Annotated in this window: 114 protein-coding genes, 4 tRNA genes and 1 pseudogene (2 of these 119 running past the window's edge); 59 read left to right on the plus strand and 60 right to left on the minus strand. The window is 61.7% G+C overall.

What is annotated here, in order from left to right; all coding sequences use genetic code 11:
• Positions 1-762, plus strand: the 3' portion of a protein-coding gene (locus RA29_RS15195) for a hypothetical protein (protein ID WP_039687301.1). The gene continues 633 nt to the left of window position 1, outside the view; 762 of the gene's 1,395 nt are visible here — the last part of the coding sequence; its start codon lies beyond the left edge, outside the window; its stop codon occupies positions 760-762.
• Positions 763-1,161: 399 nt separating this feature from the next.
• A complete protein-coding gene (locus RA29_RS15200; RefSeq protein WP_152613026.1) occupies positions 1,162-2,520 on the plus strand; it encodes a hypothetical protein in 1,359 nt (452 codons plus the stop codon).
• A gap of 357 nt (positions 2,521-2,877) precedes the next feature.
• Here RA29_RS15200 and dksA read toward each other — a convergent pair whose 3' ends face one another.
• Positions 2,878-3,300: an RNA polymerase-binding protein DksA gene (gene dksA / locus RA29_RS15205; RefSeq protein ID WP_039687868.1), complete on the minus strand. Its 423-nt coding sequence runs from the start codon at positions 3,298-3,300 to the stop codon at positions 2,878-2,880.
• A gap of 183 nt (positions 3,301-3,483) precedes the next feature.
• Between dksA and RA29_RS15210 the strand changes: the two genes are divergently transcribed.
• From RA29_RS15210 to RA29_RS15230, 5 genes are all read left to right on the plus strand, one after another.
• Positions 3,484-4,323: a MoxR family ATPase gene (locus tag RA29_RS15210; RefSeq protein WP_039687305.1), complete on the plus strand. Its 840-nt coding sequence runs from the start codon at positions 3,484-3,486 to the stop codon at positions 4,321-4,323.
• A gap of 192 nt (positions 4,324-4,515) precedes the next feature.
• A complete protein-coding gene (locus tag RA29_RS15215; protein ID WP_039687307.1) occupies positions 4,516-4,971 on the plus strand; it encodes a GNAT family N-acetyltransferase in 456 nt (151 codons plus the stop codon).
• Between the two features lie 5 nt (positions 4,972-4,976).
• Positions 4,977-6,335: a DUF2927 domain-containing protein gene (locus RA29_RS15220; protein ID WP_039687309.1), complete on the plus strand. Its 1,359-nt coding sequence runs from the start codon at positions 4,977-4,979 to the stop codon at positions 6,333-6,335.
• A 34-nt stretch (positions 6,336-6,369) separates the two neighbouring features.
• Positions 6,370-6,540: a hypothetical protein gene (locus tag RA29_RS15225; RefSeq protein ID WP_039687311.1), complete on the plus strand. Its 171-nt coding sequence runs from the start codon at positions 6,370-6,372 to the stop codon at positions 6,538-6,540.
• A 1-nt stretch (position 6,541) separates the two neighbouring features.
• A complete protein-coding gene (locus tag RA29_RS15230; protein WP_039687313.1) occupies positions 6,542-7,729 on the plus strand; it encodes a VWA domain-containing protein in 1,188 nt (395 codons plus the stop codon).
• On the opposite strand, the gene RA29_RS22000 is transcribed toward RA29_RS15230, so the two are convergent.
• Positions 7,726-8,916, minus strand: coding sequence for a calcium-binding protein (locus RA29_RS22000; protein WP_052249674.1), 1,191 nt, complete (start codon positions 8,914-8,916; stop codon positions 7,726-7,728). The two genes, RA29_RS15230 and RA29_RS22000, sit on opposite strands and share 4 nt — an antisense overlap.
• 140 nt (positions 8,917-9,056) lie before the next feature.
• Between RA29_RS22000 and RA29_RS15240 the strand changes: the two genes are divergently transcribed.
• Positions 9,057-9,752: a M48 family metalloprotease gene (locus tag RA29_RS15240; RefSeq protein ID WP_039687872.1), complete on the plus strand. Its 696-nt coding sequence runs from the start codon at positions 9,057-9,059 to the stop codon at positions 9,750-9,752.
• Here the strand turns inward: RA29_RS15240 and RA29_RS15245 are convergent.
• From RA29_RS15245 to RA29_RS15260, 4 genes are all read right to left on the minus strand, one after another.
• Positions 9,749-10,297 (minus strand): PIN domain-containing protein, encoded by a 549-nt coding sequence (locus RA29_RS15245; protein ID WP_039687315.1) that lies wholly within the window; start codon positions 10,295-10,297, stop codon positions 9,749-9,751. The genes RA29_RS15240 and RA29_RS15245 overlap by 4 nt on opposite strands.
• Positions 10,294-11,499 carry a class I SAM-dependent rRNA methyltransferase gene (locus RA29_RS15250; protein ID WP_039687317.1) on the minus strand — a complete coding sequence of 402 codons (1,206 nt, stop codon included), beginning with the start codon at positions 11,497-11,499 and terminating at the stop codon, positions 10,294-10,296. The genes RA29_RS15245 and RA29_RS15250 overlap by 4 nt, the downstream gene beginning before the upstream one ends.
• 66 nt (positions 11,500-11,565) lie before the next feature.
• Positions 11,566-11,841 (minus strand): hypothetical protein, encoded by a 276-nt coding sequence (locus RA29_RS15255; protein ID WP_039687874.1) that lies wholly within the window; start codon positions 11,839-11,841, stop codon positions 11,566-11,568.
• On the minus strand, positions 11,841-14,588 hold the full coding sequence (locus RA29_RS15260; protein WP_039687876.1) for a [glutamate--ammonia-ligase] adenylyltransferase: 2,748 nt from the start codon (positions 14,586-14,588) through the stop codon (positions 11,841-11,843). Before RA29_RS15260 ends, RA29_RS15255 begins: the two co-directional genes overlap by 1 nt.
• 76 nt (positions 14,589-14,664) lie before the next feature.
• Between RA29_RS15260 and RA29_RS15265 the strand changes: the two genes are divergently transcribed.
• From RA29_RS15265 to RA29_RS15280, 4 genes are all read left to right on the plus strand, one after another.
• Positions 14,665-15,132 (plus strand): YbaK/EbsC family protein, encoded by a 468-nt coding sequence (locus RA29_RS15265; protein ID WP_039687320.1) that lies wholly within the window; start codon positions 14,665-14,667, stop codon positions 15,130-15,132.
• Positions 15,133-15,272: 140 nt separating this feature from the next.
• Positions 15,273-15,680 carry a DUF2852 domain-containing protein gene (locus RA29_RS15270; RefSeq protein WP_039687323.1) on the plus strand — a complete coding sequence of 136 codons (408 nt, stop codon included), beginning with the start codon at positions 15,273-15,275 and terminating at the stop codon, positions 15,678-15,680.
• Positions 15,681-15,746: 66 nt separating this feature from the next.
• A complete protein-coding gene (locus RA29_RS15275) occupies positions 15,747-16,181 on the plus strand; it encodes an RDD family protein (RefSeq protein WP_241462621.1) in 435 nt (144 codons plus the stop codon).
• A 69-nt stretch (positions 16,182-16,250) separates the two neighbouring features.
• Complete coding sequence (locus RA29_RS15280) at positions 16,251-17,075, plus strand: arginyltransferase (RefSeq protein ID WP_039687327.1); 825 nt, start codon at positions 16,251-16,253, stop codon at positions 17,073-17,075.
• Between the two features lie 344 nt (positions 17,076-17,419).
• Here the strand turns inward: RA29_RS15280 and RA29_RS15285 are convergent, their stop codons facing one another.
• The 3 genes from RA29_RS15285 to RA29_RS15295 all read right to left on the minus strand — a co-directional run bounded on the left by RA29_RS15285 (position 17,420) and on the right by RA29_RS15295 (position 21,995).
• Entirely contained in the window at positions 17,420-19,774 is a 2,355-nt protein-coding gene (locus RA29_RS15285; protein WP_039687329.1) for a TRAP transporter large permease subunit, read from the minus strand.
• A 66-nt stretch (positions 19,775-19,840) separates the two neighbouring features.
• Complete coding sequence (locus tag RA29_RS15290; RefSeq protein WP_193743540.1) at positions 19,841-20,797, minus strand: TRAP transporter small permease subunit; 957 nt, start codon at positions 20,795-20,797, stop codon at positions 19,841-19,843.
• A gap of 112 nt (positions 20,798-20,909) precedes the next feature.
• Positions 20,910-21,995, minus strand: coding sequence for a TRAP transporter substrate-binding protein (locus RA29_RS15295; RefSeq protein ID WP_039687331.1), 1,086 nt, complete (start codon positions 21,993-21,995; stop codon positions 20,910-20,912).
• A 283-nt stretch (positions 21,996-22,278) separates the two neighbouring features.
• Here RA29_RS15295 and RA29_RS15300 point away from each other — a divergent pair, with 283 nt between their 5' ends.
• The 6 genes from RA29_RS15300 (at position 22,279) to ilvN (ending at position 28,200) form a co-directional block, all read left to right on the plus strand.
• Positions 22,279-23,688 carry a cache domain-containing protein gene (locus tag RA29_RS15300; RefSeq protein WP_039687880.1) on the plus strand — a complete coding sequence of 470 codons (1,410 nt, stop codon included), beginning with the start codon at positions 22,279-22,281 and terminating at the stop codon, positions 23,686-23,688.
• A complete protein-coding gene (locus RA29_RS15305) occupies positions 23,685-24,329 on the plus strand; it encodes a response regulator transcription factor (RefSeq protein WP_039687333.1) in 645 nt (214 codons plus the stop codon). The genes RA29_RS15300 and RA29_RS15305 overlap by 4 nt, the downstream gene beginning before the upstream one ends.
• A 60-nt stretch (positions 24,330-24,389) precedes the next feature.
• A complete protein-coding gene (locus tag RA29_RS23780; RefSeq protein ID WP_275041509.1) occupies positions 24,390-25,151 on the plus strand; it encodes a methyl-accepting chemotaxis protein in 762 nt (253 codons plus the stop codon).
• Between the two features lie 282 nt (positions 25,152-25,433).
• Positions 25,434-27,185 (plus strand): acetolactate synthase 3 large subunit, encoded by a 1,752-nt coding sequence (locus tag RA29_RS15315; protein WP_039687882.1) that lies wholly within the window; start codon positions 25,434-25,436, stop codon positions 27,183-27,185.
• Positions 27,186-27,250: 65 nt separating this feature from the next.
• Entirely contained in the window at positions 27,251-27,613 is a 363-nt protein-coding gene (locus RA29_RS15320) for a hypothetical protein (RefSeq protein ID WP_152613027.1), read from the plus strand.
• 26 nt (positions 27,614-27,639) lie between these two features.
• Positions 27,640-28,200, plus strand: a complete 561-nt coding sequence (gene ilvN / locus RA29_RS15325) for an acetolactate synthase small subunit (RefSeq protein ID WP_039687338.1) — start codon at positions 27,640-27,642, stop codon at positions 28,198-28,200.
• On the opposite strand, the gene RA29_RS15330 is transcribed toward ilvN, so the two are convergent.
• Entirely contained in the window at positions 28,197-28,994 is a 798-nt protein-coding gene (locus RA29_RS15330) for a helix-turn-helix transcriptional regulator (protein ID WP_039687340.1), read from the minus strand. The two genes, ilvN and RA29_RS15330, sit on opposite strands and share 4 nt — an antisense overlap.
• 226 nt (positions 28,995-29,220) lie before the next feature.
• Between RA29_RS15330 and RA29_RS15335 the strand changes: the two genes are divergently transcribed.
• The 3 genes from RA29_RS15335 (at position 29,221) to RA29_RS15345 (ending at position 31,060) form a co-directional block, all read left to right on the plus strand.
• Entirely contained in the window at positions 29,221-29,589 is a 369-nt protein-coding gene (locus RA29_RS15335; protein WP_039687342.1) for a hypothetical protein, read from the plus strand.
• Between the two features lie 101 nt (positions 29,590-29,690).
• A complete protein-coding gene (locus RA29_RS15340) occupies positions 29,691-30,845 on the plus strand; it encodes an aromatic ring-hydroxylating dioxygenase subunit alpha (protein ID WP_039687344.1) in 1,155 nt (384 codons plus the stop codon).
• Positions 30,842-31,060, plus strand: coding sequence for a hypothetical protein (locus tag RA29_RS15345; RefSeq protein ID WP_039687347.1), 219 nt, complete (start codon positions 30,842-30,844; stop codon positions 31,058-31,060). Before RA29_RS15340 ends, RA29_RS15345 begins: the two co-directional genes overlap by 4 nt.
• Here the strand turns inward: RA29_RS15345 and RA29_RS15350 are convergent.
• The 6 genes from RA29_RS15350 to RA29_RS15375 form a co-directional block, all read right to left on the minus strand.
• The gene (locus tag RA29_RS15350) at positions 31,057-31,851 is read right to left on the minus strand and encodes a DUF2189 domain-containing protein (RefSeq protein ID WP_039687349.1); all 795 of its coding nucleotides are present in this window, start codon (positions 31,849-31,851) and stop codon (positions 31,057-31,059) included. The two genes, RA29_RS15345 and RA29_RS15350, sit on opposite strands and share 4 nt — an antisense overlap.
• A gap of 2 nt (positions 31,852-31,853) precedes the next feature.
• A complete protein-coding gene (locus tag RA29_RS15355; protein ID WP_275041510.1) occupies positions 31,854-33,302 on the minus strand; it encodes an amidase in 1,449 nt (482 codons plus the stop codon).
• A gap of 14 nt (positions 33,303-33,316) precedes the next feature.
• A complete protein-coding gene (prfB, locus tag RA29_RS15360) occupies positions 33,317-34,441 on the minus strand; it encodes a peptide chain release factor 2 (protein WP_039687353.1) in 1,125 nt (374 codons plus the stop codon).
• Positions 34,442-34,515: 74 nt separating this feature from the next.
• Positions 34,516-37,026, minus strand: coding sequence for a PBP1A family penicillin-binding protein (locus tag RA29_RS15365; RefSeq protein WP_039687355.1), 2,511 nt, complete (start codon positions 37,024-37,026; stop codon positions 34,516-34,518).
• A gap of 103 nt (positions 37,027-37,129) precedes the next feature.
• Positions 37,130-38,338 carry an N-acetylmuramoyl-L-alanine amidase gene (locus tag RA29_RS15370; protein ID WP_039687358.1) on the minus strand — a complete coding sequence of 403 codons (1,209 nt, stop codon included), beginning with the start codon at positions 38,336-38,338 and terminating at the stop codon, positions 37,130-37,132.
• A gap of 64 nt (positions 38,339-38,402) precedes the next feature.
• The gene (locus RA29_RS15375; protein ID WP_039687360.1) at positions 38,403-39,545 is read right to left on the minus strand and encodes an aminotransferase class I/II-fold pyridoxal phosphate-dependent enzyme; all 1,143 of its coding nucleotides are present in this window, start codon (positions 39,543-39,545) and stop codon (positions 38,403-38,405) included.
• Between the two features lie 21 nt (positions 39,546-39,566).
• Between RA29_RS15375 and RA29_RS15380 the strand changes: the two genes are divergently transcribed.
• Together RA29_RS15380 and RA29_RS15385 are read left to right on the plus strand one after the other, a co-directional pair.
• The gene (locus RA29_RS15380) at positions 39,567-40,907 is read left to right on the plus strand and encodes a M48 family metalloprotease (protein ID WP_039687362.1); all 1,341 of its coding nucleotides are present in this window, start codon (positions 39,567-39,569) and stop codon (positions 40,905-40,907) included.
• A gap of 3 nt (positions 40,908-40,910) precedes the next feature.
• Positions 40,911-41,657, plus strand: coding sequence for a DsbA family protein (locus RA29_RS15385; protein ID WP_039687363.1), 747 nt, complete (start codon positions 40,911-40,913; stop codon positions 41,655-41,657).
• A gap of 67 nt (positions 41,658-41,724) precedes the next feature.
• On the opposite strand, the gene ispG is transcribed toward RA29_RS15385, so the two are convergent.
• The 3 genes from ispG to hemA form a co-directional block, all read right to left on the minus strand.
• Complete coding sequence (ispG, locus tag RA29_RS15390) at positions 41,725-42,858, minus strand: flavodoxin-dependent (E)-4-hydroxy-3-methylbut-2-enyl-diphosphate synthase (protein ID WP_039687365.1); 1,134 nt, start codon at positions 42,856-42,858, stop codon at positions 41,725-41,727.
• A 76-nt stretch (positions 42,859-42,934) separates the two neighbouring features.
• Positions 42,935-44,161, minus strand: a complete 1,227-nt coding sequence (locus RA29_RS15395) for a helix-turn-helix domain-containing protein (protein WP_039687367.1) — start codon at positions 44,159-44,161, stop codon at positions 42,935-42,937.
• Positions 44,162-44,273: 112 nt separating this feature from the next.
• Entirely contained in the window at positions 44,274-45,497 is a 1,224-nt protein-coding gene (gene hemA / locus RA29_RS15400; protein WP_039687884.1) for a 5-aminolevulinate synthase, read from the minus strand.
• A gap of 217 nt (positions 45,498-45,714) precedes the next feature.
• Between hemA and RA29_RS15405 the strand changes: the two genes are divergently transcribed.
• Positions 45,715-47,085 (plus strand): M20/M25/M40 family metallo-hydrolase, encoded by a 1,371-nt coding sequence (locus tag RA29_RS15405; RefSeq protein WP_039687369.1) that lies wholly within the window; start codon positions 45,715-45,717, stop codon positions 47,083-47,085.
• 97 nt (positions 47,086-47,182) lie between these two features.
• Positions 47,183-48,037, plus strand: a complete 855-nt coding sequence (locus RA29_RS15410) for an alpha/beta hydrolase (protein WP_039687372.1) — start codon at positions 47,183-47,185, stop codon at positions 48,035-48,037.
• Between the two features lie 23 nt (positions 48,038-48,060).
• Here the strand turns inward: RA29_RS15410 and RA29_RS15415 are convergent, their stop codons facing one another.
• Positions 48,061-48,933 (minus strand): glycosyltransferase family 2 protein, encoded by an 873-nt coding sequence (locus RA29_RS15415; RefSeq protein ID WP_039687374.1) that lies wholly within the window; start codon positions 48,931-48,933, stop codon positions 48,061-48,063.
• Between the two features lie 90 nt (positions 48,934-49,023).
• Between RA29_RS15415 and RA29_RS15420 the strand changes: the two genes are divergently transcribed.
• Positions 49,024-49,776, plus strand: a complete 753-nt coding sequence (locus tag RA29_RS15420) for a hypothetical protein (RefSeq protein WP_039687376.1) — start codon at positions 49,024-49,026, stop codon at positions 49,774-49,776.
• 90 nt (positions 49,777-49,866) lie between these two features.
• Here RA29_RS15420 and RA29_RS15425 read toward each other — a convergent pair.
• The 10 genes from RA29_RS15425 to RA29_RS15470 form a co-directional block, all read right to left on the minus strand.
• Positions 49,867-49,943, minus strand: a tRNA-Asp gene (locus RA29_RS15425).
• A 49-nt stretch (positions 49,944-49,992) separates the two neighbouring features.
• Positions 49,993-50,069: transfer RNA gene (locus tag RA29_RS15430), tRNA-Asp, on the minus strand.
• A 40-nt stretch (positions 50,070-50,109) separates the two neighbouring features.
• The gene (locus tag RA29_RS22005; protein ID WP_052249675.1) at positions 50,110-50,643 is read right to left on the minus strand and encodes a GNAT family N-acetyltransferase; all 534 of its coding nucleotides are present in this window, start codon (positions 50,641-50,643) and stop codon (positions 50,110-50,112) included.
• A complete protein-coding gene (locus RA29_RS15440; RefSeq protein WP_039687379.1) occupies positions 50,640-51,578 on the minus strand; it encodes a pirin family protein in 939 nt (312 codons plus the stop codon). Before RA29_RS15440 ends, RA29_RS22005 begins: the two co-directional genes overlap by 4 nt.
• 95 nt (positions 51,579-51,673) lie before the next feature.
• Positions 51,674-51,934, minus strand: a complete 261-nt coding sequence (locus RA29_RS15445) for a hypothetical protein (protein WP_152613028.1) — start codon at positions 51,932-51,934, stop codon at positions 51,674-51,676.
• Between the two features lie 91 nt (positions 51,935-52,025).
• On the minus strand, positions 52,026-52,736 hold the full coding sequence (locus RA29_RS15450) for a LuxR family transcriptional regulator (protein WP_039687382.1): 711 nt from the start codon (positions 52,734-52,736) through the stop codon (positions 52,026-52,028).
• A gap of 203 nt (positions 52,737-52,939) precedes the next feature.
• A tRNA-Val gene (locus RA29_RS15455) sits at positions 52,940-53,015 on the minus strand.
• Positions 53,016-53,063: 48 nt separating this feature from the next.
• Positions 53,064-53,636, minus strand: coding sequence for a histidine phosphatase family protein (locus RA29_RS15460; protein ID WP_039687383.1), 573 nt, complete (start codon positions 53,634-53,636; stop codon positions 53,064-53,066).
• A 49-nt stretch (positions 53,637-53,685) separates the two neighbouring features.
• Positions 53,686-53,760 (minus strand) — tRNA-Val (locus tag RA29_RS15465).
• 57 nt (positions 53,761-53,817) lie between these two features.
• Positions 53,818-54,135, minus strand: a complete 318-nt coding sequence (locus tag RA29_RS15470; protein WP_039687385.1) for an HU family DNA-binding protein — start codon at positions 54,133-54,135, stop codon at positions 53,818-53,820.
• A 19-nt stretch (positions 54,136-54,154) separates the two neighbouring features.
• On the opposite strand from RA29_RS15470, the gene RA29_RS22910 reads away from it, so the two are divergent.
• Positions 54,155-54,358: a hypothetical protein gene (locus RA29_RS22910; RefSeq protein ID WP_152613029.1), complete on the plus strand. Its 204-nt coding sequence runs from the start codon at positions 54,155-54,157 to the stop codon at positions 54,356-54,358.
• A gap of 134 nt (positions 54,359-54,492) precedes the next feature.
• Here RA29_RS22910 and lon read toward each other — a convergent pair whose 3' ends face one another.
• Entirely contained in the window at positions 54,493-56,901 is a 2,409-nt protein-coding gene (gene lon, locus RA29_RS15475) for an endopeptidase La (protein WP_039687387.1), read from the minus strand.
• 317 nt (positions 56,902-57,218) lie between these two features.
• Here lon and RA29_RS15480 point away from each other — a divergent pair, with 317 nt between their 5' ends.
• On the plus strand, positions 57,219-57,611 hold the full coding sequence (locus tag RA29_RS15480) for a DUF4149 domain-containing protein (protein WP_039687389.1): 393 nt from the start codon (positions 57,219-57,221) through the stop codon (positions 57,609-57,611).
• Between the two features lie 203 nt (positions 57,612-57,814).
• On the opposite strand, the gene tgt is transcribed toward RA29_RS15480, so the two are convergent.
• Positions 57,815-58,942, minus strand: a complete 1,128-nt coding sequence (tgt, locus tag RA29_RS15485) for a tRNA guanosine(34) transglycosylase Tgt (protein WP_039687391.1) — start codon at positions 58,940-58,942, stop codon at positions 57,815-57,817.
• Positions 58,943-59,751: 809 nt separating this feature from the next.
• On the opposite strand from tgt, the gene RA29_RS15490 reads away from it, so the two are divergent.
• From RA29_RS15490 to RA29_RS15500, 3 genes are all read left to right on the plus strand, one after another.
• Entirely contained in the window at positions 59,752-60,303 is a 552-nt protein-coding gene (locus tag RA29_RS15490; protein WP_052249707.1) for a phosphoribosyl-AMP cyclohydrolase, read from the plus strand.
• 133 nt (positions 60,304-60,436) lie between these two features.
• A complete protein-coding gene (locus RA29_RS15495; RefSeq protein ID WP_039687393.1) occupies positions 60,437-60,799 on the plus strand; it encodes an SUF system Fe-S cluster assembly protein in 363 nt (120 codons plus the stop codon).
• Between the two features lie 107 nt (positions 60,800-60,906).
• Complete coding sequence (locus tag RA29_RS15500) at positions 60,907-62,118, plus strand: glycerophosphodiester phosphodiesterase family protein (protein WP_052249678.1); 1,212 nt, start codon at positions 60,907-60,909, stop codon at positions 62,116-62,118.
• 75 nt (positions 62,119-62,193) lie between these two features.
• On the opposite strand, the gene RA29_RS23260 is transcribed toward RA29_RS15500, so the two are convergent.
• Complete coding sequence (locus RA29_RS23260; protein WP_193743541.1) at positions 62,194-62,340, minus strand: hypothetical protein; 147 nt, start codon at positions 62,338-62,340, stop codon at positions 62,194-62,196.
• Positions 62,341-62,423: 83 nt separating this feature from the next.
• Between RA29_RS23260 and RA29_RS15505 the strand changes: the two genes are divergently transcribed.
• The 3 genes from RA29_RS15505 to RA29_RS15515 are packed head-to-tail and all read left to right on the plus strand — an operon-like array spanning position 62,424 to position 64,013.
• Positions 62,424-63,293, plus strand: a complete 870-nt coding sequence (locus RA29_RS15505) for a LysR family transcriptional regulator (protein WP_052249679.1) — start codon at positions 62,424-62,426, stop codon at positions 63,291-63,293.
• Between the two features lie 14 nt (positions 63,294-63,307).
• Positions 63,308-63,688 (plus strand): iron-sulfur cluster assembly accessory protein, encoded by a 381-nt coding sequence (locus RA29_RS15510; RefSeq protein WP_039687395.1) that lies wholly within the window; start codon positions 63,308-63,310, stop codon positions 63,686-63,688.
• Position 63,689: 1 nt separating this feature from the next.
• Positions 63,690-64,013 carry a TfoX/Sxy family protein gene (locus RA29_RS15515; RefSeq protein ID WP_039687397.1) on the plus strand — a complete coding sequence of 108 codons (324 nt, stop codon included), beginning with the start codon at positions 63,690-63,692 and terminating at the stop codon, positions 64,011-64,013.
• 27 nt (positions 64,014-64,040) lie between these two features.
• On the opposite strand, the gene RA29_RS15520 is transcribed toward RA29_RS15515, so the two are convergent.
• Complete coding sequence (locus tag RA29_RS15520; RefSeq protein ID WP_039687399.1) at positions 64,041-64,946, minus strand: 2-oxoglutarate and iron-dependent oxygenase domain-containing protein; 906 nt, start codon at positions 64,944-64,946, stop codon at positions 64,041-64,043.
• Between the two features lie 85 nt (positions 64,947-65,031).
• On the opposite strand from RA29_RS15520, the gene tpiA reads away from it, so the two are divergent.
• On the plus strand, positions 65,032-65,772 hold the full coding sequence (gene tpiA / locus RA29_RS15525) for a triose-phosphate isomerase (protein ID WP_039687401.1): 741 nt from the start codon (positions 65,032-65,034) through the stop codon (positions 65,770-65,772).
• Positions 65,773-65,870: 98 nt separating this feature from the next.
• On the opposite strand, the gene RA29_RS15530 is transcribed toward tpiA, so the two are convergent.
• From RA29_RS15530 to RA29_RS15550, 5 genes are all read right to left on the minus strand, one after another.
• Positions 65,871-67,247: a TRAP transporter large permease gene (locus RA29_RS15530; RefSeq protein ID WP_039687403.1), complete on the minus strand. Its 1,377-nt coding sequence runs from the start codon at positions 67,245-67,247 to the stop codon at positions 65,871-65,873.
• A gap of 4 nt (positions 67,248-67,251) precedes the next feature.
• Positions 67,252-67,941, minus strand: a complete 690-nt coding sequence (locus RA29_RS15535) for a TRAP transporter small permease (RefSeq protein ID WP_039687404.1) — start codon at positions 67,939-67,941, stop codon at positions 67,252-67,254.
• A gap of 79 nt (positions 67,942-68,020) precedes the next feature.
• Positions 68,021-69,019 (minus strand): DctP family TRAP transporter solute-binding subunit, encoded by a 999-nt coding sequence (locus RA29_RS15540; protein WP_039687406.1) that lies wholly within the window; start codon positions 69,017-69,019, stop codon positions 68,021-68,023.
• A 267-nt stretch (positions 69,020-69,286) separates the two neighbouring features.
• Positions 69,287-70,516, minus strand: a complete 1,230-nt coding sequence (locus tag RA29_RS15545) for a sigma-54 dependent transcriptional regulator (protein WP_039687408.1) — start codon at positions 70,514-70,516, stop codon at positions 69,287-69,289.
• On the minus strand, positions 70,513-72,246 hold the full coding sequence (locus RA29_RS15550; protein ID WP_039687410.1) for an ATP-binding protein: 1,734 nt from the start codon (positions 72,244-72,246) through the stop codon (positions 70,513-70,515). Before RA29_RS15550 ends, RA29_RS15545 begins: the two co-directional genes overlap by 4 nt.
• 66 nt (positions 72,247-72,312) lie before the next feature.
• Between RA29_RS15550 and RA29_RS15555 the strand changes: the two genes are divergently transcribed.
• The gene (locus RA29_RS15555; RefSeq protein WP_039687412.1) at positions 72,313-73,476 is read left to right on the plus strand and encodes a cytochrome P450; all 1,164 of its coding nucleotides are present in this window, start codon (positions 72,313-72,315) and stop codon (positions 73,474-73,476) included.
• 221 nt (positions 73,477-73,697) lie between these two features.
• Here RA29_RS15555 and RA29_RS15560 read toward each other — a convergent pair whose 3' ends face one another.
• Positions 73,698-74,165 (minus strand): Lrp/AsnC family transcriptional regulator, encoded by a 468-nt coding sequence (locus RA29_RS15560; RefSeq protein ID WP_039687413.1) that lies wholly within the window; start codon positions 74,163-74,165, stop codon positions 73,698-73,700.
• Between the two features lie 140 nt (positions 74,166-74,305).
• Between RA29_RS15560 and cysG the strand changes: the two genes are divergently transcribed.
• The 6 genes from cysG (at position 74,306) to RA29_RS15590 (ending at position 79,801) form a co-directional block, all read left to right on the plus strand.
• A complete protein-coding gene (gene cysG / locus RA29_RS15565; RefSeq protein ID WP_039687415.1) occupies positions 74,306-75,709 on the plus strand; it encodes a siroheme synthase CysG in 1,404 nt (467 codons plus the stop codon).
• Entirely contained in the window at positions 75,709-76,008 is a 300-nt protein-coding gene (locus tag RA29_RS15570) for a DUF2849 domain-containing protein (protein ID WP_039687417.1), read from the plus strand. The genes cysG and RA29_RS15570 overlap by 1 nt, the downstream gene beginning before the upstream one ends.
• A complete protein-coding gene (locus RA29_RS15575) occupies positions 76,008-77,672 on the plus strand; it encodes a nitrite/sulfite reductase (RefSeq protein ID WP_039687419.1) in 1,665 nt (554 codons plus the stop codon). The genes RA29_RS15570 and RA29_RS15575 overlap by 1 nt, the downstream gene beginning before the upstream one ends.
• Before the next feature lie 66 nt (positions 77,673-77,738).
• Positions 77,739-78,437, plus strand: a complete 699-nt coding sequence (locus RA29_RS15580) for a phosphoadenylyl-sulfate reductase (RefSeq protein ID WP_039687894.1) — start codon at positions 77,739-77,741, stop codon at positions 78,435-78,437.
• Positions 78,434-78,844 (plus strand): DUF934 domain-containing protein, encoded by a 411-nt coding sequence (locus tag RA29_RS15585; RefSeq protein WP_039687421.1) that lies wholly within the window; start codon positions 78,434-78,436, stop codon positions 78,842-78,844. Before RA29_RS15580 ends, RA29_RS15585 begins: the two co-directional genes overlap by 4 nt.
• A gap of 105 nt (positions 78,845-78,949) precedes the next feature.
• Positions 78,950-79,801 (plus strand): ferredoxin--NADP reductase, encoded by an 852-nt coding sequence (locus tag RA29_RS15590; RefSeq protein WP_039687423.1) that lies wholly within the window; start codon positions 78,950-78,952, stop codon positions 79,799-79,801.
• A 65-nt stretch (positions 79,802-79,866) separates the two neighbouring features.
• On the opposite strand, the gene RA29_RS15595 is transcribed toward RA29_RS15590, so the two are convergent.
• From RA29_RS15595 to RA29_RS15605, 3 genes are all read right to left on the minus strand, one after another.
• Complete coding sequence (locus RA29_RS15595; protein WP_152613030.1) at positions 79,867-80,643, minus strand: hypothetical protein; 777 nt, start codon at positions 80,641-80,643, stop codon at positions 79,867-79,869.
• 170 nt (positions 80,644-80,813) lie between these two features.
• The gene (locus RA29_RS15600) at positions 80,814-81,662 is read right to left on the minus strand and encodes an aminoglycoside phosphotransferase family protein (protein ID WP_039687427.1); all 849 of its coding nucleotides are present in this window, start codon (positions 81,660-81,662) and stop codon (positions 80,814-80,816) included.
• Between the two features lie 115 nt (positions 81,663-81,777).
• Positions 81,778-82,584, minus strand: coding sequence for a hypothetical protein (locus tag RA29_RS15605; RefSeq protein ID WP_039687428.1), 807 nt, complete (start codon positions 82,582-82,584; stop codon positions 81,778-81,780).
• Between the two features lie 202 nt (positions 82,585-82,786).
• Here RA29_RS15605 and infC point away from each other — a divergent pair, with 202 nt between their 5' ends.
• On the plus strand, positions 82,787-83,338 hold the full coding sequence (gene infC / locus RA29_RS15610; RefSeq protein WP_039687896.1) for a translation initiation factor IF-3: 552 nt from the start codon (positions 82,787-82,789) through the stop codon (positions 83,336-83,338).
• Between the two features lie 108 nt (positions 83,339-83,446).
• Here infC and RA29_RS15615 read toward each other — a convergent pair whose 3' ends face one another.
• Positions 83,447-83,818: a phasin family protein gene (locus tag RA29_RS15615; RefSeq protein WP_039687430.1), complete on the minus strand. Its 372-nt coding sequence runs from the start codon at positions 83,816-83,818 to the stop codon at positions 83,447-83,449.
• A 176-nt stretch (positions 83,819-83,994) separates the two neighbouring features.
• On the opposite strand from RA29_RS15615, the gene RA29_RS15620 reads away from it, so the two are divergent.
• Positions 83,995-84,744 carry an SDR family oxidoreductase gene (locus RA29_RS15620; RefSeq protein WP_039687432.1) on the plus strand — a complete coding sequence of 250 codons (750 nt, stop codon included), beginning with the start codon at positions 83,995-83,997 and terminating at the stop codon, positions 84,742-84,744.
• A gap of 4 nt (positions 84,745-84,748) precedes the next feature.
• On the opposite strand, the gene RA29_RS15625 is transcribed toward RA29_RS15620, so the two are convergent.
• The 6 genes from RA29_RS15625 to RA29_RS15650 all read right to left on the minus strand — a co-directional run bounded on the left by RA29_RS15625 (position 84,749) and on the right by RA29_RS15650 (position 91,083).
• Positions 84,749-85,117, minus strand: coding sequence for a RidA family protein (locus RA29_RS15625; RefSeq protein WP_052249680.1), 369 nt, complete (start codon positions 85,115-85,117; stop codon positions 84,749-84,751).
• A 68-nt stretch (positions 85,118-85,185) separates the two neighbouring features.
• On the minus strand, positions 85,186-85,974 hold the full coding sequence (locus RA29_RS15630) for a xanthine dehydrogenase family protein subunit M (protein WP_039687435.1): 789 nt from the start codon (positions 85,972-85,974) through the stop codon (positions 85,186-85,188).
• A gap of 102 nt (positions 85,975-86,076) precedes the next feature.
• Positions 86,077-88,440 (minus strand): xanthine dehydrogenase family protein molybdopterin-binding subunit, encoded by a 2,364-nt coding sequence (locus tag RA29_RS15635; protein WP_039687437.1) that lies wholly within the window; start codon positions 88,438-88,440, stop codon positions 86,077-86,079.
• 91 nt (positions 88,441-88,531) lie between these two features.
• Positions 88,532-89,017, minus strand: a complete 486-nt coding sequence (locus RA29_RS15640) for a (2Fe-2S)-binding protein (RefSeq protein WP_039687439.1) — start codon at positions 89,015-89,017, stop codon at positions 88,532-88,534.
• Between the two features lie 108 nt (positions 89,018-89,125).
• The gene (locus RA29_RS15645) at positions 89,126-90,118 is read right to left on the minus strand and encodes a molybdopterin-binding protein (RefSeq protein WP_039687441.1); all 993 of its coding nucleotides are present in this window, start codon (positions 90,116-90,118) and stop codon (positions 89,126-89,128) included.
• Positions 90,115-91,083: an XdhC family protein gene (locus RA29_RS15650; RefSeq protein WP_039687443.1), complete on the minus strand. Its 969-nt coding sequence runs from the start codon at positions 91,081-91,083 to the stop codon at positions 90,115-90,117. The genes RA29_RS15645 and RA29_RS15650 overlap by 4 nt, the downstream gene beginning before the upstream one ends.
• A 163-nt stretch (positions 91,084-91,246) precedes the next feature.
• Between RA29_RS15650 and RA29_RS15655 the strand changes: the two genes are divergently transcribed.
• Genes RA29_RS15655 through grxD form a run of 3 tightly spaced genes read left to right on the plus strand, consistent with a single transcriptional unit; the run spans position 91,247 to position 92,158 of the window.
• On the plus strand, positions 91,247-91,486 hold the full coding sequence (locus RA29_RS15655; RefSeq protein ID WP_039687900.1) for a BolA/IbaG family iron-sulfur metabolism protein: 240 nt from the start codon (positions 91,247-91,249) through the stop codon (positions 91,484-91,486).
• Positions 91,486-91,794 (plus strand): hypothetical protein, encoded by a 309-nt coding sequence (locus RA29_RS15660; protein ID WP_039687445.1) that lies wholly within the window; start codon positions 91,486-91,488, stop codon positions 91,792-91,794. Before RA29_RS15655 ends, RA29_RS15660 begins: the two co-directional genes overlap by 1 nt.
• A gap of 1 nt (position 91,795) precedes the next feature.
• Positions 91,796-92,158, plus strand: coding sequence for a Grx4 family monothiol glutaredoxin (grxD, locus tag RA29_RS15665; RefSeq protein ID WP_039687447.1), 363 nt, complete (start codon positions 91,796-91,798; stop codon positions 92,156-92,158).
• Between the two features lie 100 nt (positions 92,159-92,258).
• Here grxD and RA29_RS15670 read toward each other — a convergent pair whose 3' ends face one another.
• Both RA29_RS15670 and RA29_RS15675 read right to left on the minus strand, forming a co-directional pair.
• Complete coding sequence (locus tag RA29_RS15670) at positions 92,259-92,654, minus strand: cell division protein ZapA (RefSeq protein ID WP_039687449.1); 396 nt, start codon at positions 92,652-92,654, stop codon at positions 92,259-92,261.
• Positions 92,647-93,138, minus strand: a complete 492-nt coding sequence (locus RA29_RS15675; RefSeq protein WP_039687902.1) for a hypothetical protein — start codon at positions 93,136-93,138, stop codon at positions 92,647-92,649. The genes RA29_RS15670 and RA29_RS15675 overlap by 8 nt, the downstream gene beginning before the upstream one ends.
• 278 nt (positions 93,139-93,416) lie before the next feature.
• Here RA29_RS15675 and tkt point away from each other — a divergent pair, with 278 nt between their 5' ends.
• The gene (gene tkt, locus RA29_RS15680) at positions 93,417-95,432 is read left to right on the plus strand and encodes a transketolase (RefSeq protein ID WP_039687904.1); all 2,016 of its coding nucleotides are present in this window, start codon (positions 93,417-93,419) and stop codon (positions 95,430-95,432) included.
• A 99-nt stretch (positions 95,433-95,531) separates the two neighbouring features.
• Positions 95,532-95,801 carry a hypothetical protein gene (locus RA29_RS15685; protein WP_039687450.1) on the plus strand — a complete coding sequence of 90 codons (270 nt, stop codon included), beginning with the start codon at positions 95,532-95,534 and terminating at the stop codon, positions 95,799-95,801.
• 43 nt (positions 95,802-95,844) lie between these two features.
• On the opposite strand, the gene RA29_RS15690 is transcribed toward RA29_RS15685, so the two are convergent.
• On the minus strand, positions 95,845-96,807 hold the full coding sequence (locus tag RA29_RS15690; RefSeq protein WP_039687452.1) for a DUF808 domain-containing protein: 963 nt from the start codon (positions 96,805-96,807) through the stop codon (positions 95,845-95,847).
• Between the two features lie 205 nt (positions 96,808-97,012).
• Here RA29_RS15690 and gap (RA29_RS15695) point away from each other — a divergent pair, with 205 nt between their 5' ends.
• The 5 genes from gap (RA29_RS15695) (at position 97,013) to RA29_RS15710 (ending at position 100,461) form a co-directional block, all read left to right on the plus strand.
• The gene (gap, locus tag RA29_RS15695) at positions 97,013-98,014 is read left to right on the plus strand and encodes a type I glyceraldehyde-3-phosphate dehydrogenase (RefSeq protein ID WP_039687454.1); all 1,002 of its coding nucleotides are present in this window, start codon (positions 97,013-97,015) and stop codon (positions 98,012-98,014) included.
• Between the two features lie 73 nt (positions 98,015-98,087).
• On the plus strand, positions 98,088-98,231 hold the full coding sequence (locus RA29_RS23265; RefSeq protein ID WP_039687457.1) for a hypothetical protein: 144 nt from the start codon (positions 98,088-98,090) through the stop codon (positions 98,229-98,231).
• A 144-nt stretch (positions 98,232-98,375) separates the two neighbouring features.
• On the plus strand, positions 98,376-99,380 hold the full coding sequence (gap, locus tag RA29_RS15705) for a type I glyceraldehyde-3-phosphate dehydrogenase (protein ID WP_039687906.1): 1,005 nt from the start codon (positions 98,376-98,378) through the stop codon (positions 99,378-99,380).
• Between the two features lie 89 nt (positions 99,381-99,469).
• A complete protein-coding gene (locus tag RA29_RS23835; protein WP_342666422.1) occupies positions 99,470-99,604 on the plus strand; it encodes a hypothetical protein in 135 nt (44 codons plus the stop codon).
• Complete coding sequence (locus RA29_RS15710; protein WP_342666423.1) at positions 99,601-100,461, plus strand: GSU2403 family nucleotidyltransferase fold protein; 861 nt, start codon at positions 99,601-99,603, stop codon at positions 100,459-100,461. The genes RA29_RS23835 and RA29_RS15710 overlap by 4 nt, the downstream gene beginning before the upstream one ends.
• A gap of 10 nt (positions 100,462-100,471) precedes the next feature.
• On the opposite strand, the gene coaD is transcribed toward RA29_RS15710, so the two are convergent.
• From coaD to RA29_RS15725, 3 genes are all read right to left on the minus strand, one after another.
• On the minus strand, positions 100,472-100,963 hold the full coding sequence (coaD, locus tag RA29_RS15715) for a pantetheine-phosphate adenylyltransferase (RefSeq protein ID WP_039687458.1): 492 nt from the start codon (positions 100,961-100,963) through the stop codon (positions 100,472-100,474).
• An 81-nt stretch (positions 100,964-101,044) separates the two neighbouring features.
• Positions 101,045-101,479, minus strand: a complete 435-nt coding sequence (locus RA29_RS15720; protein ID WP_039687460.1) for a CBS domain-containing protein — start codon at positions 101,477-101,479, stop codon at positions 101,045-101,047.
• A gap of 174 nt (positions 101,480-101,653) precedes the next feature.
• On the minus strand, positions 101,654-102,565 hold the full coding sequence (locus RA29_RS15725) for a LysR family transcriptional regulator (protein ID WP_039687462.1): 912 nt from the start codon (positions 102,563-102,565) through the stop codon (positions 101,654-101,656).
• Positions 102,566-102,672: 107 nt separating this feature from the next.
• Here RA29_RS15725 and RA29_RS15730 point away from each other — a divergent pair, with 107 nt between their 5' ends.
• The 5 genes and pseudogenes from RA29_RS15730 to mmsB all read left to right on the plus strand — a co-directional run bounded on the left by RA29_RS15730 (position 102,673) and on the right by mmsB (position 107,725).
• Complete coding sequence (locus RA29_RS15730) at positions 102,673-104,172, plus strand: CoA-acylating methylmalonate-semialdehyde dehydrogenase (RefSeq protein ID WP_039687909.1); 1,500 nt, start codon at positions 102,673-102,675, stop codon at positions 104,170-104,172.
• A gap of 1 nt (position 104,173) precedes the next feature.
• The gene (locus tag RA29_RS15735) at positions 104,174-104,611 is read left to right on the plus strand and encodes a hypothetical protein (RefSeq protein ID WP_039687464.1); all 438 of its coding nucleotides are present in this window, start codon (positions 104,174-104,176) and stop codon (positions 104,609-104,611) included.
• 61 nt (positions 104,612-104,672) lie between these two features.
• Positions 104,673-105,815 carry an acyl-CoA dehydrogenase family protein gene (locus tag RA29_RS15740; RefSeq protein WP_039687466.1) on the plus strand — a complete coding sequence of 381 codons (1,143 nt, stop codon included), beginning with the start codon at positions 104,673-104,675 and terminating at the stop codon, positions 105,813-105,815.
• Positions 105,812-106,762: pseudogene (locus RA29_RS23840) on the plus strand (enoyl-CoA hydratase/isomerase family protein); the annotation flags it as partial. The gene RA29_RS15740 and the pseudogene RA29_RS23840, both read left to right, overlap by 4 nt.
• 90 nt (positions 106,763-106,852) lie before the next feature.
• Entirely contained in the window at positions 106,853-107,725 is an 873-nt protein-coding gene (gene mmsB, locus RA29_RS23845; protein ID WP_039687913.1) for a 3-hydroxyisobutyrate dehydrogenase, read from the plus strand.
• Between the two features lie 3 nt (positions 107,726-107,728).
• Here mmsB and RA29_RS15755 read toward each other — a convergent pair whose 3' ends face one another.
• The 4 genes from RA29_RS15755 to RA29_RS15770 all read right to left on the minus strand — a co-directional run.
• Positions 107,729-107,986 (minus strand): hypothetical protein, encoded by a 258-nt coding sequence (locus RA29_RS15755; protein ID WP_039687468.1) that lies wholly within the window; start codon positions 107,984-107,986, stop codon positions 107,729-107,731.
• Positions 107,987-108,111: 125 nt separating this feature from the next.
• Positions 108,112-108,825, minus strand: a complete 714-nt coding sequence (locus tag RA29_RS22015) for a head GIN domain-containing protein (RefSeq protein WP_082029553.1) — start codon at positions 108,823-108,825, stop codon at positions 108,112-108,114.
• A 72-nt stretch (positions 108,826-108,897) separates the two neighbouring features.
• Positions 108,898-111,780, minus strand: coding sequence for an excinuclease ABC subunit UvrA (gene uvrA / locus RA29_RS15765; protein ID WP_039687470.1), 2,883 nt, complete (start codon positions 111,778-111,780; stop codon positions 108,898-108,900).
• Positions 111,781-111,883: 103 nt separating this feature from the next.
• Positions 111,884-112,365, minus strand: the 3' portion of a protein-coding gene (locus RA29_RS15770) for an MFS transporter (protein ID WP_039687471.1). Its footprint extends 670 nt past the window's final position; only the last 482 of its 1,152 coding nucleotides appear in the window; the start codon falls outside the window, past its right edge; its stop codon occupies positions 111,884-111,886.

Here is a 112,365-nt window from a genome sequence, read left to right on the forward strand (position 1 = left end):
TCCCGCAGCAACGACCTCGATGAAGTTAACAACATCACTTTCACTTCCATTGCCCCAGAGGATTACGGAGGCGACAGATTTTTTAGGGAGCCTCTGGTGACCCCAACCGCCGCGGAGTTAGATCTGTCCCGTATTCAAGGGAAATACGATTTGAACGGCGACGGCGTATTGGATCAATATGCACTCAGAGCGGTCGAACCAAATGCGTTCATGAACCTTCAAGTGATTGGCCAGACACCCACAAAACTGATCCCAACGTCACAGTCGAATTCCATCCTGATCGGTCAAGGTCAGGCCTCGACGACATGGGTACTGAGGACGGAGCAAAGCTACGAAACCTCGTCGGAATTCAATTGGAACTCATCAATTGCCGTTGGTTTGGAGGCGTCGGGCGAGATTTTGGGGGTTGGCTTGTCAGCATCGTTGACGGCAACAACCGAGGGCGGCGGCAGCAATAGGTCGACCGACAAATTTACTGTCGCCAACGAGGTGCGTGAAACCTACACTATTCCAGCGGGCGCATACGAACCCGGCACCCTGGTGAACTACGGCTTCCACATGATCGTGGGAGATGTGGATGTTGCACAAAACACCTTTTACGACCTCGAAATCACCAACTCGCGAAACGAAGGGGTTCGAGAGTTTGTCGGTTTCGAAGGCTTCAACCGAGGGATCGTTCAAGACCACTATGTCGGTCTTGTCATGACCGACTATGACGTCAACAATCCCCCCTTGGGCGGAGAGATTCTGGCTTTTGCCTGAAACATCTCGTTAGACGGACAGAGCGAACACATCGCTCTGTCCAATCCATATCTTGCAAAGGTGTCAAAGCGCCTTGCTCGACAATCACGCCTCCAATCAGGCGTGCCTCCCCCCCAAAAAAACCGCGTCCGAAGAAACGCGATACCACAGCGCGCCCGGCAAAAACCGGCGTCATCCCCAACGGAAGCCGGCATTTTTGCGCACAAAAAACCAACCAAGGGTTGTGTTGTCACTTACACGCCACCCCGGCCCGCAAGCCATCGCAAGATCTTGCCCATGCGCTGACTTACACTGCGCCCGACACCGAATCAGCATTTTAAAATTTAAAAATGCAAATGCGAGAGCCACTTCCCTCCGCATTACTGCACTTGAAGACGCAAGTTCAAAAGGAAAATGCAAATGCCACTCGACGCACTACAGACCGCCGACGACAGCTTCGTGTTTCACGCGGGCCTCCAACACGACACACCGGACACGGCGACCACAGGTCAACACGCACTGACCCAATCGCTGCTGGCGCGCGGTACCCAAGACACGGACCTCACCGACGCACAGACAGACACACTAGCCGAATTCGCGGAGCTACTCGATCTGGCACAGGCGGCTGACATCCGCACCGGCACAGATGCCCTGACGCTCATGGGTGACGCATTGGACATGACACTGACACAAGACCTGCGCGCCACGGACGGGCAAAAACTTGACGGCATCGCCACACATAATGGCCGGATCGTCCTCGACGCGGATTTGAGCGGCGCGCACCTCAAGGCAACTTTGATCGAAGAAATCGCAGAGCAGGCGTTCTATCAAACCTTCCAAGACGCCTCTGATGGTGACTTTGGCGCAGAAGTTGTTGCCCGGCTTCAGGGCACGGCGGACGCCGCCGCGTTGGCCGCCTATGCAACCGCTGCCGAAAACGACACCGTCCAAACCGCATTTGGCACGGCCGAAGCCTCCAGCAGAACCCCTGCGGGACCCGAAGGGAACTCATTTGCCTCCGCGCTCGTGTTTCCCAATGGTCTGATCGGGTACGACAAGGTTGAAACCAGATTGGACAACCCTGCCCCGTTCGAGCGGCTGGACCAACCAACCTTGGTCAATCCGGGCGCCCGGGACCTGGACATTTCCGGGGCGCAGGGCAGGTTCGATTTGAACAACGATGGCGTGTTGGACCAATACAAGATGAAAGCCGCCTACACCAACGTGAACGGCGACCTGCGCGTCCTCGACGTGCGCCCGACCAAGTTGATCCCGACCTCCGAATCCAACTCCATCGTCATTGGCAAGGGCGAAGCCTCGACCACATGGGTGCTGCGCACAGAACAGGCCCACACCACCGCGTCCGAATACAACTGGAACGTTTCCGTCGCCTCGACGATCGAAGCCTCCGGCGAGTTTCTGGGGATCGGTGCATCCGCCTCGTTGACGACCACCGGTGGCACGGGCGGTTCTGTGACACGCACCAACAGTTTTACCGTCGTAAACGAGGTGCGCGACACCTACACCATCCCCGCGGGCGTCTATGAGGAGGGCACGCTGGTCAACTACGGCTTCCACATCGTCACGGCCGATGTCGATATTTTGGAATACACGCTCTACATCCTCGAGATCACAAATGCCGTCGAAGGGTTCGAAGATCACGTGGACTTCGTCGGCATTGGCAGCGGCACACTGAACGACCACTACGCAGGTCTCGTCGTGACAGATTACGACATCAACAACCGCCCCTTTGAGGACAACGCGCTGACGCTCGTGTAACGCGCCGCACAACCGGGAAGAGCGTGCCTGCCACGCTCTTTCTGCCCGGCGGTTCGGTCGGCGAAAATCCGGTGTGCGTTTTGTATTGCGTGGACTGTCTGGCAGGCCTCCGCTGCTCAGGTCTTAACCAATCCTGAACGCACCCGGACAAACATGAACGAGCGTGCAAATCCTAACAGAAGCTGAACCCGCACAGCGCAGCAAAACACGCAGTTTCACCGTCAAAATGTGCACTTTGCAAAAAAGCCCCGGAAACCGGGGCTTTTCGGGGTGCGGAAAACGCGCAGTTTCCCGGCCAAAATTTGCAGTTTGGGGCGACGACCACCCCAAGCCCGCACCGTACGGTGCGTTAACCGATCAATCGTCGCGATGCACCTTTTCGCGCCGCTCGTGACGTTCTTGCGCCTCAAGGCTCATGGTCGCGATGGGCCGCGCATCCAGACGTTTGAGCGAAATCGGCTCGCCCGTCACGATGCAATATCCGTATTCGCCCTCGTCAATCCGGCGCAGTGCTGCGTCGATCTTGGCCACCAGCTTGCGCTGCCGGTCCCGCGTGCGCAGCTCCAGCGCGCGGTCGGTTTCCTCGGACGCGCGGTCCGCGACGTCGGGAATATTGCGCGTGCCGTCCTGCAGCCCCTCGATCGTGTCGCGGCTGCCCGCCAGCAATTCGTTCTTCCAATTCAGCAACTTGCGGCGGAAATACTCAACCTGCCGGTCATTCATGAACGGCTCGTCCTCGGCCGGACGATAGTCATCCGGCAGGAAAACTTCCTGTTTCATCTCATTCCCCTCGATACGACTGACGTTGGCCATAGCGGCTCCCCAGTTGGTCCTGTGCTTTGCCCCGACCAGCTCCCTGCCGCAGCGTCTATCCGAGGGACATGGGATTGTCACTACCCATTCCCGCCCCAGATTGGCTAAAAGCTGCGTGATGAAGAGATTGCCGCAAATGGGTGAACACACATGAAATTCCAGGGCACAGACGCCTACGTCGCCACCGACGACCTGACCATCGCGGTGAATGCCGCCGTCACTTTGGAGCGGCCCCTGCTCGTCAAAGGTGAACCCGGTACGGGCAAGACAGAGCTGGCCAAACAGGTGGCCCGGGGCCTTGGTTTGCGGCTGATCGAATGGAACATCAAATCGACCACGCGGGCGCAGCAAGGCCTTTACGAATATGACGCCGTGAGCCGTCTGCGCGACAGCCAGCTGGGCGAGGACAAGGTCCACGACGTGGGCAACTACATCAAGAAAGGCAAGCTCTGGGAGGCGTTCGAGGCCGACGAAAAAGTCGTCCTCCTGATCGACGAGATCGACAAGGCCGACATCGAATTTCCCAATGATCTCTTGCAGGAACTCGATAAGATGGAGTTCTTCGTCTACGAGACCGGCGAGACGATCAAGGCCCGCCAGCGCCCCGTGGTCATCATCACCTCGAACAACGAAAAGGAACTGCCCGACGCCTTCCTGCGCCGCTGTTTCTTCCACTACATCCGCTTCCCGGACATGGAAACGATGAAGCAGATCGTGGCCGTCCACCACCCGGGGATCAAGGAAGCCCTGCTGACCACGGCCCTCACCCAGTTCTTCGAAATCCGCGAACAGCAGGGGCTGAAGAAAAAGCCGTCCACCTCCGAAGTGCTCGACTGGCTCAAGCTGCTTCTGGCCGAGGATATGAGCGCCGAAGACCTCAAATCCGGCGGCGCCTCGGCCCTGCCCAAACTGCATGGCGCGCTCTTGAAGAACGAACAGGACGTCCACCTGTTCGAACGGCTTGCCTTCATGGCGCGCGGCCAACGCTGACGTCATCGCACTTTACGTAAGCATGTGACCCAAAAGGCGAGTCTTTTGGGTCACATTCCGCGCGCCCGCGCGACACCTGTCTGATTTGAAGACAAAAAACCTTTATTTTGCCTGAATTGCTCCATACGCTGACCGTGATGAGAGGCGAAAACGCCCGCATCCAATATGCTAAAAGGCAGGCAGGCAGTTATAATGACCGGTACAGACGCACTCAAAGTGCGCCCTCTTTTGTCGTCGGATCGCCCCGCGTGGGATGGTCTGTGGGCAGCCTATCTCGACTTTTACGAGACATCCCGCCCGAAAGAGATTTTCGACACATATTTCGACCGCCTGCTGGGCGATGACCCCCAGGATTTCAACGCGCTTGTGGCCGAGGATAAGGGCAGGCTTGTCGGCCTTGCCCACTACCTGTTCCACCGCCATGGCTGGAAGGTCGAGAATGTCTGCTATCTGCAGGACCTCTATGCCGATCCGTCTGTCCGGGGGCGTGGCATTGGCCGCGCGTTGATCGAAGGCGTCTACGCCGCAGCAGACGCCGCAAAAGCGTCCTCGGTCTACTGGCTCACCCAGGATACCAACACGCAGGCCCGCAAGCTCTACGACCGCGTCGGCACCCTGTCCCCCTTCATCAAGTACGATCGGGGATAAGCCAGATGCGCCGTTTTGTTTTGCCCTTCGTTCTGTTGCTCAACGCCTGTGTGCCCGTCACGCCAGGCGACACGCCGACGCGCGCCCTGTCGTCCGGAAACGACCTGCCCCCGATGAAGACCTTTGGCGCGCCGCGCCCGGTCCAGCCGATCCGGTCCAACAACGACCTGGCACTCGATTTCATCGAACTCAGCTTTCAACTGGAATCGGGTCGCGAATTGCCTGTCTTCACCCGCTTCGAAGGCCCCATATCGGTCCGCGTCACCGGCGCCCCGCCCGCATCGCTCGGCACCGACCTGCGCCGCCTAATGCACCGGCTGCGGAGCGAGGCGAACATCGACATCTACGAAGCCGCCCCGGGCAACCCGGCCAACATCACGATTGAGGCCGTGTCCCGCAAGGACATCCGCAAGGCCTTGCCCCATGCCGCCTGTTTCGTCGTGCCCAACATCACGACCATCTCGGAATACAAGCCCAACCGCCGTACCCCGCGCACAAGCTGGTCGAACCTGCGCACGCGCGAGCGGCTGGCCATCTTCCTGCCCAATGATGCAAGCCCGCAAGAGGTGCGCGATTGCCTGCACGAGGAACTGGCGCAAGCCATTGGCCCGCTCAACGACCTCTACCGCCTGCCCGACAGCGTGTTCAACGACGACAACGTGCACACTGTCCTGACGGGCTTCGACATGCTGATGCTCAAAGCGTATTATTCACCTGAACTCCGCTCTGGCATGACGCGCGGACAGGTGGCACAGCGCTTGCCGCAGATCTTTGCCCGCATCAATCCGGGTGGTGAGGGCCTACCGGCCAAATACGCAACCCGCACGCCACGGGCGTGGAGCCAGGCGGTACAAACGGCCCTCGGCCCCGGTGCCACCACCGCGCAGCGCAGGGAGGCCGCCAAACGCGCGCTCGACATTGCGCAAGCAATGGGCTGGCGAGATCACCGCCGCGCCTTTGCTCACTACGCCAATGGCCGTCTGCTGCTCGCCAGCGATCCTAGCGCCGCGCAGTCCCATTTCCGCGCTGCCGACCAGTTCTATGCAGCGACACCAGGTGCCGACCTGCACCGCGCCTATGTCGCCACCCAACTGGCCGCCTATGCCATCAGCCGCGGCGATGGCGACGCCGCCATGATCACGCTCGCCCCCCATATCGACCGGGCTGCCCGCAACGAAAACGCAGCACTTCTGTCGACACTTCTGCTCTTGCGCGCCGAGGCACTGGACCTGCAAGGCCGCGCCGCCGAGGCACGCACGGTCAGGCTGGACAGCCTGGGGTGGGCGCGCTACGGATTCGGCTCTGACTGGGCGGTGCGGGCCAAGCTGCGGGAAATCTCCTCGCTGAGCCCGCTGAAAGGGTGAACTTGCCGCCCCAAGGCATTGAGAGGCAAGGCAAATGATCGTTATCGTGGCCGCCCTTCTGGGCGCTTTGATCGGCGGATATACGGCAAGCAAGCGCAACGGCAACCGGCTCGACATCCTGCAATATGCAGCGGGTTACGCTCTGGCCTTCGTTATCGTGGGCATGATCGCCACCGTCATGATCGACCGCGCGATGCGAGGCTGACATGTTCCTGCCCTTCTTCGAAAGCCTGCGGAAGAACGGCGTGCCGGTGTCCTTGCGCGAGTTCCTTGTCTTTCTCGAAGGGATGAAGGCGGGGCTGGCCACTTACGATGTCGAGGCGTTCTACTACCTCGCCCGCGTAGCGATGGTCAAAGACGAGCGCAATATCGACAAGTTCGACCGCGCCTTTGCTGCTGCATTCGAAGGCTTGGAGCAGATCAGCATTGATCAGGTGCTAGAAGCGGTGGACATCCCGCAAGACTGGTTGGAAAAGCTCGCAGAAAAGCATCTGAGCGAGGAAGAGCGGAAGGAGATCGAAGCTTTAGGAGGCTTCGACAAGCTCATGGAAACCCTCAAGAAACGGCTTGAGGAGCAGAAGGGCCGCCACCAGGGCGGCAACAAGTGGGTCGGCACCGCCGGCACCTCGCCCTTTGGCGCTTACGGCTACAATCCCGAAGGCGTCCGGATCGGCCAAAAGGAAAGCCGCCACCAGCGCGCGGTCAAGGTCTGGGACAAGCGTGAATTCAAGAACCTGGACGACACGGTTGAACTCGGTACGCGCAACATCAAGGTTGCGCTGAAACGCCTGCGCCGCTGGGCGCGAGATGGCGCAGCGGAAGAGTTGGACCTAAACGGCACCATCCGCGCGACCGCGGAACACGGATACCTCGATGTCAAAACGCGCCCCGAGCGGCGCAATGCAGTGAAAGTGCTGCTGTTCCTGGATGTTGGCGGCTCCATGGACCCGCATGTGAAGATCGTGGAGGAGCTGTTTTCGGCCGCGAAGTCCGAATTCAAACACTTCGAATACTTCTACTTCCACAACTGCCTTTACGAAGGGGTCTGGCGCGACAATCGCCGCCGTTGGGACGCTCAGACACCGACGCACGAGGTGCTGCGCACCTACGGCCCCGACTACAAGTGCATCTTCGTAGGCGACGCGAGCATGTCGCCGTATGAGATCGCCTATCCCGGCGGCGCCAATGAGCACTGGAACCAGGAAGCGGGTCAGGTCTGGCTCTCCCGCGCGCGGGATCAGTGGACGTCGAACCTGTGGATCAACCCGGTGCCCGAGAAATACTGGGGCTACACCCACTCCATCGGCATGATCCAGGAAATCTTTGGCAAGGACACCATGGTCCCTATGACGCTCGACGGGCTGAGCCGGGGCATGCGGGCGTTGACGCGCTAGGCAAGCATAAAAATGTTTCTCAGAAACACGTCTTGAGAAAAATCGGGCGCGTTCGGATCCGCGCCGCCAAGATCAGTCTGGCTGAACTCAAAACGCAATATCTCTCCGGCATCACCTGTCTCCATGGTGACAGCGAAGCTCTGGTTCTCGAAACCGAAAAAGGCAAGGGTCATGTCGTCTGTGGTGATCGGCCCGCCGTCTGGCCCGGTGATATCGGTAAGGTCAATCTGATCGCGCGTGCCATCTGTTTCCCTGCCATATTGAAACTGCGAAATGGAGATCAGCGCGTTTTCATTCTGAACAACGACTAGGTCTGCAGCATCTTCAATCGATCCATTGAACTCTTCGGAGTCGTTCAACCGGATCGACACGTTAGCCCGCATGTCGTCCGATTCACCAGCGCGCACATAAACCGTATCTTCACCGCTGCCCGCTCGCACGGAATTCGATACATTCGATGCGATATCACCATTCGTGTCGCGGTGACCGGAAACATGGATTTCGTCATCTCCTGCACCGCCAATCAGACGATATTGCCCCTCGTTTCCAAAAATCGTGTCATTGCCTTCACCACCATCCGCAAATTCAAAATTCCCTCGGTAAACCGCATCACGTTCCCCAAGATCGAGAAGGTCGTCACCAAGGCCGCCGGACAAGGTATCGGCACCGAAACCGCCCTGCAGCGTATCATCACCGGAGCCGCCGTTTAGCTCGTCCTGCCAAGCGCCACCGTCGAGCATGTCGTCGCCGTTCCGACCAAACAGCGTGTCAGCGCCTCCCCCACCTTCGATGGAATCGTCGCCGTCGCCACCATCAATGTTATCTGCACCAAACCCGCCGTTCAGCACATCGTCGCCTCGTCCACCCAGAAGTGTGTCGTTCGACAGACTGCCCAGCAGAGTGTCTGCACCGTCGTTCCCAATGAGATAATCCGCGCCACTGCCACCGGCGACCCTATCATCACCGCCACCTGCATCGATGGTATCGTTCCCATCCAGTCCGCGGATGAACTCCGCATCGGAACCGGCAACGATATCGTCGCCGCCAGGTGTTCCTTCGATCACCGTCTCTGGGAAAGACGCGGACTCGCCTGTTTCCGCATCAGACACATTTGCGTCATCATCGTCGTTCGCAAATCCAAAGCCTAAGGCAACCAGTCCCAATGCAGCGAGGAGGGCCAATTCCATATCAGATGCCTTTCGTTAAACAACACAATTGACGGTACAGTATGGTCACCCTGACGCGAAATAGAGACAGACAAAGCCCGCTCCCCTTTCAAGGGATGTTGCATATTGCCCACAGGCGGTTTGCGCCCCATATCCAAGGCATGATTAAATTCACCCCGATCCTGCTGGCCATCATTTACGGGCTGGTCATGTACCGTTTTTCGGTCTGGCGCATGGCGCGCGAGCTTGATGCGCAATCGACAGAGTTGGCCGACCCAATGCTGCGCCAAATGTGCGACCAGATGGCCGCTGCGCTGGATCTTGAGCGGATCCGGGTGCACATCTATGAGATTGACCCGGTCAACGGCCTCGCCGCCCCGGACGGGCGCATTTTCATCACGCGCGGGTTCTACAACAAGTTTCGGCAAGGGGCCGTATCCGCGTCGGAAATGGCGAGCGTGATTGCGCATGAGTTGGGCCATGTGGCCCTCGGCCACAGCCGCCGCCGGATGATCGACTTTTCGGGGCAGAACGCGCTGCGCACGGCGCTTGCCATGGTTTTGTCGCGCTTCATCCCCGGCATTGGCGTGCTGATTGCCAACGCTCTGACCACGCTTCTGGCCGCGCGTCTGTCGCGCAGTGACGAGTACGAGGCCGACGCCTATGCCGCCGCACTACTCACCAAGGCGGGCATCGGGATCGGACCGCAGATTTCCCTGTTCGAAAAGCTGGAAAAGCTCACGAAGTCAAACTCAGGTGCCGTGCCTGCGTGGCTGATGAGCCATCCGAAAACCACCGAACGGATCAAAGCGCTGCAAGATCTGGAAGCCAAATGGGCGCAGGTACCCGCGCCTTAACTGTGCCGCTCCAGTGCTTTGCCAAGACGCGGCAAGCGCGCTTTCTTCATCAGGCTGCGCATCGTCCAATCGTCGCCGGAAAGACGTCTGGCTTCGGTCAGAACCGCATGACCTGCGCGTGACACCGCCTCTGGCTGCGCCTCGAAACATCCCAGCAGGAAGCCGTCTGGATCGGCCCGCGACAGCCCCTCTTCGGCCAAGATATTGCGCGGAAAATCCTTGGCGTTCGATGTCAGGATGATGTCGGACGATCCTGCGATTGCGGCGGCCAGCACATGCACGTCCGCAGGGTCTGGCAGCCACAGTCGGGTCTCCAGCTCCGGGGCGTATCGGACAGTGGCGCGCGACCAACGCGCCGACAGCATGGCGATCTCACCGCGTGCCTGTGCTTCCCCGTCCGGCCCCAACCGCGCGGCGGCACGCGCCCATTCTTCAAGAATGCGGTCGGACCATTGCGGCTCGAACAGCCCGGCCGCGGCCACCCCCAGCACCACCTCACGCATGACGGTCGGGTAAAGGACATTGGCGTCGATCAGCACTTTCATAGGCGGAAGAACAGCGCCTTGAGATAGCCGCTTTCCGCCAGTTGCGGCAGTTGCGGGTGGTCCGGCCCGGCAAAGCCCGTGTGCAGCAGCGCAGGCGACCGACCGGCCCGCCCGATGCCACGGGCGGAGGCCGTGCGGAACTTGGCCAGATCGGCGGCGTGTGAACAACTGCAGAGACCCAGAATGCCGCCCTCGGCCACAAGAGGGGTCGCCAGCCGCGCCACCCGTTCATAGGCGCGCAGGCCCGCATCCAGCGCCTGTTTCGAAGGCGCGAACGCAGGTGGATCGCAGATCACCAGATCGAACTGCGCGCCTTCCTCCTGCAGCGCGCTCAGCACGTCAAACGCATCGCCCTGTCGTATGGCAAACCGGTCAGTGACGCCCATGGCAGATGCCCCCTGCTCGGCCAGCTCAAGAGCGGCCGCAGAGCCATCCACGCAAGTCGCATGGGCCGCGCCACCGGCCAGTGCGGCCAGTCCAAACCCACCCACATGGGAAAACACATCCAGCACGCGCGCGCCCTTGGCCACCGACTGAGCAAAGGCGTGGTTAGGCCGCTGGTCAAAGAACAGGCCCGTCTTCTGGCCGCCCGCCACGTCGGCCATGTAGGTGGCACCGTTCATCGGCACCGGGATCGGCGCATCCGGCATTTGCCCGGCCAGTATGACGGTCTGATCGTCCAAGCCCTCAAGCGCGCGGGTCCGTCCGCTGGCATTTTTGATCAGGTGCGTCACACCCGCGACCTCGGCAAGCGCTGCCGCGATCAGGTCCAGATGGGTCTCGGCCCAGGCGGCGTTGGGCTGGATCACGGCCACATCACCAAAGCGGTCAACGATGACACCGGGCAGGCCATCCGCCTCGGCGTGGATCAGACGGTAAAACGGCGCATCAAAGAGCCGCTCCCGCAGGGCCTGCGACTGTGAGATGCGCGCGCGCAGCCAGTCGGCGTCCACCGAAGCTGCTGGATCTCGGTCGAGGACACGCCCGACGATCTTTGAAAGCGGGTTAACAGCCACAAGGCCCAGGGCACTGCGATTGGCATCCTCAAGCACCGCGAGCGTACCGGGTACCAGCGCCTTGGTCCGACGGTCCAGTACCACCTCATTGGCATAGACCCATGGAAATCCATGGCGAATGCGCCGCGCATCCATCTTTGGACGCATGCGCAGAACGGGGCGGTCGGGGATGGGGGAGGCAGTCATAGCGCTACCCTCTAGTGCCAATGGCGGGACTGCGAAAGGCCAGAAATGCGCGCGACCGGTCGCGCGTTATGCATCGCGGGGCCGACTGCGCCACCCGCCGCGGCGGCGCGGCTGTCCTATCCTCTCCAACCCCTCTTTCAGCGTCTCCGTCATCGGATGGTCGGGATATGCGCCTTCATACCGCTGCAAAAGCGCTGTGATCAGATCAGCAGGCACCGTGGTACCGGGTATGCTCAGCGCCCAATCCAGAAAGATGGTCCGGCATTCCGGACCGGAGATCCCGTCAATGCGGTACGCTTCAAAGATCAGACCCTTGGGGTCCAGATCATCACCCTTTTGTATCACTCCGCTGCCCCTACCGCGTTCCCGATGATCCCCGCTGTGCGCTCAATTGCATCCCGCAACTGCCGCTCCGCCGCCTCGCGTACATCACAGCCAACCGCCCGCAGCAACACGTCCTGCCCGCCAGCACCCAGATCATCCATATCCACGGCCTGCGTGCTCAGCAGACGCGAGGCGATCTGCACGGCCCAGAGTAGTGCATGGGTCTGCGCCAGATGTTGTGCATCTGCGTCGCTCAGTACACCGGCGGCGACACAAGCGTCTAGCCCGGCGCTGACGCCCGACCGCAGCGCGCCCGTCAAAACGGCCCCCGTTTGCGCCAAGAGTTCGATGTCCTGCAAGCGCCCCGGCCCGATCTTGGCATCCCAGATAGACGCGGGCTGCTTGGCCGCCGCAATCCGCGCGCGCATCTGGGCGAGTTCGGCCAAGACGTCTGACTGGTCCCGTGGCCGCTGCATGATCTCTTCGCGAAAGGCAGCAATATCCCCGGTCAGCGCCTCCGGCCCCGCAACGACCGTCGCCCGCACCAGCGCCAGATGCTCCCACAGCCAGGCATCCTCGCGCTGATAGCGCTGAAAGGACGGCCAGCTTGTCGCAACCGGACCCTGATTGCCAGAGGGGCGCAGGCGCATATCGGCCTCATAGAGACGCCCCTGCGCCGTCTGGGTCGTGACCGCCGTGATCATGGCCTGCGTCAATCGCGCATAGTAGCTGCCGACGGGCAAAGGGCGTTTGCCCTCGGACTGTTCATCGTCGAGCGGGTCATACACCACGATCAGGTCCAGATCGGATTGCGGCGTCAGGTGCCCGGCACCCAGGCTACCCATCCCCAGGATGACGCCTCCACGCCCGGGCGGCGGCCCGTGGCGCTTGGCAAACTGGGCCTGCACCTCAGGCCAAAGGGCCGCGATGCTGGCGCGCGCCAGATCGCTATACTGCTTGCCCGCCTCGATGGCCGAGGTCAGTTGCCGCAAGTGATGCACTCCGATGCGAAAGTGCCATTCCTTGGCCCAGGCGCGAATGGCGTCGAGCTTGGCCTCGTAGTCATCCTCCGCAGTAAGGCGGTCCACCGCCATCTCGGTAAGCGCATCCCGCCCCGGCCAGGGGGCAAAGAAACTGCCGCCGATGACGGCATCCAAGACCGCCGCGTTGCGTGACAGATAGTGCGCCAAAGCAGGCGACGTGCCCACAATATCCACCAGCAGATCGACAAGCTGCGGGTTCGCCTCGAACAGCGAAAACAGCTGCACCCCGGCGGGCAGACCCGCGAGAAAGCCGTCAAAGGCCGCGAGCGCCTCCTGCGGCTTCGTGGCAGCGCCCAGCCGCTCCATCAGCATCGGCTCGATCCGGTCAAAGAGCGCCGCCCCGCGGGCACTGCGCAGCGCGGGATAGTTGCGCCAACGCGATTGCATGGCGGCATCCAGCGCGACAGTCGGGGTCGGCTCAGCAGCGTCGGGGGCAAAGAACCCTTCTGTCTCGGCGTGGACAGCCGACAGGCGGTCGCGCAACTCGGCCTCAAGCGCGGCACGATCCGTCGCCATCATCGCCGCCAGCCGCTCGAACCCCTCATCGCTGCCCGGCAGCTTGTGCGTCTGCGCATCGCGCTGCATCTGAACGCGGTGCTCCACCGTGCGGGCAAAGCGGTAGTGGTCGATCAGCATGTCGCGCGTGCCTGCTGTCACCCAGTCTTTCTCAGCTAGCCGCTGCAAGCCAGTCACCGTGTCGCGCACCCGCAGGTCAGCGTCCCGCCCCCCCGCAATCAACTGCCGGGTTTGGGTAAAAAACTCGATCTCGCGGATGCCGCCACGCCCCAGCTTCATATCATGGCCCGGCAGTGTGATTGGCCCGCCGGTCCCCTTGTGGGCGCGTATGGCGAGGCGCATGTCATGCGCGTCCTGCACGGCGGCAAAGTCGAGATGGCGGCGCCAGACAAACGGGCGCAACTCCTCCAGAAACGCCTGCCCCGCCGCGATGTCGCCTGCGCAGGGCCGCGCCTTGATATAGGCCGCGCGCTCCCATGTGCGGCCAAGGCTTTCGTAATACCGCTCTGCCGCGCCCGCCGACAGCACGACGGGGTTCACCGATGGGTCTGGCCGCAGCCGCAGGTCGGTGCGAAAGACATAGCCGTCCGGCGTCAGATCGCTCAGCACCTTGCACATGTCCTGCACCGCCCGCACGCAGGCCTTGCGTACAGCGGCATAGTCGGCGGGGTCATGGCGCGTTTCATCGAACAGGCAGATCAGGTCGATGTCCGAGGAATAGTTCAACTCGCCCGCGCCCATCTTGCCCATGGCCAGGACAAAAACGCCCACATCCGTGTCCGGTAGCTTGCCCCGACGCACCTGCTCTGCCAGCGCAGCGGTCAGGGCCACATCGCATGCCATATCAGCCAACCGTGTAAGCGCACTCGTGACCTGTTCCAGCGTCCACGCGCCTGCGAGATCCGCCAGACCGGCCAGCAGCGCCACCCGCCGCTTGGCCTGGCGCAGTGCGGGCTTCAACGTAGTGACGTCCGCTTCGGGCGGCGACAACACCTGTGCCAGCGCCGCGTCTGTGTCATCCATCGCCTGCGGCAGCCAGGTGGCCTCTTTCTCGATCAACCCAGCCAGGTAGGGGCTGCACCCGGCGGTGCCCACAATCACGTCGCGCATGTCATCGGTGATGTCAGGCACAAGTGCCGCCACCGCCGCCCCCCGTTCAGGATCAAAGGCGCGTGGAACGCGGGTGATATGGTCGGCCAAGCGCATGCGCGCACCATCGAAGCCGCGCGGGGGCGCGTCAATGCCTCTTGCACCGGCTTTCGTCTCACGACAGGGTCGCGCCATGAGCAAGAGCCTGAAACGTGTCCGCGCCACTCTTGAGGCGGCGGGCATCGATACCGAGATCATGGAAACGCCACTTGCCAGGACGGCAGCGGATGCGGCAACCGCGATCGGCTGCGAGATCGACCAGATCGCCAAATCCATCATTTTCCGGGGCGAGCACAGAGGGACCGCCATCCTGTTCATCACGGCAGGCGGCAATACGGTCGACACAGTCAAAGCGACTGAGGTTACGGGTGAAGCGCTTGGCAAGGCTGACGCCGCCCTGATCCGGGCCCAAACCGGCTTTGCCATCGGTGGGGTCGCCCCGGTGGGCCATATCAACCCGATCCGCGCCTTTTTCGACCCCAGGTTGAGTGATTTCGACGCTGTTTGGGCCGCTGCGGGCACGCCGCACCATGTTTTTCGGGCCGCGCTGGATGATTTACTGCAGCTTTCCGGCGCACAAATATCTGATTTTACGTCGTAAATCCAACATATGTAAAAAACATTCACATCAACCCTTGCAACGTCGGGTCACAACCCCAATCTTTTATGATGTGAAACGGCTTCACATACAGTCACACACATCACCGGGGCGCCGACCCCGCCTTTGTGAAAGGTTTGAAAATGACGTCCATGTCCACCACTGCCCCCGCCGAACACAGCGCAGGCGGCTGGTTTTCCAAGACCGAACGCTGGCTCGATGAACGCGGCAAGGGTGCCTGGATCGCGGCCATGGTCCTCGGTTTCATCTTTTTCTGGCCCGTCGGCCTCGCCCTGCTGGCCTACATGATCTGGAGCAAACGCATGTTCTCGAAATCCTGCACGCCGCGCCGCATGGGTGGCGCGATGACCACAATGCGCTCGACCGGCAACTCGGCGTTCGACGCCTACAAGGCCGACACGCTGCGCCGTCTGGAAGAAGAACAGCACAATTTCGAAGCCTTCCTCGAGCGTCTGCGCGAAGCCAAGGACAAGGCCGAGTTCGACCAATTCATGAACGAACGCGCCAAGGCCGCGAAATCCGAAGACTAAGCGCACGTCCGTATGTCGGCCCCGGCGCAATCCGGGGCCATAATTATGTCTGCACGGAGCACCCCCATGCACCTCGCCGATCCGATCACCCAGCCGCAATTCTATCGCGATGTCGCGGGCAAACGGTTTGCGGCATGGATCATCGACACCATCATCATCGGCCTGTTCTGTCTGCTGATCGTGCCCTTCACGGCGTTTTTGGCGCTCTTCGTGTTTATGGGTCTCTATGCAGTCGTGGGTTTCATGTACCGTATGATCACGCTCGCCACCGGGTCCGCCACGTGGGGCATGCGCCTGATGGCGATCGAGTTACGCGATGCCTCTGGCGCGCGTTTCGATCTGGGACAGGCCTTTCTGCACACGTTGGGCTACACGGTCAGCTGGGCGGTCGCGCCCTTGCAATTGATCTCGATTGTCCTGATGGCCACATCCAACCGAGGCCAAGGTTTGACCGACATCGTGATGGGCAGCGCCGCGCTCAATCGTCGTGCCCGGGCCTGACGGCACGTTACACACTTGTCAGCACAAGAAGCGCTGGTATCATCTCCGCGAAATAGTCATTGGATCCCGATGCGCCACACGCTTCCCCTTGCTCCGCAGTTCTACGTGACTGCGCCACAGCCCTGCCCGTATCTTGACGGGCGGATGGAGCGGAAGCTGTTTACCGCACTGCAGGGTGAAAACGCCGAAAAACTCAATGACAGCCTGAGCCAGCAGGGCTTTCGCCGCTCTCAGAACGTGCTCTACCGCCCGTCCTGCGCGGACTGCTCGGCCTGCCTTTCGGCACGGATTGATGTATCGGCCTTCAAGCCGTCCAAGAGCCAGAAAAGAACCAGCAAGCGGAACGCGAATCTGGAGCGGCGCGCGACCTCGCCTTGGGCGACCGAGGACCAGTATGCCCTGTTCCGCGAATATCTCGACAGCCGCCATGCTGATGGTGGCATGGCCGATATGGACGTGTTCGAATTCGCCGCCATGATCGAAGAGACCCCGATCCGCAGCCGGGTTATCGAGTATCTGGACAAGACCTCGGGCGATCTGATCGGCGTAAGCCTGACGGATGTCCTGAGCGACGGGCTCAGCATGGTCTACAGCTTTTACGCGCCGGACATGCAGCGGCACTCGCTGGGGACCTATATGATCCTTGATCACATCAAGATCGCGCAGGAGGCGAACCTGCCTTATGTCTACCTTGGCTACTGGGTGCCCGGCAGTCAGAAAATGGGGTACAAGTCCAAGTTTTCCGGGCTTGAGGTCTACCTTGGCGGGCGCTGGCAGAAGATGCGGGATCCGGAGAATTTCAGCCCCGATACGCACCCCTTGTCGACCGATCCGATTGCGGAGCAGGTGGCCAATATTTCGCTGCCGGACACGCGGCCGACCCATAAGCCTTGAATGGGCGTCCCATTGTGGGACGGCTTAGCACCTACGTGGAATCAAGGGCTTGCGGGGGTGGATTTACTCTTTGTTAGGAGTTGCGGTGACTACCGCTGCGCCCTTGGCTTCGGGGCTCCGCCCATTCGCAGGCGAAACGCTCCCCCAGAGCGTTTCCGGGAAGCCTGTTGCTCCGGGGCTCCGCCCATTCGAACCTCAAACACTCCCCCACGGCGTTTGCCGCTGCGCGGACCGGTTCGAATTCCCTGTTTCAAAAAAATCCTGGGGGAGCCGCCATGGGCGGCGGGGGCAAAGCCCCCTCATAATGAAGCAAGGGCGGCCATTTGGCCGCCCTTTCCTTTGGATCAGTTCGGGATCAGGTCCGGAATGAGGGTCACGATCCCCGGGAACGTCCACAAGAGCGCGAGCCCTGCCACCTGGATCAACACGAAGGGGATGATCCCGCGGTAGATGTGGCCGGTCGTGACCTCCTTCGGTGCAACCCCCCTGAGATAGAAGAGCGCAAAGCCGAAGGGCGGTGTCAGGAAGGACGTCTGCAGGTTCACCGCGATCATGATCGTCACCCATTTGGGATCAAACGTGCCGCCGTAGATCACAGGTCCCACAATCGGGATCACGATGTAGATGATCTCGAGGAAGTCCAGAACGAAGCCCAGCACGAACAGCACCAGCATCACGATCAGGAAGACCGTGAACTCGTTGTCAAAGGACTTGAGGAACTGTTGGATGTAATGCTCGCCCCCGAAGGAGATGACCACGAGGTTCAGAAGCTGCGAGCCGATGAGGATGGTGAAGACCATCGACGTGACCTTGGCCGTCTCCCGCACCACCGGCGACAGAACGCCCGAGGTGTAGAGGATCCAGCACGAGAACAGCAGACCGAACAGCGCATAGAGATAGGCGCCATAGGCCACGAAGAAGGCGAACCAGCTTTGCGCGGACACGTTCTGCTGGTTGATCCGCAGATCGAAGTTCACCCCGACAAGGATACAGACCACGATGGCCAACGTGGACCAGATGATCACCTTGGGGCTACGGTCCATATCCGTCAGCTTCCGGTAGGCCGCGAGCATGATCGCCCCACCTGCCCCCAGTGCAGCCGCAGGCGTCGGGTTGGTGATGCCGCCCAGGATCGAGCCAAGCACGGCGACGATCAGGATCAGCGGCGGGAAGACCACGCGCACCAGCTCGTTCTGGGCGCAACGCTTCACGCCCTCGACCACGCCATACATGATCAGCGCGAAGGGGATCGCCATGACGAACACGTAGTAGCCCGCGCTGTTGAGCGGCCCGAGCAGGATGATGTCAGCCATAAGCGCCAACACCACCCCGATCCCACCGATCAGCAGCGGCTGGTTTTCACGGCTGGGCGCGATGCCCTTGGCCGTGGTCAGGATCAGGCCGAGCAGGACCAGCAGGATGGCCGTGCCTGTGCCGATGGGCGCTGCATTTGCGACCTTGGCGTCGACAGCTGCGGCGAATTCCTCGTCCGTGAGGCGCTGGGATTGCTGCACGCCACCGTTGGCGTCGATCTCTTCCTGTTGAGCGACAGCGTCGTCCCAGGCCGCCTGACCATGCAATTCGATCATCGCCGCTTTGCACTCGTCACCGACATTGGTGCGCAGGCTGGCTGATTGACCAATGTCAGAGAAGGCCGAGACCTGCGTGGATTGGCTGCCCACGACGTTGAGGTTGCCCAGCAGGATCGTGCCCACGATGATCAGGACAGGTGCGCCCAGGAACCATGTGAAGGCTTCGTTGCGGGTGATCGGTTCGGCGTTGGTGGCGCCCATTTCGACCGCAGGCGCCTTGTCCGGGTTCAAAAGCGCGTAGCCGAAGGCGTAGAGCGCATAGAGCAGCGCCAGCATGATCCCCGGCAGGAGTGCCGCCTGGAACAGCGTGCCCACCGACACGACCGCAGGTTCCCCCAAATAGGTCAGCGCGTCGGTACAGCCCGCAAGCTGCGCGCGGTTTTCCTGTGCGGCCGAATAAAGGTCACCGGCCAGCGTGCCCAGAAGAACGATCACAATAGAGGGCGGAATGATCTGCCCCAGCGTGCCGGAGGCCGCGATGACCCCTGTTGCGATTTCCGGCGAGTAGTTGTTGCGCAGCATGGTCGGCAGGGCGAGCAGACCCATCGTGACCACGGTTGCGCCAACGATCCCGGTGGAGGCCGCGAGGAACGCGCCCACGACAACAATCGACACCGCCAGACCGCCGGGCAGCGGGCCAAAGACGCGCGCCATGGTGGTCAGCAGGTCGTTTGCAATCTTGGACCGCTCCAGTGTGATGCCCATCAGCACGAACATCAGCACCGCCAGCAGCGTTTCAATCGACTGGCCCGCGAGGACACGTTCGTTCATCCGGTTCACGACAAAGGACACGTTGCGGTCAAGCGCCACTTCCCAGCCACGGGGGAAGACGGGTTCACCGATGCGCGGCAAGTCCGGGTATCGGAAGACGCTGATCGTGTCGGGTTTGATGCCTGAGTTCACGAGGTCGCGGTAGGCTTGTGTGCTTTGGTCAATCGCCTGGTGGATCAGTAGCCCCGCACTGTCGAGTGCAGCGATGATCCCGAAGGAAATGACACCCGCCCCCGCGATGGCGAAAGCCACGGGAAAGCCGGAAAGAATGCCGCCGAAGAGGCAGATAAAGACGATGATCAGGCCGATCTCTACGCCATCAAGTCCAAACAACATGGGTCAGCCCTTACTTGAGTTCTTGGGTGCGCGTGCTGCGCGAATTGGATGTTTGAGCGGCCATCATCAGTGTGTCCCCTCGTAGGCTTCTTCGCCCTCGCCCAGGCTGTCGCGGTCGAGGTATTTGCCTGCGCTTTCTTCGCCTTCCTTCCATTCGAGGAAGGAGCGGTAGAAGAAGGCAATGGCGTGCAGGAAGACGAGCCCGGCAAAGGCCACCAGCAGGATTTTGAACAGGAAGTAGCCGTTGAAGCCGTTGGGGCTGAAGCCGATGGTTTCGACGTTCCAGCGCACCGCCCGTGCCGAGCGTTCCGCCCGTTCGAGGTCCCAGCTTGCCGCCGGTTTCGGAGTCACCAGGTGCCGCCACAGGAAGTACCAGCCATACATCCAGATCAGCGTGGCCGAGGGTGCCATGAACAGGACACAGCCGCACATGTCGATGATGCGCTTGGTCCGGTGCTTGACCGCCGAGTAGATCAGGTCGACCCGCACGTGTCCGCCCTGCACAAACGTATAGGTGACGCAAAGGCAGACGACGAGTGCGTTGTAGAGTTTCAGCTCTTCCGCAAACCACGAGATGTCGAATTGCAGCGGGATGCCGAAGCCGATGGAGATGTCGGGCCGGGTGAAGATCCGCTGCATGAACACGATGATGATCTGCTGGATCACCATCAAGAGACCCGCCCAGGCAAAGAAGCGGCCGGTGGTGTTGGCGATGCCCTCCATCACCCGCACGCAGCCCCACATGAATTCGTTGCGCCAGAGCCCGATGGCCGTGACCACGACGATGATCGCGAGGATGGCAAAGAAGAACTCGACCGAGCCGCCGTAGTAGATGAATTTCATCAGCGACAGCTTGTCTTCGTCGGTGTTGGCCCAGGTGACCCAGTCCAGCCATGACCCCGGGTGGCTGATCGCATAGGCGATGTTGTAGAAGGCCATTGCGAGGTTCTGAAAGAACCACAGGATGCCGTCTATCAACGTTGCAAAGGTGCCCGCGGCTTCCGCCCCGTTCTCGTTTTCCATGGATGTGCCCCCTGCGATGCGGCCCTGTGCTGGCCCGCGGATCGCCTCAGTTCCTCACGTGGACCAAGGGCCCCGATCATCGGGGCCCTTGATGTGGTTTGATGGTGTCGGCTTAGCCGCCCAGCACGCGCACGCGCTGTTGGACGTAGTAGCCGTCGGATTTGTTAATCCAGCTTGCGGAGTTGGCGAGGCTGGCTTCGAACGAGGCGCGGATTTTCGCAAAGAGCTCGTCGCCCATGTTCTCGTCCATGACCTCTGCCGAGGCGGCACCGAATGCGTCCCAGACGTCGTCCGAGAATTGCAGCGTCTTGACGCCCTGCTGTTGCAGACGGGCCAGGGCCGCACCATTGTTGGCCAGTGTTTCGGCCAGCTGGTAGTGCGTGGTGGCGCGCGATGCGTTGGTCAGGATCGCTTGCTGTTGCGGTGTCAGGTCGTTCCAGACGTCGAGGTTGACGTTGGCGGCCAGAGCCGAGCCAGGCTCGTGGAAGCCGGCGGTGTAGTAGACTTTCGCCACTTCCTGGAAGCCCGCGCGTTCGTCAGCCATCGGGCCAACCCACTCCAGACCGTCGAGGGCACCAGAGGACAGCGCCTGATACAGTTCGCCACCGGGGATGTTTTGGACGGATGCGCCCAGTTTACCCAGAACCTTGCCGCCCAGACCGGGCATACGGAACTTCAGGCCGTTGAAGTCAGCCGCTGAGTTGATCTCGTTGCGGAACCAGCCACCGGATTGCGAACCGGAGTTACCGGCCAGCAGACCCTTGAGGTTGAAGATTTCGCCCAGCTCGTCGTGCAGCTCCTGGCCGCCGCCGTGCTCGTACCAGTTGGTCACTTCCTGCGCGGTGCCGCCGAAGGGCACGGCGGTGAAGTAGGCGTAGCCCGGGTGCTGACCGATGAAGTAGTAGTCAGCCGAGTGATACATGTCCGCCTGGCCCGACGACACGGCGTCGAACACTTCGAAGGCGCCCACAAGCTCACCGGGGGCTTTTTTCTCGATGGTCAGCTGGCCATCGGACATCGCGCCCACGAATTGCTCAAGATACGTTGCCGCATCATCCAGAACGGCAAAGCCGCGCGGCCACGAGGTGACCATTGTCAGCGTGCGCTTGCCTTGCGCATACGCCGGTGCGGCCAGCGTCGTGGCGGCGGCAGCCGAACCACCCAGTGCCGATGTCTTTAGAAAAGAACGACGATCCATAGAGATACTCCTCCCAATTATAACACCCGTCCCCTCCCAGGGCGGGCGGATCGTTTCGAGTGCGGCCACATTAGTGATGAGGTCCGCGAAGAAAATACCTAGTACTGCGTAGAAAGCTGGCAATTTGCCGATTTTGGTCAGGATTTTTCACCAATTTCACCATCGCTAAACGCCCCGAACACACCGAAGTCATCCTGTTAGCGCGATCAAAACACCCCCTGCCCCTTTGATTCGAGCGCCATTCCGCGTATCGAATCAGACTGTGCGCGACATCTTTTCCCATATGCGCCTGAGCTATGCGCAGAAGCTGTCCCTTGTGGCGGCGGTTCCGCTGATCCTTGCGGTGGCGGCCATTGCCTTGCTTGTGGCCGTACAGTCCCGTGCGCTGGCCGAGCGCGAGATACAGGCGCTGGAATCGCAACTGATCGAGGCCAAGAAGCGCGAGTTGCGCAATTACGTCACGCAGGCCCGCAACGGGTTCTACTTTATCTACGGCTCTGCCGCCCCTGACGATCAGGAGGCGAAGGATCAGGTGGCCCAGATCCTTTCTGCGATGATTTACGGGGATGAGGGGTTTTTCTTTGTTTATGATTATGACGGCACGAACCTCGTGAACCCGCGCCAGACCAACATGATCAACCGCAACCATCTGGAGCTGACCGACAGCGATGGCACGCCCGTGGTGGCGCGCCTGATCGACATTGCGCGGCAGGGCGACGGATACCTGACCCATCTGTGGCCCAAGCCATCGAACGGGCAAGAGGCCGAGATGATCACCTATGTCACATCCTTCCCGTCGTGGCGGTGGGCTGTGGGGACAGGCGTGTTCATCGACGATGTGCTGACATCTGTGGCCGAAGCGCGCGCGGATGTGGAGACGCGGGTGCAGCGCACCTTCTACTATATATCAGGCATTACGCTGGCCGCTCTGCTGATGGTGTTCGGGTCGGGCATGGCGCTGAACATTCGCGAGCGGCGTCTGGCGGACGCCAAGCTGAAGAAGCTGACCCAGCGTGTGTTTGACGCGCAGGAAGAGGAACGTGGCCGTGTGGCGCGCGAATTGCATGACGGGATCAGCCAGATCCTTGTGGGCGTGCGCTACGCGCTCGACAGTGCGCGGCGGCGTCTGGACAAGGGCAATGGTGATCCGACCACGCCCCTGACCCAAGGCATCGAAAACCTGGGCACCGCGATTTCCGAGGTCCGGCGCATCAGCCGTGACCTGCGCCCCGGTGCGCTGGATGATCTGGGGCTTGGCCCGGCGCTGAAGGCACTGGTGGAGGATTTTGCCACCCGCACCGGCGTTGAAACGGAGTTCAATACGGTGGTGTTCCGAAACCGGCTGGATCAGGACGCCAAGATCGCGCTTTACCGGATTGCGCAGGAGGCACTGACCAATATCGAGCGGCATGCGGCGGCGACATATGTGTCCGTGGACATCCGCGGCCACAAGCGCGGCGCGACGCTGCGCATTTCGGACAATGGTGTCGGGCTGGACCGGACGCTGAGCCGCCGATCCTCAGGCATCGGGTTGCGCAATATGCAGGAACGGGTCGAGCAACTGGACGGCACCTTGCGTATCCTGTCAGGTGCCGGGCCCGATGGTGGTACGGTGATCGAGGCGACTGTCCCCTTGACCCATCTGTTGCCGCCCGAAACCGCGACGACCAAGAAGGAGCGCGCACGCGCATGACCGACACTATTCGCGTTCTTATCGTTGACGATCATCCGATGGTCGCCCAGGGCATTCAATCCGTGCTGGAGGATCAGGACGGGATCAGCGTTGTCGGCACCCTAAGCAACGGCCGCATGCTGATGGACCAGTTGGATGATTTTGACCCCGACGTGATCCTGATGGATCTGAACATGCCTGAAATGGGCGGGCTGACGGCCACCGAACTGGTGTTGGAGAAGCGCCCGGGCACCCGGATTCTGATCCTGTCGATGCATGACAGTCCCGAATATATCTCGTCCGCGCTGAGCCATGGGGCGATGGGCTATGTCCTGAAGGACGTGCCCACGGAGGAGATCGCCGAGGCGGTCGAGACCGTGATGAAGGGCGAACGGTACCTGTGCACGGGGGCCGAGGGGGCGATTGCGCCCAAGCGGTCGGACACGGCCGGTGCGCTGACGGGGCGCGAACAGACGATCCTGCTGCAACTGGCACAAGGGCTATCAAACAAAGAGGTGGCGATTGCACTCGACATCTCGGTCCGGACGGTCGAGACGCATCGCAAGAATATCAAGCGGAAGCTCGGCATATCCTCGACCGCTGGTTTGACGCGCTATGCGTTGGAGCATGGGGTGTTGCAGGGGACGGGAAACGCGCTGTAGCCGCCCGGCACTAACCATTTCTACATTCATTGCTGGCAAGTGGGGTATATGGTGCACCCATTGCCGAAACCCCTGGTCGTCGAAACGGACGCGGAACGATTTGCGCAGCGCAGATCGGCCATTGATCTGATTGCAACAACCCGTGCGCGTACGATCCGCGCGGCACTCTTTGGCAGCTATCTGTTTCGGGTCAATCCGCTGGGCCCCGAAGATGCCGAGACGCGGGCGCAGTGGCGCACTGTTCTGCGGGAACAGGATGAGGCGGTGGCGCGTGCAGCGTCGCTGGTGCAGGGCAGCGACCCGTTGCAGGATGTTCCGGGCTGGGTGTGTGACTGGATTGGTCAGCATGGCGCGGCCCACCCGCGCTCTGTCACGGCCTTTGTTGAGATGCGGGATTTGACCCATGCGGTCGTGATCGCCGCGGAGGGCGATGATGTGCGTCAGATGCGCGATGCGCTGGCGGAGCATTTGCGCGTTGGGCGCGGTGGGTTCTTTGAAAAGGTGACTGCGTTCTGCGACGGGTTGTGGGCCGATCTGGATGCCACGCGGCATCAGGAGGTGGAACATGCCGCTGCCGCCGGTCAGGCCATCACCAAAACCCTGGGCCGTCTGGAGCAGATCGGCAAGCATGTGCGGCTGGTGTCGCTGAACGCCTCGGTCGAGGCGGCGCGCGTTGGTGATGCGGGCCGGGGCCTGGGCGTGATTGCGGTTGAGTTCAAGACGCTGGCCGAAGAGATTCAGATGCTGGCCACGACCGCGCGTCGGGATATTGCCGCGATGACCGGCAATCCGGCTGATTTGGGGTCGTCACCCCGCCGCTAAATTCGCTTCCTTTCGGTAGCCCGCGGGTTTGCGCAAGATAATTGCGCATTTTTCTGGCCCCGAGACAGATTTTTCTGGTTTTCGGCTGTTGACGCCCCTTGGAGCCATGCATAATGTCCGCCCACGCAGTGAAGGACCGTCAGGTATGACAGAACTAGTCGTCATCGTAGTGGACACGCGCATGGGCCGGTAACGGAATTCCAGACCGACACCCATGCGCCCCCGAAACCCGGGGGTTTTTTTATGCGCAATGACAAACCGCAACATCGGAGCACGCGGAACATGACACGTCAAATGACCGGAGCGAAAATGGTCGTCCAAGCCCTGATCGACCAGGGTGTGGACACGGTATTCGGATATCCCGGTGGCGCTGTGCTACCGATCTATGACGAGATCTTTCAGCAGAACTCGATCAAGCATATTTTGGTGCGGCACGAGCAGGGCGCGGTGCACGCCGCCGAGGGCTATGCCCGCGCCACGGGCAAGCCGGGTGTGTGTTTGGTGACCTCGGGCCCCGGCGCGACGAATGCCGTGACGGGGCTGACCGATGCGCTGATGGATTCGATCCCGATTGTGGTGCTGACGGGCCAGGTGCCGACCTTCATGATCGGGTCGGACGCCTTTCAGGAGGCTGACACGGTTGGCATCACCCGCCCCTGCACCAAGCACAACTGGCTGGTGAAGGAGACCGACAGGCTGCCCGGCGTGCTGCACGAGGCGTTTCATGTTGCCACAGCAGGCCGCCCTGGCCCTGTGCTGATCGACATCCCGAAGGACGTTCAGTTTGCCCAAGGCACGTATCAGCCGCCGAAACCGTCGACCTCGCATTACCAGCCGCAGGTCAAGGGCGATATGGAGGCGATCACGGAGCTGGTTGCGGCCATCGAAACGGCAAAGCGGCCGATCTTTTACACCGGTGGTGGCGTGATCAACTCCGGGCCCGGTGCGAGCCAGCTTCTGCGAGAGTTGGTGGATGCGACGGGCTTTCCCATCACTTCAACCCTCATGGGGCTGGGTTGTTATCCGGCGAGCGGCAAGCATTGGATGGGCATGCTGGGCATGCACGGGCTTTATGAAGCCAATATGGCGATGCATGACTGCGACCTGATGATCAATATCGGCGCACGCTTTGACGACCGGATCACGGGGCGCATCGACGCCTTTAGCCCGAAGTCGAAGAAGGCACATATCGACATTGACCCGTCCTCGATCAACAAGGTGATCAAGGCGGACATTCCGATTGTGGGCGATGTCGGCCACGTGCTGGAAGACATCCTGAAGGTCTGGAAGTCGCGCGGGCGCAAGACGAACCAATCCGCCGTCGCGCAATGGTGGTCAAAGATCGAGGAATGGAAGGCTGTCGATTGCCTGAAGTTCCAGCAGACCGGCAAGACCATCAAACCGCAGCACGCGCTGGCCCGGCTTGAGGCGCTGACCAAGGATCACGACCGCTATATCTGCACCGAAGTGGGCCAGCACCAGATGTGGGCCGCGCAGTATCTTGGCTTCGAGGACCCCAACCGGTGGATGACATCGGGCGGCCTTGGCACCATGGGCTATGGCTTCCCTGCCTCTATCGGTGTGCAGATGGGCCATCCTGAGGCGCTGGTGATCAACGTCGCGGGCGAAGCGTCGTGGCTGATGAACATGCAGGAACTTGGCACGGCCATGCAGTTCAACCTGCCGGTCAAACAATTCATCCTGAACAACGAACGTCTGGGGATGGTACGCCAGTGGCAGGAGCTGCTGCATGGCGAACGCTATTCGCATTCCTGGTCGGAAAGCCTGCCTGATTTCGTGAAGCTGGCCGAGGCGTTTGGGGCCAAGGGCATCTTGTGTTCCGACCCGGACGATCTGGATGATGCGATCATGGAGATGATCAACCATGACGGTCCGGTTCTGTTCGACTGTCTGGTGGAGAAGCACGAAAACTGCTTCCCCATGATCCCGTCGGGCAAGGCGCATAACGAGATGCTGCTGGGCGAGGCCGAGACGCAGGGTGTGATTGATGCCAAGGGGAGTGTGTTGGTCTAGTGAACACGCAAGATGTGTCACCTACTTCTGAACGCATCTTCGACCAACGTGTTCGGAATAGACTGATGGAGAGCATTGAAAGTTGGTGTGCATCATCAAGCGAACTGCGAACCTACCAAGCCAGTGTTCCATATGTGCATGTTCCGAGTGAATTGGTCGAAGGTTTCTACGACTTCTTCGATCCTGAAAGAATCGGTCCAAAACCCGACGACCCAAGTTGGGGCATATTGAGCAAGGGTGAGCTGTCTGCCACACGCGAGTTTGAAAAAAGACTTGCGTCAGTGTTGGATGACCCGATCTTTGACCAAGGCTTGGACGTTTTTTTGGCGTCAAAGCAGTTTTACGAGTTGTCAGCAGCAGCATCGATTTGTCTTCGAGCATTCGATGCGCGTGGGAAACTGGATGAAGAAAAAGAAGATTGGCGATAGATCAGCCATTCAACTTGGAGATGAGAATGTCCGCACTAAAGATCAAAAAAGGCTCCACCAGCCACTCTGCTTACAACCTACGCCCCACTTTCTCGGACGTGGAAGAACGGCACACGCTGGCTGTGCTGGTCGAAAACGAACCGGGCGTTCTGGCCCGCGTCATTGGCCTGTTTTCGGGCCGCGGCTACAATATCGAAAGCCTGACCGTGGCCGAGGTGGATCACACCGGGCACCTGTCCCGCATCACCATCGTCACCGTTGGCACGCCGCAGGTGATCGAACAGATCAAGGCGCAGCTGGGCCGGATCGTATCTGTGCATGAGGTCCATGACCTGACAGTCGAGGGGCCGTCCGTGGAACGCGAGTTGGCGATGTTCAAGGTGGCCGGTCAAGGCGACAAGCGGGTCGAGGCGCTGCGTCTGGCCGACATTTTCCGCGCCAATGTGGTCGACAGCACGCTGGAAAGCTTTGTGTTCGAGATCACCGGTGCGCCGGACAAGATCGACGCCTTTGCCGATCTGATGCGCCCGCTTGGTCTGGTGGAAGTGGCGCGCACGGGCGTGGCCGCCCTGCCCCGCGGCGACTAGGCGAAGGGCTCGCCCACCTTGAGCAGGCGCCGTTCGAACGGCGCCAGTTCGTCGGCTGTGCAATAGCCGGCTTTGCGCGCCGCTTCCTTGGCCGGGCCAAAGCCGGTGCCGAGATATTCGTAGACCATGCGCACAATTCGGTCGTCGCCAATCGCTTCCTTGATCGTGCGGGTCACGTAGCCAACCCAGAAATTGTTTTCGAACGATGTCACGCGGCTGAGATAGTTGAACGACGCCGTATGGGACCCGCGCCGGGAGATGAGCGCGCTGACCCCATCCTCCTGCCGCAGGATGAGGCCGCGGAATTCGCGTGCCTGCCGGGTGACGGACATACCTTGGGTGCTGAGGGCGTCGCGTGTCTCGTAGCCGCGCACGACCGTGGTGCCTTCTGCCCGGAACACGCGGACCAGCCCGGTGACGTATTTGTCCTGTTCCAGAAAGCTGCGCCGCGAGAAGCGGTAAAAGCCGGTCGGGAACATATCCTCGTCCACTGACCCGACGCCGACGCCTACGTAGTCCTTGAGAAAGGGGCCGGTCAGGGGGTCCGCGCCTGATGCAATATTTTGCACAGGCTCAAGCAGCACGCGCGCATCCACGTCAAAGAAGTCGCAAATCCGCGCCAGAACATCCGGTCGGGGGAAGCTTTCGCCCGACAGGTAGCGGTTGAACTGGGTGCGGTTGATGCCCAGTTGTCGTGAGAGTTCGGAAATGGAGGGGTACGCCTCGGCAAGAATCCGCAGGTTTTCCCCAAACATGCTGCGCAACTCTGCAGGTGATCTGCGCATTTCGGGCATTCGTGTCTCTTTGTTCGTGCAGTGTCTGAAATTCTGATCGTTAACGTGACGCCACTCAGCGACCTTTTTCGAGTCGGGTGACGCATTTCAGCGTCAACGGTGACGCCGATTTGCAACCATACGATACTGTTGCCGACACAAAATGCAAGCGCACGTTGCTGACTTTGGCATGTCACAAATGTCCAGAATTGAGTTTGATTAAGGGCGTCCAACTCTGGGTAGAGCGATGATTGGTGTCATACTGTGGAGCGATCCTGCAACCGAGAAAGCGGTGATCTGGTGCGAAGATCACGGCGACCTCGCATTTTTGTCCCGTGCGGACTGTCGGGATTTGCCAAATGTGTTCTTTGATGTCGGCGATGTCGTCGAATTTGACGTGGTGGCCCAAAAGAATGTGCGGCGTGTGAACCGGGTCACGAGGTTGCAGCAAAGCGTGGCCAAACCGCTGGTCGACAGCTTGGCCAACACGCCGCAGCCGAAACCGCAGCAGCCGCAGGTCGATGTATCGGATTCCGCCGAGATTATTCCCTTCCGCCTGAACCCCGCCATGCGCCCCTTGACTGCAGCCCGCCCGCAGGAGCGTCGTCGCGGCTGACCTTCACCGCATGTCGGAGACAGCAAAGTGCTGTCGAAAATCCACGCGTCCCCTGCCCCGTGCGCTGCTAGCCTGGCCTGGCAGCAAACAGGGGGACCGCCATGGACATCACCGACATTGCAGCCGTGCGCCAGCCCATTGCGTCCGCGCACGGGCTGCCAAATGCGCACTATATTGATCAAGGGGTCTTTGACGAGGAACGCTCGGCGCTTTTGATGTCTGGGTGGTCCGGGCTGGCGGTGGCGTCGGATGTGCCTGCCGTTGGGGACGCGGTGCCCATCACCTTTCTTGGCATGCCGCTGTTACTGGTGCGGGACCGCTCGGGTCAGGTCCGGGTCTTTTACAACATTTGCCGCCATCGGGGCATGATCCTTGTCGATGCGCCGCGCCGGATCGAGGGGGCCATTCGCTGCCCCTATCACAGCTGGTGCTATTCGACCGAGGGTCAGCTTGTGTCCACGCCCCATGTGGGCGGACCCGGCCAGAACACGGCCGAGGGGATCGACAAGGCGCTTCTGGGATTGAGGGAGGTGCGCAGCCATGTATGGATGGATGTTGTGTGGATCAACGTCTCGGGCGATGCGCCTGCGTTTGAGGAGGCCCATGCGGATTTGCTGGCGCGGTGGGCGGAGTTTGACCGCCCGCTGTATCACGGGGGTGCCGACAGCCGGTTTGAGTTGACCGTTGAGTGCAACTGGAAGCTGGCGGTCGAGAATTACTGCGAGAGCTATCACCTGCCCTGGGTGCATCCGGATCTGAACACCTATTCCCGGCTGGAGGATCACTATCATATCGAAGCGCCGGGGCTCTATTCCGGTCAGGGCACGGTGGTTTATCGCCAGCTCAAGGGCGACGCGGGCGAGGTGTTTCCGGATTTCGAGGGGCTGGATGCAAAGTGGGACACGGCGGCGGAGTACATCACGGCCTACCCCAACGTCCTGCTGGGCGTGCATCGGGACCATGTCTTTGTGATCATTCTGGTGCCGGACTCGCACGCGCAAACCACGGAGAAGGTGCATCTGTACTACGCGCAGCCCGACACCGATGCGGACCTGCGGGCGCGCAACACCGCGCAGTGGAAGCAGGTGTTTGAGGAGGACATCTTTGTTGTGGAGGGGATGCAGCGCGGGCGCTATGCGCCGGGTTTTGACGGGGGGCGATTCTCTCCGGCGATGGACGGGCCCACCCATCTGTTCCACGCCTGGGTGGCCGAGAGGATGATGGCCCATCGCGGGCAGGTGCAAGCGGCAGAATGAGCGGGCTGGAGGCGCGATTGCTTGCGGCGCATGCCGCGGGTGACGGCAAAGCGATGGTGGCGCTCTACTGCGAGGCGGCGTGCGTCGCGCCGAGCGAGGACGAACGCGCGTTCTTTTTAACGCAGGCGCACGTCTTTGCCATGGAAACCGCGCACCCCGATGCAGCGCGATTGAGAGACACGTTGGTTGAGATGGGGCGCGAGACGCCGCTTTAGCGTTCGCCCGCAGCCATCTGGGCGTAGATGTGCCAGGAGGCGTGGCCGAGCCATGGCAGCACCACGATCAGGCCCAAGAGACCCGGCAGCATCGCGAGGAACATCAGCACGACAATGACGACAGCCCAGCTAAGCATGGGCAGCAGGTGCGCCTGCACGTGACCCCAACTGGCGAGGATGGCGGTCATGTAATCAACCTCGCGCGCGAGCAAGAGCGGCAGGCCCAGCACGCACATCGCAAAGAAGATGAACGCAAAGATGCCCCCCACCACGGTGCCGAGCGCCATCATCATCAGGCCGTCTGGGGTCAGGAAGACCTCGAACGAGGTGGTGACGTTGACCATGGGTTTCAGGCCGAGGAAGAGGGCAAAGATCATGTGCCCCAGAAAGAACCAGAACAGCAGCGCCACGACCATCAGCATCGACAGCCACGGCATTTGGCGGCCGCGTTCCCGGCGCAGGCGTGACAGGACATCGCCGACGCTCGCGCTTTCGCCGCGTCCGATGCGGCGCGACACTTCGTAGGTGCCAAGAGCGCAAAGCGGGGCCACGAGCGGAAAGCCGAAGACGGCGAGGATCAGCCAGAAGGTGTGCCCGGCCCACATTGTCAGGCCCAGAAGCGCCCAGCCTGCGACCACCGCCGCAAACCCGGTCAGGATGCCAAAGCCCGGTGCCGCCCGAAAATCCGCCCAGCCCGCTGCCAGTGCGTTTCGGATGAACGCCGGTTGCGGCGGCTGGAACGGCGGAACACCGGCGGGTAAGGCGGGGTATGGGTCGGCGGCTTGGGTCATCGTCACATCCCTATTTGCAGGTCTGGTGGCGGGCGGCGGGTGGGCCAGTTTGTCGCATCGTGCCATGCCTGTGCCAGTCGAAGCAACATCGCGTCACTGCCGCGCCGCCCGATCAGTTGCAGCCCCATGGGCAGATCATGCAGACCGCCGAAGCCTGCGGGCACGCAGATGGCGGGCAGACCGAGGAGGCTGGCAGGCACCACCACCTCCATCCAGCGGTGGTAGGTGTCCATCTCTGTTCCATTGATATTGCGCGGCCAGTCGAGGGTCACGTCGAAGGGCCACATCTGTGCCGATGGCAGGGCCAGCACCTCGAAACGCTCAAACAGGGCGGTGGCCGTCTTGAACCATTCGGAGCGGGTGACGCTGGCGCGGTGCACCTCCATCGCGGACAGGGCGAGGCCGCGTTCGATTTCCCATATGGCGGTGTCCTTGAGGTGGTCGCGTTTGCCGGGATCAGAATGCAGCACGCCGAGGCTGCCGGCCACGGCCCAACTGCGGAGCGTGATCCAGGAGTGCCAGAGGGCGTCGCGGCTGAAGGGGGTATCGAGCGCTTCCACGCTGACGCTGAGGGTTTCCATTTCGGCGAGCGTGCGTTCACAGAGGGAGAGGATGCCGTCCTCCATCGTCAGTGCGCCACCCCAATCAGAGAGCCAGCCGATGCGCATCCCCTCTGCCCCGCCGGTGATCTGTGGCAGAGTTGGCGGCGCATCGACGCCGTGCGGTTGTCTGGGATCGGACCCGGCCATGGTGTCGAGAAGTGCGGCGAGGTCTGCAGGTGTGCGGGCCATGGGGCCGTTGGTGGAGAGTTGGTGCAGGAAGCTGTCGCCCAGCGGCTCGGACGGCACGAGGCCCCAGCTTGGCCGCATCCCGTAGACGTTGTTCCAGCCCGCCGGGTTGCGCAGGCTGCCCATCATGTCGGACCCGTCGGCGACACTGAGCATGCCAGTCGCCAGCGCGACCCCTGCCCCGCCGGACGACCCACCGGCGCTGCGCGACGGGTCGTAGGGATTGCGCGTGGGGCCGAAGACCGGGTTGATGCTGTGCGAGCCGAGGCCGAATTCGGGGGTGTTTGTTTTACCGATGATGATCGCTCCGGCCGCGCGCAGACGGGCCACCATGACGTCGTCGGAAGCCGCGATTTGGCCTGCGAACAAGGGCGAGCCCATGGAGGTGGGCAGACCTGCTGCGTTGGCGAGATCCTTGATCGCCATTGGGATGCCGTGCAGCCAGCCGGTTTTGGGGGCTGCATCCGCTACGCGCGCTTCGGCCATCAGCGTGTTCGGGTCGCGCAGGGAGACGATGGCGTTGACGCTCGGGTTGAGCCCGTCGATGCGTGCGAGGGTTTCGGCCATGATCGCCTCGGCGCTGGTGTCGCCTGCGTCCATCTGTGCCCGAAGTGCGAGCGCGCCCTGTTCGATCATCTTTTTGGCCTCCCTGTGTTTTGGCAGGCCGCTTTGGCGGGTTAGTCCGCCTGCGCCTCTGCCCGGGACTTGCCCGACACGTCCAAGGCTAGCGTGGCCGCCATCAGCCCATCAAGGTCCCCGTCAAGGACGCCCTTGGTATCGGACGTCTCGAAGTTGGTGCGCAGGTCCTTGACCATCTGGTAGGGCTGCAGGACGTAGGACCGGATCTGGTTGCCCCAGCCCGCATCGCCCTTGTTCTCGTGCATCTCGTTCACGGCGGCGTTGCGGCGGTCGAGTTCCATCTGGTAGAGGCGGCTCTTCAGTGCCTTCATCGCGATGTCGCGGTTCTGGTGCTGGGACTTTTCCGAGCTGGTCACGACGATGCCGGTGGGCGCGTGGGTGATCCGCACAGCCGAGTCGGTGGTGTTCACGTGCTGCCCACCTGCGCCCGAGGAGCGGTAGGTGTCGATGCGGATGTCGGCGGGGTTCACCTCGATCTCGATATTGTCGTCCACGACCGGGTAAACACCCACGGATGTGAAGCTGGTGTGCCGTTTGGCGGCACTGTCGAAGGGGCTGATCCGAACCAGACGGTGCACGCCCGATTCCGACTTGAGCCAGCCATAGGCGTTGGTGCCGCTGATCTTGTAGGTGGCGGATTTGATTCCCGCCTCTTCGCCTGCGCTCTCGGATTGCAGTTCGACCTTGTAGCCCTTTTTCTCGGCCCAGCGGACATACATGCGGGCGAGCATGGCGGCCCAGTCGCAGCTTTCTGTACCGCCCGCGCCGGAATTGATTTCGAGGAAGGTGTCGTTGCCATCCGCCTCGCCGTCCAGCAGCGCTTCGAGTTCTTTTTGGGCGGCGGTTTCGGCGAGTGCTTTGATGGCGTTTTCGGCGTCCGAGACGACCTCGTCATCCTCTTCCATCTCGCCGAGCTCGATCAGCTCGATATTGTCGGCGAGGTCCTGTTTGATCTTGGCGTGCGTGTCCATCGCGTCGACCAGCATCTGGCGGTCGCGCATCAGCTTTTGCGCGGCTTCGGGGTCGTCCCAGAGGTTCGGGTCCTCGACACGCGCGTTGAACTCTTCCAGTCGGTGCTGGGCCGTCTCGACATCCAGCCGTTGGGCCAGCAAAGCCACCGACTTTTCAATCTCTTCGACGACGTTTTGAATTTCGGCGCGCATATCGAACCCTTCCCAACAGAGCCTTGGGATAGCTCATGCCGGACGGGGCGACAAGATCAGTTGGCGCCTTGCGCTTAGTAGAGACCGCCGGAGCTGAGGGTGCCGAAATTCGCCTTGGGGCCAACGACGGCCTTGCGGCCTGTCGAGGTTGTCACCTGACGGCCACCACCGCCCACTTCCTCGAAGAGCGGCAGGTCGGCACCCATGGCAAAGCCGCCGTCAAAGGTGATGCCGAATGTGGGCTCGAACCCGTCGCGGAAGCATTCGCTGACCACGTTGGGACCCGAGGCGTCGTTGCCGAGGCGTGCACCGGAGAAACGGTCGATCTTGATGAACATGCACTCGTCGGGCACCTCGAACGCGCCGCCGCCGTATTTGGCAATCGCTTCCTGCATGAAGGTGTTGAAGACTGGGCCGCACATGCCGCCGCCCGAGGCCCCACGGCCCAGGCTGCGGGGTTGGTCATAGCCGATGTAGCAGCCTGCGACGATGTCGCTGGAAAAGCCCACGAACCACACATCCTTGGCGTCGTTGGTGGTGCCGGTCTTGCCCGCGATGGGCACGGGCAGTTTCACGGTGCTGGACGCCGTGCCGCGATCCACCACGCCCTTCATCATCGAAGTCAACTGATACGCGGTGACTCCGTCCATGATCCGTTCGCGGTTGGACAGGATCCGGGGTGCAAAGCCGGGATCGAGGCTGGCCAGTTGCGTGCAATCACGGCATTCGCGCTGGTCGTGGCGGTAGACCGTGCGGCCAAAGCGGTCCTGCACGCGGTCAACCAGCGTCGGCTCCACACGCTCGCCGCCATTGGCGAACATCGCATAGGCTGACACCATTTGGTACAGCGTCGTTTCTTCCGCCCCCAGAGAGTTGGCGAGGAAGCGGTTCATGTTGTCATAGACCCCGAACCGTTCGGCATAGTCGGCAACGATGTCCATCCCGACCTCTTCCGCCAGACGAATGGTCATCAGGTTCCGCGACCGTTCGATCCCGGTACGCAGGGGGGTTGGCCCGTAGAACTGGTTCGAAGAGTTGCGCGGCCGCCAGAGGCCTTGCGGCGTGTTGATCTCGATCGGGGCGTCCACAACGATGGTGGCGGGCGAGTAGCCGCTGTCGAGTGCGGCGGCATAGACAAAGGGTTTGAAGGACGAGCCGGGCTGGCGTTTCGCCTGTGTGGCGCGGTTGAAGACAGAGTTCTGATAGCTGAACCCGCCCTGCATCGCGATCACGCGGCCCGTGTTGACGTCCATGGCGACAAAGCCGCCCTGCACACGCGGCACCTGGCGCAAGGTCCAACGGATAAACGAGCCGTCATTGTCGGCGGTCATGGCGCGGACATGCACCACGTCACCGGCTTCGAAATTGTCAAAGAAGTTGCCCTTGATCCACTTGATATCCTCGCGCGGGACAACGGCGGCGGGCTCTGCGTCGGTCCACCCTTCGATGCCAAGGCGCAGTTGCTGATCCTCGACCTCAAGCACGACGGCAGGGCGCCAGACCCCGTTCAGGTCGATGTCGCGGGCCACGGACACGCTGCGCAGGGCAGCTTGCCAGTCTTCGAGCTGCTCTGCCTCGATGCTCTTGCCGGTGCCGCGCCACGTGCCTTGCGACCGGTCGTAGCTTTCCAACTGGCGACGCAGGGCATAGGCCGCAATGGGCTGCATTTCGGCGTCGATGGTCGCGCGCACGGTGTAGCCGCCGGTAAAGAATTCGCCCTCACCGAAATCCTGGCTCAGCTGCCGGCGGATTTCGTCAGTGAAGTAGTCGCGCGGCGGCAGTTCTGCCTTGAAGCTCTCAAAGTCGCCGTTCTGGACCGAGCGCAGGGGCATGGCCTTTTCCGTCTCGTAGGTTGCTTCGTCCAGATAACCATTTTCTTTCATCTCCCTCAGGACGAAGTTGCGACGGTTCGTCAGCCGGTCCTTGCGGCGGACCGGGTGGTAGTCGGACGGTGCCTTGGGCAGCGATGCGAGGAACGCGGCCTCGTGCGGCTCAAGCTCGCTCAGCGTCTTGTTGAAATAGGTCTGGCTGGCCGCGGCCACGCCATAGGAGTTCTGGCCGAGGAAAATCTCGTTCAGGTAGAGTTCGAGGATCTTTTCCTTGCTCAGCGCTTCCTCCACCCGGGCGGCGAGGATGATTTCCTTGATCTTGCGCTCGGCCTGGCGGTCGCCGGAGAGCAGGAAGTTCTTCATCACCTGCTGTGTGATGGTCGAGGCACCGCGCACGTCGCGCCCACGGCTGCGCACGGCGTCATAGGCCGCAGCGCCGATGCCGCGCAGGTCGTAGCCATCATGGGTGTAGAAGTTCTTGTCCTCGGCCGAGATGAACGCCTGTTTCACAAGGTCGGGGATCGTGTCCGCCGGGGCGAACAGCCGCCGTTCCTGCGCGAACTCGTCGATGATCTGGCCCTCGCCGGAATAGATGCGGCTGATCGTGGCGGGCTGGTACTGGGCCAGCGACTCGTGGCTGGGCAGGTCGCGCCCGTACATCCAGAACACGGCACCGACCGACAGCGCGATCATTGCGACACCCATCGTCACCGTGGTGAAGATGCCGCCAAAGAAAGACAGAATAAACCGAAACATGACCGCTCGCACCTGTTATTAACGGTTGCTTTGCCACCCGTATACGCGAGGCAGCGAACAGGGTCAAAAGCCTGGCCTCGCGCGATCCCGCCGATGTGAACGGTTATTGACGGATCAGGGGCCGCATGGCGAGGTCATCGTCGCGCCATTGCAGGATGCCGGTGGCGAGTGCCTCGACCATGACGGCGCGCCAGATGGGGTCGCGCAGATTCGCAAGGTCGCGCTGGTCGGACAGGAACCCGACCTCGACCAGAACCGAGGGGATGTCGGCGCTTTTGAGGACCGAGAACGCGGCTTCGCGCCGGGGGCGGCGGTTCATGGGGCCGCCGGCTGCGTCCATTGCGTCGATCAGGGCGGTGGCCAGTGTGTCGGTGCGCGGCATGGTTTCGGTGCGTGCGAGGTCCATGAGGACGGCGGCCACCTGATCATCGGTGCCGCTGAGGTCCACGCCAGCCAAGATGTCGGCGCGGTCGTGCTGTGCTGCCAGCTGGGCAGAGGCGGCATCGCTCGCCTCATCCGACAGGGTGTAGACCGTGGCCCCACGCGCCTGTCCCTGGCTGAGCGCATCGGCGTGCAGCGACACGAATGCGTCTGCGCCCACCTGGTGGGCCAGCGCCACACGCCCTGTCAGCGACACGAATGTGTCGGTGTCGCGGGTCAGCACAACCTCGACCCCGCCTGCCCGGCGCAGCGCGTCGCGCAGGGCGATGCCGATGTCGAGCATCAGGTCCTTTTCGCTGGTCGTTTCGCGCACAGCACCGGGATCGATGCCGCCGTGACCCGGGTCTATGACCACCACGAAGCTGTCGTCCTGCACGACCGGTGGCGGGGCCGCCGCCTCCACCGCCCAGTTGGCGTCGGGTGGCGCACCGGTTTGAGCGGCGAAGGCCGTAGCATCGGCCCCGCGCAGGGTGATGTTCAGCACGGCCTGCCCAGAGGAGGCGTCAACGGGCATCGCGATTGTGTCCGGCACCATCGGTTCGGCCAGGTCCACCACCAGCCGCGACCAGCCGGGTTTGAATGCGCCGAAGCGGATGGCAGCGACCCGGCCCGGTTCTGGCAGCAGTGTCTCTGGAGCGACGCCTGCGAAATCCACCTCGCGGAAGTCGACGACCAGCCTGGCAGGATCGGCCAGTGTGAAGACGCGAAATGGCACGCCCTGGCTCAGACCCAGCGTGATCTCTGTCCCGCCGAACCAGCCGTCGGAGATGGCGCTTCGGGCCGGATCGACCCGCGCGAGGCCCGACAAGTCCTGTGCTGCCACTGCCGTCGCGCAGAGCCACATCATCACCGCCACCAGGATCGCCCGCATTGCCACTGCCCTTTTTTGTTTTGAAGACAGTGTACCGGGTTCGGTGCGCGCCGGGAATCCCTCTTCAGCGCGCTGCCATGAATTCCTTGAGCCTGCGCAGACCTTCGGCGATGTCTTCGGTCTTGCGCGCATAGGAAAAGCGCAGGGTCTGGTGCCCTCGGACGGGGTCGAAATCGAGCCCCGGTGTCACCGCGACGCCTGCCTTGTCGAGAATCTCCGCCGCGAAGGCGCGGCTGTCATCGGTCAGGTCCGACACGTCGGCGTAGACATAGAAGGCCCCATCGGGCGGCGCGATCTTGTCAAAGCCTGCCTGCGGCAGCCCGTCCAGCATCAGCGTGCGGTTGGCGCGGTAGACATCGAGGTTTGCCTCAAGCTCGTCCGTGGCATCCATGGCAGCGAGGGCAGCCACCTGACTGGCGTGGGGCGGGCAGATGAACATGTTTTGCGCCAGCCGCTCGACAACACGCACGTGGCCCTCGGGCACAACCATCCAGCCGATGCGCCAGCCGGTCATGGAGAAATACTTTGAGAACGAGTTGATGACGTAGACGTCGTCGCTGACGTTCAGGGCGCTGACGGCTTTCGCCTCGTATTCGATGCCGTGGTAGATCTCGTCGCTTATGAAGCTGGCCCCTGCCCCTTGCGCCGCGCCGATGAGGTCGGACATCGCGGCGTGATCCAGCATGGTGCCGGTGGGGTTGGCCGGGGACGCGACAAGCAGGCCCTGCAGATCAAGGCCGTGGAAATCGCCGGCTACGGGTTGATAGCGATTTGCGTGGCTGGTCGGCAGGTCAACGGGCGTCAGGCCGAGGCCGGTCAGGATCTGGCGGTAGCTGGGATAGCCTGGTGCCCCGATACCGACGCGGTCGCCGCTGTCAAAAAGCGCGTTGAAGGCCAGGATGAACCCGCCAGATGCACCGGATGTCACGATCACCCGCTCCGGGTTCAGATCAAGATCGTACCATTCGCCATAGAGCCGCGCGATGCGGGACCGCAAGGCAGGCAGACCCAACGCCACGGTGTAGCCCAAAGGGCCGTCTTCCATGGCCGCCGCCAACGCCCGGGTTGCTGCCTGCGGCGCGCCCGTGCCCGGCTGCCCCACTTCCATGTGGATGATGTGGCGCCCTGCGGCCTCGGCGGCGCGCGCGGCCTCCATCACGTCCATCACAATGAAGGGATCGACTTCGCTCCGTCTTGAGGTTCGCATGGGGTCTCCTATGATCCAGCCATGACCTTTCATACCCTGACGCGGGTGGCGTCAATCCTGATCGTGTCGCTTGCGCTTGCCCTGCCCGCGCGTGCGGTCACGCTGTTGCGTGACGCGGATATGGAATACGCGCTGGCGCAGGTCGCGGCCCCGGTGCTGAAGGCTGCCGGGCTGAGTGCCGCGCGCACCAAGATCCTGGTGGTCGATGACAGCTCGCTCAACGCCTTTGTCATCAGCAACGACGCCATCTACATCCATTCGGGCCTGATCAGCCGCATGGACCGGGCGGCGATGCTGCAGGCGGTGATCGCCCACGAAGCGGCCCATATTGCCAACGGGCATATCACGCGGCGCATGACCAATATCGGCAACGCCCGTACAGCCGCCGGACTGGGCCAGGCGCTGGCGGTTCTGGCGGCCGCTGCGGGTGCGGGCGAAGGGGCTGTTGCCATCGGGATCGGCACGCAGAGTGCCGCCCAACGCGCCTTCCTCCGGCACACACGGGCTGAGGAAAGCGCCGCTGACCAGTCGGGCGTGCGCTACCTGCGCAGCGCCGGGATCGACGTGACGGGAATGCTGGATGTGTTCCGCCTGTTTCGCGGTCAGGAAGCGCTGAGCGAGAGCCGACAGGACCCATACGTGCGCTCCCACCCGTTGAGCCGCGACCGGTTGCGTGCCATCGAAGGGTTCGCGTCAGCCTACGGAACCGGCGGTGCCGCGGATGCTGCCGCCTGGGACTATTGGTTCATGCGGGCCAAGGGAAAGCTGACCGCCTTTACCCGCAGACCAAGCTGGACGCTGAACCGCGTCGGCGAAAGCGGGTATCGCGACATCGCGCTGATGCGGGAAGCCGCAGCGCGCCACCGCAACTCGCAGACACGTCAAGCGATTGCAGCGATTGACCAGGCCATCGCGCTGCGTCCGACGGATCCGTTCCTTTATGATCTGAAGGGGCAGATCCTGATGGAGACGCGGCAATTCGCTGCCGCTGCCAACACCCATGCGCGCGCGGTGCAGCTGCGCCCGAATGACGGGCTGCTTCAGGCCGGATACGGGCGGGCCTTGCTGGCTGCGGGAAATGTGCGTGCCGCCCTGCCTGCGCTGGAACGGGCGCGCCAGATCGACTTTCGCGACGGGTCCATGCTGCGCGATCTGAGCGTGGCCTATGCCAAATCGGGCCAGCGCGGCATGGCGTCCCTGATCACCGCCGAACGCTACGCACTGCGCGGGCGGCTGGAAGATGCCGGAATTCACGCCAAGCGGGCCACCGGCCTGCTCGCCGTCGGGTCCGGCCCTTGGCAACGGGCGCAGGATGTGCTCCTTGCCTCTGAACGCGCTGAAAAGCAAAGAAACCGGAGATAGCCGATGCTTACTCGCACCCTTTCCTCTGCCGCGCTGGTGGCATCCCTTGCCCTGCCCGGCTTTGCGCTGGACCTCAACAACATGACGGATGAAGAGCGCCAGATCTTCCGCGAGGAAGTGCGCGCCTACCTGATGGACAACCCGCAGGTGATCATGGACGCCGTTCAGGTGCTGGAGGAACGGCAGGTCGCCGCACAGGCGCAGGCCGATCTGTCGCTGGTGTCGGACAATGCCGATGACATCTTTAACGACGGGTTCAGCTATGTGGGCGGCAATCCCGATGGGGACATCACGCTGGTCGAATTCCTAGACTACCGCTGCGGGTTCTGCAAACGCGCCCATGTGGAAGTGGCCAAACTGCTTGAAACCGACGGCAACATTCGCCTCATCGTCAAGGAGTTCCCGATTTTGGGCGAGCAATCGCTGCTCGCCTCGCGCTTTACCATTGCGACCAAGCAAATCGCGGGGGACGAGGCCTACAAGAGCATGAGCGATGCGGTCATGGAGATGTCGGGCGAAGTGTCCGTGCGCAGCCTGCGCCGCATGGCATCGACCTTTGGCCTGGATGCCGACGCAATCGAGGCGCATATGGACAGCGAAGAGGTCACGAATGAAATCCGCAAGACCCGTGCGCTGGCCCAACGGCTTCAGATCACCGGCACGCCGACTTTCGTACTGCAGGACGAGCTTCTGCGCGGCTTCCTGCCCTTTGACGAGATGCAGGCGTTGGTGGACGAAAAACGGGGCTGACCCGTTTTGACAGGGACCGGAATTTTTGAAAAATTCCGGTCCGTTTTCTTTGTAAGAAAACGGCGCGCTACTCGGCGGCTTGTGCTTCGGCGGCGCTGGCGGCGTCAATCTCTGCCGCTTTCTTTTCAACCTCTTCGACGATGTGTTCGACCATCTGGTCATTGTCCATCCGGTGGCTTTGCTTGCCTGCAAGGTACACCATGCCGTGCCCCGCCCCGCCGCCGGTAAAGCCCACATCGGTCATCAGCGCCTCGCCCGGCCCGTTCACCACGCAACCGATGATCGACAGGCTCATGGGCGTTTTGATGTGGGCCAGCCGCTCTTCCAGCACCTCGACCGTTTTGATCACGTCAAAGCCTTGGCGCGCGCAGGACGGGCACGAGATGATGTTCACACCGCGGTGGCGCAGGCCGAGGGATTTGAGGATTTCGTAGCCGACCTTCACCTCTTCCACCGGGTCGGCGGACAGAGATACGCGAATCGTGTCGCCGATGCCCATCCAAAGGAGGTTACCCAGCCCGATGGCCGACTTGATCGTGCCGGAGGTCAACCCACCTGCTTCGGTGATACCGAGGTGGATGGGCGCATCCGTCGCCTCGGCCAACCGCTGATAAGCGGCGGCGGCCATGAAGACGTCGGATGCCTTGCAGCTGATTTTGAACTCGTGAAAGTCATTGTCCTGCAGGATCTTGATGTGGTCGAGGCCGGATTCGACCATCGCATCCGGCGTCGGCTCGCCATATTTCTCCAACAGGTGCTTTTCGAGCGATCCGGCATTCACGCCGATGCGGATCGAGCAGTTGTGGTCGCGCGCGGCCTTTATGACTTCCTTCACCCGGTCTTCGGAGCCGATGTTGCCCGGATTGATGCGCAGGCAGGCGGCCCCCGCCTCTGCCGCTTCGATCCCGCGTTTGTAGTGGAAATGGATGTCAGCGACGATGGGCACCGGGCTTTCGGCGACAATCTCTTTCAGCGCCTTGGACGATCCTTCGTCCGGGACCGAGACGCGCACGATGTCCGCACCCGCTTCGGCAGCGGCCTGCACCTGTGCGACGGTGGCGGCCACGTCGGTTGTGAGCGTATTCGTCATCGTCTGCACCGTGATCGGCGCGTCGCCCCCGACGGGGACGCTGCCGACCATGATCTGGCGGCTGGTCCGGCGATAGATGTTGCGCCACGGACGGATGTGGTTCAGCGGCATGAGAGGCCCCGTTCGCATATAAAGTTGTCAGGAAAGATAGACAGTGCGCACCAGCCCGGCAATGGGGCAGCAGTGACTATTCGGTGTCTTGGCTCAGAGCTGTGGCCTTGGCCTCGGCATAGCGGACCAGTCCGTCATCACTGTTGATGTCCACCGGTAGGTAGGTTTCTTTAAGCCCTGCGATCTCAAGCGGCAGGTTTGAGGTCACGGCACCAGTCTGGCCGACGGGGCCATAGAACTTTTCGTTCATGGCAAAGTAGATCGCGCCGCTTTCGCCGGTCCGCAGGGTTGGCGGCTCTTCCGTCAGGGGGGCTTCCCATGTGTCCCCGGCCTGCATGGTCGCCTCGAAGATCACAGTGCCATCGGCAGAGCGCACGCGCACCCAGGACGGGCGGACGGCAACCATGGTCAACGCCGGCGCGGCCTCTTCCACGACTTGCGGAACGGTGGGCGCCACAGCTTCGGCCAGTGCGCGATCAATGCCGGAGAGCGTGGAGCTACCCACCGACGGAACGCTGTCTGCCGGTTCCGGTGCGGCAAAAGTCCCGATTTCACGCGGATCAAGGGTTGCAATGGGCGCGTCGCGGGCCACCAGCACAGGCACATCCAGCGCCTGCGGGCGGTAGAGCCGATCCAGCGCATCCGCACGGGGTGTTTCGATGGAGGGACCCTCTTCGACTGGTGCGGTCGTCGCAGCGCTGCCCAGCGGATCAAGATCCGACAGCACAACCGGCGTTTGATCGACAGGGGCCACCTGCACGCGCTGCACCTCTTGCAGAACGGAGTACCCGCCGAACCCAATCCCGCCGATCAGTGCGAGCAGCACCAGAGACGACCCAATCGCGCGTGGCTCGATATGCGACCACACAGCCTCGCCCGCCGGCACAAACGGCGTGGCCGGTGCGGCAAAGATATCTGCGCCGTGTGGCTTTTGCAGCCGCTCCTCACGCGCGGCCTTTTTGACCACGGAGGCTTCGGCGGACATGCCGTGCGCCACGGCAAAGCCGCTTTCGGCGCAGAATGTGTTGAAGGCGCGGTCCGGGTCCATGTTGAGGTAGCGCGCGTAGGAGCGCACGTAACCCGCAATGAAGCCGGGTGTGTCGAATGCGTCGGGGTTGCAGGCTTCGATGGCGGCAATATAGCTCGCCTTGATCCGCAACTCGCGTTGCACATCGAGAAGGGATTTTCCCATCGTCGCGCGTTCACCGCGCATGATATCACCGAGACGCAGTTCAAAATCGTCAAAGCCCTTTGGCTCGACGTTTTCTTCTATTTTGGTGCTGTCGGATTTACGCCCGATCATACCGCTGCCCCGTTTTCCCACGAAATTACGAACCGATCCCACTCGATTCGTCCCGCCTCTGTTGTTGAACAGACGGTACCACATGGCAACGCGATTTGCGAATATTAGTGAATTATCCCGCACTCTCGGCGCGATTCAGCGCACAGTGAGACCACAATTTATCCATTGCGTGCACCAGCGCATCGATCTCCTTCGGGCCGTGCACCGGCGAGGGGGTAAAGCGCAAACGCTCGGTTCCGCGCGGTACCGTCGGGAAGTTGATCGGCTGCACGTAGATGCCATGATCCTCAAGAAGCATGTCGCTGAGCATCTTGGTATGGACCGGGTTGCCCACCATGACCGGCACGATGTGGCTGCCATGATCAATGATCGGCAGGCCCATGCCCTTGAGCCGCAATTTCAGTGCCTTCGCCTGCGCCTGATGGTCAGCACGCAGGTTTTCCGCTGTTTTCAGGAAGGCAACGGACGCAGCCGCCCCTGCGGCGACGGCAGGCGGCAGGGACGTGGTAAAGATGAAACCCGGCGCATAGGACCGGATGGCGTCGCACATCTTGGCCGATGCCGCGATGTAGCCGCCCATCACCCCATAAGCCTTGGCAAGCGTCCCGTTGATGATGTCGATGCGGTGCATCAAGCCATCACGCTCGGCCACGCCCGCGCCACGAGGGCCGTACATACCAACGGCGTGCACTTCGTCGATATAGGTTAACGCGCCGAATTCATCGGCGAGGTCACAAATCTCTTCGATCGGGCCAAAGTCACCATCCATCGAATAGATCGATTCAAAGGCGATCAGCTTTGGCGCTGCCGGGTCATCGGCTGCCAGCAACTCGCGCAGGTGCTCAACGTCGTTGTGGCGGAAAATCCGCTTGGCACCGCCGTTGCGGCGGACCCCTTCGATCATGGAGGCGTGGTTCAGCGCATCGGAGTAAATAATCAAGCCCGGGAACAACTTAGGCAGCGTACTTAACGTCGCATCATTGGCGATGTAGGCGCTGGTAAACAGCAGCGCGGCCTCTTTGCCATGCAGGTCAGCGAGCTCAGCCTCAAGCCGCTTGTGATAGACTGTCGTGCCCGAGATGTTGCGCGTCCCGCCCGACCCTGCGCCGGTGGCATCAATCGCCTCGTGCATGGCTTGCAGCACAATCGGGTTCTGCCCCATGCCGAGGTAGTCGTTGCCGCACCAGACTGTGATCGGCGACTTGGACCCGTCGGGCCGTGTCCACTCCGCGTGCGGAAACTGTCCCTTGTGCCGTTCGATATCGATAAAGGTCCGGTAGCGGCCCTCATCATGCAGGCGTTGCAGGGCGTCGTCCAATTTGGCGGTGTAGTCCACGCGAAACTCCATTTTGGTCTTGGTGCGATGCACTTACACCGCGCTTTAGAACGAATATAGATTGCGAGTATGCGCTTCAATGCTAATCGAATGCGCGTCATGTCGCAGGTCCGGTATTCCTCACCCAAGCGGCGATGACCTTGACCCAGATCAACCACTGGACACCGGCATGGGGCACCGTAGTGTGGCGGCACGCATGTGAACCAAAGGACCCGCCATGACCCTCGACGCCGTTCTGTCCCGCATCGACAGCGATCTGCCCCAAGCCACCGAACGGCTGATGGAACTGCTGCGCATTCCTTCGATCTCGACCGACCCGGCCTTTGCCGACCATTGCCAGACGGCAGCGGACTGGCTGGTGGCCGATCTGCAAAGCATCGGGGCGGATGTCGAAAAGCGCACCACACCGGGCCATCCGATGGTGGTGGGTCATGTGGAGGGCGATGGCCCGCACCTGCTGTTCTATGGCCACTACGACGTGCAACCCGTCGATCCGCTGGATCTGTGGGACCGCGACCCGTTCGATCCGCAGATCGAGGATACGCCAGCAGGCAAGGTCATCCGCGGGCGCGGCTCATCCGACGACAAGGGCCAGCTTATGACCTTTGTAGAGGCCTGCCGCGCGTGGAAGGCGGAACACGGCACCCTGCCCTGCCGCATCACCTTTTTCTTCGAAGGCGAAGAGGAATCCGGCTCGCCCTCGCTCGTCCCCTTCATGCAGGAAAACGCGGCGGAGCTGAAATCCGACCTCGCCCTGATCTGCGACACCGGCCTGTTCGAATCCCGCGTGCCCGCCATTGTCACCATGCTGCGTGGACTATTGGGCGAGGAAATCACGATCACAGCCCCCGACAAGGACTTGCATTCCGGCATGTATGGCGGCGTGTCGATGAACCCGATCCGGGTGCTGACGCGCATCCTCGCCTCGCTGCACGACGACGAGGGCCGCGTGACGGTGCCGGGCTTCTACGACGGCGTGCCCGAACTGCCCGATGACATCCGCAGTCAGTGGCAAGGCCTTGCCTTTGACCACGCCAAGTTCCTCGGCGATGTGGGCCTGTCCGAACCCGCAGGCGAACAGGACCGCACCCCGATCGAGATGATCTGGTCGCGCCCCACCTGTGACGTGAACGGCATCTGGGGCGGCTACACCGGCGCAGGTTTCAAGACAGTGCTGCCCTCCCAAGCTCACGCGAAGGTCAGCTTCCGTCTTGTCGGCGATCAAGACCCGCACGTGATCCGCGAAAGCTTCCGCCAGATGGTGCGCGACGCCCTGCCCGCCGATTGCGAGGTCGATTTCACCGGCCACGGTGCAGGCCGCGCCTCGGTCACAGAAACCACAGATCCGGCATTCGAGGCCGCGCGCAAGGCGCTCACCGAAGAATGGAACATCCCCGCCGCCTATGTCGGCTGCGGCGGCTCCATCCCCATCGCAGGCCACTTCCAGAACATCCTCGGCACCACGCCCGTGCTAATGGGCTTCGGCAAGGACGACGACCAGATCCACTCGCCCAACGAAAAATACGACATGGAGAGCTTCCACAAAGGCATCCGCAGCTGGGCTCGCATCCTCGACGCGCTGACCTGACGGTCCTCTTCCCTTTTTCGAAAAAATCCCGGGGGAGCGCGCCGCACGCGCGCGGGGGCTGGCCCCCCCGCCACCGCCCGCAATCAGGACCACCGCCATGCCAGAGTTCACGACCAAAGACGGCATCACCATAGCCTATGACGTCTCGGGCGACGGCCCACCCGTCCTCCTGCTGCACGGCTTTCCCCAGACCCGCATGATGTGGCACGCCATAGCACCTGCATTGGCGCAGAACTTCACTGTCGTGACCGCCGACCTGCGCGGCTACGGCGCAAGCACCAAGCCACCGCGGATGGAGGATATGAGCTTCCGCCACATGGCCGCCGACCAGCGCGCGTTGATGGCATATCTCGGCTTCGACCGGTTCCACCTCGTCGGCCACGACCGGGGCGGGCGCACGGCACATCGCATGGCGCTCGACAACCCCGAGGCGATCCTGTCACTCACGGTGATGGACATCGTGCCCACCCACCATCTGCTCGATCAACTTTCACAACAGGTCGCAAAGGCCTATTATCACTGGTTTTTCCTAGCCCAAGCCGAACCACTTCCCGAAACCATGATCGGCCATGACCCGGATGCCTTCTTCGAGAGCTGCCTTGCGGGCTGGGGCGGCGGAATGGGCGGCTTCGATCCAGATGCACTTGACGCTTACCGCACATCCTGGCGTGACCCAGACTGCATCCGCACGATGTGCAACGACTACCGCGCTGCCATCGACGTTGACTTCGACCTCGACGCTGCCGATCTGGGACGCACCGTCGATTGCCCGGCCCTCGTCCTCTACGGCGCTGACGGCATCATGGGCCGCGCCTATGACGTCCCCGCCACATGGAGGGACAGGCTGGCACACATGCAGGCAAAGGGGCTACCCGGCGGTCACTTCTTCCCGGACACCCACCCCGCCGAAACGGTACAGGCACTCAAAGACTTCCTGACGGCACATTCGTAAGGCGCAGGTGTCCTGCGCCCCCGTCAGATCACTCCGACGAACCGCTCTGGCAGCACATATTGGGTGCCGTAGTCAGGCCGGTCAAAGTGATAATACCCGGTATCGCCGCGCGGCTTGAACGTCCGCTGCATCTTTCGGCGCAAGGGGCGCATGTCGAACCCCTCGACCATCTCCAGCTTGGCAAACGCCTCGAACACAGCACGGTCCTCACCCCGCGCCTCAGCAAACCAGTGCCGCCCAATGGACGCCTCTTTGACTGATGCATTCACCTCATCCGTCACCGCGTTGCGGTGATCCATCACACCCACATAAGCGCCAAAATCACAGAACTTCAGGTGCATCAAGTACAACTCATCCGGCGTAAACAGCTTATCAGCCTGCGTAAAATGCCCACCGCGCGCGATCTTGACCGGGGCGGAGATGATGCAGGGCTTCGAATAATGCGGCGCCGGACGCACATGGCGGCGCGGTCCGATGATGTGATCGGTGATCTCCTCCGGCTCCACATCAATCCGGTGGATGACCTCCAAGCCCAGCGGCGTCAGCACCCGCCCCTCCGGCGCACTCTCCAGAAACGCCAGCAGATCGCCACCCGCTTCAGGATCACGGATCACCAACTCGTCCACGTCTCCGACGATCACGTGGCGATAGTAACGACGCAATCCGCCGACCAAATTGTTCAGCAGCCCCCACCGCTTGATGTCGAAATTCTTGTGCGGATCGCCTGGAATACCGATGACGTTGCACCCGGCAGCCAACTCAGCCACCTCGGCCCCACGACCGTGGTTGATGACATAGCAGTTCTCGCGCCCGAACATCTCACCGTAGTGGCGCAGCCACGCCTTGAGGAAAAACGCATCATCGCGCACCATCGTCACAGCGGCCACTGTCTGCATCTGCTAAGGTCCTGCCAAACGGGTTCTTTTTGCGCACCCTACCGCAAGCACCCTGCCAAGAGAATCGTTAATTTGCCGCAAAGGCCGCGCATGCCCCTGCCCCCTGACTTCGCCCAGACCGGACTGCACATGGTGCGCACAGGCGGCACGGTCGTCACACGGTATCAGGTCATCGGCGAACGATCCTCAGGCACCAATTTTGTCAAACGACTGCTCGGGCGCAACACCGACCTCAAACCGACAGAGGCGCTCGGCTGGAAACACGGCTTTCCGCACATGATGGCCATACCTGCCGACATGGCCGTGATCCTCGTCGTCCGCAGCGCGGATACATGGGTGCGGTCGATGTTCTCTAAGCCCTGGCACACAACGCCAGCCATGCAGGCCCTCCCCTTCCCAGACTTCATCCGCGCGCCCTGGGACACGATCATCGACCGCCCCCGCTATTTCGAAGGGCTCATCCCAAACGGCAGCATCGGCACGCCCCTCCAACATGACCGCCACCCGGTCACGGGCGCGCGCTTTGAAAACCTGTTCAAACTGCGCACGGCCAAACTGCAATCCATGCTCTCTCTGCTCAACCGCGACTGCACCTGCGCCGTGATCCGCATGGAAGACGCCCAAGCCCGGCCCGAGGAAACGCTTGAAGCCATCACCAAGGCATTTGGCACCGCCCCGCCGCATGCCGCATATCGACCCGTCGTCAAACGTCTGGGATCCAAATTCAAAGCGGCCGTACCAGATCGCCCCGCCTTACCCGACACGTGGACGAACGCAGACATGAACCACCTGCGCACAGAAATCGACACAGAGATCGAAGCGCAGCTTGGCTACCGCTACTGATCCATCTTCATTTCGCAAAATAAACCGCGGGGAGCGCGAGGGGCTGGCCCCTCGTTCCGACGCAAACCATCCAGCGATGAAGGATAAAAATGGCGCGGTTGACGGGGCTCGAACCCGCGACCCCCGGCGTGACAGGCCGGTACTCTAACCAACTGAGCTACAACCGCGCATTTTGCCTTTCGGCGCGCCCGTTTCTCCGGGACCAGAGAGCAGCAGTGGCGCGGTTGACGGGGCTCGAACCCGCGACCCCCGGCGTGACAGGCCGGTACTCTAACCAACTGAGCTACAACCGCCCGCTGCGTTTGGCGGGTTTATGATCAGCCCCCCGCCCCGTCAAGCGTCTTTTCCGGCTTGGCCGTGGAAATCTGCGGCCAAAGCGTCAAAGGCAGCACCAGACCAGCGAAACGGCACCATGCGCACCGGCGCACCCAACAACGTGTCATCCAGCGCAGGCCCCTCTTGCCCACCCATCCGGACATAGAAGTGTCGCGCACGGGCGTTGTCGGCAATGACGATCAGGCGCAAGGCCGTAGAGCCCTCGCCCTGCAGCCGGGCGGCCACCATGGACAAAAGCCGCGCTCCGATCCCTGTACTGCGCGCGTCCGGATCCACATGCAGGTTGTCGAGCAGCGGCACCGCGCCCCGCACAACAGCCGCAAAGCCGAGCACAGCGCCTCCCTCCTCGGCCAACAGGATCAGCCTATCCGCAGGCCACGTGTCCCACCGCGCGCGCATATTCACATCAAGCGGCGCGCCGAGGGCCTCTTTCGGCACATAGGGACCGTAAGATGCCCGCCAGCTTTTGGCATGCAAGGCTGCAAGGGCCCGCGCATCTGACGGTTCCGCATCACGGACGGAGACGGTCATTTCTCCGGCAGCGGGATAAACTCGTCCTCATCCCCCGGCGGCAACTGAAACCGGCCGTGCGCCCAGTCCCCAGCGCGCCACGCCTCTTTGGCTGCATCAATCCTGTCCTGCGAGGACGCGACGAAATTCCACCAGATGTAACGCGACCCCTCCAGCGTCGCCCCACCCAGCAACATCAACCGCGCGCCCTCATCGCCCGCCGTCAGGGACATCGCGTCACCCGGGCGGAACACCATCATCTGGCCTGCCTCATAAAGCTCACCCGCAACAGTGATCGACCCCTCAACAACATAAACACCACGGTCCTCATGGTTGTCCGGCAGCGGAATACGGGCGCCCGCCTCCAGTACGGCGTCGGCATAGAACATATCGGAAAAGGTCTCGACCGGCGCGCGTTCGCCCCAGGCATCGCCGAGGATCAGGCGAACCTCCTTGCCTTCACCCTGAAGGAACGGCAGCGTGTCCTTCGCCGCGTGCTGAAAGTCAGCAGGATTGTCCTCGGCATCCTTGGGCAAAGCGACCCAGGTCTGAATACCGAACAGGTTGTGCGGCTTCTGCCGGATCTCACCGTCAGTGCGTTCCGAATGGGTGATGCCATGACCGGCCACCATCCAGTTCACCGCCCCGGGTTCAATCCACTGATCGGTGCCCAGACTGTCACGGTGATGGATCTTGCCCTTATACAGATACGTGACGGTCGCGAGGCCAATATGCGGGTGCGGGCGTACGTCGATGCCCTTGCCGGTCACGAACTCCGCTGGGCCCATCTGGTCAAAGAAGATGAACGGCCCCACCATTTGGCGGCGCGGTGCAGGCAAGGCGCGGCGCACTTCGAATCCGCCCAGATCACGGGCACGCGGCACGATCACCGTCTCGATAGCGTCAACGGCGTCCCCTTTGGGACAGGCGGGGTCAAGGGCCGGGGTCCAGCTCATGCGATGTCTCCTTGGGTGAATGTCCACTCAAAGATAAAGCCCAAGCGCCCGCACACAAGCTGCGGTTTTTCACCTTTTATGTGCGAAAATTCACATCAATGCTGGTCAGCTCGGGTCGCCTCGCCGCGCAAATCCTCCGCGGTCCGTTCCATATCCGCCGCCAGAAGGATCAAGCGCGCCACTTGCCGCGCCTCATCCGATTGCGCCATCTCGTAGGCCGCGTATTCCAGAAGGCCCGCGGTGATCGCAAGCGCTGCACTGGTCTTTTCCTGCTGCGGCAAGGCATCAAGCTCTTGTAACAGGCGCTGCACATGGCCCTCGAGCAGCGGGTTCTGGGCTACAGTTCCAACGGTCACGGTCAAACACTCCGAAGATCAACGACTGCCGCCGTGTAGGGCGTGCATGACGATGCTGTCATGTCACGCGCTTACGTGACAGCTCGTCGCGTCAGGGCAGGATCAACCCCGCGCCCACCCCCTGGATCGCGGCTGTCGTGCGGTCCGCGACACCCAGTTTTGAAAAAATGCGCCGCACCAGCGTGTCAACAGTGTGCGGAGACAGCAGCAGGATGTCCGCGATAATGGCGTTCGACTTACCGCGCGCGATCCAGCGCAGGATTTGCCGTTCGCGCGGAGACAGATCACCCGGCGACAGTGTCGGAGGATTAAGCTCGCAATAACGCAGATGACCCGCCTGCGCGACGACCTGAAAATCCAGCACGACGGCGTCGCTGGGAAAGTCCGTCGGATGCTCCAACCCCAAACCGAAATACCCGTTGCGCAAGCCCGGACCAAACACCTGAAAGGCCAGCCCGTCGCCCACGCCCGCCTCGCGCATCTCGTTCAGATACAGGGTCTGCGCAGGCGTCAATCGCACCAGATCCCGGATATGCGACCACCGAAACGGGCTGGTCACGCTTTGCGCCAGCTCGGTGATGGGATCAATGGTATAGAGCTTCTGTTCGATGTAGTGACACACCCATTCATCCGAAAAACCCGACGCATTTACGGTGACCGAACGCTCAGCCTGCAGGTCGCCGGTGAAATGGTGGTAACTGATCTTGGTGATGCCGCGATCCTGAAAATACCGCTGCATCAAAGTCCAAAGCGCGCGCGTATCTGTCTGGGCGCGAATGGCCTCCAGAACTGCATGTGTCATGTCCGTCCCCCAGTGGGCGGAAGCCTATCACAAAAGCGGCGCAGAAGGAGTATGTTTGCGCATAAATGTCCACTTGACGCGCAGAATTTGTACCAAAGGCAAATGGGGCGTGAGAGGCTCTAACTCCCGACCCAGAGTCGTGCGCGTCGGTCGGGTCTGCGAACGAAGCGCTGCAGTGGAAGCAAGGCGAACACGTGGGAATATGGTGGGTCGTGAGAGGCTCGAACTCCCGACATCTTCGGTGTAAACGAAGCGCTCTACCAACTGAGCTAACGACCCGTCCGACGCGCTTTTAGGACAAGCGGCACCGTGTCTGCAAGCGCATTATCACAGGCGGCGATGTACGCCGTTTTCGACGACATAGATCATGCCCTGCCCGCCTGGCAAATCGCCAAGGCTGGCTGACGGCTGGCCGAGCGCCACGGTGCGCAACATGCGCGACGTAATCCCATGGGTCACGCACAAGGTTGGCGCGGTCAGGCTGTTCAAAAAGTCCAGACAGCGGACCCGCAACGCGGCAAAGCCCTCACCCTCGGGCGCGTGTTCGTAAAGCGCCAGAGGTCCGTCGGGCGTGTCCTCCTGAACGGCGCCACCCGGGCTCACCTCGGTTCGCAGCTTGCCAGACCATAGCCCCACGCCAATCTCGCGCAGTCGGGTATCGGTATGCAGTTCCAGAACCTGACGCGCCAGCGCGATGGCGGCCGTTTCAAAGGCCCGCCCCTGCGGACTGACACGCACGTCAAAACCGCTCAGATCATGCGCTGCCAAGGTCTCTGCCAGCGCTTCAGCCTGCGCGCGGCCCTGCTCGGTCAGCGGAGAATTGAGCGCCCCCTGAAAGCGCCCCTCGGCGTTCCAGACCGTCTCGCCATGGCGCATCACGTAAATTGGTTGAAAGGTCAAAATGCCATCCCTTGAAACGACAAAAGCACACCATGCGGTGTGCTTTTGATGGTGGGTGATAAGAGATTCGAACTCCTGACATCTTCGATGTGAACGAAGCGCTCTACCACTGAGCTAATCACCCAAGTTCGCGCGTCTTAGCCAACTGCGCCGACCCGTGCAAGAGGCGCTGCGCCAAAAACTACTCCGTGGGCGTGTCCGGTGTCGGGTCCGCTTTTGATGCCTCTGTCGTCTCGGCAGGTTTCTGGTCGTGCTGCCGTATGCGCGCGACCATCATGCGACCGGAGGCGAGCGCCTTCTCGCGGTTGATCTTGACCTTACCCATGGGTTGAAGGTTCAGCGTGCGCCCCTCTTTCAACGCATCCCCAAGCACTGCAAGCGTCGCCTCCACCGCCGGTTTGACATCCTTTTTCTTCAACCCGCTGCGTGCGACAACAGCGTCCACCAACTCTTTCTTGCGCATCATCGGGCCCGATACGACGGGGGTTGGCGCATCCACAACAACGGTCGTCTTGGCCGTGGCTGTCGTTTTTACCGTCTTACTCGCTGTCTTGGTGGTCGAGGTCGGGGCCTTTGTCATCGTCTCGGAGTTCGTCGATGTGGCACGCGGCTTTCGCGTGCTCGTGCTGCGCGTGGTCTTTGTCGTCGATTTCGTGGTGCGGGTCGCCATTTTCGGCCTCATTTTCGGAAACTGCCTGACGTCAGCCTACAGCGAAACCTGACTCCATTCCACAACGATACGGTTCGGGGTCAACCAATACACCGAATGCTCCTGCAACCGTCCCCTTACGGCACATCCAGCCCATAAAAAAGGCGCGCAAGACATCACTTGCGCGCCCTTCTTCATGTTGCGGGGTCAGTGCGCCGTGGCACCTGCGCCCGTATCCCGTGCCGCAGCGGCTGCGGCTGCTGCCGCTTCTTCGGCCGCCTCATCCCATTCAATGGAGTCAGGCTTCGACACCAGCGCGCGCTCCAAAACCTCGGTCACGTGCGTCACGGCGACGATCTCCAGCCCCTCCTTCACGTTGTCAGGGATGTCAGCCAGATCCTTCTCGTTCTCTTCGGGAATGAGAACGGTCTTGATCCCGCCACGCAGCGCCGCCAGCAGCTTCTCTTTCAGACCGCCAATCGGCATCGCATTCCCGCGCAAGGACACCTCGCCCGTCATGGCAATGTCTTTGCGCACTGGAATACCTGTCAGCACCGACACAATGGACGTCACCATCGCCAGACCGGCAGACGGTCCATCCTTGGGCGTCGCCCCGTCCGGCACGTGCACGTGGATGTCGATCTTGTCAAACTGCGGCGGCTTCACACCGATCTCGGGACTGATCGACCGCACATAAGACGACGCGGCGTCGATGGATTCCTTCATCACATCGCCCAGCTTACCGGTGGTCTTCATCCGACCTTTGCCCGGCAGCTTCAGCGCCTCAATGTGCAGCAGATCACCGCCCACCGATGTCCAGGCCAGCCCGGTCACAACACCAATCTGATCGTCTTGCTCGGCCAGACCATATCGATGCTTCCGCACACCAAGAAAGTCATCGAGATTTTCGGGGGTTACAACCACCTCTTCAACCTCTTTCTTGACGATCTTGGTCAGCGACTTCCGCGCCACCTTGGCAATCTCACGCTCAAGGTTCCGCACGCCCGCCTCGCGGGTGTAGTAGCGGATGATGTCGCTCAGCGCCTCGTCCTGCAGTTCAAACTCCTTGGCCTTCAGACCATGGTTTTTGACCTGCTTCGCAATCAGGTGCTGCTTGGCAATCTCGCGTTTTTCATCCTCGGTGTAGCCCGCCAGCGGAATGATCTCCATCCGGTCCAGCAGCGGACCAGGCATGTTGTAGCTGTTCGACGTGGTCAGGAACATCACGTTCGACAGGTCGTATTCGACCTCAAGATAGTGGTCTACAAACGTGCCGTTCTGCTCCGGGTCCAGCACCTCAAGCATCGCCGACGCCGGATCGCCCCGGAAGTCCTGCCCCATCTTGTCGATCTCATCGAGCAGGATCAGCGGGTTCGTCGTCTTCGCCTTTTTCAGCGCCTGAATGATCTTGCCGGGCATCGAGCCGATATAGGTACGCCGGTGACCGCGAATCTCGCTCTCATCGCGCACACCACCGAGCGAGATGCGGATAAACTCGCGCCCCGTCGCCTTGGCAACCGACTTCCCGAGCGAAGTTTTACCCACACCCGGAGGGCCGACCAAGCACATGATCGGGCCCTTCATCTTCTTCGAGCGTTGCTGCACCGCCAGATACTCTACGATCCGCTCTTTGACCTTCTCAAGGCCATAGTGATCGGCATCCAGAATGTCCTGCGCCCGGCCCAGATCCTTCTTCACGCGGGATTTCACGCCCCACGGGATCGACAGCATCCAGTCCAGGTAGTTGCGCACGACAGTGGCCTCAGCCGACATTGGCGACATGTTCTTGAGCTTCTTCAGCTCCGCCTCGGCCTTCTCCTTGGCCTCTTTCGACAGCTTGGTGTCGGCGATTTTCGCTTCCAGTTCAGCAACTTCGTTCTTGCCGTCCTCGCCATCGCCCAGCTCTTGCTGGATCGCCTTCATCTGCTCGTTCAGGTAATACTCGCGCTGCGTCCGCTCCATCTGGGACTTCACGCGGGTCTTGATCTTCTTCTCGACCTGCAGCACCGACATCTCGCCCTGCATCAGGCCATAGACCTTCTCAAGCCGCTCGCTCACCGCAAGCGTCTCAAGCAAGTCCTGCTTCTGATCGACCTCGATGCCCAGATGCCCAGCTACCAGGTCGGCCAGTTTCGCAGGCTCGGTCGTCTCTCCGACAGCGGCCAGCGCCTCTTCGGGAATGTTCTTCTTCACCTTCGCATAACGCTCGAACTCGTCAGCCACGGAGCGCAGCAACGCCTCGGTCGTGGCGACGTCGCCCGGCATCTCGGTCAGATACTCGGCGCGCGCCTCAAAAAAGTTGTCGTTGTCCAGGTATTCGGTGATGCGCACCCGCGCCTGCCCTTCGACCAGCACCTTTACGGTGCCATCGGGCAGTTTCAGCAGTTGCAGCACATTGGCCAGCACGCCCGCCTTGAAGATGCCGGAGGCTTCGGGATCGTCCTCGGACGGATCAATCTGGCTCGACAGCAGGATTTGCTTGTCGTCTGCCATGACCTCTTCCAGCGCGCGCACCGACTTGTCGCGGCCCACAAACAGGGGGACGATCATGTGCGGGAACACGACAATGTCGCGTAACGGCAGCACCGGGTAAGAGGCGTTGAGTGGCTCTTGCATGCTCAAAAGTTCCTTATCATTGGCAAGACAGCGCGGCCCCGCTTTGCGGCAACCCATGGCTGTCTCCGTGGTTCGGACTGTCTGATCTGTGATCTTGGCCCATGCGTGTCAAGGTGTATCCTGACGTCCGCAGGGCAAGGGTGCAATGGGGCCTGGCAAACTGTCCCCAGTTTTTTGGAACAAATTATCGTGGTCTGCGACCTGCCCGCCGCAATATGATCGGCAAGGCGCGCACTTGTGCGGCAATCCGCGCGCCCGGGGTCTGCTTGATCCTTGGGCAGACGGCCTAAATCCCACCGCTCAGGAGGATTTGACCCATGTCCACAGTCGCTTTGTTGCTCACCGCCCTGCTTTTTGGCGGAATGACGCTCTTTTCCTTCGGCTTTGCCGCCGTGCTCTTTGCCGTTTATGGGCCCGACAACGCGCGGCACGGCATCCGGAACACGTTTCCGCACTACTATCTGTGGGTCATCGCGACCTCGGCGGTCGCCGGGGCGGCCGCTTATCCGACCAGCGCGCTGGCCGCGTGGCTCTTGTTCGCCATAGCCCTCAGCACGGCCTATACGCGGCAAATGCTGATGCTGCAAATCAACGCTGCAACCGACAGCGGCAATGCGGGACGGTTCAAGATGCTGCACGGGCTGAGCGTCGCGATCCAACTGGCGCAAATCGGCATGGCGGGCTGGGCACTGGCACTCGTCGCGGGCTGATCAGAGGGGATGGCACGCCCAAGACGCACCAACCCCATCACTCACACGAGAGCGAGGACCGCCAAAGCAGATACTGAAAACCAGACAAACGAAAACAGGGCAAATTGCATGGCGGTCCCCCCCAGGGTGCGTGACATCCATGACTATATTCATGGCGAGGCCGACAGACGATGGAGGTATTCCTGACCTCCATGCGCACAGGGTCACAGTGGCTCAATATCTCCCCGCGCGCGCATCGCGTGGAAATCTGCCTGCCACGCCTCGAACGTGCCCGCCGCAATAGCATCGCGCATCCCCTGCATGATCTCCTGAAAGTAATGCAGGTTGTGCCAAGTCAGCAGCATGCCCGCGATCATCTCGTTCGACCGGAACACATGGTGCAGATAGGCGCGGGAGTAGTTGCTGCATGCAGGACAGTTGCAGTCCTCGTCCAGTGGGCGTGGATCATCTGCATGGCGGGCATTCTTGATGTTGATCACCCCCCGGCGGGTAAAGACCTGGCCCGTCCGCCCCGACCGCGACGGCAGCACGCAGTCCATCATGTCGATGCCGCGGGCCACGGCCCCAACGATGTCATCGGGCTTGCCCACGCCCATCAGATAGCGCGGCTTGTCTACGGGCAGTTGTTCGGGGGCATAGTCAAGACAGCCGAACATCGCCTCCTGCCCCTCACCCACAGCCAGCCCGCCAATGGCGTAGCCTTCGAACCCGATGCCCTTCAACGCTTCGGCACTCTCTTCCCGCAAATCCTGTTCAAGCCCACCCTGCTGGATACCAAACAGCGCGTAACCAGGCCGGTCGCCAAAGGCGTCTCGCGACCGCTGCGCCCACCGCATCGACAGGCGCATGCTGTCCGCAATACGGGTCCGGTCCGCAGGCAGCGCCGGGCATTCGTCAAAGCACATCACGATGTCCGACCCCAACAGGCGCTGGATCTCCATCGACCGCTCCGGCGTCAGGGCGTGCTTCGACCCGTCGATATGGGATTTGAAGGTCACGCCTTCCTCGGTCAGCTTGCGCAACCCGGCCAGGCTCATCACCTGAAACCCGCCGCTGTCGGTCAGAATGGGACGCTCCCAGTTCATGAACGTGTGCAAGCCACCCAGACGATCAATCCGCTCGGCGGTGGGGCGCAGCATCAAGTGATAGGTGTTTCCCAGCAGAATATCCGCACCCGTGGCCCGCACGCTTTCCGGCATCATCGCCTTGACCGTGGCGGCGGTGCCCACCGGCATAAACGCAGGTGTTCGGATATCACCCCGCGGCGTTGAAATCACACCCGTGCGCGCGCGCCCGTCGGTGGCCTGTAAGTCAAAGGAGAAACTGCTCATGGCTCCTCATGCCGCGCGAAAACGCAAAAGCCAAGCCCCGGCGCAGCGGCACGAGAACAGGCGCTTTCTCGGGTCAAACCATGGCCGGTCCTACACGCCGGGACAGATCGCGCCGGACATCGCGTCACTCCAACCCGGCGAAGCACCTGCACAAAGAATAGGCAGCGATGCGGGCAACATCCGGCACCGCACTGCGTATTTGACTCCGATTTCGCACAGATTTCCCACATTCAACGCACTTTCGGCAAAGCGCTGCCGCCGCATGGGCAAGGGCTCGCCTGCTGCGGAACAGCCGACTTGCTTACCATGGGTTAAGCATCAAAGCTGTATGACACGTAGGAAAGAACATCTTTTTTAACTCTTTTTAGGGGCACCACATGTCCAATAGATGGGCGACCCAGGACCGGACTCCGATGTCCTTTGACGCACCCGGCACATGCCGTGGCGTTCGCCTTGCCCATCACATGCTCAGCAAATCAGCAGACCGCCCACGACATGTGAGCACGCTCAACCGCGCCGCCCCGCAGCGTGGTTCTCTCAGCATGCAACAAACGCCCCTCACAAAGCCCCCCACACAGCACTTGTGCACCACTCACGGAGGGCGGGCGCACCTGTAACGGGTGCGCCCAAATTACCGCAAGTCCATGCTTGACCGAATTAGGTGCAGCCGCACAGACGCGGATTGCCTGCGCCATCCATGCAAAAAATCTATGAGCAACCGCGCTTCTTTCAATTGGAAGTAGCACGGGGCCTTCCCCACCTCTTTGCCACAACGTCCTCAGACGGACGCCAAACCCAAGGAGAACCGTATGCTCAAGACACTCACCCTGACCTCCGCCCTGGCCCTCGCCGCAACAGCAGGCCTGGCCGGATCAGCGGACAAGCACGCGCTGACCCCAGAAAAAGTGACCGAATTCAAAACCGCCTGGGGCGAAGGGATCGTGAATATCGGCCAGATCCACACCGATGGCGGCGATTACGAGGCCGCCGCACGCGAACATATCGAAACCTTCTATGCCTATGGCGACGCGGACGTTCTCTTCAAACCCACCCTCGCCAGCGAAGACCAATTCCGCGGCACCTTTGACGAGGCGCTGTCCTACTTCGTCGGCGGCAGCATCGAAGAAGACGGCGGCTTTGCCATAGCACCCTACACCGCCGTGCGCTGGGAGAACGAAGGCACGACCATCATCGGCGACACCGCCATGGCTATGGGCAACTACTTCTTCACCACGACCGATGGCGAAGAGATCAAGGTCGAATACACCTTTGGCATCCAGCAAATGGACGACGGCGAGATGAAGATCGTCCTGCACCACTCCTCCATTCCGTTTACGGCCGACGAAGCCACCGAGTCGTAAACAGAGCTCCGGCAGGCGTGCCGGAAAGGGTGTCGGCTGGACCACCGCCAGTTGGGTGCAGCCGACATCCAAACCCTTTACCCCCTGATCCCGTTTCCCTATATAAACGGTCAGGAACCAGTACGGGGTCACCATGAACCAGCCCACAGACCAGATGGAAGGCACGCCGCTGATCGCGCCCTCCTCCACCGACCACCCGCTGCACGAGGCGGTGGTTGAAGCGTGCCGCACGGTCTACGACCCCGAAATTCCTGTGAACATCTATGAACTCGGCCTGATCTACACGATCGACATCTCGCCCGAGAACGAGGTCAAGGTGATCATGTCGCTCACCGCCCCCGGCTGCCCCGTCGCAGGCGAAATGCCCGGTTGGGTCGCGGATGCGGTTGAACCGCTGCCGGGCGTGAAACAGGTCGACGTGGAACTCACATGGGAGCCGCCCTGGGGCATGGAGATGATGTCGGACGAGGCGCGGCTGGAACTGGGCTTCATGTAATCGGCGGCCCATCGCCCACCGTTACAAAACCATCATCCAGATATTGATAAACCGTCACACGCAGGCGTCATCCTAGCGGGGTTAAGACCCTTCTAAGGATAATACACATGCGTTTCACCGCCGCCTGCCTGCTGCTCGCATCGGCCCCAGCAGCCCTGTTTGCCGAGACCGCTCCCGTCGCCATCGACTACGGCCCCCGCCCCGCCTACCTGATCGACAAGCTGCCCGAGGGCGAGCTGAAGTCGAAGCTGCAAAGCTGCCAGGGCCAGACGCCCACCAAATCCGACTTCTCCATCGGCCACCGCGGCGCGCCCATGATGTTCCCGGAACACACCGTGGAATCGAACGTGGCCGCCGCCCGCATGGGCGCAGGCATCCTCGAATGTGACGTGACCTTTACCGAAGATCACGAACTGGTCTGCCGCCACGCGCAGAACGACCTGCACACCACGACCAACATCCTGCTCACCGATCTGGCCGACACCTGCGTCACCCCCTTCTCGCCCGCCAGCGGCGACACGGACGCAACCGCCGAGTGCCGCACATCGGAACTGACGCTCGCCGAATTCCAGACACTGACGCCGAAAATGGACAGCTCCGACGCCTCCGCCACCACGGCCGAGGAGTTTCAAGGCGGCATCGCAGGCTGGCGTACCGACCTCTACACCGACGGCGCGCAACTGATGACTCACGCCGAATCCATCGAGCTTTTCGCCTACCTCGGCGCCAAGTTCACGCCCGAGCTCAAAACCCCCTCGGTCGAGATGCCCCACAATGGCTTCAGCCAGGAAGACTACGCCCAAAAGCTGGTCGATGAGTACAAGGCCGCAGGCATCCCCGCCTCCGACGTCTGGCTGCAAAGCTTCAACCTCGAAGACGTGCTTTACTGGATCGAAGCCGAACCCGAATTCGGCGCACAGGCCGTCTATCTCGACGACAGCTACAACATCGACGGGTTCGACGCGAACGACCCCGCTACCTACCCCGACAGCATGGAAAGCCTCTATGAGCGTGGCGTACGCTACGTGGCCCCCCCGCTCTGGATGCTGGTCACAATGGAAGACGGCCAGATCGTCCCCTCGGCCTACGCCAAGGAGGCCAAAGCCGCTGGCCTGAACATCATCACGTGGACACTCGAACGCTCCGGCCCACTGGGTTCGGGCGGCGGCTGGTACTTCCAGTCCATTGCCGAGGCGACCACCCATGACGGCGTCTATTACGAATTGCTGGACGTGCTGGCGCAGGACGTGGGTGTCGTGGGCGTCTTCTCCGACTGGCCTGCCACGGTCACCTACTACGCAAACTGCATGGGCCTGTAACCCGTACACCCGCGCCATCCCCGCGCACCACAGGCTCGAAAGGGTCGCCGGTCCCCCCGGCGGCCCTTTTTTGGCTCACAGGCGGCGCAAAATCCACATCAACACCCGACGGCGGCGCTGCCTGCGCTTGCGATTTTGCTCTGCCTCTTGCATTTCTGCAAATAGGCGCTGCTCTTGGGTGTAAATACTTTGCGTTTCCATTGACTTGTAAAGATGTAGCATAGGATGTCCTTTCGTTCTGCACCCTATATGGCGCAGCGAGATCCGCATTGTCAGACCCCGGTTTCGCACCTAGACTTGCAATCATGCAAATCACCGATTGGACAGATTACGGGCTCTTCGCCGCCGTGGCCCGCCACGGCTCGCTCGCCCGTGCCGCGCATGAGACGGGGCTCAGCCAGGCCACGCTCTCGCGCCGCATGACCGCCCTTGAACAACGGACCGGCCGCAGGCTCTTCGCTCATGGTGCCGCGGGCTACACCCCCACCACCGAAGGGCGCGCCCTGCTCGAACAAGCCAAAAAGATGGAGGCCGCAGCCCGCGGCATCGCCCACTGGTCCGCCGCCCAATCCGGCCCGCCCCGCGTGCGTATCTCTGCGGGCACCTGGACCATGCTCTACCTCGCCCGCCACCTCGACACCTACTGGCGCCAAGGCGACCGCTGGACCCCCGAATTCGTTAGCTGCAACCTCGACATGGACATCGAACGGCGCGAGGTCGACATCGGCATCCGCAACCGCCGCCCCAATCACGACTGGCTCGCCGGTCGCCGCACCGGGTTCGTGGAACATGCCGTCTATGCGGTATCCGAGGACATCAAAGGCTGGATCGGCCCCAGCGACGACACCGCCACCCTGCCCTCCGAGGCCTGGACAATCGCCCATCATGGCGACGACATGGTCGCCGTCTCCAATGACCCGCAGGTGCGCATGGCGCTCGCGCAAAGCGGTGTGGGCCGCGTCGTCCTGCCCACCTTCGCCGCCGACACAGCACCAGGGCTGATCCGCGTCTCCGGCATCGTTGACGCGCTCACGTCCGAAGAATGGCTCGTCTGCCACCAGGACACCCGCCACGACCCAGCGATCCGCGCCGCCCTCGACGCCATCAGCGCTTTCCTCAAACGCCCCCGCCCCTTGCGGGATGCCGCCGAAAGCCCTACCTTATCGGTCGGATAACCCCGGAGGTTCCCATGTTTTCCATCCCCGGCAAACAGGCCGTGACCATCACCGACCGCGCCGCTGCGCAAATCTCCAAACTGATGGAGAAAGAAGGCCATTCCGGCCTCCGCATCGGCGTGAAAAAGGGCGGCTGCGCAGGCATGGAATACACCATGGAATATGTGGACGAAGCCGACCCAAACGACGAAACCGTCGAACAGGACGGCGCGCGCGTGATGATCGCGCCCATGGCGCAGATGTTCCTCTTCGGCACCGAAATCGACTACGAAACGTCATTGTTGGAGTCGGGTTTCAAGTTCAACAACCCCAACGTGACCGACGCCTGCGGCTGCGGCGAAAGCATCTCGTTCAAGGACGTCGAAGAACTGCAAGCCGAACAAAACGCAGGCTGATATGGCCCTCACGGCGGAAGAGATCGACCACGTCCTTGACCTCTTCTCCGGCGTACCCGACCTTTCTACCCGCAAAATGTTCGGCGGCATCGGCGTCTATTCCGACGGCACGATCTTCGCCGTAATGATGCGCGATGGCCGCCTGATGCTGAAGGGCCAGGGCGACATGATCCCCCGCTACGACGCCCTCGACATGGAACGCTGGACCTACCAACGCCCCGGCAAATCCGAGACCGCAATGCCCTATTGGATCATGCCCGACAGCGCGCTCGAAGACGGCGAAGAAGCCTCGGACCTCGCCCGCGAAGCACTGCAACACCTGTAGGGTGCGCATTCACTGCGCACCTCAACCCTATGACTTCCCTTGCAAATGCACATAGGTCTCTTCAAACCGCGCCGACAAGTGATCCCCAGCCAACATAACCTGCCCCGCCCCCTCAGGCGCCACATTCACATCATAGCTCGGGTTGAAAAACATCGGGATCGAAATCCGCTCGGCCAACCCGCCCACAACCCGATGCGGCGTGGCCTTCACCCGGCCCCCAGTCCAAAACTCCAGCATCTCACCGAAGTTGATGATGAACTCCCCCGGCGGCGCACTCACCGGGATCCACCCGCCGCCACGCTTCCGCACCTCCAACCCCGGCGCCCCATCCGTCGCCAAGAGCGTCAAACATCCGTAATCCGTATGCGTCGCAATCCCGAAATCCTTCGCCCCGGCCCAATCGGGCCGCGCCGGATAAAAGTTGCCACGCAAAAGCGCCATCGGCGTCTCAAACGCCCCATCAAAATGCGCCGCATCCGCCCCGATGGACCGAGCAATGGCGCGCAAAAGCCCCTTCGCCACATCCAACGCATCGCCGTAATACGCTGAAATCACACGCTTAAACGCGGGATCGTCCGGCCACAGGTTCCGCGCATAAAACCGTTTGTCCCCAAGGGGATGCCCCTCGGGCAATTGAAACCCCACATCAAAGAACTGCTTGTAATCGGGGTTGGCATCCGGATCGACCTGCTCCGATCCCGGCGCGCCCCACCCCCGGTTCGACCCGGTCCGGGCCATGTCCACAGCCCGCTTCTCAGCCTCCGGCAGATGAAAGAACGCTGCGTATGTCTCAATTGCCTCCTCGACCCGTTCAGTAGACAGGGCGGTGTTGTAGACAGTGGCAAAGCCAACCCCCGTCGCCGCCTCACCAAGCGCGGCCAGACTCTCCGCATCGCCTGCCGCCAAAGCCGCCGCATCCAACCGTGGGATCATGTCACGCCCTCCATTTTGGCGCAGCCCTAGCGCAAGGCGCACCCCAATGCTAGGACCACCGCGACCACTAAAAGCGGAGACTGACATGCGGCGCAAACTGGCAGCAGGCAACTGGAAGATGAACGGCACACCCGAAATGCTGGCAGAGCTCTCCACGCTCACCGGCGGCGAGAACGGCCCGCAAATCCTGATCTGCCCGCCCAGCACGCTGCTCACCCGCGCCGCCGACGTCACGCTAGGCAGCGAGGTCGAAATCGGCGGCCAGGACTGCCACGCCAACGCATCCGGCGCGCATACCGGTGACGTCGCCGCCGCCATGCTCAAGAACGCAGGCGCGACGTCCGTCATCGTCGGCCACTCCGAACGCCGCGCCGACCACGCCGAAACCAACGCCCAGGTCCGCGCCAAGGCCGAAGCCGCCTACGCCGCAGGTCTCACCGCCATCATCTGCATCGGCGAAAGCGAAGAAGAACGGCTCGGCCCCGACTGCCTCAACATCATCGCCGCCCAACTCGACGGCTCCACGCCCGACGCGGCGACGGCAGAGAACACAGTGATCGCCTACGAACCCATCTGGGCCATCGGCACCGGTCGCGTCCCCACCATGGAACAAATCGTGGAAACCCACGACATGATCCGCGAAAAACTCACCGCCCGCTTCGGCGACGCAGGCGCACACATGCGGGTCCTCTACGGCGGCTCCGTCAAACCAATAAACGCAGCCGAAATCTTCGAAGCAGAGAATGTAGACGGCGCCCTCGTCGGCGGTGCCTCGCTAAACGCCTCCAACTTCCAGCCCATCATCGACGCGCTGGCCGCCTCTTAACCTTTCTTCTGGCCAAAAATACTTTCGGGGGAGCTCGAGGGGGCAGACAGCCCCCTCGTCCGAAAAAATGAATCGTGTCGCCGAAGGCGTCATTCATGTCAGTTGATGATCACCTCCGGCCCCATCATCAGCGTGGGCAACCACGTCGAAATGGCCGGAATATACGTCACCATGATCAGGAACACGAAGAGGACAGCCAGGAACGGCAGCGCCGCCTTCACCACCCGCATCATCGGCATCCCCGCAACGCCAGAGGTCACGAACAGGTTCAGCCCCACGGGCGGCGTGATCATCCCGATCTCCATGTTCACCACCATGATGATCCCAAGGTGAATGGGGTCGATCCCCAGTTCGACCGCGATAGGAAAGACCAGCGGTGCCACGATGACCAGCAGGCCCGACGGCTCCATGAATTGCCCCCCAATCAGCAGGATCACGTTCACGATGATCAGGAACACCACGGGACCAAAGCCCGCATCCAGCATGGCCGACGCAATCTGCTGCGGGATCTGCTCATCTGTCAGAACATGTTTCAAAATCAACGCATTGGCGATGATGAACATCAGCGTGACCGTCAGCTTGCCCGCCTCAAACAGCGCGTTCTTGGTGTCACGGTGAACGAATGCCGTGACGATGGCCCAGGGCTTTGACAACAGCGAATGGTTTCGCTCCCCCTCCGGCGTCGCCAGCGGCCCCATGTCGCGATAGACAAAGACGGCAATCAGGAACGCATAGATGGCGGCCACCGCAGCGGCTTCGGTCGGCGTAAAGATACCCCCGTAAATGCCACCCAGAATGATGACGATCAGGAACAACCCGCCAGAGGCGTGCAGCGCGGATTCCCAGACCTCACCCCAGCCCAGCCATTCACCCCTAGGCAGGTTCTTGACCTTGGCCATGACATAGATGGTGACCATCAACATGGTGCCCGCCATCAGCCCCGGAATGACCCCCGCCAAGAACATCCGCCCAACGGACACGTCAGTAGCGGCGGCATAGACCACCATCACAATCGACGGAGGGATCAGGATGCCCAGCGTCCCTGCGTTCGCGATGACACCGGCGGCAAAATCCTTGGTGTACCCCACCTGCCGCATCCCTGCGATCACGATGGAGCCGATGGCAACGACGGTCGCGGGCGATGAGCCGCTGAGAGCGGCGAAGAGCATGCAGGCAAACACGCCCGCAATCGCCAGACCACCGGGAAAATGCCCCACGATGGCAATGGAGAACCGGATGATCCGCTTCGCCACCCCGCCCGTCGACATGAAGGTCGAGGCAAGGATGAAGAACGGGATCGCGAGCAACGTGTAGTGCCCCGCCATCGCCTGGAACAACGTCTGCGCGATGGAGGCGAGCGACGTGTCACTCAGCACCAGCAAGAACAGGATGGACGAGAAACCGAGGCTCACCGCAATCGGCACGCCGATCAGCATCAGCCCGATGACGAGCGCAAAAAGAATAGCGACTTCCATGGGTTCAGTCTCCGGCGTTCATGTGGCGGACGTCTTCGATGGCGTCCTCGGCTTCGTGGCTGACGATGAAGGAGGTGTTCTCACCCGTCCAAACGCGGACGAATGCCTGCACAAAGCGAAACAGCAGCAGCGCCATGCCAAAGGGCAGGATGAAATAGGGAATGAAGCGCGGAATCTTCTCGTATTCCTCGCCCTCGTTCATCAGCGGCTCGATCCAGCGCAGCCACTCGGGCATGGGGATGTCCACCACCTCGTACCAGCCCCGGAAGGACGTGCGCTTCATCTCTTCAAACCCGGTGGGGAACCAGCGCCCCGTCGTCTGCGGCAGGTTGGCGAAGTTGGCCCAGTAGTCCCACGCGCCTTTCAAAAGCAGGAAGGCATAGACGATGCAGATGGCCCCGGCGATCAGCGCGAGGACGCGGCGCACCTCTTTTGAGAAAAGGTTGGTGACGGCATCGACGCCAAGGTTCGCGGTGATCTTCACGGCGTAAGACACACCGAACAGGATCAGCCACGAGAACAGGAACGTCACCATCTCGAGGCCCCAGATCAGCCCGGTGTTGAAGCCGTAGCGCAGCACGACATTGATGAAGGTCACGATGGTCATGCCAGCGAGCAGCAGCGCGATCATCGTTTCTTCGAATTCATGGACAAAGCGGCCCACAGGCCCTTTGGGTGCATACGCCCCGGACATCACGGAAACCTCAGGTTTTATTGGGAAATGGGCGCCCCGGGATCAAAGCCCCGAGGCGCGGGAACGTCAGGACTTGGCCTTAGTTCGTGGCGGCGTTGAACGCCTGTGCCGCGTCGATGTTCTCTTGACCGACGTCGTCCTTGAACTGGTCCCAGACGGGCTTCATCACGGCAACCCATTCTTCGCGTTGGGCCGCATCCAGCGTGCGGACCACGCCACCGGCGTCGATGATCGCTTGCTTGGCTTCCTCGTTCACGCGGGTCGACTCGCCGTTCCGGGTCTCGGTCACTTCGGCTAGGATGGTCGACAGCTGGTCGCGCACGTCGTCGGGCAGACCGTCCCAGAAATCGGTGCCTGTCACGACGAGGTAGTCGATGATGCCGTGGTTCGTCTCGGTGATGCCGTCCTGCACCTCAAAGAATTTTTGGCCGTAGATGTTGGACCACGTGTTCTCCTGCCCGTCCACAACGCCGGTTTGCAGCGCGCCGTAGACTTCCTTGAACGCCATTGGCTGGGGCGAACCACCAAGGGCTGCCATCTGTGCCTTGAGCACGTCGGAGTTCTGGACGCGGAACTTGAGCCCGTTCGCATCTGCGGGCGAGTTGAGCGGTGTGTTGGCCGACATCTGCTTCATGCCGTTGTGCCAGAATGCGAGGCCCAGAAGACCGCGGCGGGTCATGCTTTCCTTCATCGCCTGACCCGTTTCGGAGGCCTGGAAGGCGTCAACGGCGTCAATGTCCTTAAACATGAACGGCAGGTCAAAGATGCGGAATTGCTTGGTGAATTGCTCGAATTTCGACAGCGAGGGTGCTGCCATCTGGACGTCGCCTTGCAGCAAGGCTTCGAGCACCTGGTCGTCGTTGTAGAGGGTCGAGTTCGGGAACACCTCCATGCAGGCCTTACCGTTCATTTCCTCGTTCACGCGCTCTTGCAGGAGCGAGGCGGCGATGCCTTTGGGGTGCTTGTCCGTGTTGGTGACGTGGCTGAACTTGATGACGATTTCGCCATCGTCACAGGCAGCGGCCACGGCGCCTGCGCTGACGGTCAAGGCCAGGGCGGCGGCGGTCAGGAATTTCATGGTCTGTCTCCTCCCAGAGGTCGTGTTTTTATTGCTGTCCCCGCGGGGACGTCAGGTGGTGTCCCCGCGGGGACAGCGATTTGGAGAAAAGCAGACCGTACGGTGGGGTTCACGTTTTCTTTTTGTCTACACCTCGGAAAGGGATGATTTTAACTTTTTTTCAGATACCTAAAATCCGAAATTAAAGTATCTAGGGTGTTGCGCCTCACAGCTTTGTGCGGATTTTCGCACTGCACCACGCAACACTGTGCGGATTTCCGCACAGTGTTAGCGCCGGTAGTCTTCGGCCCGAATCCCGTATTTCTTCAGCTTGTCGTAGAAGGTCTTGCGCGGCAGCTTTAGCGCCTCTGCCGCAGCCGAGGCATGGCCGTTTTGACGGCCAAGGGCCGCAACCAGCAAGGACCGCTCAACGCGCGCCATCTGTTCGGCGAGACCGAGATCCACGGCCTTGGACGCGTCCTCGGGCATGCCCAGCACAAAGCGCATGGCCGCACTCATCAGGGACCGGGCATTGCCGGGCCAGTCCTGCGACATGAGTGCTGCCATATGGTCAGGGGTGAGCGCGGGCGGGGTCAGGCCCGCCTGTTCGGCGGCCTGGGCGACGTAGTGGCGGAAGAGGATCGGGATGTCCTCGGGTCGTTCGCGCAGGCTGGGGATGCGGATTGGGAAGAGTTCGATCTTGTAGTAGAGATCGGCGTTCAGCGCGCCCTCTTCCACGGCTGAACCGAGATTGCGCGTGCTGCCCGCGATGAGGCGCGGGTCATTGCTGGCCTCCAGCGCTTCGAGCAGGGGGAGCTGGCTGGCGTGAGGAAGCTGGGTGATTTCGTCGAGGAACAGGCTGCCGCCCTTGGCCTTGTCCATCGCCTCGGCCAGCGCGCCGGGGCGCAGATCGGCGGCGGCGCGTTTGACGAAGGGGGCTTTGGAGCGGAGGGAGGACAGGTGAATGACCTCGGCCACTTTGGAGATGCCGCAGCCGGGGGCGCCGGTGACGAGCACTTCAGTCTCTAACGGTGCCAGCAGGCGGACGCGGTCGCGCAGGCCTTCAGCCAGTTCGGATTCTCCGAACAGCATCCGGGCCGCCGGGTCGCCGCTTTCGACCAGTTGGCGCAGGCGGCGGTTTTCTAGGACGAGCGCTCGGGTTTTCAGGGCGCGTTCAAGAACGGCCAGTAATTCATTGGGTGCACAGGGTTTTTCGAGGAAACCGAACGCGCCGTCACGCATGGCTTGCACGGCCATGGGAATGTCGCCTTCGCCCGTGAGCAGGATCACGGGCAGGTCGGCGTCGATCTTGCGGGTGTGGGCGAGCAGGTGGAAGCCGTCGCGGCCGGGCATGCGGATGTCGGACAGGATCACGCCGTCAAAGTCTGCGGCGATGTGATCCTGGGCCACCACGAATGAGGCCGCCGGGATCGGGATCAGGTCCGCGAGTTCCAGCGTTTGCGCCAGTGCGTCGCGCACGGCGGCGTCGTCATCGACCAGCAGGACATGGGTGGTCATGCGGCGGCCTCTTGCGTCCAGGGTTGTAGATCTACTGTGAAAACAGCGCCTTCCGGGCTGTTGTTGCCATGAATTTCGCCACCGAAGCCCTGAATAATCCCGTAGGAGATCGACAGGCCCAGCCCCATGCCTTCGGAGGCGCCGACCTCTTTCGTGGAATAAAACGGGTCGAACACGCGGTCGGGGGTTTCGATGCCGGGGCCGGTGTCGGCGATGGTGACAGAGGTGTCCTGGACCGTGATCGTCAGGTGGCGTGTGTCGCGGCCCGCCATGGCGTCGATGGCGTTGGAGATCAGGTTGACGAAGACCTGCCCCAGCCGCACCTCGCCGCCCGAGACCCAGATGGGGGTTTGCGGCGTGTTGACGGTCAGTGTCACATCTTCGTTGCGGATGCGGGGTGCGGTGAGTTCAACGGCGCTTTGGATCACGTGGACAAGGTCCACGCGCACTGCTGGCTCGCTCTCCTGCCGGGAGAAGGCGCGCAGGTTCTTGATGATGCGGCCCATGCGGCGGGCCATGTCGGCGATGCGGTTCAGGTTGTCGCCTGCGCGGTCGGGTTTGTCGCGGTCGAGGAAGGCCTGGGCATTGTCGGCATAGGTCTGGATCGCCATGAGGGGTTGGTTGAGTTCGTGGGAGAGCCCCGCGCTCATTTGGCCCAGGGCGGAGAGTTTGCCCGCTTGGACAAGGTCGGCCTGTGCGCGTGCAAGCGCGGTCTGGGCTTCCTCCCGTTCCTCGGCCTCGCGCCTCAGCCGTGCGTTGGTGTCCGAGAGTTCCGCTGTCCGTTCGGTCACGCGGGCTTCGAGCTGGGCGTTGGCCTCCGCCAATGTGCGCCGCCGTTCGGTGGCGAGGAACAGGAGAGCGCCGAAGGCGAGGCACAGCCCGGCGACCGCGGCGGCTTGCAGCGTGGCGAGGCGGCGCGCTGGGGCCACGTCCACCAGCGCCTCGCCCGTCATGCCGATGACCGGGAGGGGGCGCACTAGGTGCAGGGCGTTTTGCGGCAAGTACGGTCCCCAACCGAGTTGCCAGACCTCGTGCCGCCCAAGTTCGTAGCTGTCAAAGGGCAGTGCCGGGCCGTCGGTGGGTTTCAGTTCGGCCCCCGTTTCGGAGCGTTGCCAGTAGACGATTTCAGAGCGGTTGGTGATGAAGACCCGGTCGCGCGCGTCGGTGAAGAAGACGGCGGGGTTGGAGCCGACCCAGTCCCATTCGATGCCGGCGAGGTCCGCCGTGACGACCACAGTGCCCACCACGTCGGAGCGGTTGTTGAAGACAGGGGCGGCGTAGGCGAAGACCCGTGTGCCCTGTCCTGTCCGTCCGTTGCCCCAGCCGAGCGCCCCTTGGGCCGCGCGCTGGACCAGCGGGCCAATGTCGAGCCCCGGCACGTCGGGCCGTGCGGCGGCGAGGATCAGGCCGTTTGCGTCCGTCAGCCGGATGTCTTGGGCCGCCGTTTTGTCTGCAATGGTGAGGAACAGCTCTTCGGTCTGGGAGATGTCTTCGCCCGCCAGTGCGGCGGCGACGCGGGGGTGGTCGGCCACAAGTACTGCCAGTTCGCGGTAGCGTTGGAGTTGCCCCGTCAACCGGTCGGAGGCGAGTGCGAGGTCGGACTGCCCTTGGCGCGCCAGTTGGTCGAGCGCTTGGAAATAGCCGTAGCGCCAGACCCCCGCCGAGGCGGCGGCGACAAGCGCAATGAAGCCCAGTACCACACTGATCCGTCTGACATATCCGTTCGACATGGCGCGCACCCTATCCCTGCCCCTTGCCGCTTGCCAAGGCGGCGCGGGCCTGAGACATGTTGGCCCATGTTGATCCAGTCCCCCCACGACCCCGCCTTTGTTCAGGACCCGTACGCCTTTTACGACCGCGCGCGGGCGGAGGGGCCGGTGCTGTATTGGCAAGACTATGGGATGCACGCAGCGTTTGACCACGCGACGGTGCATGCGTTGTTACGAGATCGTCGCTTGGGCCGTGCTGTACCGGGTCGTGGGGCGGCTGCGCCGCATTTGGCGGAGTTTGACGCGGTGGAGCGGTATTCGTTGCTGGAGCTTGAGCCGCCGGAGCATACGCGCTTGCGCCGCTTGGTGCTGCATGCCTTTACCTCGCGCCGGATTGCGGGGCTGGAGGAGGATATTCGTGCCATCTGTGCGGAGTTGCTAGATGGGCTACCCGAGGGGCCGTTTGATCTGATCCCGACCTATTGCCAGTTGGTGCCGGTCCGCGTGATTGCGCGGCTCTTGGGCGTGCCGGAGGAGATGGGGCCGGACCTCTTGCGCTGGTCGGCGGCGATGGTGGCGATGTATCAGGCGGGGCGTGACCGTCGCATTGAGGATGCAGCAAATGCGGCGGCGGGGGAGTTTTCGGCTTTCCTGAGCGGCTACATCGAAGAGCGACGGGGAGATCCGCGCGATGACCTGATCACCGAGTTGATTGCCGCCGAGGATGGGGGCGAGACCCTGAGCCGGGAAGAAATGATCGGGACCTGTGTGCTGCTTTTGAATGCGGGGCACGAGGCGACGGTGCATTCCCTGGGCAATGCGGTGAAGGCGCTGGTGGACTACAGCCCTGCCAAGGCACTGGTCAACCCGGAGCGGTGTGTCGAGGAGGTCATGCGGTTTGACCCGCCGCTGCACATGTTCACGCGGCATGTCTATGAGCCGATCGAGGTGGGCGGGCATAGCTTTGGTCCAGGTGACGAGATTGCGCTGATGTTGGGGGCGGCTGGGCGTGATCCGGCGGTGTTTGACAAGGCGGATCAGTTCGATCCGGGCCGGGTGAAGAACGCGCACGTGGCCTTTGGCGGTGGCTTGCACTTCTGCGTGGGGGCGCCGCTGGCGCGGCTTGAGATGCAGATCGCGCTGCCGATGCTATTCGAGGCGCTGCCGGATCTAAAGATCACCGAAGCGCCCCAGTACGCCGACAGCTACCATTTCCACAAACTCGACCGGCTGATCGTTTCGGCCACGTGAGTCGGGACCGGGTCAAGGATCGCGCAGCGACGGCGCTTTGCGCCGCTTGTCCTTGATGCGGGCGCGACTCACCTCACCCTAGAACAGGTCTGTTTAGGACGCATTGCGCCCTAAACGACCTCTCAGCAGAACATCCAAACGGCACAACCAGCACAGCGCTAAAAACAAAGCATCGCCTTACCACTGGCTGAATAGACAATGCGCGGTAGCGCGCAATTGGATCACGTCTCCAGCGGGAGCATCGTGGTGGACTTGATCTCTTCCATCGACAAAAGCGCCGTGACGTTGTGCACGCGAACTTCCGAGATCAGCGCCTGATAGAAAGCGTCGTAGGCACGAGCGTTTTTCACGCGGACCTTGAGGATATAATCGATGTCGCCCGCAAGCCTGTGCGCTTCCTGCACTTCTGGGCGGTCGCGCAGGGCTTGCAAGAACTTCGCCTGCCAGTCAGCCTCGTGCTCGGAGGTGCGGATGAGGACGAAGAAGCACGCCTCGAACCCCAGCGCTTCGGCGTCCAGAACCACGGTCTGCTGGCCGACTACGCCTGCCTCGCGCAGCTTGCGAATCCGGTTCCACACAGGCGTCTTCGACGACCCCACCGCCTTGGCGATATCATCCAGAGATTGGCTGGCGTCGCGCTGTAGCTCGGCCAGAATTTTGCGATCCACGTCGTCGATGCGAACAGACATTCCAAAGCGCTCCGATTCAGGAAACAGGCGTTCTGCACCTGCGAATAGACAGAACAATCATCCTTATCTACGCCACTGTCTAGCGCTAAACGGGAAAATTTTCCTATATTGAGGGTCAGTTTTCGCGGATCGAGGCACAGATGAACCACTTTCCCATCTTTCTGAATACGGCGGGTCGCCGGATCGTGCTGTCCGGCGGCGGCGATGCGGCGCTGGCGAAGTTGCGCCTGCTGATGAAAACGACGGCGCATATCACGGTCTTTGCTCCTGACGCGGATGACCAGATCAAGGCGTGGGCCGAGAGCGGCAAGCTGCGCCTGATCGACCGAGCGATGGAGCCGGGTGATGCGCTGTGCGCCGCTCTCTTCTATGCCGCGGATGAAGACGAAGCCGAAGACAAGCGCACCGCAGCCATCGCGCATGCAGACGGCGCGCTCGTGAACATCGTCGACAACCTCGCCGACAGCCAGTTCATCACCCCCGCCATCGTAGACCGCGATCCCGTGACCGTCGCCATCGGCACCGAAGGGGCCGCCCCCGTGCTGGCCCGCGCGATCAAGGCCGATCTGGAAGAGCGCCTGCCGACGTCCCTCGGCACCCTCGCCCGCATCGGCAAGGCGTTCCGCAAGGCGGCTGATGCCCTGCCCTTTGGCCGCCCGCGCCGTGACTTCTGGCGCGACTATTACTTCAATGCCGGTCCCAAAGCGATGAGCGCAGGCGAAGAGGCTGTACAGCCTGCACTTGATGATCTGCTGGCCGATCACCTGATGCGTGATGCGCGCAAGGGTCATGTCGCTTTTGTCGGCGCGGGTCCGGGTGATCCCGAACTGCTGACCTTGAAGGCGCGCAAAGCGTTGGATGAGGCCGATGTGGTCATCTATGACCGCCTGATTTCCAAGGAAATCCTCGAACTGGCCCGCCGCGAAGCGACCATGATCGACGTGGGCAAGGAAGCATTCGGCCCCTCGACTCCGCAAGAGACCATCAACGACCTGATCGTCGAACATGGCCTCAAAGGTGCGCAGGTTGTGCGTCTGAAATCCGGCGATGCCACCGTCTTTGGCCGTCTCGACGAGGAAATTGAGGCCGTGACCGAGGCCGGTGTAGAGCATCATATCGTGCCGGGCATCACCGCCGCATCTGCTGCTGTCGCGTCCATTGGTCAGTCGCTGACGCGCCGGGGCCGCAACTCCTCCGTCCGCTTCCTGACCGGCCATGACACGCGTGGTTTTGCGGATCATGACTGGAAGGCGCTCGCCCAACCCGGTGAGGTCGCTGCGATCTACATGGGCAAGAAGTCCGCCCGCTTCATTCAGGGCCGCCTGATGATGCACGGGATTGATCCCGACACGCCCGTAACCTTTGTCGAAAACGCCAGCCGTGCCGATCAGCAGATCCTGTCCACCACCGTGGCCGAGATGGAGCCGACCCTGACCGAGGCGGGTCTTGGTGGCCCTGCCCTGACCTTCATCGGCCTGGCACCCCGCGCCGCACTTGCCGCCGTTCCCGACATTCCCATGCCCCACATGCAGGAGGCACAGTGATGCCCAAAGCCTTCACCCCCAAAGTCGTCACCGCCAACCACCTGCTTGCGGGCGACGTGATCTACCAGACCGCTGATGGTTGGACCCGCAAGCTGGAAGAGGCCGAGGTGCTGACCGATGAGGCCGATGCCGATTTGCGTCTGATCGAGGCCAGCCAGCAAGTTGATGAGGTTGTTGGTGCCTATCTGGCCGATGTGGCTGTCGAGGACGGCAAGCCGGTCCCGACCCACTTCCGCGAAGAATTCCGGGCCAAAGGCCCCAGCAACTACGCCCATGGCAAGCAAGTGGAGCTGCAGTGATGTACAGCTATTCAGAGTTCGACACCGCCTTTCTGGCCGAACGCAACCGCCAGTTCCGCGCCCAGGTGGAGCGCCGCATCTCCGGCGCGCTGACCGAGGACGAGTTCAAGCCGCTGCGTCTGATGAACGGTCTATATCTGCAACTGCACGCCTATATGCTGCGGGTTGCTATCCCGTATGGCACGCTAAGCAGCGCCAAGATGCGTAAGCTCGCGGACATCGCAGAGCGGTGGGACAAGGGCTATGGCCATTTCACCACGCGCCAGAACATCCAGTACAACTGGCCCGAGTTGAAGGACGTGCCGGACATGCTGGACGCGCTGGCCGAGGTGGGGATGCACGCCATCCAGACCTCCGGCAACACGATCCGCAACGTGACCGCCGACCATTTCGCAGGGGCTGCAGCGGACGAGATTGCCGACCCGCGCCCTGTGGCCGAGCTGCTACGTCAGTGGTCCACCGACCACCCCGAGTTCCAGTTCATGCCGCGCAAGTTCAAGATCGCGATCACCGGGTCCCCAAATGACCGCGCTGTGACCAAAGCGCATGACATCGGCATCCGTATGGTCGAGCACGATGGTGCGCGCGGCTATGAGATCATCGTAGGTGGCGGTCTGGGCCGCACGCCGATGATCGGCAAGGTCATCAACGACTTCCTGCCCGAAGCAGACTTGCTGCCCTATCTTGAGGCCATCGTGTCCGTCTGGAACCAGATCGGTCGCCGCGACAACAAGTACAAGGCGCGGATCAAGATCACGGTGCACGAGCACGGCATTGATGAGATCCGCCGTCTGGTCGAAGAACGCTTTGTCGAGACGCGCAAGACGTTCTCGGGCGTGGACCAGCAGATGCTGCGCGAGATCGAGGGGCATTTTGCGCCGCCCGCCTTTGTCGAGGCCGACACCGCGCCCTACACGCGGGCATTGGAAACTTATCCGGCCTTCCGCGCCTGGAGCGACACCAATGTGACGCCGCACCGCGATGCGGACCACGCAATCGTGACGATCAGCCTGAAGAAACATGGCGCGACACCCGGTGATGCATCGGCGGCCCAGATGCGCCTGATCGCGAACCTGGCCGAGACCTATGGCTATGACGAGATCCGGATCAGCCACGAGCAGAACGTGATCCTGCCGCATGTGCACAAAGCATCGCTGCCATCGATCTATTCGGCGCTCAAGGCCGAGGGGCTGGCGACCGCGAATATCGGCCTCATCAGCGACATCATCGCCTGCCCCGGCATGGACTACTGCGCGCTGGCTACAGCCCGGTCGATCCCGATTGCACAGGAGATTGCGACAGCTTTCGACGACCTGAAGCGCGAGCATGATATCGGTCAGCTGAAGATCAAGATCTCGGGCTGCATCAACGCCTGCGGCCACCACCATGTGGGCCATATCGGGATCCTAGGTCTCGACCGCGCTGGGGTGGAGAACTACCAGATCACGCTGGGCGGCGATCACACCGAGCAGGCAAAAGTGGGCGACCGCGTGGGCCCAGGCTTCTCAGCGGACGAGGTCGTACCGGCGGTCGAGCGGATCGTGGACACCTATCTCGAACTCCGCAGCGACGAAGACGAGGCATTCATCGACACCTACCGCCGCACAGGGCTCACTCCGTTCAAAGCCGCCCTCTACCCAGAGACGAAGGTGGCAGCGGAGTAAGCATCCATGCTTCATTTCGCCAAGAAAACCGCCCCCGGAGGGCCCACCAACCCGGAAGCCGACGTGATGGTCAGCGCGCTAAATGCGCAACTGACCCATCACGGCGCCACCGATGTGTTGCGTGCGGCGTATCAAGCGGTGCCGGACATCGCGCTGGTGTCCAGCTTCGGGGCGGAGTCGGTGGTGCTGTTGCACCTGGCGGCGATGGTGAAGCGGGATGTGCCGGTGATCTTTATCGACACCGAGATGCTGTTCGCCGAAACGCTGGTGTATCAGCAGGAGGTGGCAGAGCGGTTGCGGCTGGAGAACGTCACCGTGATCCGGGTGGATGACATCTCAGCGCACGATCCCGATGGCACGCTGCATCAGCGCGACACCGATGCGTGCTGTGCTTTGCGCAAGACGGTACCGCTGCAAAAGGCGCTCGCACCCTATGGCGGCTGGATGACCGGGCGGAAACGGTATCAATCGGCCGGGCGGACGAGCCTCGAATTCTTCGAGGTCGAGGACGCCACCGGTCGGATCAAGGTGAACCCGCTGGCCCGTTGGTCGCCAGAAGACGTGAGCGACTACATGGATGAAAACCGCCTGCCCCGGCATCCACTGGTGGCCAAGGGGTATCCCAGCATCGGCTGTGCGCCCTGCACATCGCCGGTGACGGACGGAGAAGACGCGCGCGCGGGGCGCTGGCGGGATCAGGACAAGGACGAATGTGGGATCCACTTCGTTGACGGAAAACTTGTACGAGTAGGACAAGAGACATGACAATCGTAGTGACCGATCAGGGCTTTGGCCCCGACACATGGGAGCGCGGCTATACCCCGCTGGGTGAGGCGGCGAATGATGCGGCCGCACTGGATGTGCCGAGCGATGCGGACCCCGATCAGATCCCGCTAAATGCGGACATCATCCGCGTGGATTTCCCCAGCTTTGCCGATGGGCGGGGCTTCACCATTGCGCGGATGCTGCGCCTGCGTGGCTATCAGGGCCGGTTGCGGGCCAAGGGGCATGTGATTTCCGATCAATATGCCATGGCCCGCCGGTCAGGCTTTGACGAGGTTGAGATCAGCCAGGCGCTCGCCGCGCGTCAGCCCGAAGACCAATGGCAGTTCCGCGCCGACTGGCAGAGCCATGATTATCAGGCCCGCCTGCGGGGCGCGTCCAATCACTGAACGCATCTGAGCCAGATCAAGGCACGCGACCTTTCGCGCCCTTACAAACCACGAAAATCCTTCCCAAATGGAGAGGCGCAGGTGTAAGCCTGCGTTGACATATTCATGACCGAGCAAAGCCCCGTGAACGAGACAACCGCCGTCAAGGCCACCCCCACCCTGCCCGACGCCCAGACTGTAACAGAGATCGAGCACTACACCGATCGCCTCTTCCGCTTCCGCTGCACGCGGCCTGCCAGCTTGCGCTTTCGCTCGGGCGAGTTCGTGATGATCGGCCTGATGGGCGATCCGCATCCTGAGACAGGCAAGCAAAAGCCGCTCTTGCGCGCCTATTCCATTGCGTCGCCGTCGTGGGACGAAGAGTTGGAGTTCTATTCCATCAAGGTACAGGACGGGCCTCTGACCTCGAAACTGCAGCACATCCAACCGGGCGACGAGATTATCCTGCGTCCCAAGCCCGTGGGCACGCTGGTCCATGACGCGCTGCTGCCCGGCAAACGCATCTGGTTCTTTGCGACCGGCACCGGCTTTGCCCCCTTTGCCTCGCTCCTGCGCGAGCCGCAGACCTACGAGGATTATGACGAGGTCATCATCACGCACACCTGCCGCGAGGTCGGCGAGCTGACCTATGGCCGTGACCTGATCGAGAGCCTGAAGCACGACGAGCTGCTGAACGAGGTGATCGGCGAAGGGTTTTGGAAGAAGATCAAATACTACCCCACCACCACCCGTGAAGAGAGCCCGAAGATGGGTCGCATTACCGACCTGATGAAATCCGGTGAAGCCTTCGAAGACCTGGGTGTGGAACCGCTGAACCCGGAAAGCGACCGCGCGATGATTTGCGGGAACCTGGCCTTTAACCTCGAACTGAAAGACATGTTCGAAGAGTACGGGCTGGAGGAAGGCGCGAACTCGAAGCCCGCGCATTACGTCGTGGAAAAAGCCTTTCTCGACTGATCGCGCACTGCTCGGACCCATGCGATAGGGTTGTCGGGACCGCTATTTGCACATCACGTACCCGGCTAGCAGCCGGGTACAGTCAGTCCTTGGGGCAGATTCGACAGTATTCTCAGCGTCACCCGCGCGCGGTTCATCACGATGTCCGCGAGGAATGCGAAGATGAAGCCGATCCAAAGCGCATACCAGACCCCGAGGAAGTCGTTGAACAGGATCGTGTAGAACCAGTTCGTTCCAAACACATAGATGATCGATGACGCGATGGTCGAGGCAACCATCAGCATCGCAGGCACAAACACCGCATGCCGCCGCTCGCGCGGAACGCATGTTGCGCCCAGAACGCCCGCAAAGGCGACAACGTTGATCAGCAGAAATGTTATAAGCTCTGTGTACAGGGCCGCGACCGTGGTTTCATAGCGCCCCTTGATGAAGTCGGCCAAGCGGTTTTGCCCCTGGCCCAGCACTGCCGCACGGGCCTGTAATCCGGCGCGGATCGCTTCGGCACGGGCGCTCACCGCCTCGGGCGCGGCGTGGCCGCAGGTGCACAGGTTTTCGACAATGGCCCCAACCACTTCGGGCAGGTCGGAGGCCGACATCTCATCCAGCCTGTCTTGCCGAATTCCCAGTTGAGACGAGAACCGACTCAGCCCCTCCAGAACGCCGTCGACCGCGGGTTGGTTGGCCAGGTCCGGGTAACGCTCGATCACGGCGCGCGTCACTTCTGATTTCGTGAAACTGATGGCAGATCGTTCAAATGCATTCGGCAGCATCATAACCACCGCCAAAAGGCCGCCAAACAGCAGCAGTCCCAGAGTTCCAATACTACGTAGAAAAAGTGTCATCGGGCGATGATGTCAGCTTGCGTGTCGCCCGCAAGTGGCCGGTGTGATAAACCTTCTGCGCAGGCCAAACGGCGCCGATTGTTATCGCCGCCATGATGTCGCCTGCCCCGGCTGACCGCGCAAGACGGACGATCCGAGTGATCAAAGGGCAACTGTCACTTATTGAATGCTTAGGCCGATGTCCCTTGCGCGCGGAGTTTCAGGAACGTGTCGATCAGTGTCATGTCCTTTGCCACGTCCGGCCCGAAGACGGAGTTGTGCGTCCAACTGAGCGACAGGGCGCTGTAAGCCGCCGCCCATGACAGCATGTAGCTTTGGGTCACGTTCAGGGCCGCCGACCATTGTTCCGCCCGCCGCAGGATCACCGCCGGATCGGAAAAGAGCGTGTCCGACCCGAGCGGGTTGCGAAAGGCGTTGGCCAGTTCGAAGGTCGGCTCGCCCAGCACGCCCTTGGCATCGAAGGCAAGAAAGCCCCGCGCGCTGCCGCGCACGTTGTCGTGGTGCAGGTCCCCGTGCAGGGCGCGGATGTTCGTTTGTTTGGCCAGCAGGTCAGTGGCCAGCCTGCGCGCTGCCTGCACCGTGGCCCGAACTTGGGGCGGGCAATCGGGGGTGAAGGTCGCGGCAAAGAGTGCTTTGAACCGGTTGGGCAGTGGATCGAGGCTGTGCGGTGGTGTGACATCCGCTTTGTGAAGCTCTTGCGCGACATCTCCAAGAATGTGTGTGGCCTGCGCGTCATCGCCGTTCCGCGCCATGTCCCCCAACGATGGGCCATCCAGCCACTCCATCAAGATCGCAGCCCCGTGTTGACGGTAGATGCGGACCGCTCCAACGCCGTCTTGCGCTGTCAGCAAATCGAAGCCCGGTGCCTCGTCCCGCAGGTCATCGTCTTTGTAGCGCTTCAGGCAGGCGAATGTGCCATCCGCCTGTTTGACCCGCCAGATCGATGCGATGGGCGTTTCGGTCACGTGTTGGGGGTCGGTGACGTTGAATTCTGTGAGAAGGCGGGGGTCGGCGTGCATGTCACAGAGTTGGCTGGTGCGTGACGCTTGCACAATATGAAATGCGACTGTTTGCCATGAAAAAGGCCGCGCTCCGATGGGGGCGCGGCCTTGAATGTCGTCGCAAGGAGCGTGCTTAGAGGCCCATAGCTTGCTTCAACTGGTCCAGAAGCCCTTGCAGCAGTTCGGGGTTGTTCTGCGCCTGTTCGATCCCGGTCTTGAGCGTGGTTTTCTGTACGACGCTCAGCGCTTCGGAATTGTCGATCATCTCGGCCACGCGGTCGAAGTCGAAGCCATCGACGGTGAACAACTCTGCGACGCCGCCTGCGTTCGCGACCTCTTCGGTGCCTTCGGTTGCCGCTTCGGCAGCCTGATCCACGGCTTCTTCGGTTGCAGTCTCGGTGGCTTCGGATGTTGCGTCGGCCGTTTCCGTCGTCGCCTCAGTCGTTTCAGTGACCGCCTCGGTCGCCTCCGTGGCTGCGTCTGTTGTGGCTTCTGCCGCGTCGGCAGCTGTGTCCGTTGCGGTCTCAGTGGCATCTGCCGCACCGTCGGTGAGCGCCGAGATGGCGTCGTTGACGGTCTCTGTTGCCTCTTCGACCGCTGCGCTTGCTGCGTCGGTCGCGGCATCAACGGCGTTGTCTGCCGCTGTCGCTGCGTCTTCGGCCAGGTTTTGAGCGCCTTCGACTGCGTCCGTGGCCGCTTCTTCGACCGCGGCTGCGGCGTCTTCGCCGGCGGCAGTTGCGGCATCGACAGTGTCCGTCACCACTTCTTCGGTTGCGTCGGCAGCTTCACCAGCGGCCTCGCTCGCGCTGTCGAGCGCTTCGGGTGCGTTCACGGCGTCGGCGGCCTGGGTTGCTACCTCTTGCGGGGTCTGACCTGAATAGAGCAGGTACGCCCCGCCCGCGATCACAACCGCCACGATAATCCAGATCAGATTTTTCATTGCCACATCCTTTGTACGTCTTTCGGTCAACGCCGTGACCGCGTGTTTGGTTCCAGCCTTGAGATGCGTGGCACATTGAAAAGGTTCAAGGGGGAAAATCGTAGATTTGGTCGCAGGATGGCCGATTCATAGGGTTGAAGAAAACCGGGCCAAAGGCTATTTTTCGGCCTCATATTTTTGGAACGATCAAAGGACGACCACCATCGCTCGCAGACCCCACAACGCGCCGCCGCAAAGAGATACTGGCCCGCGCGTCAACGACAAGATCCGTGCCCCCGAAATCCGTCTGATTGGCGCAGATGGTGAGAACGTCGGCGTTGTCAGCCCCGCCCGTGCCATGGACATGGCCGATGATGCCGGGCTGGACCTGGTCGAGATTTCGCCAAACGCCAACCCGCCCGTGTGCAAGATCATGGATTTCGGCAAGTTCAAGTACGAACAGCAAAAGCGCGAGAGCGAGGCCCGCAAGAAGCAGAAGGTGATCGAGGTGAAGGAGGTGAAGTTCCGCCCCAACACCGACACCAACGATTATGACGTGAAGATGCGCAACGTTTTCAAGTTCCTGGAGAACGGCGACAAGGTAAAAGTCACCCTGCGGTTCCGGGGCCGTGAGATGGCGCACCAGAACCTTGGCCGCGAATTGCTGGAGCGGGTTGCCGACGACACCAAGGAGATCGGCAAGGTCGAGAACTTCCCCAAGATGGAAGGCCGCCAGATGGTGATGATGATCGGGCCACTGCCGCAGAAGGGTTAAGTCGGTTCGATACTCATACGGGGGGCGTTGCGATGGCAGCGCCCTTTTTGTTTTCGGTTACAGGCCCTTTCGTGGCATGGCTGCGCCATACCATTGCGGGCGCTGGTATCAGACGTTCACGTTGTCGCTGGATGCGTCAGTGTCATCGGTATCGAAGAGCTTTGAACTCATCTCGATCATCTTGCCCGTCTCTGCCGTGTACTGATCCATCGCCTTTTGCAGGAACCGCATTTGCAGTTGCTGCACTTCCGCCGGGGACTTGGCATGCAAGAGCCCGTGCTGCAGGGCCACGTCCTCGCGCACGCGCTCTGCCACGAAGGTCATCCATTCTGCGCCCATGTCGCCCATGCGTTCGATGGTGGACGGGCCGAACCAGTTGAGCGCGCCAAGGCCCGCCGCCTGCCAGTTGGCCATCGCATCAAGCATGGTGCCGGTGGTCTGTGAGGTGTCTTTGGGTTTGGTGCCTTTGGTCTGGGCCATGCTGTCTCCTCCACTGATGGTTGTAGGGTAACACAGATGGGCGCAATTGCGGTTGATCATGCTCAAAAACGGTGGCCGATTGCTGTGACGTGCTGACATCTTGTGCAATTGTCTGTGTCTTGACCTCTGCGTGGCGGCGCAAGACAAGGTGGACACGTATCAACCGGAGGTGAGCCATGCCCGAATTCGCACGTTATCCAAGCCTTGAAGGCACGCCTGTTCTGATCACCGGGGGTGCGTCGGGAATCGGTCGCCTCACGGTCGAGGCGTTTGCAGATCAGGGCGCGAAGGTCGGGTTTCTGGATCGCGACGCCGAGGCGTCGGCGGAGGTGAGTGCTGCCACAGGGGCCGCGCATGCGCTGTGCGACCTGCGCGACATCGAGGCGACACGGGGCGCCATTGCGGATCTGGCCGATCAGGTTGGCCCGTTCACCGTTCTCGTCAACAACGCTGCCCGCGATGACCGCCATAATTGGCAGGACGTGACGCCCGAGTATTGGGACGAGCGGATGCAGACCAATCTGCGCCACATGTTCTTTGCCATTCAAGCGGTGGCGCCGGGCATGATTGAGGCGGGCAGTGGGTCGGTCATCAACCTCGGCTCCAATTCCTGGTGGGAAGCCGGGGGCGGCTTTCCAGCATACACCACGGCCAAGGCGGCGGTGCATGGGCTGACGCGCACGATGGCGCGCGATCTGGGCGATCACCGTATTCGCGTGAACACGGTGGTGCCCGGCTGGATCATGACGGACCGGCAGAAAGAGCTGTGGGCAACGCCTGAGGCTTTGGAGGCGCACCGCGCGCGCCAGTGCCTGCCGGATCTGATTGATCCGGTTTACGTGGCGCGGATGGTTTTGTGGCTTGCGTCTGATGATGCAGCGATGTGTACGGCCAACAATTTCATGGTCGAGGCAGGCTCGATCTGAAGCGCTATACCTGCGCGGCGATAGCTACGATTTCGATTAGGGTTGTGCCGTTGTCCCCGATATCTGCGCCCATGCAGGCCCGCTGCGGCCAGTTCTCCGGTGGGCCGATCCATTCGGTCCAGACGACGTCCATCTCGCGTTTCATAGTCATGTCCTGCAGGTAGATGGTGACCTGTAGAAGCCGGGACTTGTCGCTGCCGGCCTCAGCCAGACGATCATTGAGAAAGGCCAAGGCATTTGTGGTTTGCGCCGCGATGCCCTGGGCGGCGTCGGGGTCGTAGGCCACCGCGTAGACCAGCCCGCCATGCGCAACGGCGAGGCTGCGCCCCCGCGCCGGGGCGTGCCAGCGTTGGATATCCTTATGTGGGGGCATTTTATTCTTCCTCAGACATGCAAAAGGCCCGGGGCATGCCCGAGCCTTTCGATTGTTCTAAGCGAATGTCAGGCGGCAGCGGCCACCGCCCGCTTGGTCATCACGCCGCATAGGTGCGCGCGGTAGTCACCGGTGCCGTGCAGGTCGCTGATCATGTCGTCCCCGCTCAGGCTCAGGCCATCAATTGCGTCGGGCGAGAAATTCGACGACAACGTCGCCTCGGCCTCCGCCCAGCGGAACACGCCGTCATTGCTGGCGCCGGTGATCGCGACGCGCACGCCGTCGGCATATTTGGCGACAAACACGCCCACCAGTGCAAAGCGCGAGGCAGGCTGGACGAATTTCTGGTAGTTCGCCTTTTCCGGCACGGGGAAGCGGACTTCTGTGATGATTTCGCCCTCGTCCAGCGCAGTGGTGAACATGCCCTGGAAGTAGTCGTCGGCGGCAATCTCGCGCGTGTTGGTCACGATGGTGGCACCTGATCCAAGCGCGGCCGCCGGATAGCAGGCTGACGGGTCGTTGTTCGCGAGCGAGCCGCCGATCGTGCCCCGGTTGCGCACCGCGGGATCACCGATATGCGCCGCTGTCGCCGCGAGCGCCGGATAGGCACCTGCCTCCGCCGCAACGGTCGCGTGGTTTGTTGCGCCCCCGATGCAGATCGCGCCGTCGTCGCCGGTACAAACGCCCTGCATCTCGGCAATGCCTTTGAGGCTTACCAGTTTCGACGGTTGCGCCAACCGCTGCTTCAGCGTGGGGATCAGGGTCTGCCCGCCCCCCAGCGCCTGCGCGTCCTCGGCCCCGAGCGCTGCGACCGCATCTGCGACCGAACCGGGCTTTTCAAAGTCGAAGTTGTACATCTCTTGGTCCTTTCATCCGAAACAGAGAACGAGGTTCCCTCTTCCCTGTTTCAAAAAAATCCCGGGGGTCCGGGGGCTGGCCCCCGGCTCCACCCTATCCATTTAGCAGTTCATGGCCGCCCAAACGCGATCCGGCGATAAGGGCATGTCGATATGGGTCACATCTTTGCCCGCCGATTGCAGCGCATCCACAACGGCATTCACGACAGCTGGAGGTGAGCCGATGGCTCCAGCCTCACCACAACCTTTCACGCCAAGCGGGTTGTGCGTGCAAGGCGTCTGGCTCGAGTGATCCACGTCGAACATCGGCAGATCGTCAGCGCGCGGCATCGCATAGTCCATGTAGGACGCGCTGAGCAGCTGGCCGTTCTCGTCATAGGCGCAGTTTTCCAAAAGCGCCTGCCCGATCCCTTGGGCTAGACCGCCGTGCACCTGTCCGGTCACGATCATCGGGTTGATGATGTTGCCGAAATCATCAGCCGCGGCGAACCGTTCGATGGTCACTTTGCCTGTGTCCGGGTCCACTTCAACTTCACAGGCATAAGCCCCTGACGGATATGTGAAATTCGACGGATCGTAGAAGGCCGTTTCCTCCAGACCCGGCTCGATGTCTTCGAGAGGGTAGTTGTGGGGCACGTAGGCCGCTAGGGTCACATCGCCCCAGGCGACCGACTTGTCGGTGCCTGCGACCGAGAACGCACCGTCCTTCAACTCGATGTCCGCTTCGGAGGCTTCGAGCAGGTGGGACGCGATCTTCTTGGCCTTGTTGATGATTTTCTCGGTCGCACGGACCATAGCGGACCCGCCCACCGCGATAGAGCGGGAGCCGTAGGTGCCCATGCCCATCGGTGTGTTGGCCGTGTCGCCATGCACGATCTCGACCATGTTTTCGTCAATACCGATCATCTCGGCCACCACCTGGGCAAAGGACGTCTCGTGTCCCTGCCCGTGGCTGTGCGAGCCGGTCATCACGACCAGACCACCGGTGGCGTTGACTCGCACGGTGGCGGATTCGTAGAGACCAGCACGCGCGCCAAGCTGTCCCACGAGGTTTGACGGCGCGATGCCGCAGGCCTCGATATAGCAGTTCACACCAAGACCGCGCAGCTTGCCGTTCTTTTCGCTTTCCGCGCGGCGGGCGGCGAAGCCCTCGAAGTCACCCATCTCTTCGAGCTTGTCCATGGTACCGTGGTAGTCACCCGTGTCGTATTCGACCGCGACCGGCGTCGCATAGGGAAACTCCGTGATGAAGTTCTGGCGGCGCAGCGCGATGGGATCGACACCCAGCTCGCGCGCGGCCTTGTCCACGACGCGCTCCAGTTGGAACGTCGCCTCCGGTCGGCCCGCGCCGCGATAGGCGTCGACGGGCACAGTGTTGGTGAACACAGCCTTGACGTTCACGTAGATAAGCGGGGTTTTGTAGTTCCCGGCCATCAGCGTGCCGTGCAGCCATGTGGGCACCGATGGCGCAAAGGTAGACAGATATGCCCCCATATTGGCGTGCGTCTCCGTGCGGATCGCGGTGAAGTTGTTGTCTGCGTCCAGCGCCAGTTCGATCTTGGTCACGTGGTCACGGCCATGGGCGTCGGAGATGAACGCCTCTGTCCGCGAGGATGTCCATTTGACGGGACGGTTGCAGGCCTTGGCGGCAAAGGTGCAGAACGCCTCTTCCTGGTAGTGGAAGATCTTCGTGCCGAAACCACCACCCACGTCGGGCGCCACGACGCGCAGCTTGTGTTCCGGGATGCCGAGAACGAAGGCGCCCATCAGCAGACGGATCACATGGGGGTTTTGTGATGTGGTGTAGAGCGTCGACTCGTCCGTGCCGCGGGCATAGTCGCCGACGGCCACGCGCGGCTCCATCGGGTTGGCGACGAGGCGGTTGTTGACCAGTTCGAGCGACGTCACATGCGCCGCATCTTCGAACGCCTTGTTCACAGCGTCCTTGTTCTCTTCAACAAAGCCCCAGTCGTAGCAGAGGTTGTTGTCGAGATCGTCGTGCACCTTGGTGGCGCCGTCCTGCAGGGCCGCTTTCATGTCTACGACGGCGGGTAGCTCGTCGATGTCGACGACGATGGCTTCGGCTGCATCACGCGCTTCGGCGAGGCTGTCCGCCACGACGGCAGCGATGGGTTCGCCCACGTGGCGCACCTTGCCCTGGGCCAGGATCGGGTGGGCCGGTTCCTGCATGGGTTGGCCGTGCTTGTCGGTGACCTGCCAGCCGCAGGGAATCCCGCCCACGCCTTCAAAGTCCGAACTGGTGAAGATGCGCACCACGCCGGGCATTCCCGCCGCAGCGCTCGTGTCGATGTTCGTGATCGTTCCGTGCGCAATGTCAGAGCGCAGGAAATGCACGTAGGCTTGCCCGTGCATGTTGATGTCGTCGGTGTAGTTCCCGGCCCCTGTCAGGAACCGTACGTCCTCGCGCCGCTTGCTGCTGGCGCCGATGCCTCCGTCTTTTGGCATATTCTATTCCTCCCTGTTGGCGTGGCACGCCTCCCCGCGCGCCTGCTGACTGACAGCCCGGAAGGATATCCGGGCTGCGGAATGCTTGGGTCTATTCGGCAGCGATGGCGGTCACGTCCTGACCGGACGCCGCCATGATCGCCTTGACGATGTTGTGGTAGCCGGTGCAGCGGCAGATGTTGCCTTCAAGGTATTCCCGCACTTCCTGCTCGGACGGCTTGGGATTTTCCTTGAGCAGAGCCGCCGCCGACATCACCATGCCCGGCGTGCAGAAGCCGCATTGCAGGCCATGGTGATCTTGAAACGCCTGCTGGATGACGTTCAGCGAGCCGTCGGCGTTGGCCTGGCCTTCAATGGTCGCAACCTCGGCCCCGTCCGCCTCGATCGCCAGCATCGTACAGGACTTCACTGCCTCGCCGTCCACATGCACCACGCAGGCCCCGCATTGCGAGGTGTCGCAGCCCACATGGGTTCCTGTCAGCATCAGCTGGTCGCGCAGGAAGGACGACAGCAATGTGCGCCCCTCAACCTCGCCAGACGCAGCCTTTCCGTTCACGGTCATCGAGACCTGTGCCATGGCACCCTCCCTTTTGGCTTTTTCGCTGTTTCAGAGTTAAGCATGCGCTCAATCACTTGAGAACAGAAAACTTCGCTGCATCCGCGAAGTGCATGATCTTGCAGAGGCTTAGCTCTCGCGTGGGCGGGGACGGGTCGGGATTTCCTTGAGCAGCCCGCCCACGCCCATGTGCGAGATGTCGGCTTGCGTTAGGTCTACGCCGCAGATCAGCCGCTCCATCACCCAGTCGGCCCCGTTGAGCGCAGGCGAACGGGCGCAGCCAGGCAGGCCAATCACCGGTTTGTTGCCCAAAGTGCCGAAGAACAGCAGGTTCCCCGGATCAACGGGCATGCCGTAGGCAGTGACGTTGCCTCCCGCATCGCGCACGGCATTGGGGGCGACGTCATGCGTGTCTGACGTGGCCGACGCGGTAAGGATGAAGATGAATTCGCCCTCCGCCTGTTCAACGGCCTGCGCCAGAGGTGCATCGCGATGTGGCACTATGATGCGCGGGCTCAGCGCGATCCCGAACCGGTCGAGCCGACCGGTGAGTGCCGCGCGCCCTTTGCCGGACGGCTCAGCATTGCCGACCTGCGTTTCGATCAGGGTCGCGGTGGTATAGCGTGGAGGCAGGACGCGGATGGTGTGGGCAGCATTTGCGGTCGCAGCGTCCAGCGCCGTCTCGGCCACTGCGTAGGCGATGATCTTGATCGTGGCGATCATGGTCCCTTCGTCCACCCGGTGGAACGGGGGGACTGTGGCGATGGTGATCATCGGATCGACGCTGTTGATGGCGGCGATGCGGTCGGCGTCGAGCGCCACCACGCCCGGCCCTGTGGCGTAGAGGTTCACCCGCCCTGCCCCGGCTGCGCTGATGCGCAGACCCTGCGCGTCGGGATCGGGTGCCACGGCAGCGGCAAGCCTTTGTGCGGCGGTGTTTTCTTCGATGTCGCCGTGGTCTAGTGCGGCAACGGTGAGCGTGTCGTGCCCCGCGGCTCGGAGGTTGGCGATGTTTTCTGTGGTTAGAACCGTGCCCTTGGGCACGCGACCCGTGTTCCCGGCCAGCGAATGGGCGAGGATGGTGCCAACCGCGTCGTCCGCGCGCCGTGGGCCGAACTTCATGCGCCTTGCCTGAGGGTCGAGATCATCTGGGCGAGGATCGAAACCGCGATCTCGGGCGGGCTTGCGGCCCCTATATCGAGGCCGATGGGTCCCTTGATCCGGGCGATCTGGTCGGCGGTGAACCCTGCCTCTTCCAGCCTTGAGACTCGTTTGGCGTGGGTGCGGGTGGAGCCGAGCGCGCCGATATAGAAGGCGTCGGAGTTAAGCGCGATGTGCAGCGCGGGATCGTCCAGCTTGGGATCGTGGGTGAGCAGGACAAGGGCGGTGCGGGCGTCCACGCCAACCTCTGCAAGCGCTTCGTCTGGCCAGTCGTTGATCACGCGCTCGCCGGGAAAACGCGCTTCGGACCCGAATGCCTCGCGCGGGTCGATGATATAGGGATCGTAGCCTGCGAGTTTGGCCATGGGCACCAGCGCCTGCGCGATATGCACACCGCCCACGATGGCGAGGCGCAAGGGCGGGTTGTGGATGGCGACGAAGGTCTTGCCGTCCTCCTCCATTCCCGTGCGGTCCTTGGCAAAGCGGGCGGCGTGACCCTCGCGGTCCAGCCGCCGCTCCCAGTTTTCCGTGTCCACGACATACGCCACCTGATCGCGGAGTGCGCGCGCGGCGACGAGATTTTCGAGGAGCGCGCGCGGCATGGCTGCGCCCACGGGTTCCACCAGGATCTTGATCGTGCCGCCACAGGCGAGGCCCACTGCGAAGGCGTCGCCATCGCTGACACCATATTCCAGCAACCGCGGCGCGCCATCCTCCAGCGCTTCCATCGCCTCGACCACCACGGCACCCTCGACACAGCCGCCCGAGACGGAGCCCATCATGTCGCCATCCCCCGATACGACCATCTGAGCACCCGCACGGCGGGGCGCGCTGCCCCAGGTCTCGATCACCGTGGCAAGGGCCGCGCCCTTGCCCGCCTTGACCCACTCGAGTGCCTGTTCTGGTGCGGTTTCAACCGACGGCATATCGCGTTCCACTCTCTGCTGATCTCATCCCGGGCAAATCGTAGTCACGGCGCTGAACAGAAGACAACCCCGCCTTAAGCACATGTCCCTGCGCGTGCTTCTGCTTGCACGCCCCGGACCTGCGGCCTACATCTTGGATCAAGACCTGCCGGAGACACCATTCATGCCCATGCAAGCGCAAGAGATCGAAGATTTGATCCGCGAGAGCTTTCCAGATGCCAAGATCACCATCACCGACCTTGCCGGTGACGGGAATCATTATTCGGCGGAGGTGATCGACGCCTCATTCGAGGGCATGAACCGGGTGCAGCAGCACCGGGCGGTGACCAAGGCGCTCAAGGGCAAGATGGATGGCAGCCATGGAGAGCTGCACGCGCTGGCCCTGACGACCAAGGCACCCTGATGGCGCTGCTATCCCTGATCCAGCGCGCGTTCACGCGGCAGGGGCGACGCCCCTTGGCAGCGCGCCGTCCGGATCGAGGGGAGATGGGCCAGACACGCTCCGTTCCGCTGGGTATGGAGGCTGTGGATATGGACCTGGTCGACAAGGTCAACCGGCGCAATGATGCGCTGGAGCGGGTCGCGACCATACGGACGGGTGGGCGCACTAACAGCTTTGCGGGGCGCGCCAGCACCCATGTGGACGCCATGCCCGAAGACGAAACTTATGCCGCGCGGTTCCACCGCGCCTTCCAGAAGAAAGGCAAATGACATGACCGACGCTGCAAGCCGGATCACCGAAACCATCAAGGACAACCCCGTGGTGCTGTATATGAAAGGCACCAAGTCCATGCCCCAATGCGGCTTTTCCAGCCGCGTGGCAGGTGTACTGAACTATATGGGCGTGGACTTCACGGATGTGAACGTTCTGGCCGATGAGGAAATCCGTCAGGGGATCAAGGACTTCTCCGACTGGCCCACCATCCCGCAGCTTTACGTCAAGGGCGAGTTCGTGGGTGGCTGTGACATCATCACAGAGATGACCCTGTCGGGAGAACTGGACACACTCTTCGACGAAAACGGCGTGACCTATGACAAGGATGCCGCCGACAAGATCCGCGAAGCCAACGGCTGAGGCCGGGCGCGGCGCGGGGCACCTGCGCCTTACGAAGAATGAAACAAGCCGCGTCCCATAGGGGCGCGGCTTTCCTTTGGATCAGAGCTGAGCTGCGCGCCTAGCTGGCAGTCTTTTCCTCGACCTCTGCCGCCAGCGCTTCGGCACGCGCGGCCAGCTCGGCCAGCGTTTCTGTCACCGCTTGCGGGACAACCGGCACTTCGATCCGTTCCGGTTCGGGCGCGCCCATATTGCGCAGGCCCTCCAGCTCGGCCTCACGCTCGGCCAACTTGCCTTCGACCTCTGCCACGCGATCCTCGACGCTCGCCGTCTTGTCGGCCAGCATCAGGCCAGCCATCAGGAGCATCCGTGCCTCGGGCATCCGACCCGCCTGATCCGCAAGGATTTGCGCTTCGTCGTCCAGCATCTTGGCCGCGGCGTGCAAATAGCTTTCCTCGCCCTCCTGACAGGCCACCTGGAACGGGCGGCCACCGATGGAAATCGTAACCTCAGGCATCGGCGTCCTCCTCTTCCGGGGCTTCAAGCTGATCGAGCAGCGGTGTCAGCGCGCTGATGATGCTGCTCGCCTCGGCCACATCGGCGGCGCGGGCGGCGCGCAGCCCCTCAAGCTCAGCCATCATGGACGTGTTGATGAGATGCGGCTCGCCCACACCTTCCTCGTTCGCGGTGCGCAGGGCCGCATTTGACTCGCGCAATTGTTCGTTGGCCTTGCGCAGGCGCTGCAACTCCAAGTCCAATTCCTCGACCTGCGCGCGGGCGGCGTCGGCAGCCACTTTTGCCTCGGCGGCGGCGTTTTCCTGGCTTTCGGACAGCTGCCGCACCCGCTCGGTCAGCTGCGCGTTGGCAACTTTTTCATCGTCCAGGGCCGCCTGCAGCGCTGCCGTATCTTCGGCCCCGGCGGCGTCCAGCCCACCCAGACCGGTGGCAATCCGGTCCATCGCGGCGGTGAGCCGCTGTTGCAATCCGTCGATGTCACTCATGTGCGGTGCCTGTCCCCTTGTTCTTTTTGCACTCTGGCGCGTCCCGTCCCCCCAGACGGCACGCATCGAATCGATTTCGCGTCTGGTTAAGCGGAAGTCTATCCAAAGCGGTTCCGAAATGCGCCCCCCTTTGCGATCAACCACTTGGCGGGCGGCGTTGAAGTCGCGCATCACCGCCGACACCCATGCGCGCTATTTTGCCGGAACGGACGACCTTGATCTTTGGCCTTTGCCTGATATGCAGCGCCAAACCCATATTCCAAAGGACGATCATGCCCCTGGATCTTACTGCCCTTCGCACCGCCCACCCTGACCACTGGTCCAAGGCCACCGCTATCCGCGCTCTGACCCTTGATGCCGTCGCTGCCGCCAATTCGGGCCACTCCGGCATGCCCATGGGAATGGCCGATGTGGCGACCGTGCTGTTTGAAAAGCATCTGAAGTTTGACGCCAAGGCCCCCGACTGGCCCGACCGCGACCGCTTTATCCTGTCGGCGGGCCACGGCTCCATGCTGCTGTATTCCCTGCTGCACCTGACCGGCTACGAGGACATGACGCTGGAGCAGGTCAAGAACTTCCGCCAGTGGGGTGCTATCACCGCAGGTCACCCGGAATACGGCCATGCCAAGGGGATCGAGACCACCACCGGCCCGCTCGGTCAGGGTATTTCCAACGCTGTGGGTTTTGCCATGGCCGAAGAGATCCTGCGCGCGCAATACGGCAAGAAGGTCGTCGATCACTATACCTATGTCATCGCTGGTGACGGCTGTCTGATGGAAGGCGTAAGTCAGGAAGCGATCACATTGGCCGGTCGTCACCAACTGGGCAAGCTGATTGTCTTCTGGGACAACAACAACATCACCATCGACGGCCCCGTGACGCTGGCCGACACCACCGATCAGCCCATGCGCTTCAAATCCGCAGGCTGGGCGGTGATCGAAATCGACGGCCATGATCCCGAGGCCATTGACGCCGCGATCACCAAGGCGAAGACGCAGAAAAAGCCGACGATGATCGCCTGCAAGACCCACATCGCGCTGGGTCACGCAGCACAGGACACGTCCAAGGGTCACGGTGCGCTGACCGATGCCAACCAGATGGCCGATGCAAAGGCGGCTTATGGCTGGACCACCGGCCCGTTTGACGTGCCCGCCGACGTCAAGGCCGCGTGGGAGGCCATCGGCACACGCGGCACGGACGACCGCAAGGCTTGGGAAGAGCGCTTCGCTTCTATCTCGGGCGCGAAACAAGCGCTGTTCAACCGCACCCTCGCCCGCGAGGTGCCGAAGAAACTGTCGGCGACTGTCAAAGCGTTCAAGAAACAGATGTCGGAAAGCGCGCCCAAACTGGCGACCCGTGCCGCATCGGAAAAGGCGCTGGAAGTCATCAACCCGATCATGCCGGAAACAGTGGGCGGCTCGGCCGACCTGACCGGATCGAACAACACCAAGACGGGTGATCTGGGCGTGTTCGACACCGACAACCGCGGCGGGCGCTACATCTACTGGGGCATCCGCGAGCATGGCATGGCTGCCGCCATGAACGGCATGGCCCTGCATGGTGGTCTGCGCCCCTATGGCGGGACGTTCATGTGCTTCACCGACTACGCCCGCCCTGCCATGCGTCTGGCGGCATTGATGAAGATCCCAACGGTATTCGTCATGACCCATGACAGCATCGGTCTGGGCGAAGATGGCCCCACGCACCAGCCGGTCGAGCATCTGGCGATCAGCCGGGCGACACCCAACACGATGGTGTTCCGTCCTGCCGACGCGGTGGAAACAGCCGAAAGCTGGGAACTGGCGTTGTCTTCGACGGAAACCCCGTCGGTGCTGTCGCTCACCCGTCAGGGCCTGCCCACTGTGCGGACCGAGCACAAGCTGAAGAATATGACGGCGCAGGGCGCTTACGTGCTGGCCGAAGCCGAAGGCAAGCGTCAGGTGATCCTGATCGCCTCGGGTTCCGAGGTTTCCATCGCGATGGAAGCACGCGCGAAGCTGCAAGAGGCCGGGATTGGCACGCGCGTCGTGTCGATGCCGTGCATGGAGCTTTTTGCGCAGCAGGACGAAAGCTACCGTCGCAAGGTGTTGCCTGCGGGTCCTGTGCGCGTCGGCATCGAAGCCGCTGTGCGTCAGGGCTGGGACCGCTGGTTGCTGGGCGAGCGCGGCAAAGCCAACAAAGCTGATTTCGTGGGCATGGATGACTTCGGCGCCTCGGCCCCGGCAAATGTGCTGTTCGAAAAGTTCGAAATCACGACTGAGGCGGTTGTACGGCGGGTAAACGCACTTATTTAACCTCTGGGTATGGAAGAACTCGGCTAGTACGCGCGGACGCGGTAGACCAGCACTGGTTTGCCGCCTCCGGTGTCGTATATGCTTTAACGCAGGTCTTTTATGCCAGGCATTCTCATCATTTCTGTTTTTGTAGGTGCGATCGCCGCAGCGATCGTGTTGGTTCTAGGAAGCAGCTGGTGGGTCGCCTTGCTGGTCTACTCTTTGGCTGGGGCACTGGCTATGCTTGGCTTGGCCATTGCTTTGGCGGGCCGGGGCACAGACGAAAGCTCTCCCGAAGTCAAAAAAGTACCAAGCCGCCGGACAGAACTCACCCTGGCGGTGAAGACTGCCAAGCGCAGGACAAAGCCGCACGTGGAGGCCATCGACTGACCTCCACGGTATTGGGTTGTGGGAAGCGCGATCTCTGGGGTGGCTATGTGCGGGACAGTTTGGCCCCTAGCCCACGCCAGACGGGTGTAATCACCTTCTCTCCCACCGGGATCAATACAAAGCCAATGGCAAGACCCATCAAACCATGTAGCGCGGCTTTGATACACCAGACGGCCGTGCCAGATGCGCCGCCGATGGACTTTGCTATGCCATAGATGACGTCTTCTGGCCCATGCCAACCCATCTGTGCGAGACCGTGCACGATGATCTCACCCCCGACCCAGAGCATGGCCGCCGTGCCCACAATGGTCAGTAGCTTCATGAAACCAGGCATGACTTTAACGATCCCACGCCCCAAGGCCCGGATCAGCCCGATGCGCCCGTTCTGTGCCATCGCGAGACCCGCATCATCCGCCTTCACGATCAGCGCGACGGAACCATAGACAGCCACGGTGATCATGATGGCAACCGTTGCAAGCGTGGCGGCTTCCATCCAGAAGTTGCTTTCAGGGATCGCAGCCAGCGATATCGTCATGATCTCGGCCGACAGGATGAAATCGGTCTTGATGGCACCTTTGGCCTTTTGCTCTTCCAGATGTGCCGGATCCTCGATCTCGTTCTCTTTGCCCTCATAGTCCTCGTGCCCGTGCCCCCAGCCCAGAACGTGGGCAACCTTTTCCGCACCTTCAAAGCAGAGATAGGAACCGCCCAACATCAGTAGGGGCGGAATGGCCCCGGGCGCAAAATTCGACAGCAGAAGGCCCACCGGTAACAAAAACACCAGCTTGTTCTTGAACGACCCCTTGGCGATGCGCCAGATGATGGGCAACTCGCGATCGGCGGAAAAGCCGTGGACGTATTTCGGCGTCACGGCAGCATCGTCAATCACCGCCCCGGCTGCTTTGGAACCCGCCTTGGCTGCCTGACCGATCACGTCATCGACCGATGCGGCGGCCACTTTGGCGATTCCCGCAACATCATCCAAAAGAGCCAAAAGTCCGCTCATTCCGCCTGTCCCTTCACCTGGTTGTTACGTTAGCGCATAACACAGCCCAAACGTTCCGCATACTGTTAGCGCGAACTGCATACGATGGAACACGTTTATCGCTAACACTTTGATTTTCTGCTGATTTCCCCCTTCTCACGCTGCAGTGCGGCGGTTATCTACCCCGCAACAGTTTAACTGCCCCAGCGGAAGGACAACCGGGACCATGACCATCAAAGTCGGAATTAACGGGTTTGGACGCATCGGGCGTTGCACTCTCAGCCACATCGCCACATCGCTGCGCAACGACATCGACGTCGTCGCCGTGAACGCCACTGGCCCGCTTGAGACTGCAGCCCACCTGATCAAATACGACAGCGTGCATGGCCGGTTCCCGAACGAAGTCAAACTGACCAACGACACCATGGATCTGGGTCGCGGACCGATCCGCATGATGTCGACCTACGATATGAACGAGCTGGACTGGACCGGCGTTGACGTGGTGCTGGAATGCACGGGCAAGTTCAACGATGGCAAAAAAGCCAAGGTTCATTTCGAGCGCGGCGCCAGGAAGGTGCTACTGTCTGCCCCGGGCAAAAACGTTGATAAGACCGTTGTCTTCGGCGTGAACGACGAACAGCTCGCTGCCAATGATCGCATGATCTCGAACGGGTCGTGCACCACGAACTGTCTGGCCCCGCTGGCCAAGGTGCTGGACCGCGCCGTGGGCATCGAGCGCGGTGTGATGACCACCATTCACAGCTACACCGGTGACCAGCCGACGCTGGATCGCCGTCACAATGACCTCTACCGCGCCCGCGCGGCCGCGATGGCGATGATCCCAACCTCGACCGGGGCGGCCAAGGCGTTGGGGGAAGTTCTGCCCAACCTCGCAGGCAAGCTCGACGGTACAGCGATGCGCGTGCCCACCCCGAATGTGAGCGCCGTGGACCTGACGTTTGAAGCGTCCCGCGACGTGACCGCAGAAGAGGTCAACGCCGCCGTGGCCGAAGCCGCCGCTGGCCCCATGGGCCGCGTGCTGGCTTATGATGACGAACAGAAGGTCAGCATCGACTTCAACCACACCGAACACTCGTCGATCTTTGCCCCTGACCAGACCAAGGTGGTGGGCGACCGGCTGGTGCGCGTGCTGGCCTGGTACGACAATGAATGGGCATTCTCGATCCGCATGGCCGATGTGGCCGTTGCGATGGGTCGGCTGACCTGATCCACGTCACAACTTGCAAGCAAAGGGCGGGGCTGGCACAACAGCCCTGCCCTTTTCTTTTGTGACGCCGCCAATGACCAACAGCATTGCCCTTGTTCTTGCCCTGCTGATCATCGGTGCGATCACTGCGGATGTTATGCTCTATGGCACAGAGCATCTGATTTTCCTGGGCAAGCGCTTTGCTGAACTGCTGGAATGGATCGCCTTCTGGCGCTGATCCCCATCGTTGATGTTGCAGGATCGTGACCGGCATTCCCGGTTGACAATACCGCTGCTATGCATTTGTTAGCGGTAACGGCGCACGCCTCGCACCTTGGGGCCGCGTTCAGACAGCATTCTGACACCAGACATGGGGGACACCATGGCCATCAAAGTAGCAATCAACGGCTTCGGGCGCATCGGGCGCAACGTTCTGCGCGCGATCGTGGAAAGCGGTCGTACGGATATCGAGGTGGTCGCGATCAACGACCTCGGCCCGGTCGAGACCAACGCGCACCTGCTGCAATATGACAGCGTGCATGGCCGTTTCCCCGCAAAGGTGACCGTTTCGGGCGACAGCATCGACGTGGGCCACGGGCCCATCAAGGTCACGGCAGAGCGCAATCCGGCAGACCTGCCCTGGGGCCATGTTGACATCGTCATGGAATGCACCGGCATCTTCACCTCGAAAGAGGCCTGCCAGGCGCATCTGGAAAACGGATCGAGCCGCGTGCTGATCTCTGCCCCTGGTAAGGAAGCCGACAAGACGATTGTGTATGGTGTGAACCATGACAGCCTGACGGGCGATGATATTGTCGTATCGAACGCCTCGTGCACCACGAACTGCCTGACGCCGGTGGCGAAGGTCCTGCAAGACCAGTTCGGCATCAAGCGCGGGTTTATGACGACTGTGCACAGCTACACGGGCGACCAACCTACGCTGGATACGATGCACAAGGATCTCTACCGCGCCCGTGCCGCAGCGATGAGCATGATCCCCACCTCCACCGGCGCTGCCAAAGCTGTCGGCCTTGTGATGCCGGAACTGAACGGCAAGCTCGACGGTGTCGCCATTCGCGTGCCCACGCCCAACGTGTCTTGCGTTGACCTGACGGTCGAGGTGAATGGCGACGTCACGGCAGAGCAAATCAACGCCGCCATGTCCGAGGCTGCCGCCGCTGGCCCGCTGAAAGGTGTTCTTGGCGTAACGGACGCGAAACTGGTGTCCATGGACTTCAACCACGACCCGCATTCGTCAATCTTTGCCACCGACCAGACCAAGGTGATGGACGGCAACATGGTCCGCATCCTGTCGTGGTACGACAATGAATGGGGTTTCTCGAACCGGATGGCTGACACAGCGGTTGAGATGGGCAAGTACCTCTAAGCCATTGAAACTTTGATGAAAGGGCGTCTCTCTGAGGCGCCCTTTTTCTTTGCTCACGCTAGTGTGCATCAAATAAATAAATGATGCACATGCTGATCTTATCTCATTCCCGCGCGGCACAGGTGGCCTATCAGGATCTGTTGCGCCTGCACCTCGATGACCGCGCCGCCGATCTGATCGGCAGCGTCGTCTTTACGACCGCCTCCGCATGGGGACCGAGATGAAGGCGCGCTATCTGGGCGAAGACACGCCCGAGCTGCGCGCACGTCTGGACCGCGCCACCGCCCTCAAAGCCGAGGCTGACACCCGGCGCAAGAGCATGGCCCGCCTCGCCCGGGTGCTGCGGGCCGAGGGGTTCATCACCACCGACCGCGACACCGGGTCGCTTCTGGGCGCCTTTGCGCGGGCGGGCCTGTTCCGCCTGGGCGGCACGATGATCGGCACTGGTGCCTATGCGCTCTACCAGGGTGAGTTGGGCGTCCGCTTTGATACGGACGAGTTGGCGCAGACCGGCGACATCGACTTTGCCAGCTTTGAACGATTGTCCTTGGCGCTTGATGACCGTGTCGAGGCGCAGCCGAACGATATCCTGGGCGCGCTGAAATTCGACCCGGTGCCCGGCGTGACGGATACGCAGGTCTGGCGCTGGCGGCAAAGCCACGGCACGGCCATGGTCGAATTCCTGACCCCCACCTTTGGCGACGAAACGGTCAAGGCGCTGCCTGCCTTGGGTGTAAGTGCGCAGGCATTAAACTACCTCAACTATCTGATTTCAGACCCTATTCATGCGATTGCGCTTTACCGCTCGGGCATCCTTGTCAAAGTGCCCCGCCCCGAGAAATACGCCATTCACAAGCTGATCGTGGCAGACCGCCGCCGTGACTGGCCGGATCAGTTCAAGGCGCGCAAGGACCGCGCGCAAGCCGAGTTTCTGATTGACGTTATGGCGCAGGATCGACCGGACGATCTGCGCGAGGCATATGAGGACGCGCTGGACCGTGGCCCGCGCTGGCGGCAACGGATTGAGGCCACTCTGAACCGAATGCCCGCCACAGCGAAGATCTTACAGGATTTAGGCTAGACGGAGTGTCTTAGGCGAACTGCTCTTTCAAAGCGTCGTTCACAAGTGGTGTCACGAACTTGCTGACATCCCCACCAAGCCGCGCGATTTCCTTCACCAGCTTGGATGCAATCGCCTGATGCTCGGCCTCAGCCATCAGGAACACGGTTTCGATGCTGTCATCCAGCCGCCGGTTCATGCCGACCATCTGGAATTCATATTCAAAGTCCGCCACAGCGCGCAGACCACGGAAAATGAATTGCGCACCGACATCACGGGCGCAGTCGATCAGCAGGTTTTCAAAGGGATGCGCGACGATCTCAGTGCCCGTCTGCGCACTTAGCTTCGCGCACTCGGCTTCGATCATGGCAACACGCTCTTCCAGTGAAAACAGCGGTCCCTTGTCGCGATTGATGGCCACGCCGATGACCAGGCGATCCACCATGGGGCTGGCTCGGCGGATGATGTCGATATGCCCAAGCGTGATGGGATCAAAGGTGCCAGGGTATAGGCCGATGCGCATGGGGCGGCTCCGTCAGTCGTCGTGGCCGCAATGCAGCATTTCACGCCCGCGATTGCAAGCAGGCAGGACGCAGACGTCTGGTCAGTAGCCCATGATCATGCCCTGCAGGGCATCCTTCTCCATCGACAGCTCGGTCAACCGTGCCTTGACCACGTCACCGATGGTGATCAGGCCCACCAACTGCCCGTCTTCGACAACCGGCATATGGCGGAACCGGCGCTCCGTCATTGTGGCCAGCACCGCGTCCGCGTCGTCGTCGCGACTGCACGTCACCAACTGCGTCGTCATATAGGCATCAACCGGGTCCATCAGCACCGTGCCTCCCTTTTTCGCAAGCACGCGCACAATGTCGCGTTCGGACAGGATGCCATCGGCGGTCTGCCCATCCCCCGATACAACAACGGTCCCGATCCTGCGCTCGGCAAGGATTTTCGCCGCCTCAGACACTTTCGTGCCCGGTGTAACGCTCACGACGGCATCATCGGATTTGGACTTGAGAATCTGGTGCACAAGCATGTCTTCGGACCTCGCAACTCTGGGCTGTACCCCAGCGTCCGCCGCCAACAGGCCTTCTGTCAAGAGTATGCAGGGGGTACGGCAATCTACCGCCGGTTGAAATTTATGAACTCTATCAACAGATCCTGAGCGAGATTACGAAGCATATCCGCCCAGTAAGTCCTTACTTTTAAACTAGATAAGACCTTCGAGCCGCATAACCTCCGTCCGGACCGCATGCACAAGCAACTCGGCCACACGGTTCAACCGCGCATCGCGCGTATCTGACTGGTGCCGGATCAGATAAAAGCTTCGTGAAAGCGAGAAGTCCCCGTTCAGAACACGACGCAGTCCCGGGGCAAAGGGCAGCGCAAAGTCATGGACCACGCCGACCCCACCTCCCTGTCGCAGCATGTTCAGCTGAACCGCCACCGAGTTCGAAGCAAGGGCGACGCGCGACACGCCTGCATCAGCCAGATAGTCCAACTCGCGGTCAAAGATCATGTCGGGAATGTAGCCCACCACGCGGTGGTGGTGCAGATCGTCCAGCGCATCCAGCGGTGGCGCATCTGCAAGATAGCTCTGGCTCGCTGCAAAATGCAGGCGGTAGTCAGTGATCCGCTGCACAGTCAGTTGCCCGGCCGTCGGTGCACTGACCCCAATCGCCAGATCCGCCTCGCGCCGCGACAGGTTAAACACACGCGGCAAGGCGACGATCTGGATGTCCAAACCCGGATGCTCCCCTGCCAGCGCTGCACAGACCTGCGGCAGCACGTAGTTGGCACAGCCGTCCGGCGCACCAATGCGGACTTGCCCCGTCAGCCCTGCGTCCACCTCTGCTTGCCCTGCCCCAGCGATCCCTTCAGTGGCGGCGCGCAGTGCAACCTCTGCCGCCTCGGCCCGGTCGCGCAGACGCACCCCCGCTTCGGTCAGCGCGTAGCCTTGCGGGGACTTGCGAAAAAGAACGACATCAAGATCCCGTTCAAGCCTAGCCACCCGACGCCCGAGGGTCGCGGCATCCTTGCGCACCGCCTTGGCCGCTGCCGACAGTGTTTCGGCACGCGCCACCGCAAGAAACAGGCGCAGATCATCCCAATGCGGCGGCATATAAGCCCCTCCACCATGCAAAAATGCAGAACCATTTTGCCCAACTGCATCTTTTACACGGTATTTTGCAAGACTATCCTACGCCCAACAGCGATCAGGAGGAACCCATGCAAGAGCTTTCCCACTACATCGACGGCGCCCATGTCAGCGGCACATCAGGCCGTTTCGCCGACGTGATGAACCCCGCTACGGGCGAGGTGCAGGCCCGCGTCCCGCTCGCGTCTACAGAGGAGGTCGCCAAGGCAATCGAGATCGCAGCCAAAGCCCAACCCGCATGGGCCGCAACCAACCCGCAGCGCCGGGCGCGTGTGCTGATGAAGTTCGTGAGCCTCCTCAACCGCGACATGGACAAGCTGGCCGAGGCGCTGAGCCGCGAGCACGGCAAGACGTTGCCCGATGCCGCCGGTGACGTGCAGCGGGGCCTTGAGGTAGTGGAATACTGCATCGGCGCGCCGCATCTGTTGAAGGGTGAATATACCGACAGCGCGGGCACCGGCATCGACATGTACTCCATGCGTCAGCCGCTGGGTGTGACGGCAGGCATCACGCCATTCAACTTCCCCGCAATGATCCCGATGTGGATGTTTGCGCCCGCAATCGCCTGCGGCAATGCCTTCATCCTCAAGCCGTCCGAACGCGACCCGTCTGTGCCCCTGATGCTCGCAGAACTTATGGAAGAAGCGGGCCTGCCCAAGGGCATCCTGCAAGTGGTGAACGGCGACAAGGAAGCGGTGGACGCCCTGCTGCACCATGACGTCGTGCAGTCCATCGGTTTTGTGGGATCCACCCCGATCGCTGAATACATCTACGCCACAGGATGCGCGAACGGGAAGAGGGTGCAGTGCTTTGGCGGGGCCAAGAACCACATGATCGTCATGCCCGACGCAGACATGGACCAAGCGGCAGATGCGCTGGTTGGGGCGGGCTATGGTGCGGCGGGCGAGCGCTGCATGGCGATCTCGGTCGCTGTCCCTGTGGGCGACGAAACCGCCGACCGCTTGATCGAAAAACTGGTGCCCCGCATCGAAAAGCTCAAGGTTGGCCCCTACACCGCCGGCAACGACGTAGACTACGGCCCTGTGGTGACAGCGGCGGCCAAGGCCAACATCGAACGGCTGGTGGAAACCGGCGTCGATCAGGGCGCGGAACTGGTGGTCGATGGGCGCGACTTCAAACTGCAAGGTTACGAAGACGGCTATTTCGTTGGCCCGCACCTCTTCGACAAAGTCACAAAGGACATGGACATCTACAAGACCGAGATTTTCGGCCCTGTCCTGTCCACCGTCCGAGCGCAAACCTACGAAGAAGCCATCGGCCTCGCCATGGACCACGAATACGGCAACGGCACCGCCATTTTCACCCGTGACGGCGACACGGCACGCGATTTCGCGAACCGCATCAACATCGGCATGGTCGGGATCAACGTGCCGATCCCGGTTCCGCTCGCCTACCACACGTTCGGCGGCTGGAAAAAATCCGTGTTCGGCGATCTGAATCAACACGGTCCTGACGCATTTAAGTTCTATACGCGCACCAAGACCGTGACGGCCCGGTGGCCGTCAGGTATTAAGGAAGGTGGAGAATTCTCGATCCCCGTTATGGAGTAAAATGCCAGTACAGTTCCGTATCCTGCCGAACCGCGGCCTCGTCGTGGTTCGGTACACCGGCCATGTGGCCATCGAAGACACGATGCGCGCCACGCGCGCCTATGTCAGCCATCCGCACTACGCCCCCGGCCAGAAGCAGTTGGTCGATTTCAGTGGCGTGACCAGCTACGAAAAGGACTATGTCCGCTTCATGCAGATGCAGGCCCAAAAGGCCGGGCGCTTTTCCAGCTCACGTATGCAATCGCTTGTTGTCTACATCGCGCCCAGCCCGATCAGCCAGGAATTGGCGTCGCTGTTCTTCAAGTCGTGGAATGATGTGCACGCCGTTGTTCCCATTGTTCAAGACTGCGAGATCGAGGCCCTGACCCTGCTGGGCGAGGCGGACGAGACGGTGGATACGTTGCTGACGCCCGCGGCCGGGCGACAGGCCTTGCAATAGTCCTGCAAACATCGGAATTTAACGTGCGTTCAATTCAAGGCATGGCGCGACGGGAGGGACCATGGATTTCGCACTGACCGAGGAACAAACGGCAATTTTTGACATGGCCTACGCTTTTGGTCAGTCGGAAATTGCCCCTCATGCGCGCGACTGGGAAGCGGCAGGCACGATCCCCAAGGATCTGTGGCCCAAGGTTGGTGAACTGGGCTTTGCATCCCTCTATGTCTCCGAAGATGCAGGCGGCGCGGATTTGTCGCGGCTCGACGCCACGCTGGTGTTCGAGGCTCTGTCGATGGCCTGCCCCTCTGTCGCCGCGTTCCTGTCGATTCATAACATGTGCGCCAAGATGCTCGACAGCTTTGCAGATGACGACCTCAAGGCGCGTGTGATGCCGGACGTACTGAGCATGAACACCGTGCTCAGCTACTGCCTGACCGAACCCGGGAGCGGCTCCGACGCCGCCGCCCTGCGCACCCGTGCGGAGCGCACGAACGAGGGCTATGTGCTTAACGGAACCAAGGCGTTCATCTCAGGCGGCGGCTATTCCGATGCGTATGTCTGTATGGTCCGCACGGGCGAAGACGGACCAAAAGGCGTCTCCACCGTCTATGTTGAAGACGGCACCGAAGGGCTGTCCTTTGGCGGGCTTGAGGACAAGATGGGTTGGAAAAGCCAGCCCACGGCCCAAGTCCAATTCGACAATTGCAACATTCCCAGCGGCAATCTGGTGGGCGAAGAGGGCTCTGGTTTCAAATATGCGATGATGGGCTTGGATGGGGGCCGCCTGAACATTGCCGCCTGTTCACTTGGTGCGGCGCAGACAGCCATCAACACGACGCTAGCCTATATGGGCGAGCGCAAAGCCTTCGGTCAGTCCATAGACCAATTCCAGGGCCTGCAATTCCGCCTCGCGGATATGGAGATCGAGTTGCAAGCCGCCCGCACCTTCCTCCGCCAGGCGGCTTGGAAACTGGACAATGACGCGCCTGATGCGACGAAGTTCTGTGCCATGGCAAAGAAATTCGTGACCGAGGCCGGATCCAAGGTCGTTGACCAATGCCTGCAACTGCACGGCGGGTATGGCTATCTGGCCGACTATGGCATCGAAAAACTGGTGCGCGACTTGCGTGTCCACCAGATCCTTGAGGGTACAAACGAAATCATGCGGGTCATCGTGGCGCGCGATATGCTGAAGAACCGATGACCGGCATCTCAATCCGTATCACTGGCCAAGCAGGCCGGATCACATTGCAGCGCCCGCAGGCGCTCAACGCCATGACCTATGAGATGTGCCTCGCTATCGAAGCGGCACTCGACACATGGCGCGACGACGACGGGATCGCGGTCGTGATACTCGATGCAGAAGGCGACCGCGCCTTCTGTTCGGGCGGGGACATCGCCGAACTCTACGCAACAGGCACCAAGGGCGACTACGCCTACGGCCAGAAGTTCTGGGCCGACGAATACCGCCTCAACCACAAGATCTTTCACTACACCAAACCTGTCATCAGCTTCCTACAGGGCTTCACAATGGGCGGCGGCGTCGGCATCGGCTGCCACGGCTCGCACCGGGTCGTGGGCGACAGCAGCCAGATCGCCATGCCTGAATGCGGCATCGGCCTTATCCCCGACGTCGGCGGCTCGCTGATGCTGGCCCTCGCCCCCGGACGCTTGGGCGAATACCTCGGCACCACGGCGGCGCGCATGAACGCCTCCGACGCGATATTTGCCGGGTTTGCCGATCACTACATTCCCGAAGCGCAGTGGCCCAACCTGATCGCCACGCTCGAAGCAATGGGCAACACCGACTGCATTGTCGAGGCGGCCACCACCCCTGCCCCCGGCCCTTTGCAAGAGGCGATGCCGGACATCGACAGACACTTTCACGGCGTGTCCCTCGGCGACGTCTTCACAACGCTCAAAGGCGAAGACAGCGACTTCGCTCGCGACACGCTCAAACGCATGGACCGCAACAGCCCGCTCGCCATGGCCTGCACGATCGAGGCGCTGAACCGCCTGCGCGGCCCCTCCCTCACGCTGGAAAAGGCGCTCGACCTCGAATACCGCTTTACCGCGCGCGCGATGGAGCATGGCGACTTTCTGGAAGGGATCCGGGCCGCCATCATCGACAAGGACCGCAATCCGCAATGGCAATACGCCGACGGGTCGGTCCCGCCCATGGCCGTCAGCAAGATGCTGATGCCACTGGGCAAAATGGCGCTTGAACTGGGAGGAACAGGCATGAAGATCGGATTTATCGGGCTGGGCAATATGGGTGCGCCCATGGCCGAAAACCTCGCCAAGGCGGGACATGAGGTGACGGGCTTTGACGTCGCTGGCACCTCTGCCGAAGGGGTCGCAGATGCGGACAGTGCGGCCGAGGCGGCGGCGGACAAGGACATCGTCATCACCATGCTACCTAACGGTGACATCCTGCGCGCCGTGGCAAATGACGTAGTCCCGGCGATGAAAGCGGGTGCAACCCTCATCGACTGCTCAACCGTCGATGTCGAAAGCGCCCGCGCCGTGGCGGCGCAGGCTGACGGGTCTGGCTTGGGCTGCGTTGACGCGCCTGTCTCAGGCGGGATCGGCGGCGCAGCGGGCGGCACGCTCACATTCATGGCAGGCGGCACCGATGCGGCCTTCAGCGCCGCCAAACCGCTCTTCGACATCATGGGCCAAAAGGCCGTGCATTGCGGCGACGCTGGCGCCGGTCAGGCGGCCAAGATCTGCAACAACATGATCCTCGGCGCCACAATGATCGCCACCTGCGAAGCCTTCGCTCTCGCTGACAAACTCGGGCTAGACCGGCAAAAAATGTTCGACGTGGTCAGCACATCCTCGGGCTATTCATGGACAATGAACGCCTACTGCCCTGCCCCCGGCGTCGGCCCGCAAAGCCCTGCCGACAACAACTACCAGCCGGGCTTCGCCGCGGAACTCATGCTCAAGGACCTCGGGCTCAGCCAGCAAGCGGCAGAGGCGGTGAACGCTGACACACCGATGGGCCAGCGCGCGCTCGAACTCTACCGCCAGTTCGTCGAGGAGGAAGGCGGAAAAGGCAGGGATTTCAGCGCCATGCTGCCCCGCTTCTCCGCCCGTGGACGCAATTGACGGCTACTTCCCGACTGTGATCAACAGCAAAACGCCAAACATCACGGGCACAAGTCCGACAGCGACGATTATCAGCGCAGGATAGCCCCACGTGGCAATCGCCAGTCCCCAGAGACTGACCAGCGCGAGCATCACGTAAAGAACACGCGCTTCAGTCCCGATCAGCGCAGGCGTGATCGTTTTGGCAACATCTTTAACGGCCTCAATTCCGCCCCACAGAAAGGATTTTTGCGGCGGCACGTGTGTGGTTGTCGAAGTCATCGAATGGGCTCTCCGTTCAGGTTTTGCCTGAGGTAAAAACCCACACCGCCCCATTGAATGCGGCATTCTGACCACAAGCGGAAAAAGGGTCAGACAGGTTGACGCAGGCACCTCAACGGCAGCGATCAGGTGTCCGGCAGGCTCACGTCCCCGCCCGAACTTATGGACACATCCGCATCCACCGGCGCGCCTTCGACATCAATGTCACCGCCACTCGATGCACGCGCGCGCAGCGTGCCGGTGATGTAGAGATCAATTTCCGACCCGCTGGACGCTTCGGCTTTCGCGTCCTTGCACTTCAGGTTTTCTGCATCAATGGACGAACCGCTAGAGGCTTCAGCCACAAGCGTGGTGCAGGTGCCACGTACATCCAGATCAGATCCAGAACTGGACCGGAGCATCACGCTCTCCACCTCAAGCCCATTCACATCAACATCGGCGCCACTGCTGGCTTTTGCATCAAAGGAACTGATGCCGGGAAAAGTGCCCGTCACCTCGACATTCACCCCGCTGCTTGCTGTGATCGACGTCAACGCCGGCATGGACACCGTCACCTCGTAACGGTCCGCCATGCCCATCAGGATCATGGACGAGTCACCCGTGCGCCAGATCTTAAGCGTGTCGCCATCCTGCTCCACGTGCAAGTGTCGCGCACGCGCTGTGCCCGACACATCGGAAACAACCCGGAACGCCTCTCCGGAATAGACATTAACCTTCACATGATTGGATGCGTCAATTTTTGAAAACCCGGACAGGTCATGCACAATTTCGCGCGCCGCCAAGGGGGACGCCAACAGCGCAGCGCTCAAGACCGACACCGTATAGCAAGGTCTCATCATCTTCACCCTCCCAACAAGATTGTAGGGGTGAGATGGCGATCCCGCGATTTACGTTCAACGCGATGCGCGGAATCACTCCGCCGCGACTTTGCGGGTCGCAAGCATCGGCTTGAGATAGCGACCGGTATGGCTTTCCGCGACCTCGGCCACGTCTTCTGGCGTACCTGTGGCAACGACCTGCCCCCCGCCATCGCCACCTTCCGGGCCAATGTCGATGATGTGATCGGCGGTTTTCACAACGTCGAGGTTATGTTCGATCACGACCACTGAATTGCCCTGATCCACCAATTCATGCAGTACTTCCAACAGCTTGCGCACGTCTTCGAAGTGCAGGCCCGTGGTGGGTTCGTCGAGGATATAGAGCGTCCGACCCGTCGACCGTTTCGACAGTTCCTTCGACAACTTCACCCGCTGCGCCTCGCCCCCGGACAAGGTCGTCGCCTGCTGGCCCACCTTGATATAGCCGAGACCCACCCGCATCAGCGCGTCCATCTTTTCGCGGATCGACGGCACCGCTTGGAAGAACTCCTGCGCGTCCTCAACTGTCATATCCAGCACATCGGCGATGGACTTGCCCTTGAACTTGATCTCAAGCGTTTCCCGGTTGTAGCGCGCGCCCTTGCAAGTCTCGCATTCAACATAGACGTCGGGTAGGAAGTGCATCTCGATTTTGATGACACCATCACCCTGGCACGCTTCGCAGCGCCCGCCCTTGACGTTGAAGCTGAAACGACCGGGCTTGTAGCCGCGCGCCTTGGCTTCGGGCAGGCCGGCAAACCAGTCACGGATCGGGGTGAAAGCGCCGGTATAGGTCGCCGGGTTGGACCTTGGCGTGCGCCCAATGGGCCGCTGGTCGATGTCGATGACCTTGTCCAGATGCTCCAGCCCCTTGATCGTTTCGCAGGGCGCAGGCGTCTGGCGCGCACCGTTCAGCTGCATGGAGGCGGTCTTGAACAGCGTCTCAATCGTCAGCGTGGACTTACCCCCACCGGACACGCCAGTTACGCAGACGAACTTGCCAAGCGGAAAGTCCACGGTCACGTTTTGCAAGTTGTTCCCGGTCGCCTTTACGACAGTCAGCTTCTTCTTGCCCTTTTTGCCCTTCCGCCGCGTGGCAGGCACCGCAATCTCTCGCTTGCCCGACAGATAGTCACCCGTGATCGACCCACTGGCAGCCAATTCCTGCGGCGTCCCCTTGGCTACAACCTCGCCGCCATGCACGCCCGCGCCCGGACCGATGTCGAACACATAATCGGCCTCGCGGATCGCCTCTTCGTCATGTTCAACCACAACAACCGTATTGCCCTGATCCCGCAAGTTCTTGAGCGTGCCGAGCAGCCGGTCATTGTCGCGCTGGTGCAACCCAATGGATGGCTCGTCCAGCACATACAGCACGCCAGTCAGTCCCGACCCAATTTGGGAGGCCAACCGGATGCGCTGGCTCTCACCACCACTTAATGTGCCACTTGAACGTGACATCGTAAGATACTCAAGACCCACGTTATTCAGGAACCCAAGACGCTCGCGGATTTCCTTCAGAATGGCGCGCGCAATCTCATTATTCTGGTCGCTCAGATGCTTCGGCACCTCCTGACACCAGGCATAGGCCTCGCGGATCGACATCTCGACCACCTGCCCCACATGGAGCAGATTGTCAGGATCATCGCGTGGCCCAATCTTCACCGCCAGCGCCTCGGGCCGCAGGCGATACCCGCCGCAATCGCCGCAAGGCCGGTTGTTCTGGTACCGCTCAAACTCCTCACGAATCCAGTTCGAATCCGTCTCGCGGTAGCGGCGTTCCATGTTGGGGATGACCCCTTCGAACACCCGCGTCACCTGATAGACACGCCCGCCCTCGTCATAGCGGAACGGGATTTCCTCATCGTGCGAGCCATACAGAAACACCTGCTGCACGTGTTTCGGCAGGTCCTTCCACTTCGTCTGCGGATCGAACTCGTAATGCTTCGCAATCGCCTCGATGGTCTGCAGGAAGTACGGCGACTTCCCCTTCCGCCACGGGGCCAAGGCCCCGTCATAAACCTTCAGGTTCTGATCCGGCACGACCAGCCGTTCATCAAAGAACAGCTCATGCCCCAACCCGTCACAGGACGGGCACGCGCCAAAAGGTGCGTTGAACGAAAAGAGACGCGGCTCGATCTCGGGGATCGTGAAGCCACTGACAGGACAAGCAAATTTCTCGGAGAAGGTCGTGCGCTCCGGCTCACCCTCACTCGGTGCCGTCTCTAGGATCGCAATCCCATCCGCCAGATCCAAAGCCGTGCGCAGCGAATCCGCCAGCCGCGTCTCAAGCCCCTCGCGCACCACGATCCGGTCCACCACCACGTCGATGTCATGGCGAAACTTCTTGTCCAGCGTCGGCGGCTCGTCCAGCTCGTAGAACGACCCGTCCACCTTCACCCGCTGGAAGCCCTGCTTGCGCAGCTCCAGAAATTCCTTGCGGTACTCGCCCTTCCGGTCCCGGATGATAGGCGCCAGCAGATAGGCGCGTGTCCCCTCCTCCATCGCCATGATGCGGTCGACCATATCCTGCACCTGCTGCGCCTCAATCGGCTTGCCAGTGGCGGGCGAATACGGCGTACCGACCCGGGCAAAGAGCAGACGCATATAGTCGTAGATTTCGGTGACAGTCCCGACGGTCGACCGGGGGTTCTTCGACGTCGTCTTCTGCTCAATCGAAATGGCGGGGCTGAGGCCGGAAATGTGATCCACATCCGGCTTCTGCATCATGTCGAGGAACTGCCGCGCATAGGCCGACAGCGATTCCACATAGCGGCGCTGCCCCTCGGCATAGATCGTGTCAAAGGCCAGGCTCGACTTGCCCGACCCGGAAAGGCCAGTGATCACAACCAGTTGGTCGCGCGGAATGTCCACGTCAATACTCTTGAGGTTATGCTCGCGCGCGCCGCGCACCTCGATATTCTTTTGCTCGGCCATGTCAGCCCCCCGGATTAACGATCTGTACATAGGTCAGATGACTTAAACAGCCAACGGAAAAATCAGAACAAGCCGTGAACATACCTCTTGCTGCCGCAACCTGTCAGGAGCGACGCGCCGCCATCCACGCGTGCGCCGCAATCCCGCACAAAAAGACGGCGATGCAGGTCCATACCAAGCCCGGAAACCCCGCCACGCTCAGCACCGCAAGCAAGGCAGGCGTGCCCAGCGTGTTGCCCAGATTGCCGGTCTGCGCCAGTCCGCCATAAGCCTGTGATTGATGCGCCGCGGTGTCGTTCAACTGCGGCACGGCGGCAAAACTCGCCCCCTGCACCAGCCCCAAGGCACCCGCCAGAGCCAAACAGGCGACGGGCAGGCCCGGCATCATCCACAGCCACAAAAGCGACGCGATGCACAGGGCAAAGCCGATCTGCACCAGCATCACGGCCGAGATGTGGCGCAGCATGTACACCCCGAATGTCAGCGACACGCCAATCGACACCAACGGCATGGCTCCAATCACCCAAGCCCGCCATTCCGGCGCAATATAGGGCGGCAGCACCGTCAGGATCGCAAGAAAACAGA

Origin of the sequence: Tateyamaria sp. ANG-S1 (assembly GCF_000814025.1) — a bacterium.
Classification (GTDB): domain Bacteria; phylum Pseudomonadota; class Alphaproteobacteria; order Rhodobacterales; family Rhodobacteraceae; genus Tateyamaria.

Coding starts and splice junctions, on each gene's coding strand:
- RA29_RS15200 (WP_152613026.1), top strand. CDS start 1,162: ATGCCACTCGACGCACTACAGACCGCCGACGACAGCTTCGTGTTTCAC.
- dksA (WP_039687868.1), bottom strand. CDS start 3,300: ATGAAACAGGAAGTTTTCCTGCCGGATGACTATCGTCCGGCCGAGGAC.
- RA29_RS15210 (WP_039687305.1), top strand. CDS start 3,484: ATGAAATTCCAGGGCACAGACGCCTACGTCGCCACCGACGACCTGACC.
- RA29_RS15215 (WP_039687307.1), top strand. CDS start 4,516: ATGACCGGTACAGACGCACTCAAAGTGCGCCCTCTTTTGTCGTCGGAT.
- RA29_RS15220 (WP_039687309.1), top strand. CDS start 4,977: ATGCGCCGTTTTGTTTTGCCCTTCGTTCTGTTGCTCAACGCCTGTGTG.
- RA29_RS15225 (WP_039687311.1), top strand. CDS start 6,370: ATGATCGTTATCGTGGCCGCCCTTCTGGGCGCTTTGATCGGCGGATAT.
- RA29_RS15230 (WP_039687313.1), top strand. CDS start 6,542: ATGTTCCTGCCCTTCTTCGAAAGCCTGCGGAAGAACGGCGTGCCGGTG.
- RA29_RS22000 (WP_052249674.1), bottom strand. CDS start 8,916: ATGGAATTGGCCCTCCTCGCTGCATTGGGACTGGTTGCCTTAGGCTTT.
- RA29_RS15240 (WP_039687872.1), top strand. CDS start 9,057: ATGATTAAATTCACCCCGATCCTGCTGGCCATCATTTACGGGCTGGTC.
- RA29_RS15245 (WP_039687315.1), bottom strand. CDS start 10,297: ATGAAAGTGCTGATCGACGCCAATGTCCTTTACCCGACCGTCATGCGT.
- RA29_RS15250 (WP_039687317.1), bottom strand. CDS start 11,499: ATGACTGCCTCCCCCATCCCCGACCGCCCCGTTCTGCGCATGCGTCCA.
- RA29_RS15260 (WP_039687876.1), bottom strand. CDS start 14,588: ATGCGCTTGGCCGACCATATCACCCGCGTTCCACGCGCCTTTGATCCT.
- RA29_RS15265 (WP_039687320.1), top strand. CDS start 14,665: ATGAGCAAGAGCCTGAAACGTGTCCGCGCCACTCTTGAGGCGGCGGGC.
- RA29_RS15270 (WP_039687323.1), top strand. CDS start 15,273: ATGACGTCCATGTCCACCACTGCCCCCGCCGAACACAGCGCAGGCGGC.
- RA29_RS15275 (WP_241462621.1), top strand. CDS start 15,747: ATGCACCTCGCCGATCCGATCACCCAGCCGCAATTCTATCGCGATGTC.
- RA29_RS15280 (WP_039687327.1), top strand. CDS start 16,251: ATGCGCCACACGCTTCCCCTTGCTCCGCAGTTCTACGTGACTGCGCCA.
- RA29_RS15285 (WP_039687329.1), bottom strand. CDS start 19,774: ATGTTGTTTGGACTTGATGGCGTAGAGATCGGCCTGATCATCGTCTTT.
- RA29_RS15290 (WP_193743540.1), bottom strand. CDS start 20,797: ATGGAAAACGAGAACGGGGCGGAAGCCGCGGGCACCTTTGCAACGTTG.
- RA29_RS15295 (WP_039687331.1), bottom strand. CDS start 21,995: ATGGATCGTCGTTCTTTTCTAAAGACATCGGCACTGGGTGGTTCGGCT.
- RA29_RS15300 (WP_039687880.1), top strand. CDS start 22,279: ATGCGCCTGAGCTATGCGCAGAAGCTGTCCCTTGTGGCGGCGGTTCCG.
- RA29_RS15305 (WP_039687333.1), top strand. CDS start 23,685: ATGACCGACACTATTCGCGTTCTTATCGTTGACGATCATCCGATGGTC.
- RA29_RS15315 (WP_039687882.1), top strand. CDS start 25,434: ATGACACGTCAAATGACCGGAGCGAAAATGGTCGTCCAAGCCCTGATC.
- RA29_RS15320 (WP_152613027.1), top strand. CDS start 27,251: ATGGAGAGCATTGAAAGTTGGTGTGCATCATCAAGCGAACTGCGAACC.
- ilvN (WP_039687338.1), top strand. CDS start 27,640: ATGTCCGCACTAAAGATCAAAAAAGGCTCCACCAGCCACTCTGCTTAC.
- RA29_RS15330 (WP_039687340.1), bottom strand. CDS start 28,994: ATGCCCGAAATGCGCAGATCACCTGCAGAGTTGCGCAGCATGTTTGGG.
- RA29_RS15335 (WP_039687342.1), top strand. CDS start 29,221: ATGATTGGTGTCATACTGTGGAGCGATCCTGCAACCGAGAAAGCGGTG.
- RA29_RS15340 (WP_039687344.1), top strand. CDS start 29,691: ATGGACATCACCGACATTGCAGCCGTGCGCCAGCCCATTGCGTCCGCG.
- RA29_RS15345 (WP_039687347.1), top strand. CDS start 30,842: ATGAGCGGGCTGGAGGCGCGATTGCTTGCGGCGCATGCCGCGGGTGAC.
- RA29_RS15350 (WP_039687349.1), bottom strand. CDS start 31,851: ATGACCCAAGCCGCCGACCCATACCCCGCCTTACCCGCCGGTGTTCCG.
- prfB (WP_039687353.1), bottom strand. CDS start 34,441: ATGCGCGCCGAAATTCAAAACGTCGTCGAAGAGATTGAAAAGTCGGTG.
- RA29_RS15365 (WP_039687355.1), bottom strand. CDS start 37,026: ATGTTTCGGTTTATTCTGTCTTTCTTTGGCGGCATCTTCACCACGGTG.
- RA29_RS15370 (WP_039687358.1), bottom strand. CDS start 38,338: ATGCGGGCGATCCTGGTGGCGGTGATGATGTGGCTCTGCGCGACGGCA.
- RA29_RS15375 (WP_039687360.1), bottom strand. CDS start 39,545: ATGCGAACCTCAAGACGGAGCGAAGTCGATCCCTTCATTGTGATGGAC.
- RA29_RS15380 (WP_039687362.1), top strand. CDS start 39,567: ATGACCTTTCATACCCTGACGCGGGTGGCGTCAATCCTGATCGTGTCG.
- RA29_RS15385 (WP_039687363.1), top strand. CDS start 40,911: ATGCTTACTCGCACCCTTTCCTCTGCCGCGCTGGTGGCATCCCTTGCC.
- ispG (WP_039687365.1), bottom strand. CDS start 42,858: ATGCCGCTGAACCACATCCGTCCGTGGCGCAACATCTATCGCCGGACC.
- RA29_RS15395 (WP_039687367.1), bottom strand. CDS start 44,161: ATGATCGGGCGTAAATCCGACAGCACCAAAATAGAAGAAAACGTCGAG.
- RA29_RS15405 (WP_039687369.1), top strand. CDS start 45,715: ATGACCCTCGACGCCGTTCTGTCCCGCATCGACAGCGATCTGCCCCAA.
- RA29_RS15410 (WP_039687372.1), top strand. CDS start 47,183: ATGCCAGAGTTCACGACCAAAGACGGCATCACCATAGCCTATGACGTC.
- RA29_RS15415 (WP_039687374.1), bottom strand. CDS start 48,933: ATGCAGACAGTGGCCGCTGTGACGATGGTGCGCGATGATGCGTTTTTC.
- RA29_RS15420 (WP_039687376.1), top strand. CDS start 49,024: ATGCCCCTGCCCCCTGACTTCGCCCAGACCGGACTGCACATGGTGCGC.
- RA29_RS22005 (WP_052249675.1), bottom strand. CDS start 50,643: ATGACCGTCTCCGTCCGTGATGCGGAACCGTCAGATGCGCGGGCCCTT.
- RA29_RS15440 (WP_039687379.1), bottom strand. CDS start 51,578: ATGAGCTGGACCCCGGCCCTTGACCCCGCCTGTCCCAAAGGGGACGCC.
- RA29_RS15450 (WP_039687382.1), bottom strand. CDS start 52,736: ATGACACATGCAGTTCTGGAGGCCATTCGCGCCCAGACAGATACGCGC.
- lon (WP_039687387.1), bottom strand. CDS start 56,901: ATGCAAGAGCCACTCAACGCCTCTTACCCGGTGCTGCCGTTACGCGAC.
- RA29_RS15480 (WP_039687389.1), top strand. CDS start 57,219: ATGTCCACAGTCGCTTTGTTGCTCACCGCCCTGCTTTTTGGCGGAATG.
- tgt (WP_039687391.1), bottom strand. CDS start 58,942: ATGAGCAGTTTCTCCTTTGACTTACAGGCCACCGACGGGCGCGCGCGC.
- RA29_RS15490 (WP_052249707.1), top strand. CDS start 59,752: ATGCTCAAGACACTCACCCTGACCTCCGCCCTGGCCCTCGCCGCAACA.
- RA29_RS15495 (WP_039687393.1), top strand. CDS start 60,437: ATGAACCAGCCCACAGACCAGATGGAAGGCACGCCGCTGATCGCGCCC.
- RA29_RS15500 (WP_052249678.1), top strand. CDS start 60,907: ATGCGTTTCACCGCCGCCTGCCTGCTGCTCGCATCGGCCCCAGCAGCC.
- RA29_RS23260 (WP_193743541.1), bottom strand. CDS start 62,340: ATGCTACATCTTTACAAGTCAATGGAAACGCAAAGTATTTACACCCAA.
- RA29_RS15505 (WP_052249679.1), top strand. CDS start 62,424: ATGCAAATCACCGATTGGACAGATTACGGGCTCTTCGCCGCCGTGGCC.
- RA29_RS15510 (WP_039687395.1), top strand. CDS start 63,308: ATGTTTTCCATCCCCGGCAAACAGGCCGTGACCATCACCGACCGCGCC.
- RA29_RS15515 (WP_039687397.1), top strand. CDS start 63,690: ATGGCCCTCACGGCGGAAGAGATCGACCACGTCCTTGACCTCTTCTCC.
- RA29_RS15520 (WP_039687399.1), bottom strand. CDS start 64,946: ATGATCCCACGGTTGGATGCGGCGGCTTTGGCGGCAGGCGATGCGGAG.
- tpiA (WP_039687401.1), top strand. CDS start 65,032: ATGCGGCGCAAACTGGCAGCAGGCAACTGGAAGATGAACGGCACACCC.
- RA29_RS15530 (WP_039687403.1), bottom strand. CDS start 67,247: ATGGAAGTCGCTATTCTTTTTGCGCTCGTCATCGGGCTGATGCTGATC.
- RA29_RS15535 (WP_039687404.1), bottom strand. CDS start 67,941: ATGTCCGGGGCGTATGCACCCAAAGGGCCTGTGGGCCGCTTTGTCCAT.
- RA29_RS15540 (WP_039687406.1), bottom strand. CDS start 69,019: ATGAAATTCCTGACCGCCGCCGCCCTGGCCTTGACCGTCAGCGCAGGC.
- RA29_RS15545 (WP_039687408.1), bottom strand. CDS start 70,516: ATGACCACCCATGTCCTGCTGGTCGATGACGACGCCGCCGTGCGCGAC.
- RA29_RS15550 (WP_039687410.1), bottom strand. CDS start 72,246: ATGTCGAACGGATATGTCAGACGGATCAGTGTGGTACTGGGCTTCATT.
- RA29_RS15555 (WP_039687412.1), top strand. CDS start 72,313: ATGTTGATCCAGTCCCCCCACGACCCCGCCTTTGTTCAGGACCCGTAC.
- RA29_RS15560 (WP_039687413.1), bottom strand. CDS start 74,165: ATGTCTGTTCGCATCGACGACGTGGATCGCAAAATTCTGGCCGAGCTA.
- cysG (WP_039687415.1), top strand. CDS start 74,306: ATGAACCACTTTCCCATCTTTCTGAATACGGCGGGTCGCCGGATCGTG.
- RA29_RS15570 (WP_039687417.1), top strand. CDS start 75,709: ATGCCCAAAGCCTTCACCCCCAAAGTCGTCACCGCCAACCACCTGCTT.
- RA29_RS15575 (WP_039687419.1), top strand. CDS start 76,008: ATGTACAGCTATTCAGAGTTCGACACCGCCTTTCTGGCCGAACGCAAC.
- RA29_RS15580 (WP_039687894.1), top strand. CDS start 77,739: ATGGTCAGCGCGCTAAATGCGCAACTGACCCATCACGGCGCCACCGAT.
- RA29_RS15585 (WP_039687421.1), top strand. CDS start 78,434: ATGACAATCGTAGTGACCGATCAGGGCTTTGGCCCCGACACATGGGAG.
- RA29_RS15590 (WP_039687423.1), top strand. CDS start 78,950: ATGACCGAGCAAAGCCCCGTGAACGAGACAACCGCCGTCAAGGCCACC.
- RA29_RS15595 (WP_152613030.1), bottom strand. CDS start 80,643: ATGACACTTTTTCTACGTAGTATTGGAACTCTGGGACTGCTGCTGTTT.
- RA29_RS15600 (WP_039687427.1), bottom strand. CDS start 81,662: ATGCACGCCGACCCCCGCCTTCTCACAGAATTCAACGTCACCGACCCC.
- RA29_RS15605 (WP_039687428.1), bottom strand. CDS start 82,584: ATGAAAAATCTGATCTGGATTATCGTGGCGGTTGTGATCGCGGGCGGG.
- RA29_RS15615 (WP_039687430.1), bottom strand. CDS start 83,818: ATGGCCCAGACCAAAGGCACCAAACCCAAAGACACCTCACAGACCACC.
- RA29_RS15620 (WP_039687432.1), top strand. CDS start 83,995: ATGCCCGAATTCGCACGTTATCCAAGCCTTGAAGGCACGCCTGTTCTG.
- RA29_RS15625 (WP_052249680.1), bottom strand. CDS start 85,117: ATGCCCCCACATAAGGATATCCAACGCTGGCACGCCCCGGCGCGGGGG.
- RA29_RS15630 (WP_039687435.1), bottom strand. CDS start 85,974: ATGTACAACTTCGACTTTGAAAAGCCCGGTTCGGTCGCAGATGCGGTC.
- RA29_RS15635 (WP_039687437.1), bottom strand. CDS start 88,440: ATGCCAAAAGACGGAGGCATCGGCGCCAGCAGCAAGCGGCGCGAGGAC.
- RA29_RS15640 (WP_039687439.1), bottom strand. CDS start 89,017: ATGGCACAGGTCTCGATGACCGTGAACGGAAAGGCTGCGTCTGGCGAG.
- RA29_RS15645 (WP_039687441.1), bottom strand. CDS start 90,118: ATGAAGTTCGGCCCACGGCGCGCGGACGACGCGGTTGGCACCATCCTC.
- RA29_RS15650 (WP_039687443.1), bottom strand. CDS start 91,083: ATGCCGTCGGTTGAAACCGCACCAGAACAGGCACTCGAGTGGGTCAAG.
- RA29_RS15655 (WP_039687900.1), top strand. CDS start 91,247: ATGCCCATGCAAGCGCAAGAGATCGAAGATTTGATCCGCGAGAGCTTT.
- RA29_RS15660 (WP_039687445.1), top strand. CDS start 91,486: ATGGCGCTGCTATCCCTGATCCAGCGCGCGTTCACGCGGCAGGGGCGA.
- grxD (WP_039687447.1), top strand. CDS start 91,796: ATGACCGACGCTGCAAGCCGGATCACCGAAACCATCAAGGACAACCCC.
- RA29_RS15670 (WP_039687449.1), bottom strand. CDS start 92,654: ATGCCTGAGGTTACGATTTCCATCGGTGGCCGCCCGTTCCAGGTGGCC.
- RA29_RS15675 (WP_039687902.1), bottom strand. CDS start 93,138: ATGAGTGACATCGACGGATTGCAACAGCGGCTCACCGCCGCGATGGAC.
- RA29_RS15685 (WP_039687450.1), top strand. CDS start 95,532: ATGCCAGGCATTCTCATCATTTCTGTTTTTGTAGGTGCGATCGCCGCA.
- RA29_RS15690 (WP_039687452.1), bottom strand. CDS start 96,807: ATGAGCGGACTTTTGGCTCTTTTGGATGATGTTGCGGGAATCGCCAAA.
- gap (WP_039687454.1), top strand. CDS start 97,013: ATGACCATCAAAGTCGGAATTAACGGGTTTGGACGCATCGGGCGTTGC.
- RA29_RS23265 (WP_039687457.1), top strand. CDS start 98,088: ATGACCAACAGCATTGCCCTTGTTCTTGCCCTGCTGATCATCGGTGCG.
- gap (WP_039687906.1), top strand. CDS start 98,376: ATGGCCATCAAAGTAGCAATCAACGGCTTCGGGCGCATCGGGCGCAAC.
- RA29_RS23835 (WP_342666422.1), top strand. CDS start 99,470: ATGCTGATCTTATCTCATTCCCGCGCGGCACAGGTGGCCTATCAGGAT.
- RA29_RS15710 (WP_342666423.1), top strand. CDS start 99,601: ATGAAGGCGCGCTATCTGGGCGAAGACACGCCCGAGCTGCGCGCACGT.
- coaD (WP_039687458.1), bottom strand. CDS start 100,963: ATGCGCATCGGCCTATACCCTGGCACCTTTGATCCCATCACGCTTGGG.
- RA29_RS15720 (WP_039687460.1), bottom strand. CDS start 101,479: ATGCTTGTGCACCAGATTCTCAAGTCCAAATCCGATGATGCCGTCGTG.
- RA29_RS15725 (WP_039687462.1), bottom strand. CDS start 102,565: ATGCCGCCGCATTGGGATGATCTGCGCCTGTTTCTTGCGGTGGCGCGT.
- RA29_RS15730 (WP_039687909.1), top strand. CDS start 102,673: ATGCAAGAGCTTTCCCACTACATCGACGGCGCCCATGTCAGCGGCACA.
- RA29_RS15735 (WP_039687464.1), top strand. CDS start 104,174: ATGCCAGTACAGTTCCGTATCCTGCCGAACCGCGGCCTCGTCGTGGTT.
- RA29_RS15740 (WP_039687466.1), top strand. CDS start 104,673: ATGGATTTCGCACTGACCGAGGAACAAACGGCAATTTTTGACATGGCC.
- mmsB (WP_039687913.1), top strand. CDS start 106,853: ATGAAGATCGGATTTATCGGGCTGGGCAATATGGGTGCGCCCATGGCC.
- RA29_RS15755 (WP_039687468.1), bottom strand. CDS start 107,986: ATGACTTCGACAACCACACACGTGCCGCCGCAAAAATCCTTTCTGTGG.
- RA29_RS22015 (WP_082029553.1), bottom strand. CDS start 108,825: ATGATGAGACCTTGCTATACGGTGTCGGTCTTGAGCGCTGCGCTGTTG.
- uvrA (WP_039687470.1), bottom strand. CDS start 111,780: ATGGCCGAGCAAAAGAATATCGAGGTGCGCGGCGCGCGCGAGCATAAC.